The sequence below is a fragment of the Cognatishimia sp. F0-27 genome, from assembly GCF_020667845.1.
GTDB lineage: Bacteria > Pseudomonadota > Alphaproteobacteria > Rhodobacterales > Rhodobacteraceae > JAFMPQ01.
Map to the genome: position 1 here is coordinate 1 of NZ_JAFMPQ010000017.1, position 99732 is coordinate 99732.

General features: G+C 63.1%; 94 protein-coding genes and 1 pseudogene. 43 read left to right on the top strand and 52 right to left on the bottom strand.

The features are described from left to right. A pseudogene (locus J1C49_RS10685) lies at positions 1-96 on the top strand (IS5/IS1182 family transposase); the annotation flags it as partial. Between the two features lie 46 nt (positions 97-142). After that, on the top strand, positions 143-649 hold the full coding sequence (locus J1C49_RS10690) for an alpha/beta fold hydrolase (RefSeq protein ID WP_227445816.1): 507 nt from the start codon (positions 143-145) through the stop codon (positions 647-649). 331 nt (positions 650-980) lie between these two features. On the opposite strand, the gene J1C49_RS10695 is transcribed toward J1C49_RS10690, so the two are convergent. From J1C49_RS10695 to ectA, 4 genes are read right to left on the bottom strand one after another with little or no spacing between them, the layout of a single operon-like run. Next, a complete protein-coding gene (locus J1C49_RS10695) occupies positions 981-2402 on the bottom strand; it encodes an aspartate kinase (protein WP_227445817.1) in 1422 nt (473 codons plus the stop codon). A 1-nt stretch (position 2403) separates the two neighbouring features. Continuing rightward, positions 2404-2805, bottom strand: a complete 402-nt coding sequence (locus tag J1C49_RS10700; RefSeq protein WP_227445818.1) for an ectoine synthase — start codon at positions 2803-2805, stop codon at positions 2404-2406. A gap of 5 nt (positions 2806-2810) precedes the next feature. Beyond that, positions 2811-4097, bottom strand: coding sequence for a diaminobutyrate--2-oxoglutarate transaminase (gene ectB / locus J1C49_RS10705; RefSeq protein WP_227445819.1), 1287 nt, complete (start codon positions 4095-4097; stop codon positions 2811-2813). Positions 4098-4141: 44 nt separating this feature from the next. Next, on the bottom strand, positions 4142-4672 hold the full coding sequence (ectA, locus tag J1C49_RS10710) for a diaminobutyrate acetyltransferase (RefSeq protein WP_227445820.1): 531 nt from the start codon (positions 4670-4672) through the stop codon (positions 4142-4144). 244 nt (positions 4673-4916) lie between these two features. Between ectA and J1C49_RS10715 the strand changes: the two genes are divergently transcribed. Then, positions 4917-5399: a MarR family winged helix-turn-helix transcriptional regulator gene (locus J1C49_RS10715; protein ID WP_227445821.1), complete on the top strand. Its 483-nt coding sequence runs from the start codon at positions 4917-4919 to the stop codon at positions 5397-5399. Between the two features lie 268 nt (positions 5400-5667). Here the strand turns inward: J1C49_RS10715 and J1C49_RS10720 are convergent, their stop codons facing one another. Next, on the bottom strand, positions 5668-6249 hold the full coding sequence (locus J1C49_RS10720; protein WP_227445822.1) for a CAP domain-containing protein: 582 nt from the start codon (positions 6247-6249) through the stop codon (positions 5668-5670). 164 nt (positions 6250-6413) lie between these two features. Between J1C49_RS10720 and J1C49_RS10725 the strand changes: the two genes are divergently transcribed. Continuing rightward, positions 6414-7013, top strand: a complete 600-nt coding sequence (locus J1C49_RS10725; protein ID WP_227445823.1) for a L,D-transpeptidase family protein — start codon at positions 6414-6416, stop codon at positions 7011-7013. A 142-nt stretch (positions 7014-7155) separates the two neighbouring features. Further along, positions 7156-7353, top strand: a complete 198-nt coding sequence (locus J1C49_RS10730) for a ferrochelatase (RefSeq protein ID WP_227445824.1) — start codon at positions 7156-7158, stop codon at positions 7351-7353. A 320-nt stretch (positions 7354-7673) separates the two neighbouring features. On the opposite strand, the gene J1C49_RS10735 is transcribed toward J1C49_RS10730, so the two are convergent. Continuing rightward, entirely contained in the window at positions 7674-8696 is a 1023-nt protein-coding gene (locus tag J1C49_RS10735; RefSeq protein WP_227445825.1) for an extracellular solute-binding protein, read from the bottom strand. Positions 8697-8951: 255 nt separating this feature from the next. Continuing rightward, positions 8952-9350 (bottom strand): MarR family winged helix-turn-helix transcriptional regulator, encoded by a 399-nt coding sequence (locus tag J1C49_RS10740; RefSeq protein WP_370639399.1) that lies wholly within the window; start codon positions 9348-9350, stop codon positions 8952-8954. A gap of 108 nt (positions 9351-9458) precedes the next feature. On the opposite strand from J1C49_RS10740, the gene hmgA reads away from it, so the two are divergent. The 12 genes from hmgA (at position 9459) to J1C49_RS10800 (ending at position 23093) form a co-directional block, all read left to right on the top strand. Beyond that, complete coding sequence (gene hmgA / locus J1C49_RS10745) at positions 9459-10820, top strand: homogentisate 1,2-dioxygenase (protein ID WP_370639400.1); 1362 nt, start codon at positions 9459-9461, stop codon at positions 10818-10820. Then, entirely contained in the window at positions 10817-11767 is a 951-nt protein-coding gene (locus J1C49_RS10750; RefSeq protein WP_227445827.1) for a fumarylacetoacetate hydrolase family protein, read from the top strand. The genes hmgA and J1C49_RS10750 overlap by 4 nt, the downstream gene beginning before the upstream one ends. After that, positions 11764-12714: an MBL fold metallo-hydrolase gene (locus J1C49_RS10755; protein ID WP_227445828.1), complete on the top strand. Its 951-nt coding sequence runs from the start codon at positions 11764-11766 to the stop codon at positions 12712-12714. Before J1C49_RS10750 ends, J1C49_RS10755 begins: the two co-directional genes overlap by 4 nt. Before the next feature lie 35 nt (positions 12715-12749). Further along, positions 12750-14381 carry an FAD-dependent oxidoreductase gene (locus tag J1C49_RS10760; protein ID WP_227445829.1) on the top strand — a complete coding sequence of 544 codons (1632 nt, stop codon included), beginning with the start codon at positions 12750-12752 and terminating at the stop codon, positions 14379-14381. Beyond that, a complete protein-coding gene (locus J1C49_RS10765; protein WP_227445830.1) occupies positions 14378-14578 on the top strand; it encodes a DUF2783 domain-containing protein in 201 nt (66 codons plus the stop codon). The genes J1C49_RS10760 and J1C49_RS10765 overlap by 4 nt, the downstream gene beginning before the upstream one ends. 101 nt (positions 14579-14679) lie before the next feature. Then, entirely contained in the window at positions 14680-15531 is an 852-nt protein-coding gene (locus J1C49_RS10770; protein ID WP_227445831.1) for a helix-turn-helix domain-containing protein, read from the top strand. Beyond that, positions 15528-16526, top strand: coding sequence for an ArsJ-associated glyceraldehyde-3-phosphate dehydrogenase (locus tag J1C49_RS10775; RefSeq protein ID WP_227445832.1), 999 nt, complete (start codon positions 15528-15530; stop codon positions 16524-16526). Before J1C49_RS10770 ends, J1C49_RS10775 begins: the two co-directional genes overlap by 4 nt. A 29-nt stretch (positions 16527-16555) precedes the next feature. Next, positions 16556-17788, top strand: coding sequence for an organoarsenical effux MFS transporter ArsJ (gene arsJ, locus J1C49_RS10780; protein ID WP_255670661.1), 1233 nt, complete (start codon positions 16556-16558; stop codon positions 17786-17788). A 79-nt stretch (positions 17789-17867) separates the two neighbouring features. Further along, entirely contained in the window at positions 17868-18563 is a 696-nt protein-coding gene (locus J1C49_RS10785) for an ABC transporter ATP-binding protein (RefSeq protein ID WP_227445834.1), read from the top strand. A 4-nt stretch (positions 18564-18567) separates the two neighbouring features. Next, complete coding sequence (locus J1C49_RS10790; RefSeq protein WP_227445835.1) at positions 18568-20946, top strand: ABC transporter permease; 2379 nt, start codon at positions 18568-18570, stop codon at positions 20944-20946. Then, positions 20936-21991, top strand: coding sequence for a lipocalin-like domain-containing protein (locus J1C49_RS10795; protein WP_227445836.1), 1056 nt, complete (start codon positions 20936-20938; stop codon positions 21989-21991). The genes J1C49_RS10790 and J1C49_RS10795 overlap by 11 nt, the downstream gene beginning before the upstream one ends. 178 nt (positions 21992-22169) lie before the next feature. Next, the gene (locus tag J1C49_RS10800; protein ID WP_227445837.1) at positions 22170-23093 is read left to right on the top strand and encodes an MBL fold metallo-hydrolase; all 924 of its coding nucleotides are present in this window, start codon (positions 22170-22172) and stop codon (positions 23091-23093) included. A gap of 64 nt (positions 23094-23157) precedes the next feature. Here J1C49_RS10800 and J1C49_RS10805 read toward each other — a convergent pair whose 3' ends face one another. Then, positions 23158-23628 (bottom strand): hypothetical protein, encoded by a 471-nt coding sequence (locus J1C49_RS10805; protein WP_227445838.1) that lies wholly within the window; start codon positions 23626-23628, stop codon positions 23158-23160. A gap of 277 nt (positions 23629-23905) precedes the next feature. Here J1C49_RS10805 and J1C49_RS10810 point away from each other — a divergent pair, with 277 nt between their 5' ends. Together J1C49_RS10810 and J1C49_RS10815 are read left to right on the top strand one after the other, a co-directional pair. Then, positions 23906-24334 carry a hypothetical protein gene (locus J1C49_RS10810; RefSeq protein ID WP_227445839.1) on the top strand — a complete coding sequence of 143 codons (429 nt, stop codon included), beginning with the start codon at positions 23906-23908 and terminating at the stop codon, positions 24332-24334. Between the two features lie 109 nt (positions 24335-24443). Then, entirely contained in the window at positions 24444-24914 is a 471-nt protein-coding gene (locus tag J1C49_RS10815; RefSeq protein WP_227445840.1) for a Dps family protein, read from the top strand. Between the two features lie 140 nt (positions 24915-25054). Here the strand turns inward: J1C49_RS10815 and J1C49_RS10820 are convergent, their stop codons facing one another. Continuing rightward, entirely contained in the window at positions 25055-25321 is a 267-nt protein-coding gene (locus J1C49_RS10820; protein ID WP_227445841.1) for a DUF1289 domain-containing protein, read from the bottom strand. Positions 25322-25398: 77 nt separating this feature from the next. Beyond that, positions 25399-25563, bottom strand: coding sequence for a hemin uptake protein HemP (hemP, locus tag J1C49_RS10825; RefSeq protein WP_227445842.1), 165 nt, complete (start codon positions 25561-25563; stop codon positions 25399-25401). 338 nt (positions 25564-25901) lie between these two features. Between hemP and J1C49_RS10830 the strand changes: the two genes are divergently transcribed. Continuing rightward, positions 25902-27548 (top strand): iron ABC transporter permease, encoded by a 1647-nt coding sequence (locus J1C49_RS10830; RefSeq protein WP_227445843.1) that lies wholly within the window; start codon positions 25902-25904, stop codon positions 27546-27548. A 298-nt stretch (positions 27549-27846) separates the two neighbouring features. On the opposite strand, the gene J1C49_RS10835 is transcribed toward J1C49_RS10830, so the two are convergent. Genes J1C49_RS10835 through J1C49_RS10850 form a run of 4 tightly spaced genes read right to left on the bottom strand, consistent with a single transcriptional unit; the run spans position 27847 to position 30137 of the window. Continuing rightward, a complete protein-coding gene (locus J1C49_RS10835) occupies positions 27847-28281 on the bottom strand; it encodes a MarR family winged helix-turn-helix transcriptional regulator (protein WP_227445844.1) in 435 nt (144 codons plus the stop codon). Beyond that, positions 28278-29114 (bottom strand): carbon-nitrogen hydrolase family protein, encoded by an 837-nt coding sequence (locus tag J1C49_RS10840; protein WP_227445845.1) that lies wholly within the window; start codon positions 29112-29114, stop codon positions 28278-28280. Before J1C49_RS10840 ends, J1C49_RS10835 begins: the two co-directional genes overlap by 4 nt. Beyond that, positions 29114-29371, bottom strand: coding sequence for a glutaredoxin 3 (grxC, locus tag J1C49_RS10845; RefSeq protein WP_227445846.1), 258 nt, complete (start codon positions 29369-29371; stop codon positions 29114-29116). Before grxC ends, J1C49_RS10840 begins: the two co-directional genes overlap by 1 nt. Positions 29372-29423: 52 nt before the next feature. Beyond that, positions 29424-30137: a ComF family protein gene (locus J1C49_RS10850; RefSeq protein WP_227445847.1), complete on the bottom strand. Its 714-nt coding sequence runs from the start codon at positions 30135-30137 to the stop codon at positions 29424-29426. A 30-nt stretch (positions 30138-30167) separates the two neighbouring features. On the opposite strand from J1C49_RS10850, the gene J1C49_RS10855 reads away from it, so the two are divergent. Continuing rightward, positions 30168-31022: a methyltransferase domain-containing protein gene (locus J1C49_RS10855; RefSeq protein WP_255670658.1), complete on the top strand. Its 855-nt coding sequence runs from the start codon at positions 30168-30170 to the stop codon at positions 31020-31022. 115 nt (positions 31023-31137) lie between these two features. Further along, on the top strand, positions 31138-32211 hold the full coding sequence (gene hemH, locus J1C49_RS10860; protein ID WP_370639401.1) for a ferrochelatase: 1074 nt from the start codon (positions 31138-31140) through the stop codon (positions 32209-32211). Between the two features lie 511 nt (positions 32212-32722). Here the strand turns inward: hemH and ggt are convergent. Next, on the bottom strand, positions 32723-34507 hold the full coding sequence (ggt, locus tag J1C49_RS10865) for a gamma-glutamyltransferase (protein WP_227445849.1): 1785 nt from the start codon (positions 34505-34507) through the stop codon (positions 32723-32725). A gap of 173 nt (positions 34508-34680) precedes the next feature. Further along, positions 34681-35667: an NAD(P)-dependent oxidoreductase gene (locus J1C49_RS10870; RefSeq protein WP_227445850.1), complete on the bottom strand. Its 987-nt coding sequence runs from the start codon at positions 35665-35667 to the stop codon at positions 34681-34683. A 101-nt stretch (positions 35668-35768) separates the two neighbouring features. Between J1C49_RS10870 and J1C49_RS10875 the strand changes: the two genes are divergently transcribed. The 4 genes from J1C49_RS10875 to J1C49_RS10890 all read left to right on the top strand — a co-directional run bounded on the left by J1C49_RS10875 (position 35769) and on the right by J1C49_RS10890 (position 39391). Next, complete coding sequence (locus tag J1C49_RS10875; protein ID WP_370639402.1) at positions 35769-36299, top strand: SH3 domain-containing protein; 531 nt, start codon at positions 35769-35771, stop codon at positions 36297-36299. Between the two features lie 205 nt (positions 36300-36504). Beyond that, a complete protein-coding gene (dctP, locus tag J1C49_RS10880; RefSeq protein WP_227445851.1) occupies positions 36505-37479 on the top strand; it encodes a TRAP transporter substrate-binding protein DctP in 975 nt (324 codons plus the stop codon). Between the two features lie 143 nt (positions 37480-37622). Next, complete coding sequence (locus J1C49_RS10885) at positions 37623-38120, top strand: TRAP transporter small permease (protein WP_227445852.1); 498 nt, start codon at positions 37623-37625, stop codon at positions 38118-38120. After that, the gene (locus J1C49_RS10890; RefSeq protein WP_227445853.1) at positions 38117-39391 is read left to right on the top strand and encodes a TRAP transporter large permease; all 1275 of its coding nucleotides are present in this window, start codon (positions 38117-38119) and stop codon (positions 39389-39391) included. The genes J1C49_RS10885 and J1C49_RS10890 overlap by 4 nt, the downstream gene beginning before the upstream one ends. 28 nt (positions 39392-39419) lie before the next feature. On the opposite strand, the gene J1C49_RS10895 is transcribed toward J1C49_RS10890, so the two are convergent. Then, on the bottom strand, positions 39420-40022 hold the full coding sequence (locus tag J1C49_RS10895) for a 2-hydroxychromene-2-carboxylate isomerase (RefSeq protein ID WP_227445854.1): 603 nt from the start codon (positions 40020-40022) through the stop codon (positions 39420-39422). A gap of 123 nt (positions 40023-40145) precedes the next feature. Beyond that, a complete protein-coding gene (gene katG, locus J1C49_RS10900; protein ID WP_227445906.1) occupies positions 40146-42341 on the bottom strand; it encodes a catalase/peroxidase HPI in 2196 nt (731 codons plus the stop codon). A gap of 230 nt (positions 42342-42571) precedes the next feature. On the opposite strand from katG, the gene J1C49_RS10905 reads away from it, so the two are divergent. The 6 genes from J1C49_RS10905 (at position 42572) to gcvPB (ending at position 51906) form a co-directional block, all read left to right on the top strand. After that, the gene (locus J1C49_RS10905; protein ID WP_227445907.1) at positions 42572-43489 is read left to right on the top strand and encodes a hydrogen peroxide-inducible genes activator; all 918 of its coding nucleotides are present in this window, start codon (positions 42572-42574) and stop codon (positions 43487-43489) included. A 369-nt stretch (positions 43490-43858) separates the two neighbouring features. After that, entirely contained in the window at positions 43859-47257 is a 3399-nt protein-coding gene (locus J1C49_RS10910) for a CheR family methyltransferase (protein ID WP_227445855.1), read from the top strand. Beyond that, positions 47241-47618, top strand: coding sequence for a response regulator (locus tag J1C49_RS10915; RefSeq protein WP_227445856.1), 378 nt, complete (start codon positions 47241-47243; stop codon positions 47616-47618). The genes J1C49_RS10910 and J1C49_RS10915 overlap by 17 nt, the downstream gene beginning before the upstream one ends. A 198-nt stretch (positions 47619-47816) precedes the next feature. After that, positions 47817-48923, top strand: a complete 1107-nt coding sequence (locus J1C49_RS10920; RefSeq protein WP_227445857.1) for an ATP-NAD kinase family protein — start codon at positions 47817-47819, stop codon at positions 48921-48923. A 47-nt stretch (positions 48924-48970) separates the two neighbouring features. Next, the gene (gene gcvPA, locus J1C49_RS10925; protein WP_227445858.1) at positions 48971-50356 is read left to right on the top strand and encodes an aminomethyl-transferring glycine dehydrogenase subunit GcvPA; all 1386 of its coding nucleotides are present in this window, start codon (positions 48971-48973) and stop codon (positions 50354-50356) included. Further along, positions 50353-51906, top strand: a complete 1554-nt coding sequence (gene gcvPB / locus J1C49_RS10930) for an aminomethyl-transferring glycine dehydrogenase subunit GcvPB (protein ID WP_227445859.1) — start codon at positions 50353-50355, stop codon at positions 51904-51906. The genes gcvPA and gcvPB overlap by 4 nt, the downstream gene beginning before the upstream one ends. A gap of 453 nt (positions 51907-52359) precedes the next feature. Here the strand turns inward: gcvPB and J1C49_RS10935 are convergent, their stop codons facing one another. From J1C49_RS10935 to J1C49_RS10970, 8 genes are all read right to left on the bottom strand, one after another. Continuing rightward, on the bottom strand, positions 52360-53061 hold the full coding sequence (locus J1C49_RS10935) for an SDR family NAD(P)-dependent oxidoreductase (RefSeq protein WP_227445860.1): 702 nt from the start codon (positions 53059-53061) through the stop codon (positions 52360-52362). Then, a complete protein-coding gene (locus J1C49_RS10940) occupies positions 53061-53843 on the bottom strand; it encodes an SDR family oxidoreductase (RefSeq protein WP_227445861.1) in 783 nt (260 codons plus the stop codon). Before J1C49_RS10940 ends, J1C49_RS10935 begins: the two co-directional genes overlap by 1 nt. A 25-nt stretch (positions 53844-53868) precedes the next feature. Continuing rightward, complete coding sequence (locus J1C49_RS10945; RefSeq protein ID WP_227445862.1) at positions 53869-54786, bottom strand: dihydrodipicolinate synthase family protein; 918 nt, start codon at positions 54784-54786, stop codon at positions 53869-53871. 11 nt (positions 54787-54797) lie between these two features. After that, positions 54798-56201, bottom strand: coding sequence for an aminotransferase (locus tag J1C49_RS10950; RefSeq protein ID WP_227445863.1), 1404 nt, complete (start codon positions 56199-56201; stop codon positions 54798-54800). 18 nt (positions 56202-56219) lie between these two features. Next, positions 56220-57317 carry an ABC transporter ATP-binding protein gene (locus J1C49_RS10955; protein ID WP_227445864.1) on the bottom strand — a complete coding sequence of 366 codons (1098 nt, stop codon included), beginning with the start codon at positions 57315-57317 and terminating at the stop codon, positions 56220-56222. 9 nt (positions 57318-57326) lie between these two features. Then, positions 57327-58166 (bottom strand): carbohydrate ABC transporter permease, encoded by an 840-nt coding sequence (locus J1C49_RS10960; protein WP_227445865.1) that lies wholly within the window; start codon positions 58164-58166, stop codon positions 57327-57329. A gap of 97 nt (positions 58167-58263) precedes the next feature. Further along, positions 58264-59160, bottom strand: coding sequence for a carbohydrate ABC transporter permease (locus J1C49_RS10965; protein WP_227445866.1), 897 nt, complete (start codon positions 59158-59160; stop codon positions 58264-58266). 131 nt (positions 59161-59291) lie between these two features. Next, a complete protein-coding gene (locus J1C49_RS10970; RefSeq protein ID WP_227445867.1) occupies positions 59292-60629 on the bottom strand; it encodes an ABC transporter substrate-binding protein in 1338 nt (445 codons plus the stop codon). Between the two features lie 164 nt (positions 60630-60793). Here J1C49_RS10970 and J1C49_RS10975 point away from each other — a divergent pair, with 164 nt between their 5' ends. Next, positions 60794-61654 (top strand): IclR family transcriptional regulator C-terminal domain-containing protein, encoded by an 861-nt coding sequence (locus J1C49_RS10975; protein WP_227445868.1) that lies wholly within the window; start codon positions 60794-60796, stop codon positions 61652-61654. Between the two features lie 209 nt (positions 61655-61863). Here J1C49_RS10975 and J1C49_RS10980 read toward each other — a convergent pair whose 3' ends face one another. Further along, positions 61864-62889, bottom strand: a complete 1026-nt coding sequence (locus J1C49_RS10980) for an ABC transporter ATP-binding protein (protein ID WP_227445869.1) — start codon at positions 62887-62889, stop codon at positions 61864-61866. Beyond that, entirely contained in the window at positions 62889-63884 is a 996-nt protein-coding gene (locus J1C49_RS10985; protein ID WP_227445870.1) for an ABC transporter ATP-binding protein, read from the bottom strand. The genes J1C49_RS10980 and J1C49_RS10985 overlap by 1 nt, the downstream gene beginning before the upstream one ends. A 199-nt stretch (positions 63885-64083) precedes the next feature. Between J1C49_RS10985 and J1C49_RS10990 the strand changes: the two genes are divergently transcribed. Beyond that, positions 64084-64269 (top strand): hypothetical protein, encoded by a 186-nt coding sequence (locus J1C49_RS10990; protein WP_227445871.1) that lies wholly within the window; start codon positions 64084-64086, stop codon positions 64267-64269. 2 nt (positions 64270-64271) lie between these two features. Here J1C49_RS10990 and J1C49_RS10995 read toward each other — a convergent pair whose 3' ends face one another. From J1C49_RS10995 to J1C49_RS11015, 5 genes are all read right to left on the bottom strand, one after another. Then, positions 64272-65225, bottom strand: coding sequence for an ABC transporter permease (locus tag J1C49_RS10995; protein WP_227445872.1), 954 nt, complete (start codon positions 65223-65225; stop codon positions 64272-64274). A gap of 1 nt (position 65226) precedes the next feature. Then, a complete protein-coding gene (locus J1C49_RS11000) occupies positions 65227-66210 on the bottom strand; it encodes an ABC transporter permease (protein WP_227445873.1) in 984 nt (327 codons plus the stop codon). Between the two features lie 150 nt (positions 66211-66360). Then, a complete protein-coding gene (locus J1C49_RS11005) occupies positions 66361-67935 on the bottom strand; it encodes an ABC transporter substrate-binding protein (protein ID WP_227445874.1) in 1575 nt (524 codons plus the stop codon). 144 nt (positions 67936-68079) lie between these two features. Next, on the bottom strand, positions 68080-69171 hold the full coding sequence (locus J1C49_RS11010; RefSeq protein WP_227445875.1) for a Xaa-Pro peptidase family protein: 1092 nt from the start codon (positions 69169-69171) through the stop codon (positions 68080-68082). A 45-nt stretch (positions 69172-69216) separates the two neighbouring features. Continuing rightward, on the bottom strand, positions 69217-70623 hold the full coding sequence (locus tag J1C49_RS11015) for a M20 family metallopeptidase (protein WP_227445876.1): 1407 nt from the start codon (positions 70621-70623) through the stop codon (positions 69217-69219). A 219-nt stretch (positions 70624-70842) separates the two neighbouring features. Between J1C49_RS11015 and J1C49_RS11020 the strand changes: the two genes are divergently transcribed. Continuing rightward, positions 70843-71724 (top strand): polysaccharide deacetylase, encoded by an 882-nt coding sequence (locus J1C49_RS11020; protein WP_227445877.1) that lies wholly within the window; start codon positions 70843-70845, stop codon positions 71722-71724. A 7-nt stretch (positions 71725-71731) separates the two neighbouring features. Here J1C49_RS11020 and J1C49_RS11025 read toward each other — a convergent pair whose 3' ends face one another. The 5 genes from J1C49_RS11025 to J1C49_RS11045 form a co-directional block, all read right to left on the bottom strand. After that, positions 71732-72322, bottom strand: a complete 591-nt coding sequence (locus J1C49_RS11025) for a helix-turn-helix domain-containing protein (protein ID WP_227445878.1) — start codon at positions 72320-72322, stop codon at positions 71732-71734. Between the two features lie 4 nt (positions 72323-72326). Continuing rightward, a complete protein-coding gene (locus tag J1C49_RS11030; RefSeq protein WP_227445879.1) occupies positions 72327-73100 on the bottom strand; it encodes an ABC transporter ATP-binding protein in 774 nt (257 codons plus the stop codon). Beyond that, a complete protein-coding gene (locus tag J1C49_RS11035) occupies positions 73097-73933 on the bottom strand; it encodes an ABC transporter ATP-binding protein (protein ID WP_227445880.1) in 837 nt (278 codons plus the stop codon). Before J1C49_RS11035 ends, J1C49_RS11030 begins: the two co-directional genes overlap by 4 nt. Beyond that, the gene (locus tag J1C49_RS11040) at positions 73930-74835 is read right to left on the bottom strand and encodes an ABC transporter permease (protein WP_227445908.1); all 906 of its coding nucleotides are present in this window, start codon (positions 74833-74835) and stop codon (positions 73930-73932) included. Before J1C49_RS11040 ends, J1C49_RS11035 begins: the two co-directional genes overlap by 4 nt. Before the next feature lie 65 nt (positions 74836-74900). Further along, the gene (locus J1C49_RS11045; protein WP_227445881.1) at positions 74901-75959 is read right to left on the bottom strand and encodes an ABC transporter permease; all 1059 of its coding nucleotides are present in this window, start codon (positions 75957-75959) and stop codon (positions 74901-74903) included. Positions 75960-76162: 203 nt separating this feature from the next. Between J1C49_RS11045 and J1C49_RS11050 the strand changes: the two genes are divergently transcribed. Further along, entirely contained in the window at positions 76163-77752 is a 1590-nt protein-coding gene (locus J1C49_RS11050; protein ID WP_370639403.1) for an ABC transporter substrate-binding protein, read from the top strand. Positions 77753-77864: 112 nt separating this feature from the next. Here the strand turns inward: J1C49_RS11050 and J1C49_RS11055 are convergent, their stop codons facing one another. From J1C49_RS11055 to J1C49_RS11095, 9 genes are all read right to left on the bottom strand, one after another. Continuing rightward, the gene (locus tag J1C49_RS11055; RefSeq protein ID WP_227445882.1) at positions 77865-78530 is read right to left on the bottom strand and encodes a glutathione S-transferase family protein; all 666 of its coding nucleotides are present in this window, start codon (positions 78528-78530) and stop codon (positions 77865-77867) included. Between the two features lie 19 nt (positions 78531-78549). Continuing rightward, positions 78550-79305: an SDR family NAD(P)-dependent oxidoreductase gene (locus tag J1C49_RS11060; RefSeq protein WP_227445883.1), complete on the bottom strand. Its 756-nt coding sequence runs from the start codon at positions 79303-79305 to the stop codon at positions 78550-78552. Next, on the bottom strand, positions 79302-80450 hold the full coding sequence (locus J1C49_RS21955; protein WP_227445884.1) for a Xaa-Pro peptidase family protein: 1149 nt from the start codon (positions 80448-80450) through the stop codon (positions 79302-79304). Before J1C49_RS21955 ends, J1C49_RS11060 begins: the two co-directional genes overlap by 4 nt. Positions 80451-80477: 27 nt before the next feature. After that, complete coding sequence (locus tag J1C49_RS11070; protein WP_227445885.1) at positions 80478-81470, bottom strand: ABC transporter ATP-binding protein; 993 nt, start codon at positions 81468-81470, stop codon at positions 80478-80480. Then, positions 81467-82459, bottom strand: coding sequence for an ABC transporter ATP-binding protein (locus J1C49_RS11075; protein ID WP_227445886.1), 993 nt, complete (start codon positions 82457-82459; stop codon positions 81467-81469). Before J1C49_RS11075 ends, J1C49_RS11070 begins: the two co-directional genes overlap by 4 nt. Before the next feature lie 333 nt (positions 82460-82792). After that, a complete protein-coding gene (locus tag J1C49_RS11080; RefSeq protein WP_227445887.1) occupies positions 82793-83674 on the bottom strand; it encodes an ABC transporter permease in 882 nt (293 codons plus the stop codon). Next, positions 83671-84648 carry an ABC transporter permease gene (locus J1C49_RS11085; RefSeq protein WP_227445888.1) on the bottom strand — a complete coding sequence of 326 codons (978 nt, stop codon included), beginning with the start codon at positions 84646-84648 and terminating at the stop codon, positions 83671-83673. The genes J1C49_RS11080 and J1C49_RS11085 overlap by 4 nt, the downstream gene beginning before the upstream one ends. Positions 84649-84848: 200 nt before the next feature. Next, positions 84849-86462, bottom strand: coding sequence for an ABC transporter substrate-binding protein (locus J1C49_RS11090; RefSeq protein WP_227445889.1), 1614 nt, complete (start codon positions 86460-86462; stop codon positions 84849-84851). 456 nt (positions 86463-86918) lie between these two features. Further along, positions 86919-88043 carry an FAD-binding oxidoreductase gene (locus J1C49_RS11095; protein ID WP_227445890.1) on the bottom strand — a complete coding sequence of 375 codons (1125 nt, stop codon included), beginning with the start codon at positions 88041-88043 and terminating at the stop codon, positions 86919-86921. A gap of 102 nt (positions 88044-88145) precedes the next feature. On the opposite strand from J1C49_RS11095, the gene J1C49_RS11100 reads away from it, so the two are divergent. Genes J1C49_RS11100 through J1C49_RS11110 form a run of 3 tightly spaced genes read left to right on the top strand, consistent with a single transcriptional unit; the run spans position 88146 to position 91046 of the window. After that, positions 88146-88979 (top strand): sugar phosphate isomerase/epimerase, encoded by an 834-nt coding sequence (locus J1C49_RS11100; RefSeq protein WP_227445891.1) that lies wholly within the window; start codon positions 88146-88148, stop codon positions 88977-88979. Positions 88980-89004: 25 nt separating this feature from the next. Beyond that, a complete protein-coding gene (locus J1C49_RS11105; RefSeq protein ID WP_227445892.1) occupies positions 89005-89943 on the top strand; it encodes a dihydrodipicolinate synthase family protein in 939 nt (312 codons plus the stop codon). Beyond that, positions 89940-91046 carry an NADH:flavin oxidoreductase/NADH oxidase gene (locus J1C49_RS11110; protein ID WP_227445893.1) on the top strand — a complete coding sequence of 369 codons (1107 nt, stop codon included), beginning with the start codon at positions 89940-89942 and terminating at the stop codon, positions 91044-91046. The genes J1C49_RS11105 and J1C49_RS11110 overlap by 4 nt, the downstream gene beginning before the upstream one ends. Positions 91047-91079: 33 nt before the next feature. Here the strand turns inward: J1C49_RS11110 and J1C49_RS11115 are convergent, their stop codons facing one another. Beyond that, positions 91080-91841, bottom strand: coding sequence for an SDR family NAD(P)-dependent oxidoreductase (locus J1C49_RS11115; protein ID WP_227445894.1), 762 nt, complete (start codon positions 91839-91841; stop codon positions 91080-91082). 93 nt (positions 91842-91934) lie between these two features. Here J1C49_RS11115 and J1C49_RS11120 point away from each other — a divergent pair, with 93 nt between their 5' ends. Genes J1C49_RS11120 through J1C49_RS11130 form a run of 3 tightly spaced genes read left to right on the top strand, consistent with a single transcriptional unit; the run spans position 91935 to position 95657 of the window. Continuing rightward, positions 91935-92879, top strand: coding sequence for a 3-hydroxyacyl-CoA dehydrogenase NAD-binding domain-containing protein (locus J1C49_RS11120; RefSeq protein WP_227445895.1), 945 nt, complete (start codon positions 91935-91937; stop codon positions 92877-92879). Further along, positions 92876-94543, top strand: coding sequence for an FAD-dependent oxidoreductase (locus tag J1C49_RS11125; RefSeq protein ID WP_227445896.1), 1668 nt, complete (start codon positions 92876-92878; stop codon positions 94541-94543). The genes J1C49_RS11120 and J1C49_RS11125 overlap by 4 nt, the downstream gene beginning before the upstream one ends. Continuing rightward, positions 94527-95657 carry an FAD-binding oxidoreductase gene (locus tag J1C49_RS11130; protein WP_227445897.1) on the top strand — a complete coding sequence of 377 codons (1131 nt, stop codon included), beginning with the start codon at positions 94527-94529 and terminating at the stop codon, positions 95655-95657. Before J1C49_RS11125 ends, J1C49_RS11130 begins: the two co-directional genes overlap by 17 nt. 18 nt (positions 95658-95675) lie before the next feature. Here the strand turns inward: J1C49_RS11130 and J1C49_RS11135 are convergent, their stop codons facing one another. Genes J1C49_RS11135 through J1C49_RS11145 form a run of 3 tightly spaced genes read right to left on the bottom strand, consistent with a single transcriptional unit; the run spans position 95676 to position 97833 of the window. After that, the gene (locus tag J1C49_RS11135) at positions 95676-96473 is read right to left on the bottom strand and encodes a metal ABC transporter permease (protein WP_227445898.1); all 798 of its coding nucleotides are present in this window, start codon (positions 96471-96473) and stop codon (positions 95676-95678) included. Beyond that, complete coding sequence (locus J1C49_RS11140) at positions 96473-97318, bottom strand: metal ABC transporter ATP-binding protein (protein WP_227445899.1); 846 nt, start codon at positions 97316-97318, stop codon at positions 96473-96475. The genes J1C49_RS11135 and J1C49_RS11140 overlap by 1 nt, the downstream gene beginning before the upstream one ends. Further along, on the bottom strand, positions 97315-97833 hold the full coding sequence (locus tag J1C49_RS11145) for a transcriptional repressor (RefSeq protein ID WP_370639404.1): 519 nt from the start codon (positions 97831-97833) through the stop codon (positions 97315-97317). The genes J1C49_RS11140 and J1C49_RS11145 overlap by 4 nt, the downstream gene beginning before the upstream one ends. 177 nt (positions 97834-98010) lie before the next feature. On the opposite strand from J1C49_RS11145, the gene J1C49_RS11150 reads away from it, so the two are divergent. Continuing rightward, positions 98011-99018, top strand: coding sequence for a metal ABC transporter solute-binding protein, Zn/Mn family (locus J1C49_RS11150; RefSeq protein ID WP_370639405.1), 1008 nt, complete (start codon positions 98011-98013; stop codon positions 99016-99018). A 125-nt stretch (positions 99019-99143) separates the two neighbouring features. Here the strand turns inward: J1C49_RS11150 and J1C49_RS11155 are convergent, their stop codons facing one another. After that, positions 99144-99551, bottom strand: a complete 408-nt coding sequence (locus J1C49_RS11155) for a universal stress protein (RefSeq protein WP_227445902.1) — start codon at positions 99549-99551, stop codon at positions 99144-99146. Between the last annotated feature and the right edge of the window lie 181 nt (positions 99552-99732).

A 99732-nucleotide genomic window follows, 5' to 3' on the forward strand; every position in this document is an offset into this window, starting at 1 on the left:
AAGGATTGGCGGCGTGTGGCCACACGATACGACCGATGTCCCAAGGTCTTCCTATCAGCAATCGCACTCGCAACCATGGTCATCTATTGGCTATGAGCCCTGACCTTACCTCGCGGAGAACCCTGACAAGGTTCAAAGCGCCGTGTTGATCGAGCCGGGATATCTCGATGCCGATGGCCGGACGTCCTGGGAGACGGAAAGCCGTCGATACATGTCCGGGTTCCGTTACGGGTGGCAGGCATTGCTCACCGGTTTTCGCGCGCAGCATGTGTCCGGGCCGGACGCGGCAGCGCAGGAAGACTTCCTTGTTGGCCATATGGTCGGCATTTTCACAAATCATCCGGATAATCCGTATCATTGCGGTGATGGCTATTCCGCGCCCAATTGGCGGTTTGGGGCCTTGTCCAGCAGCACGTGGCGCAACGCGCCCGATGCGGCAATGGATCGCCTCGCGTTCGGAGCGACCGCGTTTTCCGGTTCCGTCCTCTTGATGTCAGGGGCGTGCAACAATTGGTTGGGCCCGCTGCAGCCATCTTTTCTTTCCCGGTTTGAAAACGCCGCCCTCGCGGTCATCCAGGATGCCGGGCATGACGTGGTCTGGGACAATCCTGACGCGGCGCTTGCGGCAATTAGCGCCTTTCTTGATTGACGCAATGATCGTGGCGGTATCGGCGCAAGGCTCTGGTGCGAGCCGGGGGGCTGTGGTGCAAGCGCGGGGCTGTCTCCGCCGAGTGAGCGTCGTCCGCCGATGTTGAGAAGGCGCGGCGCATTGGCGTCGCCTGCTGGCTGCTTCGGTCACAGATCGTGACAGGGGCATAACGACAAGCGCTGCGGTCTTTGCGTTGTCGCCCGCATGACGCCTAGGACTGACCCTTGCCCCGCGCGCAGAGCGGGTTTGCGGGATGGACCGGCTGCGTATCCGGGCGCGTCGCGCGGGTGATTGGCAGCCGATCCCTGTTTTGATGTTTGGTGAGGCGGGCTCACGCAGCGATTGTCATGGCCACAGCGCTCGGCTGGGCAAAGAAGTCCTCGTGCAAGGCCTTGATCGCCTTGTCGCGATCCGCTCTTTCCATGATGAATTGCGTGTCCACGCTGCGCGGACCTTGCGTCGCGCCAACCGATGCCATGCCCGCCTTCTCCAGCGCGCGCAAGCCGCGTGTTAGCACGCTGAGACCGCGAAGGTCGCGGCCAAGCACAGACACGAGCGCGAGCTTGCGGCTGGTGACTTCGGCTTGCGGGTATCGCTCTGTCAGGTCGGCCTCAACCCGCCGCATCGCCTTCAAGGACGCGTCGACATAGTGGGTGATCGTGTTCGCATTCGAGACTTTCGAAACGATCCGCACATTGTGACGCGTCAAGGCTTCGAGGATCGCGGCGTCATACCCTTTCACGCCGACCATATCCTGTTCGAACAGCTCCAACGCAATGATGTCGAGGCCGGTCACCATCTCGACCGCGGCTGTTTCCGCCGGTTGATCGTCGATCACGGTGCCGTGCTCCGAAGGCTCGAATGCATTGGTGACGCGCAGGGGCACGCCGGCCTGCCGAAGCGTCTTGGCGGCCGAGGGGTGAATTGCCTCCATGCCAAGATTTGCCATCTGGTCGGCCACGTCGTAATTCGTATGCCCCAGCGTCCGCACGGCTTCGGTGCCAACAAGGTTCGGATCAGCGGAAGAGAGATGGAACTCCTTGTGGATGATCGCCTCTTGCGCGCCGGTCAGGGCGGCCAGCTGCGAAAAGGTGACCTCTGAGTAACCCCGGTCAAATTCGCGCATGAGACCCTCACGGCACTGCGCATACCCTGTCACGACCGGCATCTCCGCCGCAGGATCGATCCCTTGCATGGCACCTCTGATCCGGTCATCCAGCGACAGGTTTCCGTTGTCGCGCCACCCGGACAGGTCCACGAACCGCGTATTGACGCCTGCGCGCATCAGCATAAGGCTCGTCACATAGGCCGAATGCGCCTCACCCAGACCGGACAGCAATTCGCGGATCTGCATCAGATGCGTGTTCAGTCGAAAATGGCCATAGGAACACAGCCGTTGGAGGTCGATCAGGCAATTGCGGGCGCCTTCGATCCGCTCCTGCACAAAGGCGGTGGCCTGCGCAATGTCCGCCGGGTGATCGAGCACCTTTTCATGCGCGCCGATCATCGCCTCACGGGCGCGGCTCAGCGCGTCGTGCCACCCATGCGTCTCCTCAGCGTTGGCAAAGGCAGCGTAGACACCCTGTTCGCCGGTCTTCTTGTGCTCCAGAAGCAGGTTGGTGATGCCGCCGAAAGCGGACACCACGAAGATCCGGCCATAGCGCGGCACCCCTGCGTCCATGAACAGTGTGTCGCGCAATTCATGCAGGCGCGACATCGACGTCCCGCCGATCTTTTCCACCGTGTGAGTCATCTCAGGCCTCGCCTTCTCCCGGCGCTGCATAGGATCCGTCCTCGCGATGCACCTCGGTGCCGGTGACGGGCGGGTTGAAGCAGCATGCCATGATGAGTTCTTCGTCGGCCCGCAGCGTGTGACGGTCATGCTTGTCGAGCGCATACATCACACCGGGCTTGATCTCATGGGTCTCGCCGGTGGCAAGATCCGTGATCGAACCGGTCCCCTGCATGCAATACACGCTTTCGAAGTGGTTCTTGTACTCGAAGGTGTGCTCCGAACCGGCCTCGAGGAAGGTGACATGGAACGAAAACCCCATGCCGTCACTGGCAAGCAGCATGCGCACGCTCGACCACTGGGCGTCAGACACGACGCGGTCGCGCTCCGATTTGATGATCTCGTTGAAATCTCTGACAATCATGTGTGTTACTCCGCCGCCATCTTGAAGCTTCCGGTGACGTTGCGTGCCGCGTCGATGAGGATATCGAGCCCTTTGCGCAGCGTCTCGTCGGGTGTGGTCAACGGGGCAAGGATCTTGACCACTTCGTCATCCGGGCCGGATGTCTCGACAATCAGACCATTCCGGAACGCATGGGCGCAGATCTCACCGGCCAGATCGCCGGAGCCAACATCGACACCGCGCATCATGCCACGGCCTTTGAGATAGGCGCCCGGAACCATGTCGGCGATCGCCTGAAGCCCTGCCTCAACGAGGTCTGCCCGGCGGGCAATATCCCGCTGTAGCGCCTCATCGGCCCAGAATTTCTCGATGGCAACGCGGGCGGTCACAAAGGCATGCGTGTTGCCGCGGAACGTGCCGTTATGCTCTGCCGGGCCCATCACGTCATGTTCCGGCTTCACCAGAACCAGCCCCATGGGCAGACCAAAACCGGAAACCGACTTCGCCAGCGTGATGATATCGGGTGTGATCCCCATCTCATCGAAGGAAAAGAAGGTGCCGGTCCGGCCACAACCGGCCTGGATATCATCGACAATCAACAGTGCCCCGTGGTCGGCCGCGAGCGTTGCGACCCGTTTGACCCAGTCGGGGCTGGCGGCGTTGAGGCCCCCTTCGCCCTGCACCGTCTCAAGCAGGATGGCCGCCGGCGCGTCCATGCCCGACGAGGCATCGGTGAGCATCGCTTCGAGCAAGTCGCAGGTATCGAACTCTGCACCCATGTAGCCGTCATACGGCAAGCGCGTCACGTTGCTCAGGCTCATGCCTGCCCCGCCGCGATGATAGCCGTTTCCGGTTGCCGCAAGCGCGCCTTGAGTCACGCCGTGAAACCCGTTGGTGAACGCGATCACGTTGGTGCGCCCGGTGGCCTTTCGCGCGATCTTCATCGCCGCTTCGACGGCATTGGCGCCGGTCGGGCCGACAAACATCAATTTGTGGTCCATGCCGCGCGGCTTGAGGATATGCGTCTCGAATGTTTCGATGAATGCACCCTTGGCGTCGGTGTGCATGTCGAGACCGTGGGTGATCCCGTCATTGGAGATATGGTCCACCAGCGCCGCTTTCATGTCGGGGTCATTGTGACCGTAGTTCAGCGACGAGCAGCCGGCGAGGAAATCGATATAGCTGCGCCCGGCAGTGTCGGTCATTTCCGACCCTTGCGCGGTTGCAAAGACGGTATCAAAGCCGCGGCAATAGCTGCGGGCCTCGGATTCACGGCGTTTGAAGACAGGCATATTGGAGGGGTTCGTAGACATACGACCTCTTTTTCATTGTTGCGATGTAAGGAGTGACGTCTGGGTCAGGCGGCTTTCGCGAAGCTCTGCGCCAGAGGAATCGTGACAAGGTTTTCAGTCTTGTGGCGTTTCTGGAAGTGCGCGGCCTGTTTGTAATAGGGCTCCGCGTCGAGCTGGCTGCCCTGCAGCTTGCCGAACTTGCGGAAAAGTGCCCAGGACGCGTCGTTGTCCGACGTGATCGTGGTCTGGATGCGCTGCACACCGTCACAGGCCTTGCGCCCGAGGATTTCCTGAAGCATGCGACCGCCCAGGCCAAGCCCGCGGGCGTCTTCCGCAACGGCCACCTGCCAGACAAAGAGCGTTTCGGGATCGTTCGGCATCACATAGGCAGAGATCCACCCGACCGCCTTTCCCTCAAGCTCGGCCACTACGCATGTGTCGGCGAAGTGATCACATTGGATCACGTTGCAATACATGGAGTTCTCATCCAGCGGCTTGCAGGACCGGATCAATTCCCAGATCGCCGCACCGTCGGTTGCCGTCGGCTTGCGCAGATTCGGAACTCTGGCTCGAGCAAGATCACGCGGGTGCTTCATCGGTTGGCTCCTGAATTGTTTGATCGTCGAACTATCATGATAGGTTTAATGCTTCAACAGGCAAATAATTTACGCTGTAGAAATTGAGATAATCAGGGAAAAATCTGAAAAATTTATTGAAAACAAAGAATATTTTCGGAGGTATTTCATAGATATGTAGTTTGATTAACGAAACACTCGCGCCTTTTCAAGCGACTGCTTTCTTCCTATGCTGAGCCTCCGGCAGGATTGTGTGGGAGCGCCTATGGATCGGGTTGACACGAGTTTGATCGCCCTGCGTCGCATCTTGCGTGCCACCGAGCTTTTTGGTCGTGAGTTGAAGAAAACGGCCGGAGTGACGGCGGTGCAGTTCCGTGTTCTGCAGATCATCGCCGAAACCGGGAATGCCACTGCGAAAACCATTGCGCAGCGCATGCGCGTGTCACAAGGCACTGTGACGTCTCTGGTGGACAAGCTGGTGCGCGACGGCATGGTCCTGCGCGAGAAATCCACCGAGGATCGACGTCAAACCCACATTCATATCACCCCGAAGGGCCTGCAAACGCTGAACGAGGCGCCTGATCCGCTACAGCAGCGTTTTGTGCGGAAGTTCGAGGCCATGGAGGATTGGGAGCAAGCCATGCTTGTCGCCAGTCTGGAGCGCGTCGCCTCCATGCTCGACGCCGAAGAGATCGATGCATCACCGGTTCTGGATACCGGGGAAATCAAACAGCAGGAGGAGCGTTGAACGGAACCCACATCTTGCGCGTCTGCAAGGATTGCCACAGAGCGGATAGAACGGCTTTTTCCCGGTGGCCACAGGCCTTCCAGTGACGACATGAGGAACGAGCGGTTCCCATGTGAAGGCACCGCAGGATCGGGCCTCGCGGCGCGTTCTTTGACCTGTAAATCTGGAACAATGGTCAGAAGCGAGCCTGTGCACCGCTGAACAGACACGGGGCGGACCGCCGGAAATGCTGCACGCACCCGCAGGCGCACCGATCACTGTGACAGGGTCAGAACCGTGTGCCAGTTTCGGCAGGCGGTGCCGTCACGACCTGACCAGGCGTCGGGGTCAACTCAGGGGACCCGAGCACCATCGACCACCAGATCTTGCCGTTTTCCTCCTGATACCAGGCAAGACCAAGCTCGCGCGCGGCCGGATCGAGGATCACGGCACGGGTGGAGGGCTGTTCCATCCAGGCGGCGAGTGTTTCCAGCTCCGTCTCATAGGTCTCAGAGAGGTTTTCGCCGATCAGGCGACCGGTGTAGCCGACCCGCTGCACGCGGTCGATCGGCGAGGATCCGTCTGACCCGAAGTGCCATGGGCGGTTTTGAACGCTCATATCGCGGGCATGGGTTGCAGCCGCCGCGTTCAGCCGCGAATTGAGCCGAACCGCCTCAAGGCCCGCGGTCTGTCGCAGGGCATTCACAGCATCAAGCATCCGGAACTGGATGCGGCCTTTGTCCCCGGCACTGATTCGGTAGACCCGGCTCCGGGGCTTGCCATCCGGCGCGAGGGTCGGCTCCTGGACCGGCGCGGCGCAGGCAGCAAGGGCGGCAGCAGAAGACATGAGAAGGAAAGCGCGGCGTTGCATCGCAAGAACTCTCTAAGATTATGTTGAAACCGGCTTACACTTGGACGCGTTGCACTTCAAACGCACATCGGCGTGAGTCTGCCAGATGACGTTCGTTTGATTTGCGAGTGCGGTATTCAGGCAATATAGCCTAGGGTAAGTTTTCAAGCCGAAAGGAGCTTGTCATGACAAAATTTCGTTCAAGCGGTCTGAGCCGTCGCAGCTTCCTTGCGGGGACAGCCGCCCTGTCCGCCACCCCGGTGTTGGCACAGCAGGATCCGAATGTGAACGCTGTCGAGATCGAGCGCGACATCACACCGGTGACGCGCCGCAATATCTCCAGTTTCCGGACCCTCGACTGGCAGCCGTATTTCTCCAACCTGAACAGCGGTGCCATTCTGGTCGATATCGACAGCCGGGCCCTTCACTACTGGGAAGAGAACGGCCGCTATCATCTCTATCCGTCGTCGGTTCCGCTGACGGAGGATCTCACGCGTCGTGGTCGCACCCGCGTGACCCTCAAAGATCCGAGCCCTGACTGGCGCCCGACCCCCTCGATGAAGATCCGCAACCCCGAATGGCCCGACTACGTGCCGCCCGGCCCGGATAACCCTCTTGGCACCCGTGCGCTGCATCTGAGCTGGACCTACTACCGCATCCACGGCACGCATGACACACGCAAGATCGGGCGTCGTTCGTCGAACGGTTGCATCGGGCTGTACAACGAGCACATCGAAGAACTTTACGAGATGGCGAATGTTGGCACCCAAGTGTTGCTAATTTGACGCCAAGTCCGAGCGGAGCCTCGATTTTGCCGTTTGACAGAATTGCAAATTGCTCGAAATGCTGCTTGAACCGAGTCACGAGGTAAGTCTTGGGTGTCTATTGTCCCGATCCTGGGCCATAGGCAATTATCTGGAGGATAACATGAAAAAAATCGCACTCGCAGCGGCATTCGCTGGCGCAGCTTCGACCGCAATGGCCGGTTCCTATGCAAAAGACGAAGTCGTGATGGAGCCCGTCGTGGTTGTTGAAGAGACTGCACAGTCCTCTTCTTCCGCTGGCATCCTGATCCCGCTTCTGCTTGTTGTTCTGGTTGCCGCAGCTGCAACGCAGTCCAACTAAGTCGGACGGTTTCAAGATCTTTAAAAAGGCGGTGCCGCTGGCGCCGCCTTTTTTGTATCCGGCGCTGCGGTCGGCGCGGGTGAAGCTAGCCGGCCGGCGCATTGTCTGGTGTGGTGCCGCCATCCTTTGCTGCGGTTGATCGCGGACCGAACCTAATGGCAAGGCGCACCCCACGCGACCCAGGCCTTGGGTGCAGGCACCCATCTGGTCTGCACATGCGACTACACGGTTGCCCGCTCTGCGCGACGCAGCTCCAAAGCGCGCACCAAAAAAGGCGCAGCCCGAAGACTGCGCCTTGATCGAACCCTATCGGGCGTGGATTACTTCCAGCCTGCCTCAGCGAGGATGCGCTGCGCCGCACCGATGTTATCGGCAATATCGGACAGGGAAATCGCGTCCGGCCGGAAAATCCCCAGAGCGGCAACCGACGGCGCAAGGCCGATGCCGGGCACCGCCGGGTATTCGTCGTTCCCAGCGGAGAAATACTGCTGAGCCTGCTCGGAGGCGAGATATTCCAGGAAGGTGATCGCGTTGTCGCGGTTCGGTGCATGCGCCGCAACACCGCCACCAGAGATGTTCATGTGGGCGCCGATATCGTCCTGATTCGGGAACACCCAACCGATCTGATCGAGGCTGTCGGACAGGCCGGACACATCGCGGCGGATCGCACGGGCGTAATAATACGTGTTGGACATCGCGATATCGCACTCGCCGGACACGATGCCCCGCAGCTGATCGGTGTCACCGCCCTGCGGATCGCGTGCGAAGTTGTTGACCACGCCCTTCGCCCATTCAAGCGCCGCGTCCTCGCCAAGATGTGCCGTGATCGCAGCCACGATGTTCTGGGTGTAGACGTTGGAGGAGGAGCGAATACAGACCTGACCCTCATAGGCGGGATCGGCCAGATCCTGATAGGTCATCGGTGGATTGGTCACATCGTTCTTGTCGTAGAACAGAATGCGGGCGCGCTGCGAGAAGGCGAACCACTGGTTGTCCTCGTCCTGGAGATAGGCGGGGATCTTTGCTTCGAGCAACTCGCTGTCGATGGATTGGAGCAAGCCCATCTCCTTGGCGCGGGTGATGCGCACGGTATCGACGGTCAGGAACACATCGACGGGGGAGTTTTCGCCTTCGGCGTCCATGCGCGCGATCAGCTCGTCGGCATTGCCCTCGATGCGGTTGATCGTGATCCCGGTCGCTTCGGTGAAGTCCGAATAGAGTCGTTCATCCGTGTCGTAGTGGCGGGAGGAATAGAGGTTGAGCTCGTTGGCGCTGGCCTCGGCATAGCTTGTCAGGGCCATGGCCGTGGTCGCGATTGCGAGGAGGGATGTCTTGCTCGTCATCAGATGCTCCGTTGGAGGTTATTCCTTACTTTTTTGGTCAATTACAGGAATGGCGCAACAAATCAACCCTTCCTTATCAAAATTGTCAGATTTGACCGAAGACGCAGACCTGTTGATTGTACGGCAGAAATCTCCGCCAACCGTCGAAAAATTTGGTGAAATGGCCCGCCAGGCGTTCAGGACTGCTCGCATCTGCTTTGTGACCGGCACGGATCCGCGGCCGGCATTCGCATTCGGGCAGGCCCGATTTGGCTACTAAAGCTGCGCCAGACGAATCAGCAGGGCGCGCATCTGTGCGGCTTCCTCGGCGCTGAACTCCGCCATCAGCGCGGTATCGAACCGCTGCGCCTCTTTCACGAGGTCACGGAACACCCGCGCGCCTGTGGGGGTCAGGGACAGCATTTCATGACGACGATCATCGGAGCGTGTCTGGCGTTCGAGGAACCGCTTTTCTTCGAGCGCACGCACGGCGCGGCTGACCTTCGTCTTGTGCATCCGCGCCCGGCCACAGATCTCCTTGGCGGTCATCGCGCCGTAGCGACCAAGGTGGAAAAGCACCCGCCATTCCGTGCGCAGCATGCCGTAGCGGTCCTTGTAAGCACCCTCAAAAGACCGGCTCGTGACATCCGCCGCTTGGTTGAGCAGGTAGGGCATGAAATCCCTCAGATCAAAAGGCGCGCTTTCTGACATCGATCGATTTTCACGGTTGTTAGTTACAAAAGCAACTACTACGACTCGGCCAGCTAGAAAAAGGATGATCTGATGAACATGGACAGCGCCCCTGACGGTCTCCGCTCTGCCGCCTCTCCGGTCGGCACCCATCCGGGCTACATGCCGGGTTTCGGCAATGACTTTGAAACCGAAGCATTGCCCGGTGCCCTGCCGCAGGGAATGAACTCCCCCCAGAAGGTGAACTATGGCCTTTACGGCGAGCAGCTTTCCGGCACTGCGTTCACCGCGCCCAGCCATCAGAACGAGCGGACCTGGTGTTACCGCATCCGGCCATCCGTCAAGCACACACACCGGTTTACCAAGATCGATCTGCCATACTGGAAGTCTGCTCCGCATGTGGATCCTGATGTGATTTCCCTGGGCCAGTATCGTTGGGATCCGGTGCCGCATAGCGAAGCGGGTCTGACCTGGCTCACGGGCATGCGCACCATGACCACCGCCGGTGACGTCAATACGCAGGTGGGCATGGCCAGCCATATCTACCTTGTCACCGAAAGCATGAAAGACGCCTATTTCTACTCGGCGGATTCCGAGCTTCTTGTCGTCCCGCAGGAAGGCCGCCTCCGCTTCGCGACGGAATTGGGTGTGATCGACATCGAGCCGCAGGAAATCGCCATCATCCCGCGCGGGCTCGTCTATCGGGTCGAGGTTCTGGAAGGCCCGTGCCGGGGTTTTGTCTGCGAGAATTACGGTCAGAAATTCGATTTGCCGGGGCGCGGACCGATCGGAGCCAACTGCATGGCGAACCGGCGCGACTTCAAGACGCCCGTCGCCGCGTTCGAAGATCGCGAAACCCCATCGACAGTGACGGTGAAATGGGCTGGCCAGTTTCACGAGACCCGGATCGGGCACAGCCCGCTAGACGTGGTGGCGTGGCATGGCAATTACGCGCCCTGCAAATACGATCTGCGGACCTATTGCCCGGTCGGCGCAATCCTGTTCGATCACCCCGACCCGTCCATCTTCACCGTGCTGACCGCGCCATCGGGCGTCGAAGGGACGGCGAATATCGACTTCGTGCTGTTCCGGGATCGCTGGATGGTGGCCGAGGATACGTTCCGCCCGCCCTGGTATCACAAGAACGTCATGTCCGAGCTGATGGGCAACATCTTTGGCATCTACGACGCCAAACCAAAGGGGTTCGTGCCCGGTGGCATGAGCCTTCACAACATGATGTTGCCGCATGGGCCCGACAAGACGGCCTTCGAGGGGGCCTCCAACGCCGATCTTGCGCCGGAATACCTCGCCAACACCATGAGTTTCATGTTCGAAACCCGCTTCCCGCAGCACCTGACCGCCTTTGCTGCAAACGAAGCCCCGCTTCAGGATGACTACATCGATTGCTGGGCCGATCTTGAAAAGAAATTCGACGGGACGCCGGGCAAGAAATGAAAATTGCGCATCTGGGTTTCCCCGAAGGAACGGGGTTTTGCATCGAAACGGACGGCGTGTTGCGCAAGGCCGCAGCGCCGGGTCTGCTTGCCGCGCTGGGTGGTGCGGGGTTTGACACGGTTGGCGGTGACCTTGGCCCGCTTGACCCGTGTGACGCGGACGCGCCTTTGCCGCAGAGCCACACGTTTCTCGATGGCTCCGCCTATGTGAACCATGTCGATCTGGTCCGGCGCGCGCGCGGCGCGGAGATGCCGGAGCGATTCTGGACCGATCCGCTCATGTATCAGGGCTGCGCGGTGTTTGACGGGCCAATGGCGCGGATCACGGGCGAGGAAGCCTGGGGCATCGATTTCGAAGCCGAGGTTGCCGTGATCACCGGCGACGTGCCACGCGGCGCAAGCGCGGGCGAGGCGGCGGATGCGGTCCTTTTTGTCATGCTTCTCAATGACATATCCCTGCGGAACCTGATCCCGGACGAGCTGTCCAAAGGCTTCGGCTTTGTGCAATCAAAACCGCCCTCCGCCTGTTCGCCTTTCGCGGTGAGTCCCGACGCGCTTGCGGGTTGGGACGGTCGCAAGCTTCACGCAACCATGTGCGTCGATCTCAACGGCGCGCCTTTTGGACGGACGCAGGCGGGCGAAGACATGACGTTCGATTTTGGCCAGTTGATCGCGCATGCCGCCAAGACACGGGCCTTGCCCGCAGGCACGGTGATCGGGTCCGGCACCGTATCCAACCGTGATGACAGCGGCGGCCCCGGCTTGCCGGTGGCGCAAGGCGGACGGGGCTATAGCTGCATTGCAGAGCAGCGCATGGTCGAAACCTTGTTGCACGGGACTGCCGCGACATCGTTTCTCAAGACCGGCGATACCGTGTCGATCTGGATGGAAGATGCGTCCGGGCGCGATCTCTTCGGAGCCATAACCCAAAAGGTGGAGACCACATGAGCAAGGCTTTCGCGTCGCAAGGCGACATGACAGAAAAAACCATCACCTTCGAAGAGGTCGGCCGTGATCTCTGGGCCTTTACTGCCGAGGGTGATCCGAATTCCGGCGTCATCATCGGCGATGAAAGCGTGATGATTGTTGAAGCGCAGGCCACCCCGCGCCTTGCGCAGAAAGTCATCGAAAAGGTTCGATCTGTCACCGACAAGCCGATCACCCATCTTGTTCTGACCCATTACCACGCGGTGCGCGTGCTCGGTGCAAGCGCCTATGGCGCCGATCAGATCATCATGTCCGATGTTGCGCGCGGCATGGTCGAGGAACGCGGTCAGGAGGACTGGGACAGCGAGTTCCAACGCTTCCCGCGCCTGTTCGAAGGCCATGAAAGCATTCCCGGCCTGACCTATCCGACCACGACTTTCAGCGACAGCATGACCGTCTATCTTGGCAAGCGGCGGGTGGATATCAGGCATGTCGGGCGCGCGCACACCGCAGGCGACGCGGTGATCCACGTGCCGGATGAAAACGTGATGTTCACCGGCGATATCGTTGAGGATCATTCCGCCTGCTATTGCGGCGATGGGTATTTCGCCGATTGGGGCACCACGCTCGACGCGATCAAGGCTTTTGACGTCGATGCCATCGCCCCCGGTCGCGGCGGCGCACTGATCGGCAAGGACGCGGTCGCGCGCGCCATCGAAAGCACCCGCGATTTTGTGCGTTCGACCTATGAGCCTGCGGCGCGCGTGGCCGCACGCAGCGGCACGCTCAAGGAAGCCTGGGATGCGGTGCGCGCGGAATGCGATCCGAAGTTCAAGGATTACGCGATCTATGAGCATTGCCTGCCGTTCAACGTAAGCCGTGCCTATGACGAAGCGCGCGGCATCAGCCATCCGCGCATCTGGACGGACAAGCGCGATATCGAGATGTGGGAGCAGTTGCAGGGCTGATCGACCCTGCGGAGGCGCCTCCAGGAGAAAAGACCATGGTTGCCGAGCGATACAAGACCGCGTTCACGCTCTACCCCTACGAACCCGTCGTGGCGGCGCAAGGCGGAGCCGTCACGCGCCACCCGGTGGTGATCATCGGGGGCGGGCCGGTGGGCCTTGCCCTCGCGCTCGATCTCGGGCGACGCGGGACGCCGGCGCTTGTGCTTGACGATCACGAGGGTGCCGGGCTTGGCTCCAAGGCGATATGTTTTGCCAAGCGGACACTGGATATTGCCACCCGCCTCGGCGCCGGCGCGCCAATGCTCGAAAAGGGTGTCGTGTGGAATGTGGGCAAGGTCTTTTACGGCGACGGCAAGTTGTTCGAATTCGACCTTCTGCCGGAAGAGGGTCACCGCAATCCGGCCTTCATCAATCTGCAACAGCCCTATTTCGAGAAGTATCTCGTGGATGCGATCCGCGTGGCGCAAGCGCAAGGCGCGCCGATTGAGATCAGGGGCCGGAACCGGGTTACATCCGTAACGCCCGCGACCGATAGGACGACGCTGGAAATAGAGACGCCAGACGGCCCGTACCGGCTTGAGGCGGATTGGGTTGTGGCCTGCGACGGTGCGCGCTCTCCGACGCGCGACATGCTGGGTCTGAGTTTTGACGGGCGCGTGTTCGAGGATAATTTCCTGATCGCGGATGTCCGGATGAAGGCGGATTTCCCGACGGAGCGCTGGTTCTGGTTCGAGCCGCCCTTCGAGAATGCGGGCCAGTCCGCGCTGCTGCACAAACAACCGGACGACATCTGGCGTATCGATTTTCAGCTTGGCTGGGATATTGACCGCGAGGCAGAGCTTGAGCCGGACCGGATCCGCGCACGGGTTGACGCGATGCTGTCCTCACAGACCGGGGCGGTGCCGGAATACAGCCTCGAATGGACCTCCATCTACACGTTCCAATGCCGTCGGATGGAGCATTTCCGGCATGGCAGGATCTTCTTTGCGGGCGATAGCGCGCATCAAGTGTCTCCCTTTGGGGCGCGCGGGGCGAATTCCGGCGTGCAGGACGCGGAAAATCTCGCCTGGAAACTCGATTTGGTCGCCAAGGGGCAGGTGAGCGACACCCTCCTCGACACCTATGCCAGCGAACGCGCTTTCGCAGCCGATGAAAACATCCTGAATTCGTCGCGCGCGACGGACTTCATGACGCCGAAAACCGAAATCAGCCAGATCTTCCGCAACGCGGTTCTGGATCTGGCAGCCCATGCGCCTTTCGCGCGCCCCTTGGTGAATTCCGGACGGCTCTCGGTGCCTTGCGTTTATGACGGCTTCCCGCTTTTTGGCGAAGACGCGCTGGGCGGTCCGGACCGCACGCGGCCGGGCTCTGCATGTTGCGATGCGCCGGTGGAGGACGGGTTCCTGCTCGACCACCTTGACGGTCGGTTCACACTTCTGGCGCTTGGGGGCGACGCCCCGGAGGTCGCGGCCGATGAGGGGGTCGACCTGCATGTCGTGCACCTGCCACGCGTTTCACGGGAATTGCGGGACCGGTATCTGGGCGATGCGCCCAGCGCGATATACCTGATCCGGCCGGATCAGCATGTGGTGGCCCGCTGGCCGGAGTTTGACCATGCGCGTGTGCGAGAGGCTCTGGAACAAAGCCTTGGAAGGACGCTGACATGAGCGTGATGCGTGAGCCGAATATCGATGATCCGGATGGGTTCTATCAGGAATTGCTGACCGCGCATAACGGGCTGAGCAAGGCTGACAGTGATGCGCTCAATGCGCGGCTGATCCTCGTTCTGGCCAATCACATCGGCGACCGCGCAGTCCTGCGCGCGGCGCTTGCCTTGGCGCAGTCCGGACCGTCTGAGACCTGACCGGACCTCTCCAACCTGATTGCGTGCAGGATATTCGGAGATCAGGACCGGACCCAGAATTCAAGGCTTGCGCCTCTCCATAATTCACATATACATGAATTATGGAATCACTGGTTACCCAAAGACTCACAACCCTCGGTCACCCGCAGCGCCTTGCGGTGTTTCGGCTGCTGATGCGTCGTTACCCGGACCGCGTGCCGGCCACGGAAATCGCACATGCGCTCGGCCTGAAGCCAAATACCCTCTCGACCTATCTCAATGCACTGCGTCAGTGCGGTCTTGTTACCCAGACGCGGGATGGCACCTCGCTGCGCTATGCCATCGACATGATGCACGCGCGGGAAACCGTGACCTACCTGATGCAGGAGTGTTGCCGCGGGCGACCGGAAATCTGCGAAACCAACGCGGTCGGCGCGTTGCGGCCTCACGCGGGGCAGGAGCAGGGGCAGGGGCGGTATTCTGTCCTGTTTGTCTGCACCGGAAACTCCGCGCGTTCCATCATGGCTGAAGCCATCCTGCGCGCAGAAAGGCCCGACCGCTTTGAGGCCTTTTCTGCGGGGACGCATCCGCGCGGAGCGCCGCACCCGATGGCGCTCGACCTGTTGCGCGCCAAGGGGCATCCGATTGACATGCTGCGGTCTAAGTCGGTCGATGACCTGCGCGCCTCCGACGCCCCGCATTTCGACTTCGTCTTTACCGTCTGCGACCAGGCCGCGAACGAGGATTGTCCTGTCTGGACCGGAACGCCCATCGCAACCCATTGGGGGCTTCCCGACCCGGCGGCCGTGCAAGGCACCGATGCCGAACGGGCGCTTGCCTTTCAACAAACCTATGGCGCATTGCACAACCGTATCCGTGCGTTTACCGCCCTACCGGTCGAGACATTGGACCGGGTCGCGCTGCAACGCGCGGTTGACGATATCGCCCGCAACCCCACCGGAGAGCTCTCGTGACCACCTACGCAATCAACGGCCTCGGCCGGATCGGCAAACTTGCCCTCAAACCCTTGCTTGAAAAAGGGGCGCAGATTGCATTTCTCAACGACGCGGTGGGCGATCCGGCGATGCATGCCCATCTGCTTGAATTCGACACGGTGCATGGACGCTGGGACGCCGAATTTTCGTATGACGCGGAGTCTCTCACCGTGGATGGCACATGTTTGCCCTTTGTCGGCGCACGCGCGCTTGAGGATCTGCCGCTTGACGGGGTCGATGTGGTCATCGACTGCACCGGTGCGTTCAAGACCGACGCCGCGCTAGCGCCCTATTTCGCGGCGGGTGTGAAAAAGGTGATCATTTCTGCTCCGGTCAAGGACGGCGACGCGGCAAACATCGTTTATGGCGTGAACCACGAGGTCTATGACCCGGCGCGCCATCGCATTGTCACAGCGGCCAGCTGCACGACCAATTGCCTCGCGCCGGTGGTGAAGGTCATCCATGAAGCGCTGGGCATCCGTCATGGGTCGATCACCACGATCCACGATGTGACCAACACGCAGACCATTGTCGACCGGCCCGCCAAGGATCTGCGCCGGGCGCGTTCCGCTCTGAACTCACTGATCCCAACCACCACGGGCAGTGCAACGGCCATCACGCTGATCTATCCCGAACTCAAGGGCCGCTTGAATGGCCATGCCGTGCGCGTGCCCTTGCTCAACGCGTCGCTCACCGATTGTGTCTTCGAGGTCGAAACCCCGACAAGTGCAGAAGCCGTCAACGCGCTTTTCAAGGATGCGGCAGACGGTCCGCTCAAGGGTATTCTCGGCTATGAGGAGCGCCCGCTCGTGTCGGCCGATTACACGAACGATACGCGGTCGAGCATCGTGGATGCGCCCTCGACCATGGTCGTCAACGGAACACAGGTGAAGGTCTATGCCTGGTATGACAACGAGATGGGGTATGCGCATCGCTTGGTCGATGTCGCGTTGATGGTGGGAGCCTCGCTGTGACCGACGCGCCCGCGCGGTCCGACGGGCTTATGGCCTATGGCGTGGTGACGGCGGCCTATTGGGCCTTCATGCTGAGCGATGGTGCCTTGCGGATGCTGGTGCTGTTGCATTTCCACATTCTCGGCTTTTCTCCGGTGCAGCTGGCGTATCTGTTTGTGCTCTACGAGATTGCCGGCATGATCACCAACCTTTGCGCCGGATGGATTGCCGCGCGCTTTGGCTTGACCAGCACGCTCTATGCCGGTCTCGCGCTGCAGGTTCTGGCCTTGCTCGCGCTATCGCGGCTTGACCCTGCTTGGGCGACGGGCGTTTCGGTGGCCTTTGTCATGCTTGTGCAGGGCGCGAGCGGCGTGGCCAAGGATCTGGCCAAGATGTCGTCCAAGTCCGCAGTCAAACTGCTGGCGCCAAGCGAGGGTGGCGGCTTGTTTCGCTGGGTTGCGCTGCTCACCGGGTCCAAGAATGCGGTCAAGGGGCTGGGGTTCCTGCTTGGGTCTGCGTTGCTGGCGACGCTGGGTTTTGCCGGTGCCGTGCTCGGGATGGCGCTGATCCTCTTCGTCATTTTGCTGGCGGTTGTGCTGACCATGCCGGCGGGTCTTCCGCGCGGGAGCAAAGGCGCGAAATTCTCCGAGGTGTTCTCCAAATCGGCTAATGTGAACTGGCTCTCCGCCGCGCGCGTGTTTTTGTTCGGCGCGCGGGATGTCTGGTTTGTCGTCGGCATCCCGATCTATTTCTACGCGGTCTTGTCTGACGGATCCGAAGCCGGCAACCGCGCGGCCTTCTTTTCCATCGGTGGTTTCATGGCGCTCTGGATCATCTTGTATGGCGCGGTGCAGGCCAGCGCTCCCGCAATCCTGCGGGCGGCATCGCGCAGCGAAACCGACCTGGTCCATGCCGCGCGGCGCTGGGCATGGGCTTTGGCGGCAATCCCGGCGCTCCTCACCATTGCCGCGCTGGGCTCGGCGGGGCCGGACCCCTGGCTTACCGTTTCGCTTGTCATCGGGTTGTTGGCGTTTGGGGCCGTTTTTGCGGTGAATTCCGCGCTCCATTCCTATCTCATCCTGGCTTTCACAAAGGCCGAACGGGTGACGATGGATGTGGGCTTCTACTACATGGCCAATGCAGGCGGTCGCCTCCTTGGCACGGTGCTGTCCGGAGCCACCTACCAGAGTGGCGGGTTGTCCTTGATGCTGGCGACCGCCACGGTGATGGTCGGGGCGTCGGCGCTTCTGACCGGGCGCCTGACCCCACCCGATACCGCCTGAGACCGGTCGCGCCTGTGGCTTTGCCTCTGGTTTTCGCGCTCACTTGCAATAGGTGACGCAGAGACCGAAGGAGGACCCGGTGCTGTTATCATTGGAGCAGGTTACCAAGAGTTTCGACAGCGTGGACGGTCCCGTGCCGGTCTTGCGTGGCGTGACACTCGACGTTGCAGCCGGAGAGACCGTCGCGCTGACCGGTGAATCGGGATCGGGCAAAAGCACGCTTCTGCACATCGCGGGCGGGTTGGAAACGGCCGATGGCGGCTCGGTCCGGCTCGACGGGCAGGAGGTGACAACGCTCAATGACACCGGTCGCGCGGCGTTGCGTCGTGGCACGGTCGGGGTGATCTTTCAGCAGTTCAATCTTGTCCCGTCTCTGACGGTCGCGGCGAATATCGCCTTTCAGGCAAGACTGGCCGGGGCCTATGACGCCGCCCACGCAGAGGCATTGACGGAGGCGCTTGGCCTCACGTCCCAGCGCAACAAGTATCCCGAAGCCCTCTCCGGCGGTCAGCAGCAGCGGGTGGCCATCGCGCGCTGTCTGGCGGCCCGGCCCAAACTTGTTCTTGCGGATGAACCGACCGGCAATCTCGATGAGGATACCGCGGGGGAGGTTCTGGCCCAGATGCGCGCGCTGGTGGCGGATACCGGTGCCGCCCTGATGGTTGTGACGCATTCCCAAGCCGTCGCCGCCGAAATGGCGCGCCGTTTGCACCTGCGCGGAGGTCTGCTGGACGCGTCCGCCTCGGGGCAAACCGGATCGGCACGGGCCTCGTGACCCGATGACCCGGACCGTAGTCTCCGCCCTGCTGTCGCATTGGATGCGCAATCCGTTGCAGCTTGTGACATTTGTCACGGGACTGGCCTTGGCCACAGCGCTCTGGTCCGGGGTGCAGGCCATCAACGCCGAGGCGCGCGCCAGCTATGACGCGGCTTCTGCCACGTTGGGCGAGGGCCAATTCGATCAGGTCGTGCCGCGCGAGGGAACGTCGATCCCGCTGGACCGTTATGTTGCCCTGCGCCGGGCGGGCTGGCTTGTGTCGCCAATTCTCGAAGGACGTGTCGGATCAGTGCGGCTGATGGGGCTCGACCCGTTGACCGCGCCGGGAGGGCTGTCGCCAGTGACACCCGGCGGAGAGACGCCCTTTCTGGAATTCCTGACGCCGGGGGTAATCTATGCGCATCCGGACACGGCGCGCGCGCTTCCCGAACTGGCCTTGCGGGTGGTTCCCGACCCCGCGCTGGCTCCCGGGCTCGCGCTCACCGATATCGGGGCGGCGGGGCGGCTGCTTGGCCGCGATGATCTTTCGCGGCTGATCGTTGCACGGTCGCAACCGCTGTCCCGTCCGCCATTGGCTTCGGTCGCGCCCGAGCTGCGGCTTGAGCCGGCGCGCCAGACGGCGGATGTCGGAGAGCTGACGGAAAGCTTTCATCTCAACCTCACGGCGTTTGGCCTTCTGTCCTTTGCGGTCGGGCTTTTCATCGTGCACAGCGTGATCGGTCTCGCCTTCGAGCAACGGCGTGGCGTGATTCGCACCCTGCGCACGCTTGGCGTGCCCTTGCCGCGTCTCGTGGCGCTGATTGCGCTTGAGATGCTCACGCTGGCCGTGTTGGCCGGGTCCATCGGCATCGTTCTGGGCTATGTTATCGCGGCCTTTCTGCTGCCGGACGTGGCAGCGACGCTGCGGGGGCTTTATGGCGCGGAGCTGACCGGCGGTCTGTCGATCCGGCCGGAATGGTGGCTGTCCGGTCTGGGGATCGCGGTGCTCGGAACCGCGCTGGCTTCCGCGGGCCAGCTGTGGAAAATCGCGCGTATGCCGCTTCTCGCCTCTGCTCGGCCACGCGCCTGGGCGATGGCATCGCGGGGTGGGCAATGGGCGCTTGCGGTTGCCGGGCTCAGCCTGCTGGCGCTGGCGGCCGGGATTTCGCTGGTCGGAGCCGGGCTCCTCGCCGGGTTCGTTTCGCTTGGAGCGCTGTTGATCGGAGCCGCCTTGCTGCTGCCGCCGATGCTTGCGCTGTGCCTCGCCGGACTCACGGCACGTGCCCGGGGTCCGGTATCGCAATGGGCGTTGGCCGATACGCGCCAGCAATTGCCGGGACTGTCGCTTGCGCTGATGGCGCTTTTGCTGGCGATCGCCGCCAATATCGGCGTATCGACCATGGTGGGCAGCTTCCGGCTGGCCTTTACCAGCTTTCTGGACCAACGCCTTGCACCCGAGCTCTACATCGCCGCAGAGACCGTTTCCGAAGCGGAACGCATCGAGGCTTTCCTGATCGTCAACGCTCGCGAGACGCTGCCTCTTGCCCGCGCACAAACCGTGATTGCCGGAGAGCCAAGCCAGATCCTCGGGATCCGGACCGGCCCGACCTACCGCGAGAACTGGACCTTTGTGGCCTCTGGTCCCGCGCCTTGGGATGCGGTGGCCGCCGGATCAGGCAGCGTGATCAACGAACAGCTGGCCACACGCACGGGGCTGCGCGTTGGCGATGAAATCACGCTTGAGGGCGAAACCCTGACCGTGTCCGCCATTGCTGCGGATTATGGCAACCCGCTTGGGCAGGCGGTGATCGACGAACGGATTTTTGCGGCGATCTGGCCGGATCGTCCGGCCCTGCAATTTGGGGCCCGCACGGACGACGCGCCGGCCTTGCGCGACGCCCTGATCGCGAAAACGGCCATTCCGGCATCGGCCGTTACCGATCAATCCGATCTCAAGGCTTTCTCCCTTGCCGTGTTCGAGCGCACCTTTTCGGTCACGGCGGCGCTGAATGTGCTGACGCTCGCGGTTGCCGGGTTTGCGATGCTGATGTCGCTGCTCACCCTGTCCGACCTGCGCACACCGCAGCTTGCACCGGTCTGGGCGTTGGGCCTGACCCGGCGCCAGCTTGGCCGGATCGAGCTTGCGCGCACGGTTGCGCTCGCGGCCATGACGGCGGTGCTGGCGCTTCCCCTTGGTCTGGCGCTCGCATGGCTCCTGCTGACGGTGGTGAATGTCGAGGCCTTCGGATGGCGCTTGCCGATCCATTTCTTCCCGGGGGACTACCTGCGGCTTGGTCTCTATGCGCTGGCAGCGGCAACCCTCGCCGCGCTCTGGCCCGCGTGGCGCTTGCGCGAGACGCCACCGTCGCGTTTGCTCAAGGTGTTTGCCCATGAACGGTAGGATCTGTCTTTGTCTCATCTGGGCTCTGTTGGCGCTGGCGCCGCTCCCCGCGGGGGCGCAGGGCTTTGCCGGCCTTGGCACCGACGCCGAGGGTTTCGCCACCCCGGCGCCCGACCCGGATTTCGCCTTCCCGCAGGATCATGGTCCGCACCCGGCGTATCGCATCGAGTGGTGGTATCTCACGGCCAATCTGACAGGTCCGGATGGCACACCCTACGGCATACAATGGACCCTGTTTCGGTCCGCGCTTGCTCCGATGGAAGCCGAGGGCTGGCGGTCGCCGCAGGTCTGGTTCGGCCATGCCGCAGCAACCACGCCCGATGCTCATTATGCCACCGAGCGTTTCGCACGCGGCGGGATCGGACAGGCGGGGGTGACGGCGGCGCCTTTCCATGCGTGGATCGACGACTGGTCGATGCAAGGCGCGTCGCTGAATACGGTGTCCCTTACGGCGAGCGGCCCGGACTTTGCCTATGAGTTGTCGCTGAACGCGCAGGGGCCGCTCGTTTTCCACGGGGAAGACGGGTTTTCGGTGAAGTCCGCACAAGGGCAGGCGAGCTATTACTATTCCCAGCCGTTCTACGAGGTCAGCGGAACCCTGACGCTGCCGGATGGGCCGGTCGCCGTGACCGGTCAGGCCTGGCTTGACCGCGAATGGTCGTCACAGCCCTTGGCGGACACACAAGCGGGGTGGGATTGGTTTTCCCTGAGTTTCGACAGCGGTGACAAGCTTATGGGGTTCATGCTGCGCGACCGCGACGGCGGTGGCTACAGCTCTGCCACATGGATCGCGGCGGATGGCAGCACGACCGCCTTTCCGGACGGCGCATTCCGCGCGGACGCGTTGGCGCAAAGCACGGTTGCGGGCCGGTCCGTGCCGACCACTTGGCGTGTGACCCTTCCCGAACGCGGGCTTGATGCAACGGTGTCCGCGTTGAACCCGCAAGCGTGGATGGGACTCACAATCCCCTATTGGGAAGGGCCGGTGCAGGTTGCCGGGTCGCATACGGGCGTCGGCTATCTGGAGATGACAGGCTACGACTGAGGACATCCGGCTGACGGCATTCTGATGAAGCGAGGCCCGCGCGTGAACACGAAATCGCGCGCGCGCTTGAGAACGCATGGTGCGGCTCTATGTCGCTCTCTATCCTGGACGGGCGCGTGCCGTGCCTGTCGGATGCAGTTTCGATCGAAGAACAAGACCAGATCTGGGAGATCTCTGAATGACTGACTTCACACGCCGCGCCCTTTTGGCTTCGGGTGCCGCCCTGCCGCTTGCCGGTCTTGGCGCAACGGCCGCACGCGCAGAAGCTCCGATGAAAGGCGCCAGCTTTGCAAGGCATCGTCGCTTCATGATCGGCGGGTTCGAAGTGACAACGATCCTCGGCGGAACCGCGCCGCGCGAAAATCCGCAGGGCATTTTCGGGATGAACGTGTCCGAAGAGGAGTTCAACGCCGTCAGCGAAGCGAACTTCCTGTCCACCGAAGTGGCGCAGTTCTTCTTTACGCCCACCGTCGTCAATACCGGCAGCGAGCTTGTGCTGTTTGACACCGGTCTCAATGCGGAAGCCACCGTTGGCGCGCTCGAAAGTGCAGGCTATGCCGCTGACCAGATCGATGTGGTTGTCCTCACCCACATGCATGGCGACCACATTGGCGGGCTGATGAACGAGGGGTCGCCGACCTTTACCAATGCGCGCTATGCCACCGGACAAGTGGAATACGACCACTGGGCCGCGGCGGGCAATGAGCGCTTTGACCAGAACGTGCGTCCCATGGCGGACAAGATGACATTCCTCGGCGACGGCGACGATGTGGTGTCCGGCATCACGGGCATGGCCGCGTTTGGCCACACACCCGGGCACATGGTGTATCGGATCGAAAGCGAAGGCAAAGGGCTCGCGATCTTTGCGGACCTTGCAAACCACCCGGTGTGGTCGCTGGCGCGTCCCGATTGGGAAGTGCGCTTTGATGCGGACAAGGCACAAGCCGCTCAGGCGCGCCGCAACGTGCTTGGCATGATCGCGGCGGACCGCATCCCGGCCATCGGGTATCACATGCCGTTCCCCGCTGTGGGCTATGTGGATACCGGCTCTGACGGCGCGGAATTCCGCTGGGTTCCGGAAGCGGGCCAGCTGATGGGCTGATGCCCTGAGGTTCGGGCCGTGCGCAGATGTCGCGCGGCCCTCCTATTCCCGTCCGGCCTTGTCGCTAGGTCCCTGTTGCGCTCTGGCCGAGCAGAACCTTGTTATGCGCGGGTGAATCTGCGATCGCATACTGACCGCGCTGGACACGCCATATGGTGTCACGACAGGCGATTTCCACGAAGGTGGTAAAGGGTTCGCGTGGCAGGAAGCTGCCATATTGAATAAGCCGCGTCTCGTAGGTTGATACGATGAGCGCGTCGCGCAGTTCTTCTGCCTGAACACAGTGGCGCACGATCTGTGTCACACCGCTCATGCGGTAGAACCGCCGGCTGAAGTCGAAAAGCTCCGCGAGCATCTCACGGGTTTCAACAGCGCGTTTTCCGGCAAAGGTCTCCACGCTGTAGGGCAGCCAGATACAGTCTGCAAACAGGTCGAAATCGCCGGTCATCAGGCTGCGCGTGGTGCGCTCCAGCAGGGTCTCGACAATGTCTCGCGCGCTTTGGGAAGCCGCGCCTGCCGTGTCCGGATCACTCATATTCGTTTTTGCAGATTCCAGGTTTTCCAAGCATTAGCAGATTCTTGCTCCGAAGCCGACCTTTTGTGTCGGTTTGCGGCACCCGCGGTGCCTTTTTCGATAAGGATGTGACGCAGACACAGACGGCGTTGGGCCCGCGTCAGTGTGAAGCACGCGTCTACAGGCATGACGATCGGTGGCCGGCTTGTCTCAATCCAATTTTCTGACTAGATTTGTCGGAAATAAGGTGGTGCATGATGTGGCGCCTGAGTATTTGGCCAGACCGAGCAAGGGCATTATGGGATCTTCGACTGCTGCAATCCCCACATTGGCGCGCCCCGCTTCCGCCCCGGAGGTCACCGCAGGGGCTGTGGCCTTTCTCGATCATCTACGCGCCGTGTTCATGTCATGCCGCACAAAGCCGCATACGACCCTCTTTGCGGCCTGCGCCGCATTGCACGCCAATCCGGCAGTGGCGCGCGAGGCGCATGCGGAAGCCCTGATGCGCTGCCTCGCCGAGGTTCTGGGGAAGAGGCCACGCTTGCATGCGCCTGGCACAGTCGAACGCAGTCTTGACGAGAACTGGCTGATCCAGCTTGGTCTGGCCTCGCGTCGCAACGATCTGGCCAGTCTGCGCTTCTTGCTCGGATCGCGCATCGCGTATCAGCATCAGCGCCTTGTGCGGTTCCTGATTGGAGAAATCTCCAACCGGTTCGTCATGAGTTAGAATTATTCTAAAAATAGCCTTGTCGCCGAACCGCGACTGACTAACTTCAGAATACCGCAAGTCAGCGCTACGCGAGCCAGCGGACCCATTGTTCATGTTGGAGCTTACCATGACCCAGACCGCTGTTGCCCTGTCCACCGACGCGCGCACCGCCATCGCCGATGCCCTCAATCAATCAGTCGCCGAAACGGCTGTAACGACGATGATGGCGCAGAATTTTCATTGGAACGTGACCGGCATGGCTTTTGGGCCGCTGCATGACCTGTTCCAGAAGATCTACGAAGATCACTTCATTGCACAAGACGATCTGGCGGAACGCATCAAGGCGCTGGACGCCCACGCGGAAGGCACGCTCGCGGGCATGCTGACGCGCTCCAAGGTTCAGGAGCATGACGGGCATGCGTCCGATCAGGAGATGATCAAGACGATGAAAGAGGCACAGGAAACGCTGTCGGCAACGCTGGCAGGGGCTGGTGCGCTTGCAGCGGAGCATGGTGACACGCTGACCGAAGACCTGTGCATCGCCCGCGGTCAGACCCACGAGAAGTTTGCGTGGTTCCTGCGCGCGCATCTCGCCTGATCGAGACTGCCTTGCGGAGAGAAGCGGCCGGGTGTGGCCGCTTCTTCTTGTTTGGCGGGCTCATACTGAACCCGTTGCATCGCCAGCGGCTCGCCACAGCGCCAAACGCGGCAACCGGCACGCATCTGTTTGACCGCTGCTCAGGTGTTGGACGCGAGATCCCGCACCGTCTGCACTGGCTTGACCTTCTTCTTGAGGCATTTCCGGAGATATTTCAGGCTCCAGTGGCGGTATTTCCCAAGACGTGATTGTTGACCGACGAGCATCTCGACGAACGCTTGGCGGTGTTTTTCCGTCTTCAGCGCCTTGAACATGGATTTCTGGTCCTTCGTCATCGAGCAGCCAATGCAATGGCCGGCGCGTTTGAACTTGCACACATCGATACAGGGGCTGGGCGTTTTGGGCATTGTTGTCCTCCCGGTTTTTCCGGTCCGCCGGGTCTAGTCTATGGCCTGTTTCGCAACAGGGTCCCGGGCGCATCCATCTACTTTGTCAGAATGAGTTTGCCACCCCGTGTAATGCGCAGGACGTAAACCTGCTGATCGAGAACGATCCGGACGCAGTTTCCGCTTCGAATCAGGGTGCGTGCGTCGAGGGTTTCGGGCTCGCCCTCTTCCGGCGTGGTCCCTCTCTCTGGCTCTTCTGTCATCTGGTCACACCTGAAAGAACCGTCGGCCGCGCCTCCGGGCGAGCGGTTTATCATGGCAATCCGGATCATGCGGCCCGCCCGATCCGATCTCCCGAGCGCGGGGGTTTCGGCGGTAGGGTGGGTCAGCGCGGCCCACGCCCGTCCAACTAAGCGTCATCGGAGTCCTCCGGTCCGGTGATGGTGTCCGGGCTTCCCGTAAAGGGTGGCTGAGACTGTGATCCCAAAGTTGATGAAATTTGTCAGATAAGTCAATTCCGACAAATTCAATCAGGCCTACAAACCGGCCAAAATCCACGATACACACGGGCAACGATGCTGAAAGAGGCGGTTTTGCACGGATGGACAGGAAGCTTATCACAGGGTTCGCGCTTGCAATTGCCGCAATCTGTCTGCTGCCCCTGTTCGGTGTGCTGTCGGCGGCATTTCTGGGCACGCTCGATACGCTCCAGCAACTCGCACAGACGGTCTTGTGGCGTTACACGTGGACGACGCTTGTGCTGGTTCTTCTTGTTGCCAGCGGCAGTATCCTCATCGGCGCAACAACCGCGTGGCTCGTGGTCACCACCGAATTTCGCGGCAGGCGGGTGCTTGAAATCGCGCTCGTGGTGCCCTTGGCGTTCCCGGCCTATGTACTCGCCTATGCCTATACGGATGTGCTCGACCATCCCGGGATCGTGCAATCCACGCTCCGGGACCTCATGGGGTGGGGACCGCGCGACTATTGGTTCCCGGAAATCCGGTCGCTGGGCGGCGCCGCCCTGATGCTGACGCTGGTGCTGTATCCATATGTCTATCTTCTCACGCGGGCGGCGTTCCGGATGCAGGCGGCGACCCCGTTCTATGCGGCGCGGTCGCTCGGCGCGTCGCCCTACCGGACCTTTCTCAAGGTCTCCTTGCCCATGGCGCGCCCTGCCATAGCCGCCGGCGCGTTGTTGGTGGTGATGGAAACCATCGCCGATTTCGGCACCGTCGCGCATTTCAGCGTGCAGACGTTTGCCACCGGCATCTACACAAGCTGGTTTGGCCTCGCCGATCGCGGTGCGGCGGCACAGCTGGCGCTCGGGCTGCTGACCTTTGCCCTTCTCGTGGCGGCGTTGGAATACATGAACCGTGGCCGGGCCACCTACGCCGCGAAGGGGCGGCAGGAGCCGTTTGCCCGGTTTGCGCTTACCGGCGGACGCGCCTTGGGGGCACAGATGGTGTGTTTCCTGCCGGTGCTTCTGGGCGTGATCATTCCGACCGTGACGCTTGTTCTGATGGGGTTGCGCTCCGAACAGAACATCTTCAGCCCGCGCTACATCAACTTCATCCAGAACTCGCTGTTGCTTGCGGGGGTCGCGGCCATTGTCACCGTCACCGCCGCCGTTCTTCTGGGCACGTTTCACCGCATGATGGCCAGCAAGGTGTCGCTGGCTGCGCTTTATATCGCGCGACTTGGATACGCGGTGCCGGGCGGGGTCATCGCCGTGGGTCTCCTTGTGCCCTTTGCGCGTTTCGACAATTGGCTGGACGACAGGATGGAAGCGTGGTTCGACATCTCGACCGGGCTTCTGATTTCCGGGTCGATCTGGTTGATGGTGGCCGCCTATATGATCCGCTTTCTTGCGGCCGCGATTGGCGCGTATGACAGCGGTCTGGCCACGGTGACCCCCAATATCGATGCGGCGTCCCGCGTGCTGGGGCGCACCGCCTGGGGCACGGTGCGGTCCATTCATTTGCCGGTGCTGCGCTCAAGTGTCTTCACGGCGTTGCTGATCGTGTTCGTGGATACGATCAAGGAACTCCCCGCCACGTTGATCCTGCGCCCGTTTAACTACGATACGCTTGCTGTGCAGGCGTTCCGGCTGGCCTCGGACGAGCGGCTGGAAGGCGCCGCCGTTCCCAGTCTGATGATCGCGGGGATCGGCTTGATCCCGGTCATCCTGCTCTGTGTCCAGATCGGAGACTGGCGCACCAGCCAAAGGCGCGGCCACGCGGTCTCGTGAGGCTGCGGGCCGCGTGCGCAGCCGGGAGGCCAGCACGGGCATCATGGGGCGGTTCTTGATCGGCATCAGATTGGCGTTGGGGGGCGGGCCCTGACGCTCCAGACCCCGCAGCGACGGCCTCGACGGGCTCACCCGCTCGATCTTCCGCCTCTGCGTCCCGATGGGGGCTGCCTCGCAGTTCCGGACAGGCCTTGCCATGGGGCTAACGCGCTTCGGGATCGCGCAACAAGCCGCGCCCTGGCCGAACGGCGTTGAATGCCACCTTAGACAAAACGACGGCACAGCCGCGCCTTGGCCGTCATCCTTCCTCGAGCTTCACGCGCAGTTCCCGCAGCACCGGCAGCGCCGAGCGGACCGAGGCTTCGCCCAGATCGTCCACCAATGCGCGGATGAGCGGCGTAATCGCGGCCAGCGCGGCATCGCGCGCCGCGTGTCCCGAGGGGCTGATCGAGACCATCTTCTTGCGTGCATCGTCCCAATCCGGCCGGATATGCACATAGCCCGCCAGCTCCAGTTTGCCGAGCGTGTTCGTCATGGCCCCGCGCGTCACATGGAAGGCCCGCGCCAATTGTGCCGGCGTTTTTTCGCCACCCCGCGCGAGGTGATTGAGCACGGAGAAGTGGCTGATCTCCATCTTGTTGGGCAGAACCTTTGTCAGCCTTGCCCGCAGGAGCTGGTCCGCCCGCAGCAGCTCGGAAAACAGCGAGATGGCAATGCCGCTGGGGTCGCTCATGGTTCAGGCCCATCAAACGCGCGGTCGTGGGTGAGGGAAGGCACCCGGCGCCGGGCATCCGCCACCTGATCGAGGTCCAGATCCGCGATGAAGACACCGGGGCGCGTGCCGGCATCCAACAAGACGTCTCCCCAGGGAGACACGATCATCGCGTGCCCGTAGGTGCGGCGCGGCTTGCCTGTCTGCGAGGGGTGTGTCCCGGTCTGGGCGGCGGCGACCACGAAACATCCGGTCTCGATTGCGCGGGCCTGAAGAAGCGGTTGCCAGTGGACAGGCCCGGTTGCCGTCGAAAAAGCCGCGGGCACGGTCAAGATCTCTGCCCCGGCCTGTGCCAAGGCGCGGTAGAGCGCGGGAAACCGCAGGTCATAACAAACCGTCATCCCGATCGCGGCCAAGGGTGTTCGGGCAAGAACCGCGCGGCTGCCGGGCGCGTAGCCCGAGGATTCGCGATAGGTTTCCGTTGGAGAGACCGACACATCGAACATGTGCATCTTGTCATAGGTGGCTGTGATTGCGCCCGACGGGTCGATCATCACGCCGCGGTTGGCAAAGCGCGGCTCGGGCGGGTCCGATTTCAGCGCCAAAGAGCCTGCGTTGATCCACAGGCCCAGCCGCGCGGCCTCTGCTTGAAGATGCGCGAGCGTGGCATCCTCGGATTGCGTCGCCAGAACCCGAGCCTGATGTGCGCGATCCATGGAGACGCAATTCGTCACCTCCGGCGTGAAGACCATCGCCGCGCCCTGCCGCGCGGCCTCTTCCAGCATCGGCGTGATCATCCGCCGGTTCTCCTCCGGTGCATCGGAGGAGGTCATCTGGAGCAGCGCGACGCGCATCAGCCCGCGAGCAGCGGATCGAGCTTGCCGGATTGTTCCAGCGCATAGAGATCGTCGCAACCGCCGACATGGGTTTCCCCGACGAAGATCTGTGGCACCGTGTGTCGCCCACCGGCCCGGCCCATCATCTCCGATTTGCGCGCCGGTTCCCGCAGCACATCGATCTCCGTGAAGCTGACACCTTTCTTGGTGAGCAGCCGCTTTGCCGCATGACAGAAACCGCAGAGCGGCGAGGTGTAGATCTCAACAGGTTGCATGGCGCATTTCCCTAAGCATGGCAGAAACCGGATTGCCGGCGTTGTCCAATACTTAGGGGTCTTTGGCCGTCCGTGCCAGCACCGACACGCAAACCTGCTCCGCGCCTGCCGCATGACAGGCTTCTGCCGCCGCGGTGAGCGTGGCGCCCGAGGTCATGACGTCATCGACGATCAGGACCGGGCGATCCTCGATCCGCGCGCTCTTGCGGGGATCGACGGCGATACGTCCGGCCACCGTTTCGAACCGCTCATCGGCGGATTTTCCCGCAAGGCTTGCCGTGGCCCGGGGCCGGATCAACAGATCGGCCGCCGTTTCGCACCCCAACTCCCGGCTCAGGGCATCGGCCAGAAGCGCGGACTGGTTGAAGCGCCGCGCAAGAAGCCGCCTGAGATGGAGCGGCACCGGCAGGATCAGCGTGTCTTCGGTCACGAAAGGCCGGCATTGGCGGGCCATCCATTTGGCGGCCGGACCCGCGATGTCATGCCGGTCGCCGTGTTTCAGACCCAGCACGAGACGCCGACCGCGATCCTTGTAGAGCAGCGCTGCGCGCCCGTGGGTCCAGGGTCGCGGCGTGCGCAGGCATTCATCGCAATGCTCGGCATGATCCGAGCGCCCCACAAGCGGTATCCCGCAGGCATCGCATGCCAAGCCAGCGATGAACGGGGTTTCACGCCAACACGCGCCACAAAGGCCGAAGTCGCTTTCCACCAGCCCCCCGCACCCAAGGCACCGGGGCGGGTAGACAAGCTGAACCACCGTTTGCAACCCGCGCTGCCAGAACCTAGATCGTGCATCATGTCCGATGTGAACACTCCTCCCCGCCTCACGGATCGCGGTGCGCTCGACGCGCATCGCGCCCGCGCCCTGCGCGCCGACCCGGCCCTGTTCCTGCACGAAGCCGCCCGCGACGAAGCGCAGGATCGCTTGGCCATGGTTAACAGAACCTTTACCGGGCCTGCCGTGGTCACCCCTTTTTCGGAGGTGTGGCAGGATTTCCTGCCGGGCGCGCGGATCATCGCGGATACGGAAACGCTCGCGCTCGAACGAGGCGGTCATGATCTGGTGATCCATGCGCTTGCCTTGCACTGGGCGAACGATCCGGTTGGCCAGCTGATCCAGTGCCGCCATGCGTTGAGGCCGGATGGCTTGTTGTTGACGCTGTGCTTCGGCGGGCAGACGCTTCAGGAACTGCGCGCCGCACTCGGGCAGGCCGAGATCGAGGTGACCGGCGGTCTCTCTCCGCGGATCGCGCCGATGGGGGAAATCCGCGACCTCGGGGCACTTTTGCAGCGTGCGGGCTTTGCGCTTCCCGTTGCGGACAGCTGGCCGCTGACGGTGCGCTATGCCTCTGCCCTGCATCTGATGCGTGACCTGCGCGCCATGGGTGAGACAAACGCGCTCGATGCGCGCTTGCGCCAGCCGACGCGTCGCGCCGTGCTGCTTCGGGCGGCGGAACTTTATGCCGAGACCTATGCAGGGGAGGATGGCCGGATTCCCGCCAGTTTCGAGATCATCACCCTGACAGGATGGGCGCCGGACGCCTCACAGCCGCAGCCGCTGCGCCCGGGCAGTGCCACCGCGCGCCTCGCCGATGCGCTGGGCACCACCGAAGCGCCGCTCAAAGGCGACAAGGACAGCCCGAAACGGTAACACAAGCCTCACATGCGGAATTTCGCATAAATTGATATGGCGACAGGGCCTTGAATCGTTGACCTTTGTGTCGCAGGGCTTAGGTAAGCGGTCAGGCAGAAGGGTAACAATGGGGATGACAATGCTGGACGCGACAAAACAGGCCACTTGCCCGGTCCACGCACCGACGGACCACCCGAAAGTGGCAGCCCCGAAAGTGGGTATTCTTTTGGCCAATCTCGGGACGCCGGACGATCACTCCTATTGGCCGATGCGCCGTTACCTGAACGAGTTCCTTTCAGACCGCCGCGTGATCGACTACAGCCCGTGGCTTTGGCAACCGCTCTTGCAGCTCGTGATCCTGACAAAGCGTCCGTTTTCGTCCGGTGAAGCCTACAAGTCGATCTGGAACGAAGAGGCTGGCGAGAGCCCGCTGATGACGATCACCAAGGATCAGACGGCGAAAATCAAGAAAGAGATGACAGACCGGTACGGCGATCAGGTCATGGTTGATTTCTGCATGCGCTATGGCAACCCGTCCACCAAATCCAAGGTGCGCGAGATGGTCGATGCCGGGTGCCGCCAGATCCTGTTCTTCCCGCTCTATCCGCATTATGCGGGCGCCACATCCGCCACTGCAAATGACCAGTTTTTCCGCGCCCTGATGGACGAGAAATGGCAACCGGCGGTGCGCACGGTGGATCCCTATTTCGAGCACCCGCTTTACATCGAGGCCCTGGCCCAGTCGATCGAACGCGCCTATGCCAACATGGAAACGCGGCCCGATATCCTCGTGTGCTCTTATCACGGCGTGCCGCGCCGTTACCTGATGGAGGGCGACCCCTACCATTGCCAGTGCCAGAAGACGACCCGCCTGCTCAAGGAACGTCTCGGCTGGGACGATACGGAGATCACGACCACCTTCCAGTCGCGCTTTGGCCCCGAGGAATGGCTCAAACCCTACACGGTCGAAGAGGTGGCGCGCCTTGCCGAGGAAGAGGGCAAGAAGAACATCGCGGTTTGCGCCCCGGCCTTCTCTGCTGATTGCATCGAAACGCTCGAAGAGATCAACGAAGAGATCAAGGAGAGCTTCGAAGAAGCGGGCGGAGAGCATTTCACCTATATCCCCTGCCTCAATGACGATGATGCGCATATCACCGCTCTGAGCGCGGTGATCGAGGAAAACCTGTCTGGCTGGATCAAGACCTGATCCGCGCGGCGTCCTGGGCGTCGGTCAATCGGGCAAGACGTCGTGCGTGACGGCGCGCCGGTTTTGCATCCCGTAACCCCGCAGGTGCATCTCATCCGGATAACCATATCCGAGGGCGCGCGGCTCCCGCCCCTCTGGCGCATGGCGCCTTCGGCAAGCGCGCCATGCCCCCTGGCCGGGGTGCTGCTGCGGCTGACGATCCGCCCGCATCGTTGTTCAGAATAGGCAACCCAACCGCCGAGGGCGGCGCGCATCAGCGCGTGCAAAACCGGGCGGGTGCTTCTGGCGCTCGGGCGCGCCCATTGCGGCCATCACCGCCGCATGCAGCCCTGCCCCCAAGGCCGGTTCGGGAGCCGCTCCCATCCCTGGCTTGTCTGCTCCGGCCGGGCGCGGCGCTGGTGTGATCCGGGCGGTTTCCCGCCCAAACTCAGCGGCCCCATCGCGCAGCGCCGTGCAAAACCACGGTCAGCAATCCGCCGGTCCGTGAAAATCCGGCCCGCAGAGCCGTCCTCTAGTCGCCAAGCGCAATGCCTTCCCGCCGCGGATCGGCGCCTCCGGCCAACCCGTTCTCCCCGAGCGCAATGAGGTGTAGCCCGGAGGTCAGCGCCCGCAGATTGACCTCGTAACCCAGGGCCTCGAGATCGGCCTGCATCGCCACCATGTCGGTGCCCTCTTCGAGGTCATAGGTGCCGAAGCGATTCACCGCATGCGGCATGGCGGCCGCTTCCTGCACGGACATGCCCCATTCCAGATGGGCCATGATCGCTTGCGCGACATATCCGATGATCCGGCTTCCGCCCGGGCTGCCAACCACCAGCACCGGTGCGCCGTCTTCAAGCACGATGGTCGGCGACATGGAAGAGCGCGGGCGCTTGCCCGGCTCCACCCGGTTTGCGATCGGCACCCCGTCACGGTGCGAGCGGAAGGAGAAATCGGTCAGTTCGTTGTTGAGCAGGAACCCGGACGCCATCACCCGGCTGCCAAACCCGTTTTCGATGGTCGTCGTCATCGACAGCGCATTGCCCTGCGCATCCACGATGGAAATATGAGAGGTCGACGGAAATTCGATGCTCTCGTCATCTGCGTAAAGCTGTGCGTGGTCCCAGGTCGGCTCGCCCGGCGCAACCTCCGGCAAGGCGTCATCCCCGGCCAGTAGCGCGGCCCGGCTGGCAAGGTATTCCGGATCCACAAGCCCCTTGGTCGGCATCGGGACAAAATCGCTGTCCGCCATGTAGCGGCCGCGATCCGCAAAGGCGAGCCGCGACGCATCGCCGATCTTGCGCCAGGTATGCACGTCGGACGGGTCGGAAATGTCCAGCCCGTCCAGCATGCCGAGGATCTGCCCCACCGTCAGAGCGCCGGATGACGGTGGCCCCATCCCGCACACATCCTTCCCCTTGAACGATGCGCAGACCGCCGGGCGCTCCTTGACTTCGTAAATCGCGAGATCGATCAGCTCCATCACCCCGGGATTGCCCGGAGCCCCCTGGACCGCATCCACGATGCTCTGCGCAATCGCCCCGCCATAGATGGCGCGTGCCCCGTCTGCAGCCATCGCCTTGAGCGTTTCGGCATAGGCCGCGTTGACCAGCGTGTCACCCGCCTCAAGCGCGATACCGTCCGGATAGAAATAGGCGGCCGTGTCCGGGTGACGGGTCAGGCGCTCTTCATCCTGGGCCACGAGGCTGGCAAGGCGCGGCGATACGGCAAACCCGTCCTCTGCAAGGCCTATCGCGTCCTCGAAAAGCGTCGCCCAGTCGGACTTGCCCCACCTCTCATGCGCGGCCTGCATCAACGCCGGTGTGCCCGGCACCCCGACCGACCGGCCGCCCACCACCGCATCCCAGAATTTCAACGGCTCGCCTGCCGCGTCCTGAAAAAGCGTCGGCGTCGCGGCCAGAGGCGCGGTTTCGCGCCCGTCCAGCGTGGTAATCTCTCCGCTCTGCGCATCATACCAGACAAGGAAAGCGCCGCCGCCGATTCCGGAGCTTTGCGGCTCTACAAGCCCCAGAACGGCCTGCACCGCGACCATCGCATCCGCCGCCGAGCCGCCCATACGCAGCACCCGTGCGCCCGCCGCCACAGCGTGCGGGTTCGCGGCTGCCACCATCCACTCTTGCGATTCGACCGCAACACCGGCGTTCTTGGCCGCGAGCGCGGCGGCCACCTCTTCCGAAATCGCGGCAAAACCACCGGCAGCGGCCGCTTCCGGATCCACGCTATCCGCCGCCTGCTGGGCCTGTACGACCCCGGCTGCCAGCCCGAAGGCAACGACAAATGATCCGATCTTGCGCATGGTTCAGCTCCCGAAGGTTGTTTCGGCAACCATCGCACAGCCAGAGGATTAATCAATGCGCTTCGCTGGAGGCGCAGGCCGCTTCATTGGGCTGAAAATATCCCGGGGGAGTCTTTGCCCTGCAAAGACGGGGGCAGCGCCCCCAAAACGTCCCGCCACCCGCGCGCGCCGGATCACAGCATCGCGGGCACAACCTGATCCGGCGGGCGATGTCCATCGGCAAAGGTCTTGACGTTGATGATGACCTTTTCACCCATCTCGACGCGCCCTTCACGGGTCGCCGATCCCATATGCGGCAGCATCACGACATTGCTCATGTTGCGCAGCTCCGGGTTGCCCCGCAGCCCGTGCTCATAGACATCGAGTCCCGCCCCGGCCAGCTCCCCGGCCTTGAGCATGCGGGTCAGGGCGTTTTCGTCGATGACCTCTCCGCGCGAGGTGTTCACGATCACGGCGGAGGGTTTCATCAGCCGCAGGCGCCGGGCATTCAGCAGGTGATAGGTGCTGGGGGTCGAGGGACAATTGACGCTGATCACATCCATCCGGGCGACCATCTGGTCGAGGCTCTCCCAGAAGGTTGCCTCAAGCCCGTCCTCGACCTCGGGCCGGAGACGCTTGCGGTTGTGGTAATGGATCTGCATCCCGAAGGCTTGCGCGCGGCGCGCCACGGCCTGACCAATGCGTCCCATCCCGAGGATCCCGAGTCGCCGTCCGCCCAGACGCCCGCCCAGAAAGGCCGTGGGGGCCCAGCCGTCCCATTCGTCGCGCTGCATCACGGACAGCCCTTCCTGCAGCCGCCGGGTGACACCGAGCATCAGCGCCATCACCATATCCGCGGTGTCTTCCGTCACCACGCCGGGCGTGTTCGACACGAGAATACCCCGTGACCGGGCGGTTGACACATCGATATGATCGAAGCCCGCACCGTAATTGGCGATCAGCTTGAGCTGGTCACCCGCTTGACCGATCAGACCGGCGTCGATCTGGTCGGTCACGGTCGGCACCAGCACATCGGCTTTCTGCACGGCGTCAACCAGCTCCGACCGGGACATCGGCGTATCGGCGTCGCGGAGCGTCACGTCGAAAAGTTCCTTCAGTCGCGTCTCCACGACATCCGGCAAGCGTCGCGTCACGACAACACTCAGGCGTTTTGATGGCACGGTTGGCCTCCCCGTTCTTCCCCGCAGGTCAATCCTCGCGCTACGTTGCGACACAGAAGCCCGAGGCACAAGAACCCCGGGCCATAAATCGAGCACGAAGAATGATCATGACCGCCATATCGCGATGGCTGGCCGTCCTGGCCGCCCTGATGATGATGCTTTTCGTTACGCCGGTTGCCGCCGATCCGTCCGCCGAGGCGCTCCGGAAGGGCACTGTCACCAATCTGCCCCTGCCGCGCTATGTGTCTCTCAAGGCCGCAGAGGGCAATGTCCGGCGCGGTCCGTCGCTTTCGCATCGGATCGACTGGGTCTACAAGCACCGCGCGATGCCCCTCGAAATCACCGCTGAGCACGGTCACTGGCGCCGTGTGCGCGACCGGGACGGCGCGGGCGGATGGGTGCATTACGCGCTCTTGTCCGGAGCGCGCACGGTGCTGGTGGAACGCGACATGCTGGCGCTGCGCGCACGGCCCAATCCCGACAGTCCGGAGGTGGCGCGGCTGGCCATGGGCGTGATCGCCCGTCTTGGCGAGTGTCTCCCGACAATGTGCCGCCTGACCGCGGGCGGTCATCGCGGCTGGGCTCCGAAATCCGCGCTCTGGGGCGTGAAACCGGAAGAGATCCGCGAGTAAACCCGCAGAAAGCAGGCACTGTGCGTGGTTTTCCGGTCCCGCACCGGTCCCGACAGCGATGCTGCCGCATGCGTGGCACACCCCGCCGCGCGTCCATGCCGGACCCGCGCGCCCGGACCCGGACGCGCGTGACTGTTGCCAAGACAGCGATCTTGACTATCCTCGGGCGGCGCGCATCAACGAATGCGCATAAGGGAGGAAGATCATGAAACATGTTTTGCTTGGCGCCGTGGCCGCCATGGCGATCGGAACGGCTGCCGCCGCTCAGGAAAAGATGCGGATCTCGCTTCAGCTTCCGCTGACGAGCCATCTCGGAGAGAACCTGACGCTGTTCGAGAAAGAGGTTGAAGAGCGCACAGGAGGCGCCATCGACGTCGAAATCTATGACAGCGCCACGCTCTACAAGGACAAGGAAGTGCCCGCCGCCGTTGGGTCCGGCGCGATCGAGGCCGGTGTTGCCTCGCTCACCCGCTATGTCGGCGACGCACCGGTGGTCGATGTGTTCTACATGCCGTTCCTGTTCAACACCGAAGAGAAGGTGCGCGCCGCCGTTGCCGAAGGCTCGCCCGTGCGCGAAACGCTTGAAGAAGCCATCGCCGGCACAGGCGGTCAGGTGCTCTTCTGGCAGGCCTATGGCGGTGCGGTGCTCCTCAGCCAGGGCGAACCGATCCGCACCCCGGCCGATCTCGAAGGCAAGAAGGCCCGCGTGTTCGGCAAGACGCTGGGAGACTGGGTAACCGCCGCCGGAGGCGCGCCGACGCTGATCTCCGGCTCCGAACAGTATCTCGCCTATCAGCGCGGCACGGTCGATGTGGGCATGACCGGCGTCTCTGGCGTGAAATCGCGCAAGCTGTGGGAGGTGATGGACACCATCACCAAGACCAACCACGCCAATATCGAATTTGTCGTGGTGGTGAACAGCGACTGGTGGAACGGGCTCGACCCGGAGCTGCGCGGGCATATCGAAGCCGCCGCAGCCGTGGCTCAGGAAGACGTGCGTGACCGCATGGCCTCCATCGAGGCTGAAGCCTATGCCGCCGCCGAAGCCAATGGCATGACCATTGTCGAGCTGACGGACGAGGAAGTTGCCGCGTGGCAGGCCAAGGCCCAGCCGGTCTTTGACGCCTATCTCGAAGCGACCGGCGAGGCTGGCAAGAAGATCCTCGACGCGCTGCAATAGGCACGGATCGAGTCCGATCCTGCTGATGCGGGCGGCCCCGTTGCGGGCCGCCTGCCCCATGCGCTGCTGATCCGCGCCATCACCCAACAGCGTTTTGGGCCGCGCGCTTTGGCAGGGCATCATTTCAGGGAAAGAACCCGGTTATGGCAATGATCACCCACCTGTCACGCCTTGCGGGAACGCTTGCGGCGATCCTGATGGCACTGACCGGCGCGATGCTTACCTATGAGGTGATCGCGCGGTATTTCTTCATCAAACCGACGATCTGGGCCGCGGAACTGAGCCAGATGTGCCTGATCTGGGGCTGCCTTCTGGGCATGGCGCATGTGCTGAGCATACGACGCCATATCACGGTCAACGCCGTCACGAACCTGCTGCCACTCCGCATACAGCGGCTTTGCGTCGGTTTCTCCCTGCTGTTCCTGATCGTGTTTTCGCTCATCGTGGCGGTCTATGGCTGGGATATTTTCTATGACAGTTTCGAGCGGGGGCGGACCACCGGGTCGCTCATGAACCTGCCCGTCTGGATTACGGAACTGGCTGTGCCGGTCGGCTTCGCGCTTCTGGCGCTGCAATCACTGGTCGAGTTGATCGACCTGAAATCCGGCGAAACCACCACGCTGGGGAGCAGCCACGAATGAGTATCCTCCTGATTCTCGCATGCCTGTTCGGTCTCTTGCTGATCGGTGTTCCCGTCGCCTTCGCGCTGGGCGGCCTTGGTCTTGGCATGTTGATCCTGGGTGGGTTCTCGCCGCTGATGGCGCCGCAAGCGATCCTGTCGACACTTGATGGGTTCATCCTTCTGGCGGTGCCGCTCTTCCTGCTGATGTCGAACGTTCTGCTCAAGGGGGGTGTCGGTGCAGACCTCTTTGCCGCGGTGCAGGCCTGGGTCGGGCACTGGCCCGGCGGGCTCGCCGTGGCCACGATCCTGAGTTGTGGGCTGTTCGCCGCCATTTCCGGATCGTCGGTCGCCACGGCCGCCACCATCGGGACCGTCGCGATCCCGGAAATGATCTCGCGCGGTTATAACAAGCGCTTCGTTTACGGGCTTCTGGCGGCGGGCGGCACGCTGGGCATCCTCATCCCGCCGTCGATCCCGATGATCGTCTACGGGTTTGTCACCGAGCAATCCGTCATTGCCCTGTTTCTTGCCGGGATCGGGCCGGGCATCGTGCTGGTCACGCTGTTCGTGATCTTTGCCATGGTGCATGCCCGGTGGTCGGACGCCTATGAGCCGATGGAAAAGGCCGACTGGACGGAGCGCATGACCGCTTCAAAGCGCGCCTTGCCGTCACTGGCGCTCGCGCTCCTTGTCATCCTCGGGCTCTATTCGGGCGCGTTCACCCCGACGGAAGCGGCCGCCATCGGCTTTGCCGCGGCGCTGCTCATCACGATCTTCTGGCTCCGCACGCTGACTTGGGCCGCCTTTGTCGATGCGGTCAAGGAAAGCGCCGTGACGACAATCGCGATCCTTCTGATCGTTGCGGGGGCCAAGGTTTTTGGCAAGGCCATCGCGCTTTACCGCATCCCGCAGGATATCTCCGCCTTCATCGCCCAGACGATCGACGGGCCGTTGATGTTCATCCTCGTCGTGTCGGTGGTGCTGATCCTCATGGGGCTTGTGTTCGAGGCGCTCTCGATGATCCTCATCATGACACCGGTTCTGCTTCCGGCCGCGCTCGGCCTTGGCTTCGATCCGATCTGGTTTGGCATCTACATGGTGATCATGGTGGAGGTGGCGCTCATCACGCCACCCGTTGGGCTCAACCTCTACGTCATCCAATCCGTGGCCCGAACGTCCCTCGCCAATGTCGCGCGCGGCGTCTGGCCGTTCCTCGTGTTGATGTTGGTGACGGTGGTGATCCTCTACGTGGTGCCGGATCTGGCGCTTTATATCCCGTTCAAGTGGTAGCGCTCAACGCGGGACGGGGTGACGGGCATCAGGTCAGATGCCCGGCCTCGGCCCAGTCGAGCGCATCGTCGAGCCGGTCGTCGCCCCAGAAAACCTCGCCATTCACCACGAAGCTCGGTGCGCCAAAGACCCCGAGTGCCATCGCGTCCTCGGTCGCGGCGCGCAGACGGTCCTGCACGGGCGCCGTTTGTGCCTCGGAAATCACCCGCGCGGCGTCCTGCCCGATCTCTGTCAGGCTCGTGGTCAGGTTCGGGTCTTCTCCGGCGGGCTGGCCCAGCTCGAACCAGAGCCGATAGGTCGCGCGGGTATAGTCGGCGACCCATCCTTCCTCCACGCCGATCGTGGCGACGGCATTGGCGAGCACCAGGCCGGGCAGGGGGTAGGGCGCAGGCAAACGGGGGGACAACCCGTAACGCGGGGCACGCCGTTCGATGTCGCGCCACATGTAAGCCGCCTTCACCGGCTTGTCCTTGAACGGAATATTGTTCTGCGCGACCATCACGTGGCGGACGTCAAACGGTCGCCAGCGCAGCGTCAGCCCCCTGCGCGCGGCCACGTCATCAGCGCGCAGCACGGTCAGATAGCTATAGGTGCTGCCAATCGAAAACCAGAAATCGACGGGGTTTCGCATCCTAACCTCCATGTCCGGTGATGCGCCAATCATAGATGTGGCGCGTGATTCTGGCCAGCGAACACAAAAAACGGCGCCCCGGTGGGGGGGCGCCGCCTTTCATCGCATGAAGTCGATGCAGCCTTATGCCTTCACGTCAAACCGGTCTGCATCCATCACCTTGACCCAGGCGCGGACGAAATCGGCCACGAAGCGCTCGCCCGCATCGCTTTGCGCGTAGTTCTCCGCAAGGGCGCGCAGCTGCGAGTTCGACCCGAAGACCAGATCGACCCGCGTGCCTGTCCATTTCAGCGCGCCGCTTGCGCGGTCGCGACCTTCGAACACACCTTCCTGTTCGGAGGCTTTCCACGCCGTGCCCATGTCCAGCAGGTTGACGAAGAAATCGTTGGTCAGCTGACCGGGACGGTCGGTAAATACACCGTGCTGTGCGCCACCGAAATTCGCGCCAAGCACGCGCAGACCGGCAACCAGCACCGTCATGTCCGGCGCGGAGAGACCAAGCAGGTTTGCGCGGTCCACAAGGATCGCCTCGGTCGGGGTTGAGGCATCGCCCTGCGAATAGTTGCGGAACCCGTCTGCCTTCGGCTCGAGCACGTCGAAGCTTTCTGCATCCGTCTGCTCTGCGCTGGCGTCCATGCGGCCCGGTGTGAACGGCACCTCGACGCTGTGACCCGCATCGGCGGCGGCCTTCTCGATGGCGGCAGAGCCTGCCAGCACGATCAGATCCGCAAGCGAGACCTTCTTGCCGCCGCTGGCCGATGCGTTGAACTCCGACTGGATGCCTTCGAGCGTGGCGAGAACGGCCTTGAGCGTCTCGGGCTCGTTCACTTCCCAGCCGATCTGCGGCTCGAGGCGGATCCGCGCGCCGTTGGCGCCGCCACGCTTGTCGCTGTTGCGATAGGTGGAGGCAGAAGCCCACGCCACTTTCACGAGGTCGGACAGGGCATGCCCGGCACCAAGGATCTTGGCCTTGAGCGCGTCGATATCGGCGCTGTCCACCAGAGCATGATCACAGGCGGGGATCGGATCCTGCCAGATCAGGTCTTCCGCCGGGACTTCCTTGCCGAGATACCGCACCTTCGGGCCCATATCGCGGTGGCAGAGCTTGAACCACGCCCGCGCAAAGGCTTCTTCCAGCTCTTCGGGGTTTTCAAGGAACCGGCGCGAGATCTTCTCGTAGACCGGATCGACACGCAGTGCCATGTCGGCCGTGGTCATCATCGGCGGGTTTTTCTTGCCCTCGATATGCGCGTCATCGACGAGGGTCTGGGCCTCTTCGGCCTTCGGCTGCCACTGCCACGCACCGGCCGGCGATTTGACCAGCTCCCAGTCCCAGCCGAACAGCGTCTCGAAATAGGAGTTGTCCCACTTGGTCGGGGTTGGGGTCCATGCGCCTTCGATCCCGGAGGTGATGGTATGACCGCCGCGGCCGGATTCGAAGGACGAGGTCCAGCCAAGCCCCTGATCGACGATGTCGGCCCCTTCCGGTTCCGCACCCACGAGGGCCGCATCGCCCGCGCCATGCGCCTTGCCGAAAGTGTGACCACCCGCCACGAGGGCAACGGTCTCTTCGTCATTCATTGCCATGCGGGCAAAGGTCTCGCGGATGTCACGTGCTGAGCGGGCCGGATCCGGCTCGCCGCTCGGGCCTTCGGGGTTCACATAGATCAGGCCCATCTGCACGGCGGCGAGCGGGTTTTCCAGCTGGCGGTCGCCGCTGTAGCGCGTGTCGCCCAGCCATTCGGTCTCGGTGCCCCAGTAGACATCCTCTTCCGGCTCCCACACATCCGCGCGACCGCCGGCAAAACCGAAAGTGCGGCCGCCCATGGATTCGATGGCGCAGTTGCCTGCGAGGATCATCAGGTCAGCCCAGCTCAGTGCGTTGCCGTATTTCTGCTTGATGGGCCAGAGCAGGCGGCGGGCCTTGTCGAGATTGGCATTGTCGGGCCAGGAGTTCAGCGGTGCAAACCGCTGTTGACCGGCGCCTGCGCCGCCGCGACCATCGGTGGTGCGGTAGGTGCCGGCGGAGTGCCACGCCATGCGGATGAAGAACGGACCGTAATGACCCCAGTCGGCGGGCCACCAGTCCTGGCTGTCGGTCATCAGCGCAAAGAGATCTTGCTTGACCGCATCGAGGTCGAGGCCCTTGAACGCTTCGGCATAGTCGAAATTGCCGAGCATCGGGTCGGCATCGGGATTGTTGGGGTGCAGGATCTTCAGGTTAAGCTGGTTGGGCCACCATTCCTTGTTTGTGCGGGCGCCGAATGTGGCGTGCATCACCGGGCATTTGCCCGGCTTGTCCATATCGTTTCCGTCCATCATCGCTCTCTCCAATCCAGAGTTGGTTCACATGGCGGGTTCGGGATCAAAGCGCTGTGCACCGGAACAGACGGGCTGTGTTGGCGCAAAAGGCCACAACCTTGGATTGAGTTTCCCCAACGCAAGCTGACCCAATCGGAATCGCTTTTCCCCCCTCGCTCACCTCTCTGTATCAGAGGTTTAGAATTGCTTTAAGTTGCATTTTCCGATTGAGGCGATAATTTTTGATTATGATAAACGTCACATTGAGACAGATGCGCTATGTCGATGCGCTCGCCCGACATGGGCATTTCGGCCGCGCGGCCGATGCCTGTGCGGTCTCGCAGCCAGCGCTCTCGGTTCAGGTCCGTGCGGTGGAGCAGGTGTTGGGCACGGCGCTTTTCGAGCGGTCCGCGCGGCAGGTGCGCCTGACCGCGTTTGGCGAGGAAGCGCTGGTGCGCATGCGCGCGGTGCTCCGCGCCGTGGACGAGCTTGAAACACTGGCCCGAGGGGCGACGGGCGGCTTGCCGCAGCGGCTTCGCCTCGGCGTGATCCCGACCATCGCGCCTTACCTTCTGCCCAATATCCTTCGCGCCATGAGCGTTGATCACCCCGAGATCGAGTTGCAGGTCCGCGAGTCGATCACGCCGCGTCTCATCGACGAGCTCTCCGAGGGCCGCATCGATTGCGCGCTGGTCGCGCTGCCGGTCTCCGAGCCGAGCTTTGAGGAAATGCCGCTGTTTGACGAACCCCTCATGTTGGTCCGGTCGGCGGAAGACCGCGAAAAACCCGTGCAGCCTCCCGATGCCATGAGTGACAAACGCTTGCTATTGTTGGAAGAAGGGCATTGCTTCCGCGACCAGGCCCTGTCGCTCTGCGCGCTTCAAGGCGCCCGCGCCCGAACGTCGATGGATGGCAGCTCTCTTGCGACGCTGGTGCAAATGGTGGCTGCCGGGCTTGGCACAACGCTGGTGCCCGCGATGGCCGTTCGGGTCGAGGCGCGCGCGCCGGAGGTCGATGTGCGTGCCTTTCCCGGCAAGCAGCCGACCCGCACCGTCGGGCTCATCTGGCGCAGCACCAATCCGCTTGGCCCGTCCTTTGCGCGGCTGGGAAACCTCATTCGCGCAGCGGCGTGTGACATTCCGGACGCGCGGATGCTCCCGGTTTGAGCGTCACGCATGGGGCGCTTGCCGGGTCTCTTGTCAGGGTCCGCGCCGTGACGCGGCGTCCGCCTGATGCGACACGGGACATGGCCGCACCGGCTGTGGGCGCAGGCGGAATGCCCTGCCGCGCGGATGGTGCGTTTGCCGGCATGGCGCACCGGCCGCCGGCGTGGTGCATGTCCTGCGGTTGCGCCCCCGCGCGCGCAACCGGCTGCCCAGAGCACGTGGCGCATGCGCGGTGCCGCGCAGATGGGCATTCGCCAAAACCATGGGCGGCATGGCTCGGCGCGACGTCAGCAAAAACACCGGTTTACGTTTTCAAGAATTGCACGCTAGGGTAGCGTCGAGCGTCGGATGCTCGAGAGGCTGTTTGAAATGTCGGAAGATGTGGTAATCGCTGGGGTCGGTGCGTCGGCCGGTGGCCTTGAAGCCTTGCGCGACATGCTTGCAACTGCCGACACGTCCAATCCCGTCGCCTTCGTGATTGTCCAGCATCTCGATCCCAATCATCAAAGCATGATGGCGGAACTGCTGGAACCGCATACTCCGCTTTCGGTGGTGCAGGCCTCCGGTGGCGAACAGGTCAAGGCCGGTTTTGTCTACGTGATCCCGCCGGGCCACGGGTTGACGATCAAGGACGGCGTGCTTGCCCTGACCCAGTTCTCGCAGCCGCGCGGTCTGCGTCGGCCTATCGACGATTTTTTCGTAGCATTGGCGGAAGATCGAAGCGAGAAGGCGATCTGTGTCATCCTGTCGGGGACCGGTGCCGATGGCAGCTCCGGCCTGCGCGCGATCAAGGAACACGGTGGCCTGTGCGTTGTGCAGGACCCCAAAACCGCGCGCTATGACGGGATGCCGCTCTCCGCAGTTGGGACGGGGCTTGTCGATTACATCCGGACCCCGCGCGACATTGCGCCGACAATCATGGGCTTTGTCGAAGGTCTGGGCCGTGACGCCGATGACGGCGATGATCCGGTCCGCGTGCTCGAACATCTCGACGAGCTCTGCGCGACGCTGAACGCGAGCGTCGGGCATGATTTTTCGGGTTACAAGCGCTCCACGATCGTGCGCCGCATCCAGAGGCGGATGCAGGTGCTCGGGTTGGTCGATGGCAGCGACTACCTCGCCCATATCCGCGACAGTGACGAGGAATGCGAAACCCTGTTTCGCGAACTGCTCATCAATGTCACCCGCTTCTTCCGGGACAGCGAGCAATTCGAAACCCTGCGCGCCGAGGTGATTGCTCCGCTGGTGGCAAAGAACATGGGCGAGGAAATCCGGGTCTGGGTGCCGGGCTGCTCGAGTGGCGAGGAGGCTTACTCCTTCGCGATGTATTTCGCCTCCGAACTGCGGCGCGCGCGCAAGTCCACGCTGGTGCAGATCTTCGCCACCGATATTGACGACCAGATGCTGCAAATGGCGCGGGCAGGGATTTATCCCACCTCCGCGCTGGCCGACATCCCCGAAAGCTTTCGCGAGCATTACACCGTCGGGCGCGACAGCAACTTCCAGATCGCGCCGAAGATCCGCGACATGGTGCGCTTTTCGGCGCATTCCATTGTCAAGGATCCGCCCTTTTCGCGGCTCGACCTGATCTCCTGCCGCAACGTCCTGATCTATTTCGGCGATAAGCTGCAAAATCAGGCACTGCCGATCTTCCATTACGCGCTCAAGCCCGGTGGGCACCTCTTTCTCGGCCCCTCCGAGAGCATCGGCCGGCATGAGGATCTGTTTGGCGTCATGGATCAGAAGGCGCGCATTTTCAAACGGTTCGACGGGCCGCCCGTCTACCCGATCGACCTGACCGCATCGAGCCGCCGGTCCGCGCGCGGTCGCGTCGAGCCCGGCCACCGGGTGCGTCGGTTCGACGACGAATGGGATGACGGCTACGCCACGGAGCGGATGCTCGAACGCTACGCCCCGCCGTCCCTTCGGATCACCGAAGATGGCGAAATCCTCAAATCGAGCGGCCAGTTTGCGCGCTATTTCGCGCTTTCGCCGACCCGAAGCGGCCCGGCCTATGTCCAGAACCTGGCCCGCCGTGGTCTCAAGGAGGTGTTGCCGACGCTGATCCGCAACGTGAACGATGACCGCCGCCGCAAGGTGGTGCGCGACGTTGACGTGCAATCCGAGATCGGCGTGCAGACCGTAGACGTGATCGCAGACCCGTTGCCTGATGACACCATTCTTCTGGTTTTGCGCGACAAGGGCGATTTCAAGGTCAGCGCGGATGATGAGATCGACGAGATCTACGAATTCGACAGCCATGAACAAGTGGTGGAAGAAGAGCTGCGCCTCACCCGCCTGCGCCTGCGAAGCGCGGTGGAAGAGCTTGAAACCGCCAATGAAGAGCTCAAGAGCTCGAACGAAGAAATGATGTCGATGAACGAGGAGCTGCAATCGACCAACGAGGAACTCAGCACCGTCAATGACGAGCTGAAATCCAAGGTCGATGAGCTCACCGTTGCCAACGCGGATCTCAAGAACCTCTTCGATTCAACCGAATTGCCGCTGATCGTGGTGGATCACGACCTGCGCGTGCGCAATTTCACCGATGGCGCGCAGGACCTGTTTTCCCTCAAGATCGGCGACCGGGGCCGGCCCTTGCAGGATCTGCGCAGCAATCTTGAAGACTCCGACAGGTTGATGGCCCGTATCCATCAGGTCATCGTCGAAGAGCGCGTCCTGCGTGAGACGGTCCACAGCCGCGACGGGCGCAACCACTGGGCTTTGTTGATCACGCCGTACCGCATGCTCGATGGCAACGTGGTCGGCGCAACGCTCACCTTTGCCGACATCACCGCGGCGCTCGACCTTGAACTGCAACTCCGTCAGGAAGCCGCGCGGCTCAAGCTTGCGCTCGAAGTGGCCAAGATCGGTTTCTGGCAATACGAGGTCGAAACCGGCAACACGACGCTCGATGCCAATGCCATGTTGCTCTTTGACGTGGATGAAACCGACAGCGCCGATATCAACGCCGTGATGAAGCGCATCGTGGAAGAAGACCGACCCATGGTCGAGAACGCCTTGCGCCGGGCGATTTCCGGAGAGGCAGGCTACGAGGCATCTTTCCGGGTGCGCCGGCGCGATGGCAGCGTGCGCCACCTCCGCGGCCTTGGTCAGCTTTCGGAACTGTCGCGCCCAAAGCGGCTTGTGGGGGTGAATTTCGACCAGACGGTGGAGGTCGAGAATTCCAACATGCGCGAGCTGATGATCCGGGAAATGAACCACCGGGTCAAAAACCTCTTCTCGATCATGTCCGCGCTGCTCCGGGTCGGTGCCCGCACGGCCGACTCCGCGAAGGATCTGGCCGACACGCTGTCCGACCGGATCAATGCGCTGGCGGTGTCGCATGATCTCAGCGTCAAGGAAGGTTCGCGCGCGCTTGCGCTCAAGGATCTCGTCTCCGTCAGCATTGCCGCCTTTGAGGGAGAGCAGGATGCCCAGATCGACGGTCCGGACATTCAGGTCAACAGCGAAGAGATCACCCCGCTCGCCTTGATTTTGCATGAATGGGCGACAAACTCCGCCAAATACGGGGCACTTGGCGCATCAGACGGGGCGCTCGCCGTGTCATGGACCCGCGAGGGCGATGGGCCCGTGGAAATCATCTGGGAAGAAAGGGCCTCCCGCATCGCCGAAAGCGAGTCCGCGCCGGAAGGCTTCGGCTCGCAGCTTGTGCGTCTCGCGGCCACGCAGCTCGGCGGTGACATTCGGATCGACGCTCAGGACGGTCTTTACAGGATTGGATTGCATTGTGACCTCCACGACTAAGCCGGGCGCAACGGCCAATGCGGTTCTGATCGTCGAAGACGAGGTGCTTGTGGCGCAGGATCTGGCCTTCATGGTCGAGGATCTCGGGTGCAGCGTTCTGGGACCGCTGCACACGCTGACCGATGCGCTTGCAACGGTTGCGCACACCCGGCCGGATTTCGCCATCCTCGATGTCAATCTAGGTGACGGCCAGATCTTTCCGCTCGCGGATGTGTTGCTGGCGCAGGACGTGCCCTTTGTCTTCTGTTCTGCGCATTTCGAGGTGTTCGAAGTGGATGCACGCTACCCCGATGCCGGTCTGGTGCAGAAACCGTTCAATGAACGGATGATTCGCCAGGCGATAGAGAGCTGCCTCGGATAGGGTAACACGCGCCTTCGCGAGCGGTCGACCGGACCGGCGCAAGCCGCCTAGGTGCGCCTCTTTGCGGACCATGTCGGCGTTCTCTCCGCTCCCGTCGCCCTCATCGCCGCATCATCGCCTTGCACATGCAGATTCAGGTTGCCCGAGCGTGTCGGAGCAGGCATTGTTTCATCATGCGAACAAATGTGCGAAAATTTCATGGTTGAGTCGCGCGGCCCTGTTCTTGGCTTTCTCGTGAACCCCGTCGCCGGGCTGGGCGGCCCCTTGGGCGAGAAGGGCAGCGATGACCCGACGCTGCATCGCCGACCCGATGCGCAGGCGCTGGCCGGTCGCGCGGCGCGGCGCGCACAGCGCGCGCTCGACGCCATGGGTTCGGGTGCCTTGCGCCACGTGGTCACCGGACCGGGTGCGCTGGGCGGCATGCTCCTGCCCGATGCCGAACAGCTCGCCATTCCCTGCACCGGGACAGCCGCAGATACCAAAAGCCTCGTCGCCGCCATGCAGGATCGGGTGGACCTCATTCTTTTTGCGGGCGGGGACGGCACCGCGCGGGACGTGGCCGCCGCCAATGGTGCGGGCGTGCCGATCCTCGGCATCCCGGCCGGGGTCAAGATGCATTCCGGTGTCTTTGCCCGCTCGCCCGAACGCGCGGGGCGCGCGGCGGAGGCGTTTCTCGCCAATCCGCGCCACCCGATCGAGATGATCGAGATCCTCGACATCGACGAAAGCGCCCGACGCCGGGGGCGTCTCTCCGCGCAGCTTTTTGCCGTGGCCCGCACACCGGCGTCCACCGAGGGCGCGCGGCAGAACCCGAAGGCGGGCGGCGGTGACGTGATTGCGGATCTTGACGCTGCGCTGGGGGATTATCATCGCCGGATGACACCCGACCGCGCCTATATCCTTGGACCAGGCACCACACTGGCGGCGCTCAAGGACCGGTTGGGGGGCGGCACGCTGCTCGGTGTGGATCTGGCGCGCAATGGTCGGATCGTCGCGCGCGACCTGTCCGAAACCGCTCTGCTCGATGCGCTTGAGCAGGAGTCAGCGGCCCGAATCGTGCTCTCCGTCGTAGGCGGTCAGGGCTTCGTGCTCGGGCGCGGCAACCAGCAGATCTCGCACCGGGTGATCGAGCGCGTCGGACCCCAGAATATCGACGTGATCTGCGCGTCGCCCAAGCTTGCAGCGCTCAAACCGCTGGAACTGACCATCGACACCGGCGATCCCGGTCTCGATGCGCGATTGGCGGGCTGGTGGCCGATCACCACCGGCCCTGGCCGAAAACAGGTGGTGCGCGTGGTGCATTGAACCAACGCCGGACCCCGACAAAAAACGCATAGACAGGAGGTTTTCCCATGACCAAAGCCCATCCCTGGATGGCCAATTCCGTCCCGGAGGTGAAGCAGGAGATGCTGGCGGCGCTCGGATTGAATTCCGTCGACAGCCTGTTTTCCCAGATCCCCGAGGATCACCTCTACGGCAAGCCCTTCAACCTGCCGCCACAACTCGCGTCCGAAGTGGCCTTGTCGCGCCATCTCGACGACGTGCTGTCCAAGAACGCGACGTGCAAGGACTACCTGTGTTTCCTCGGTGCCGGCGCATGGCCGCATTACGTGCCCGCGATCTGTGACGAGGTCGCAAACCGTTACGAATGGCAAACCTCGGTCTTCGGCTCGCCCACCTCGGACCATGGCCGCAACCAGGCGTGGTTCGAATTCTGTTCCCAGATCGGCGCGCTGGTCGAAATGGATTTTGTCGGCCTGCCGGTCTATTCCTGGGGCTGCGCGATTGGCCATTCCGTCCGCATGGCCTCCCGCATGACCGGCCGCCGCCGGGTTCTGATCCCCGAAGTGATGGACCCCGAACGCCTGATGGTGCTGCAGAACTACTGCGAGCCGCGCGAAATGGCGCGCCATATCACGATTGATACGGTCCGTGTCGGCCCCGATGGCCAGATCGACCGCGACGATCTTCAGGCCAAGCTCGGCGACGATGTCTGCGCACTTTATATCGAGACGCCCTCCTATCATGGCGTGATCGACGCCGATCCCGGTGCGCTCTGCGCCATGGCCCGCGCTTCCGGGGCTGAGGCCATCGTCGGCGTCGACCCGCTCTCGCTCGGTCTGCTCGAAGCGCCCGGCGCGTATGGCGCAACCATCGCCGTCGGTCCGACTCAGCCGATGGGCGTGCACATGAACGCCGGTGGCGGTGTCGGCGGCTTCATCGCAAGCCCCGACGAGGCCCGCTACACCTCTGAATACAACACGCTCAACATCTCCATCGGCGAGACGCAGAAAGAGGGCGAATACGGCTTTGGCCTCACGCTCTTTCACCAGTCGTCCTATGGCATGCGCGACGAGGGAAAGGACTGGACCGGCAATTCCGTCTATCTCTGGGCGCTGGCCAACACCACCTACATGGCGGCCATGGGCCCCGAAGGCTTTGCCGAAATCGGTCGTCTGATCATGGCCCGCTCCCGCGCCGCCGCAGAGGCGATCAACGCGCTGCCCGGCGCATCGGTCGATCTCTCCCGCCCGTTTTTCAAGGAATTTGTGGTGCAGTTCGACAAGCCCGTGGCCCCGATCAATGACACGATCCGCACGCTCGGCATCTTCGGCGGCAAGGACATCACCGGCGAGCCGGGTGTGGAGGGCCACGCAGCGCTCTACTGCGTCACCGAAATCCACACGCCCGAGGACATCGCGCAACTGACATCCGCACTCAAGGAGGCGCTGGCATGACCGCTCCGATCCCCAACCGTCTCGCCCGCAACCCCGAAAACTTCCATGCCCCGCGCTGGTCCGAACCGGTCGTGACCGAGATGGGCTGCCCCGGTCGCCGTGGGGTGGTCTTCGAGGACGCACCCATGCCCGACCTGCCCGGCAAAGCCGCGCGCAAGGCAAAGCCGGAGCTGCCTGAATTGACCGAGCATGACGCGTTGCGCCACTACCTGCACCTGTCCCAGATGACGCTGGGCATGATGGGCGTGTCGCTCTTTGGCACCTGCACGATGAAATACAACCCGCGCATCGGCGAGCGCGCCGCGATGGAGCATCTCGCCCATATTCACCCGCTGCAACACCCCGACACGCTGCAAGGCGTGATGGAGGTCTACGCCAATTTCTCCGACTTCCTCTGCGAAGTGTCCGGCATGGACCAGTTCGTGTTTCAGGCCGGTGGCGGGGCCGATGCGGCCTATACCCATGCCTGCGTGACCCGCGCCTATCACGCCTCGCGCGGCGAGCTGGAACAGCGCGACCAGATCATCACCACGATCCAGACGCATCCCTGCTCCCCCGCCACGGCCAACACCGCCGGGTTCGAGGTCATCACGCTTTCGCTTGAGGAAAACGGCTACCCGTCAATCGAACAGCTCAAATCGGTGCTCGGTCCGCGCACCGCGGCGCTCATGGTCAACAACCCTGACGACATGGGCATCTATAACCCGGACATCAAGGAATGGGTCCGGTTGGTGCATGAGGCGGGCGGCCTGTGCTTCTACGATCATGCCAATTTCAACGGCGTGATGACGCGCCTGCGCGCGCGCGAGTTGGGGTTCGATGCCTGCATGTACATGCTGCACAAGACGTTCGGCGCGCCCAAGGGCGGTGGCGGACCCGCTGTGGGTGCCTATGGCTGTGCCGAGCATCTGGTGCCGTTCCTGCCCTCGCCTCTGGTGGTGCGGGATGGCGATGCGTTCAAGCTCGACGACGACCGCCCGCAAAGCATCGGCCGCATCCGCGAATTCTGGGGCAACGCGCCGCAAGTGCTCAAGGCCTATGCCTGGGCACGGGCTATGGGGGCCGACGGCCTTCGCGAGGCGGCGGATATCTCCGTTTTGGCCAACAACTACATGGACAAGCGCCTGGGCGAGGTCAAAGGCGTGAGCCGCTCCAATCCCGACATCACCGCCCCGCGCATGGAGATGACCCGCCATTCCGTGGAACAGGTGACCAAGGATACAGGCTGCACCATCGTCGACATCTCTAACCGCATGACCGATTTCGGCATCGACGCTTTGTGGCTGTCCCATGAGCCGTGGCTGGTCGCTGAACCGTTCACGCCGGAGGCGGGCGAGCTGTGGTCCCGCGAGGATATCGATTACTGGATCGACGTGCTCGAACACGTGGTGCACGAAGCCTACGAGACCCCGGAAGTCGTGAAGACCGCGCCGCACAACGCCCCCATCGCCCAGATCAAGGGCGACGACATGGCCGACCCCGAGCGTTGGGCGACCACGTGGCGCGCCTATGTGCGCAAGAACGCGGCCAAGGTCAAAGCGGCGGAGTAGGGCGCACCTTCAGATGAAGAATCCCGCCGCGTCAGCCAAGGCGCGGCGGGCAATCCCCGCCTGAGGCTGTCCTCGCGCAAAATATCGACGGGCCGCAAAACCGCTTTGCACAAGTCTTCGTGCCACGGGAACCGTTGCGACGTGCCGAACCGCGCCCACGGGGCGGCGCGTTCCTCGCCACCCTTCGGTCCGGCGCTCACTTGGCCACGTCTTCAAGAAAGGTCCGGAACAAGGCCAAAGGCCGCCGGACCATCGACGGGCCGCTCGGACGGCCTGTCGATCCGGGCACGTTGCGCGCATCATTCAAACGGATTTCGGACTTGGCCAGCATAAAGTGCCAGGGAACGCCCGTCGTATCGACAGTCCCTGGCCCATTCTCCGGCCCGTCGATGCCCCGGCGGCCTGTGTCCTTCGCTCCGGGACGGGTTCTCGCTCAGAGAGATCACCCGCCGGTCAAACAGAGCTTTCCAACCGCGTATTCGCCACGATCTCCGGCACGCTCGCCTGATTGGGCAGCTTCAGCAGCATGGACACGATCTCCGCCACATCATCCGGCTGCAACCGCTCCGCTTTCGGCGTCACGCCGGGAATGCCGTCGATCATATCGGTGTCAATCGCACCCGGGCACAACGCCGTGCCGCGCAACCCTTCGTCCCACCCGGCAAAGCGCACCGCATGGGTCATCGCCAGAAGCGCCTGTTTCGTCATGACATAGCCCAGCGAGGTAGAGGCATCACGGTAACGCTTTGCATCGGTCGAGGCGATGTTGATCACGCGCCCGCGTCCCGACGCTTTCAACGCGGGCAGCGCCGCGCGGATCAGCCGGAACGGCCCTTTGACATTCACGTTGAAAAGATCGTCAAGATCATCCTCGGTGCCGCGGGTGAAATCCACCATCTTGAGGATGCCCGCATTGTTGACCAGCGCGTCGGGCGCGCCCATATCGGCGGTCGTCGCGGCGACCCACTCAGCGGCGGTCTCCGGCGCATCGGCGTCAAACCGGTAGGCACCGACCGCATCGCCAAACGCCTCGCGCACCGCTTCGGGCTTGCGCACGCCAACCGACACGCGGTGCCCGTCCGCGAGGCAGCGCCGCACGATCGCCGCGCCAAGCCCGCGCGCGCCACCCGACACCATGACAAGCCGCGGCTGCATCAGAACAGACCCTGATAAACGCCACCATCGTTGACGATATTCTGCCCGACGATGAAGCCCGCCTGATCGGAGCAGAGGAACGCCACAAGGTCCCCGCATTCGCTGGGATCTGCAAACCGCCCCGCAGGCACGGACTGGATCCGGTTCTCTACAATCGCCTCGTAGGTCGTGTTGCCGCGCCGCGCGTGGTTGTGCAGGTTCGTGTGCAGCGCATCGGTGTCGAAAAACCCGGGGCATACCGTGTTGATCGTGACGTTGTCGCGCACGGTCTCTTTGACCATCGAGGCAATCGCCCCCGACAGCGCCAGCCGCGCCGAATGGCTGTGCGCGAAATGCGGCGCCGGGAACTTGATGAAGCTCACGGAGATATTGACGATCCGCCCGAACTTGCGCGCGCGCATGCCCGGCAACACGCCGGTGATCATCTGCAGGGAGGAGAAGAAATGCACATCGAGCCAGTATTGCCACTCCGCCTTGTCCCATTCCGGGAACTCGCCGGGGATCTGCCGGATGCCGGGATTGGCCACGAGAATGTCCACGTCTCCCGCCTTGGCGATGATTTCGTCGCGCCCTTCGTCACTGTTGAAATCCGTGGCCACGGTGGTCACGGTCACGCCGGTCTCCGCGCGGATCTCCTCCGCCGTGGCCTCAAGATCCGCCGCCGTGCGCGCGTTGAGCACAAGATCCACACCCTCGCGCGCCAGCGAGAAGGCACAGGCCCGGCCCAGCCCCTTGGACGCAGCACTCACAATGGCCTTGCGGCCCTTCAATCCCAGATCCATGGGAAATCCTTTCTGTTATTCTGTGTCAGGCGGCAGAGGTCTTCCGACCCAGTATCCTGTCGAGCCCGTCGATCAACTCGGTCAGCGCCGGGCCCTTCAAAGGCTGTAACGGCGCGCGCGGCTTCCCACCACCGGGCAGTCCGAGATGGTCCATCGCCGCCTTTGTCGCAGGGTAAAGCGTGCGCCCGCCGGAGGTAAACAGATGGGTGAGCGCCTGTGCGCGGGCCTGATAGGCCCAGGCCTCCTCCATCCGTCCTTCCTGATGCAGGGTCCAAAGGTCAAGACACCCGTCCCACACATTCGGGAAACAGTCGATCAACCCGTCACAGCCCGCAAGCATCGCGGGCACACCGATGGTCGAGGATGGCCCGCAAAACACGCGGATCCGGTCGCGCACCCGGTCGATGGTCTGGTTGAAATTCATCCAGTCGCCGGAGCTTTCCTTGATCGCCACCACCGGATCGAGATCCGCCAGCACATCGACGATATCGGGGGTCAGAGCGTTCCCCGCATTGCCGGGGATGTTGTAGAGCACGATGGGAAGCGGCGACGCGGCCGCCACCGCCTCGAAATGCGCGATGATCTCGCCCTTGGTCAGATGCGCGAAAAAGGGCGGCATGACCAACCCCGCATCCGCGCCTGCCTCCTTGGCATCGTGCAAGGCTTCCAAGACGCCCGAAGGCGTGATCGCCGCACAGCCGAGGATACAGGTCAGGTCCGGCCCGAGCGCGCCGCGTGTGGTCACGCCGATCGCGCGCCGCTCCTCGCGGCTCAATGTCCAGAATTCGCCGGTGCAGCCAGCGGCGACAACGCCGGTGGCGCCGGCGGCCACAAGGCGTTTGATGTTGCGTGAAAGCCCATCATGGTCCACGGCGCCCGCCTTGGTAAACGGGGTGGTGATGGCGGGCATTGCGCCGGTCCAGGTGATGCTGTGTCTGTCCAAAACGCGCCTCCTCAGACTTTTGTTGGGTCCAAAGCGCCTTCGGCGCGCAGGGCGGAATAGGTCTGGTCGGCAGCGCGGCGCACCGTCGACACGGCCAGGTCGATTTCTTCGTGGGTGATGGTGAACGGCGGCGAAAAGGACACCGCATCGCCGTTGGGCAACGCGCGGCAGATCACGCCATCTTCGAGGGCCGCGCGCACGATTCTGGGCGCCACCGTCCGGCCGGGATCGAATTTCTCCCATCCCTCTCCGACGGGCCGGGCAAATTCGACCGCTGCCACAAGCCCGGTGCCGCGCACCTCCGCGGCAATCGGCATGTCGGCAAAGGCGGTGCGCAGGGTTTCCTGCATGTAGGCCCCGATGCTGCCGGCGCGTTCCACGAGATTGTCCTCTTCGAGAATGTCGAGATTGGCGAGCGCGGCGGCGGCCATCACCGGATGCGCCGTATAGGTGTAGCCATGGCCAAACGCACCGAATTTCGCGGCACCCTCGCCCGAGATCACGCGCCAGATCTCTTCGCCCACAAGCACGCCCGAGAGTGGCGCATAGCCCGAGGTGATCCCCTTGGCGACCGACATGAGATCGGGCTTCATGTCCATCTTCTCCGTGCCGAACCACGTGCCCAGACGCCCGAAGCCGCAAATGACCTCGTCGGCGATCAGCAACACGTCATGGCGGTCCAGAACCGCCTTGATCTTGGGGAAATAGCCCTCCGGCGGGACGATCACGCCGCCCGCGCCCATCACCGGTTCCGCGATGAAGGCGGCCACCGTTTCCGGGCCCTCCGCTTCGATCAGCGTGTTGAGTTCGGCCGCCAGCCGGTCGCCAAACGCGTCGTCCGTCTCGCCGGGGTGGCGGGTCCAGAGGTTGTGCGGGGCCGACACATGCCGGATCATCGGCAGGGGGAGGTCAAAGCCGTTATGCAGCGCCGGCAGCCCGGTCAGGCCACCGGCCATGACGGTCACCCCGTGATAGCCACGGTCGCGCGCAATGATCTTCTTCTTTTCCGTGCGACCGAGCGCGTTGTTGTAATACCAGACAATCTTGGCCTGCGTGTCATTGGCGTCCGAGCCGGACGCGCCGAAGAAGATCTTCGAGAATCCCGGCGGTGCCTTTTCGATGACGCGCTGGGCAAGGATCGCGGCGGGCTCCGTCGCCATCGACGAAAACCCGTGGAAATAGCTCAGCTTGCGGGCCTGGTCGGCCATGGCATCGGCGATGCGGTCACGGCCATAGCCGACATTCACGCACCACAGACCCGCCATGCTGTCGAGATAGCGCTTGCCCGCATCGTCCGTGATCCAGCATCCGCTGGCCTCGCGCGCGATCATGGCCGCGCCACTTTGCTCGTGCTGCCCCGCTGCGCTGAACGGGTGGAACACGAACTGCCGGTCGAGATCCCGGATATCTGTCATGCCCTTGTTCCTTCGTTGTTAGTGCGAGCGCATCGGGATCACCGATGCGTCTTCGTCCGTGTTGAGCCGCGCGCCGTCGTCTTCCGGCGCAAACAGGTGAATGGCATCTGGTTCAAAGGTGATCTGAACCGTCTGCCCGATGGAAAGCCGTCGCCCGGCCTCGACCCGAGACAGAAGTCGCGTGCCGTCTTCGAGCGCAAGCGAAACGATGAGCTCATGCCCGGTGTTCTCCACCAGTCGGATCGTGGCCGCGACATGGCCTGTGCCGATTGTCACCGCTTCGGGCCGCACGCCCATGACACAGGGCCCGTCTTCGGCGGCAAAGCGGGCGCGGTCGAGCGGCACCGTCATCGCGCCACGGGTGAAGGTGTCGCCGGCCAGTGTGCCTTCGATCTGGTTCATCGACGGCGTGCCGATAAAGCTTGCGACGAAGCGGTTGGCCGGGCGGTTATAGACCGCGTCGGGCGTGTCGAATTGCTGCAAGCGACCGCCATGCATGACCGCGATCCGGTCCGCCATGGTCATGGCCTCAAGCTGGTCATGGGTCACATAGACCATCGTCTTGCCGAGCCGTCGGTGCAGCTCGATCAGCTCCGCGCGCATGTAGCTGCGCAGCTTGGCGTCGAGATTGGACAGCGGCTCGTCGAGCAGGAACACCTTGGGCTCGCGCACAAGCGCGCGGCCCAGCGCGACGCGCTGCTGCTGCCCGCCCGACAGCTGCGCGGGCTTGCGGTCGAGCAAGGGCTCAAGCTGCAGCAGCTCTGCGGCTTTCTGGACCGCCGCGGCGCGTTCATCCTTGGGCACGCCGCGCTTGCGCAGCGGATAGGCAATGTTCTGCCCCACGGTCATGTGCGGATAAAGCGCGTAGCTCTGAAACACCATCGCGATATCGCGCTTGCCCGGGGCCACGTCATTCACGACACGCCCGTCGATGCTGATCTCGCCCGCGCTCGGAAATTCCAGCCCCGCCAGCATCCGCAACGTCGTCGACTTGCCACAGCCCGACGGGCCGAGCAACGCCACGAACTCTCCGGAGCGGATCTCGATATCGAGGTTTTCCAACGCGGTGAACGTGCCGAAACTCTTGCGCACGTTCTTGAGGGTGACGTCAGCCATGGGGTCTCCTTATCCCTTGACCCCGCCCGCGCCAAAGCCGCGGGTCAGGTAACTTTGCAGGAAGGCGAACACAACGATCAGCGGCAGGCTCATCATCACCGACGCCGCCATCAGCAGCGACCATTCGATGTTGAACGCCGAGATCAGCATCGACATCACGCCCGTGGTCAGCGGTGCCACGCTGTCCGAATTCACCAGCACCAGCGCATAGAGGTATTCGTTCCACGACAGGATGAAGGTGAACAGCGCGGTCGAGATGATCCCCGGCAGGAGCTGTGGCAGGATCACGTCGCGAAACGCGCCCATCCGCGTGGCGCCGTCCACGAGCGCCGCGCTTTCGAGATCCTCCGGGATGCCTTCCATGAAACTGCGCAGCAGCCACAGCGCATAGGGCAGCGCAAAGGTGGTATGCGCCAGAATGAGCGAGAGCAGCGTGTTCGACAGGCCGATTTCCACCATCATCAGGTATAGCGGAATGATCAGCACCACGGAGGGCAGCAGGTATGTGAAGAGCACAAGCATCGCCAGTGTCTCGCGTCCGCGGAACTTGAAACGCACGAGGCTGTAGGCCCCGAGCGTGCCGAGCAGCACGACGAAAACCGTGGTTGTTGTCGCCAGCACCACAGAATTGCGGAAATAGCGCAGGAATGGCGTCTCTGTCAGAAGGCGCCAGTAATGCTCGAAGGTGATTGTCTCCGGCAGCCATGTGGGCGGGATGCGGAACAATTCCGACTGTGGCTTGAGCGATGTGACAATCATCCAGAACAGCGGAAAGGCGATCACGGCCACCAGCGACCAGGTGACGAAGTTCAGAACGATCTTGCGGAGCATTGACGATGGCAGGCTCATCTCGCATCCACCCCCGCCGCGCCAGAGCTCTTCCGCACTTGCGGCCCTGCGGCCGCCGCGCGGTCTCGCGACATCACCGTTTCGCGGTCACGCAGCATCACCGGCCCCCCGTCTTGCGCAGATACACCAGCATGAACACCAGCATCACCAGCATCATTCCCACGGAATAGGCCGCCGCCTGACCCATCTGGTTGAGTGCAAAGGCTTCCTGATAGACCAGCAGGCTCAGCGTCTGGGTCGAGGTCACGGGCCCGCCACCGGTCAGAAGGTAGATCAGGTCAAACTCCTTGAAGTCCCAGATCGCGCGCAGGAGGATGATCACCACAAGCACGGACCGCAGCTGCGGCAGCGTCACGTCCCAGAACCGCGCAATCGGCCCGGCCCCGTCGATCCGCGCGGCCTCGTAGAGGTGATCCGGGATCGTCTGCAGCCGTGCCAGCACCGCGATCACCACAAAGGGGAAATACTTCCACGCGCCCACGAGGATCACCCCGATCATCGCGTTCGGCATCGACCCGAGCCAGTCGAGCGGCATGTCGAGAATGCCCAGCTGCATCAGCCCGTGGTTCATCGCGCCATAGAGATCGTTGAACAGCCAGCGCCACACCAGCACCGCCACAACGGTCGACAGGAAATAGGGAAACAGCACCAGCGACCGCGCCAGCGACCGGAACCAGATGTTCTGGTGCAGCAGCAGCGCCATCCCGACGCCCAGAACGATCTGCAAACTCAGCGTGCCCACGGTCCAGACCAGCGTCACCCGGAGCGAATTCCAGAACTCACGCCCGCTCAGCAGATCCCAGTAATTGGCAAAGCCGACAAAATCGCCCTCGAGCGTCGGCGTATAGATGGAAAAGAGGCTCAGATAGATCGCCGCCAGCAGCGGATAGACGATCACCAGCGAAAACACGACAATCGTCGGCGCAATCAGCAGCGCTCCCAAGCGCGCATATTGGCGTTCCAGAAGGGGGGTATTTGTGGTGGCGACGGTCATGACGGGTTCAGGGCTTCCGACAAGGAATGGGACTCCAGCCTCGAAAGAGACGGTTTCGGGAAAAGGGAAAAAGCGGCGGATCCGTGCCGGGAGTGGAACACAGACCCGCCAATAAAGAAGAGTCCTGTGGCTTAGCCCGCCATGATCTCTTCAATCCGGGCGGTGGTTTCGCCCAGCACCTGATCGGCATTCTCGTCGTTGAGCACGACGCGTTGCACAAGCTCCGCAATCACGCCGGAATTGACGATTTCCCCGGCCTTTGCGTTGGGCTGATGCTCTGCGCTTTCGCGGCCAAGGTTGTACCCGTTGGCAGCCGCCGCGGCCATCTTGTCGACCTCCGCGCTGTATTTCTCGATGATCGGGTTGTCCTGATAGGCCGGATCGGCGGAGATGGTCTGCAACACCGGCAGAACGTGACCCGGCGCGGCATGCAGCTGCTGGATATAGCCTTCCGGATCGAACAGGAATGCCGCGAATTGCTTGGTGGCCTCCATGTTCGGCGCCGCTTTCGGAATGAAGACCGACGGGAAGTCGTTGAAGGTCCAATGCGGAATATCCGCCGACTTGGTCGGGTAGAGCGCACAGGTCACGTTGTCGGCGATGCCGGGGTTCTGCGTGTTGACGTTGATCAGCACGCGCCCGGTATAGATGCCCGTCGCACAGGCCCCGGACACAAACGCCGTCAGGCTGTCGCCCCAGCTGTAGTTGGTGGCTCCCGGCGGGCAATACTGGCGCATCGCCTTGTAGAATTCGAGCGCGTCGCGGGTTTCCTGCGTGTCGATGGCAACCTGGAGGTCCGGGCTGAACACCTGACCGCCGGCCTGGTGGATCACCCCGATGAAAATCAGCGATGTCATGGAGTTCCGGCCATAGGGCAGGGGCGCGCCCCAGATCCCGCCACCCTGCATCGCTTCCATCGCCGCCAGCATCTCGTCCCATGTGCGCGGCGCGCTCTCGATGCCCGCCGCTTCCATGAGATCGGTGCGCAGCCACATCATGTTGGCCGCGGAGTTGCCGATGGAGGTGCCCGCATACTGTCCGGGATCGACTTCGTAGCCGTCATTGGCGCCGGGATAGAACTTCTCCGGCCCGATCATCTCGATCACGTCGTTGAACGGCTCCAGAAGGCCATTGCGCCAGTAGTTGGAGACCGCGAAGCTCGGCAGGTGCGTGACCACGTTGGGCACATCGCCGGATGCAAAGGCCGCGGCGAGCTGCGGCGCATAGCCTTCGTCAGACGTCTTTTCGAACACCACTTTCACATTCTGATGCTGGGCTTCGAAATTGGCGATCTGCGTCTGGTAGGCGGCAAGCTGCTCGGGCGAACTCTGCGGGGACCACCAGCGAATCGTGATCTGTTCCTGCGCGACCAGTCGGCGTGGCATGGCCGCCATGGCGCCTGCTGCGGCCATGCCCGTAAGAACGGACCGGCGCGGCAACGCGGGGGACGTGAAAGAGGATTTCTTCATGGGGTCTCTCCTGTCGACTGTGTTCGCATATCGAACTTATGTTCGTAATACTGTTGACAGGTCGCCTGCAAAGCAAGCATTTTCTGAGGAGCAACGCGAAAACTTCGGATCTTTCAGTAATCGCCGATTGGTGCTAACCCGTCTCGCGATCAAGAAAGCGGTATATGCACATGGTAAAGTCTGTCTCCAAACCCGCCACGGCCATCTCCAGCGAGGCCCGGCTCGGGACCGTGAATCCGGAGCAGCAACCAGATGACCAGGACAAGCTTTCATCGCGGGATTTCGTGTCGTCCCTGTCGCGCGGATTGGCCATCCTTCAAAGCTTCAGCCGCACCGGACGCAAGATGACGCTCTCCGAGGTCGCGATCGAAACGGATATGAGCCGCGCCACCGCGCGCCGCTTTCTCCTGACGCTGGTCAAGGAAGGCTATGTCGTCACCGATGGCAAGCTGTTCGACCTCACCCCCAAGGTTCTGGAACTCGGCTTTTCCGTGCTCTCCAAGATCGGCATCTGGGACCGCGCCCGCCCCTTCATGGAGCGCCTCTCCGAACAGACGGGCGAATCCTGCACGGCGGCGATTCTCGACGGGCTCGAAGTGGTCTATGTCGCGGGCGTGCAGGCTCATAACATCATTTCCGTGGGCATCTCGATCGGCTCCCGGCAATCGGCGTTCTACACCGCCAATGGCCGCGTCCTGCTGGCCGCGCAGCCCGAAGAATACTGGGACGCGACACTCGCCAATGCCCGGCTTGTGCCTCAAACGGAATACTCGATCACCCACAAGGCAGAGCTGCGCAAAGTGCTCGAAGACGTGGCACGTCAGGGCTGGGCGCTGGTCGACCAGGAGCTCGAAATGGGCCTGCTGTCCCTCGCCATCCCGTTGCATTACCGCTCGGGCGTGCTGGCCGGGGCGATCAACATCGCGGTGCCCTCGATCCGCGCCACCCCGGAACTCATGGTCGAAACATATCTGCCCATGTTGCGCGACACCGCCGAACAGATACAGCTCTCGCTCGCCCGCTGAGCCCGGTCGACCGCAGCACGACGCGCCCGTGGGCCCCGGCCCCGGTGTTCGGAACGCGTGTTTCTTTGGGCCACAAATATCCCGGGGAAGCGCGGCTTGCCGCGCTGGGGCAGAGCCCCTCTCATCAAAAATGCCGGTCCCATGCGCATGGGATGTGCATGACATGTGCATGGATTGTGCATCGCGGGCCCGGCGCCGCAAAACCGCCTTCAGAGCACGTCGAGCTCCTCGGCGCGATGACAGGCCGTGCGCGATCCCGCCACGTCGCGCAGCTCGGGGCGTTCCTGCCGGCAGCGGTCAATCGCAAACGGGCAGCGCGGGTGAAACGCGCAGCCCTTGGGCGGGTTGATCGGGTCCGGGATTTCCCCCACCGGAAGCGCCGCTTCACGGCCGAACCCGTCCAGTTTCGGCGCCGCAGCCAGCAGCATCTGGGTATAGGGATGGCGTGGTGTGGCAAACAGGGTCTGTGGGTCTGCCTCTTCCACAAGCCGCCCGAGATAGAGCACGCCAATGCGGTCCGCCATATGGCGCACAACGGTCAAGTCATGGGAAATAAACAGGAATGTGAGCCCAAGATCCGCTTTCAGATCGGACATCAGGTTGAGCACCTGCGCCTGAACGCTCACATCGAGCGCGGAGGTCGGCTCGTCGCAGACGATGAAATCCGGATTCGAGGACAGCGCCCGCGCGATGCACAAACGCTGCCTTTGCCCACCGGAAAACTCATGCGGAAATTTCTCCGCGTCCTCCGCCGAAAGCCCGACCTTCTCAAGCAGCGCTTCGGCCAGACCTTCCGTGTCTCCGCCGCGCGCCGCCACCGGTTCGGTGATGATGTTCCGCACTTTCCAACGCGGGTTGAGGCTTGCAAAGGGATCCTGAAAAACCATTTGAATCCGGGATCTTACCGCATCGAGCGCCTCCGCTGACGCTTCCCGTGACAGGTCCACGCCGCCCACGGTGACTCGGCCTTCGCTCGGCGGCAACAGGCCGACCATCATCTTGCCGATGGTGGATTTGCCCGAGCCCGATTCGCCCACCAGCGCATAGGTGGAATGCGTCGGGATCTCGAAAGACACATCCGACACGGCAGTCAGGATGCGCTTGGGCAGCCGTTCCACCACCCGGTTCAGCCAAGGTTTGGAGACGTCGAAGCGGCGTGTCAGGCCCGCAACAGAAACCATGATCGTTTCGGCCTCGGTATCGGCGCCCGGTTTGCTTGCGGTTTTCGTGGCCATCACGATGCCTCCTCTGTCGCCCTGTCCCGTGCAATCGGAAACCAGCAGGCCGCGCGGCCCTGATCCGCGGCCAGCGTGGGCGCCGGATCCTGTCTGCAGCGCGCCTCGGCGCGGTTGCACCGCGGATGAAACGCGCACCCCGTGGGCAGCGCGCCCAGACGGGGCATGCTTCCGGGGATCTGGTGCAACCGGGTCTGGCCCATCGACGCCATCGGCGCAGAGCCCATCAGCCCCTCGGTATAGGGGTGGCGTGGCAGGGTCAGCACATCGCGCACACCGCCAAGCTCGGCGGCCCGCCCGGCATACATCACCGCGACCCGGTCCGCGGTCTCGGCAATCACGCCCATATCGTGGGTCACCAGCATCACGGCGGTGCCCCGTTCCCGACAAAGCCTTCTGAGCAAAGCGATAATCTGCGCCTGAACACTCACGTCGAGCGCCGTGGTCGGTTCGTCCGCGATCACCAGATCGGGCTCCGCACAGAGCGCCAGCGCAATCACAACCCTTTGCCGCATGCCGCCGGAAAATGCGTGCGGATAGCTGTCAATGCGGTCCCGCGCGCCGGGAATGCCCACTTCTTCCAACGCCTTGATGGCCCGCTCCTGCGCGTCGTTCTGCGAGAGGTCAAGATGCTCGCGGATGGTCTCCGTCAGCTGTTCACCCACCGTCAGAAGCGGGTTCAGAGAGGTCAGCGGATCCTGAAACACCATGCCGATCTGGCGGCCCCGCACCTTGCGCATCTCCGCGTAGGGCAAATTGTCGATCCGACGTCCGTTCAACAGAACCTCACCGGAGGTGATCCTTGCCGGGCGGTCCAGAAGCCCGATCACGGCGTTACCGGTCATCGACTTTCCGGCGCCGGATTCGCCCACGACGCCAAGGATCTCGCCCCGCGCGATGTCAAAGCTCACGCGATCGACCGGGCGCAGCACCGCGTGCCGGGTCGGGATCTCGACGACAAGATCGCGGACGGAAAGGACGGGGGTCTCAGACATGGGGGCAGGGTCCTGTCAGAATTCCAGAAGGGCCGGAGCATACCGAAACGCCCAAAAACCGGGCAGGTCGAAATGCTGCGCTGCGGCATTTGCGCTCCGAAGCGTGTTTCGCGCTGGGCCGGTGTCGCATCCACGGTGTTGGATGAGGCAGAGCTCGCTGTGGGAGGGAGCGAGTCCACAGGATAACAGGAGACCTCTCATGTGCCTCACAGCCGCTGCTTTTGCCGCGTTTCTCAACATCATCGCGTTTGACCGGATCGAACAGCAGGACGGACGCGTGATCGTGCACGCGACCACCCGCGAGGCGCATTGGGTCGCGCGCGGCGATGAATGGTGCACCATGGCGCCCCAGATCGACCGGATGATCCGTTTCGCGTCCAACTGAGCTCATTTCAGCCTCGGGTTCAGCGCATCGCGCAGCCAGTCGCCCAGCATGTTGACGCTGAGCGCCAGCGCGAGAAGCGTCACCGCCGGGAAGAACAGGATCCACCACTCGCCCGAGAACAGGAACCCTTGCCCGATGCGAATCAGCGTCCCGAGCGATGGTTGCGTCGGCGGTGCGCCGACCCCGAGAAAGGACAGTGTGGCCTCCGCGATGATCGCCAGCGCCAGCGAAATCGTCGCGATGACAAGCACCGGCGACAGCACGTTGGGCAGGATGTGGCGCAGCATGATCGCCGCTTTCGTGCGCCCGATCAGGCGCGCCGCCTGCACGTATTCCTTGTTCTTTTCCACCAGCGTCGCGCCGCGCACCACCCGCGCGAACTGCACCCAGTCTGACAGGCCAATGGCGAGGATCAGCACCCAGATCGCCATCTGATCGCGGTATTCCACCGGGGTGATCCCCTTCGCGATGCCAAAGATCAGCATCGCCACAAGGATCGCCGGGAAGGTCAGCTGCACATCCGCTGCGCGCATGATGATCGTCTCGGTCCAGCCACCGAGATAGCCCGCGAGTAGGCCCAGCGTGACCCCGAGCACCATCGCAAACATCACCGCCGCAAAGCCCACAAAGAGCGAGATCCGCATCCCGTAGAGAATGGTCGAGAACACGTCCCGCCCCTGGTCGTCCGTCCCGAGCCAGAAACTCTCCCCGGTGAATGCGTTCGGTGTGCCGGGTGCCGTGAAGCCGTTCATCAGGTTCAGCGAGCCGGGATCGAACGGGTTATGCGGGGCAACCACCGGCGCGAACACCGCGCCCAGAACCAGCACCGCCATGACGATGAACGACACCACCGCCACCGGCGAGCGGCGGAACTTGTAGGCAAAATCCGACTGCCATGCGCGGTTGAAGCGGCTCATCCGCGCGCGGGTCGAGGCGGGTGCGGGCATATCGGCCATGTCAGTGTCCTCCCGCGCCACCATCCACGCGCAGGCGCGGATCAATGGCGAAATACAACAGATCGACAATCAGGTTGATGCCGACAAACATCACCGAGATCAGCATCAGATACGCGGCCATCACCGGGATATCGACAAACTGGATCGCGTTTATGAACAGCAAGCCCACACCGGGCCATTGGAACACCGTCTCTGTGATGATCGCGAAGGCGATGATCGAGCCAAGCTGCAACCCCGTGACCGTGATCACCGGCACCAGCGTGTTCTTGAGCGCATGGCGGAAGTTGACCGATTTTTCGCGCAGCCCGCGCGCCCGCGCAAAGCGGATGTAGTCCTGCCGCAGCACCTCCAGCATCTCCGCCCGCACCAGCCGCATGATCAGCGTCATCTGGTATAGCCCCAGCGTGATCGCGGGCAATATCAGCGCCTTGAGCCCGCTTTCCGTCAGAAACCCGGTGGTCCAGCCGCCAAGATCAACCGTATCGCCGCGCCCGAAACTCGGGAGCATGTCCAGCTCGACCGAGAATATCCAGATCAGCAAGATCCCTATGAGAAAGGTCGGCAAGGAGACCCCGATCAGCGACACCGACATGATCGTGCTCGACACCCACCCGTCCTTGCGGATCGCCGTGAACACGCCCAGCCCGATCCCGAAGACCAGCGCCAGCATCCCCGACACCGCCGCAAGCTCCAGCGTCGCGGGCAACCGCTCCGCGATGATATCGGCCACATCGCGGCCCTGACGATACGATATCCCGAACTCTCCCTGCGCCGCGCGGCTTAGGAACGTCCAGTATTGCACCGGGAACGGATCGTTCAGCCCAAGCTGGTCGCGCAACCGGTCCACATCTTCCTGCGTGCGCTCCTGGCCAAGCATGTTCTCGACCGGATCGCCGACAAAGCGGAACATCGAAAAGGCGACAAGCCCGACGATCAGAAGCACCAGCGCGGATTGGAACACACGCCTCAGGATATAGGCAATCATGGGCAGCAGACCCCTCTGACGACACAACGGCCATCGAAAAACGGCAATGGATGGGGTTCAGGGGTAATCCGGCACCGGCGGAGGATCAACCTCCACCGGGCCGAAACATGGCGCGCGCATCGCGGTCGCCCGCAACGCGCGCATCTTCGTTCAGTCGATGGTGAAGTATTTCACCTTCACCTGGTCGTCGCTGTCCATCGCGGCACCGACGCTGTCCTTCATCGCCCAGTTGAGCACCTGGTGGTGGATCGGCAGGTAAACCGTATCCGCCTTCGCGATCTCCCACATTTCCGCGATCATCGCGTTGCGCTTTTCAAGATCGACTTCCGAGGCAATCGCCTGGGTCATCTCGTCGATCTTCTCGTTGGAATAGCGGGTGCCATTCCACGCGCCGTAAAGGTCGCCCTTGGTGTGGTAGAGGAAGTTGAAGATGTACTCGCTGTCATAGGACGGGATGCCCCAGCCCAGCATGTACATGTCGGTGCTCAGACCGTTGACCAGCGGGAAATGCTGCGCTTTCGGCAGCGCCTCGAGGTTCACGTCGATGCCGATCTGCGCCATCATGCCGACAGCCGCCTGACAGATCGCCTCGTCGTTGACATAGCGGTCATTGGGGCAGTTCAGCGTAATCGAGAAGCCGTCACCATAGCCCGCCTCTTCCATCAGCGCCTTGGCCTTCTCGATGTCATACTCGGGATACTGATCGAGCGCTTCGGTCCAGCCATTCACGAATGGCGGCATGATGACACCGGCCGGCTGGGACTGGCCGCGCATGACAACCTGCTGGATCGCTTCGCGGTTCACGGCAATGTTCATCGCCTCGCGCACGCGGATATCCTGCAGCGGGTTCTTGCCGTCCACATTGCCGCCCACAAGCTCGTCGGCGACGTTGAGGCCAAAGAAGATCACGCGGTTCTGCGGCGCGGTCAGGACTTTCATGCCATCGGTGGACTTGATGCGCTCAAGATCCTGCACCGGCACGTCCTGGATGAAATCGACCTCACCCGACAGCAGCGCGGCCATGCGCGTTGCCTGGTTCTGGATCGGGGTGAACTCGATATCGGTATAGACCATCGGGAACTCGTCCTTGCCCCAATAGTCTTCGTTGATCGTCATCACCGTCTTGACGTCGTTCTCGCGGCTCACGAGCTTGTAAGGCCCGGTGCCGTTCACGTTGAGCGAGGCATAGGTCTCTTCGCCACCCTCGACATCCTGCACGCCAACCACGTCATTGGCTTCCGCCCAGCCCTTGTCGATGACAAAGATGTTCGGCAGCGTCGCGGGCAGGATCGGGTTCGCGCCCTTGGTGGTGATGTTCACCTCGTAATCATTCACCGCCTCGACGGACGCGATGGAGGAGATGATGCCCTTCATGTCGCTCTGCTCGGAGAGCGCGCGCTCGAACGAGAACACGACGTCCTCTGCGGTGAAATCCGCGCCATCGTGGAACTTGACGCCCTCACGCAGCTTGAAGTTCCACACGTCCGGGTTTTCCGGGCTGACGGACCATTCGGTGGCAAGGCCGGGCACAAGCTCGCCGCTGGGATCGCGAATAAGCAGCGGCTCCATCATCTGGTGCATCACTGCGACGGTGACACCCTCGTTCTGGGCATGCGGGTCAAGCGTCAGCGCGTCGCCGGAGCGCGCCCATTTCAGCGTTTCGGCATAAGCGCCCGTGCCAAGCACAAGCGCCAGCGCCGTGGCGGTCATCGTGGTATATTTCATCCGTTTATCTCCCTGATGGTTTTTTGTCCGGATTGAAAGCCCGCCCCGCCAGTCATGGCGGGAAACGGACATTTGTGCGGTGATCAAAGCATATTGTTCTTTGTCCGCAAGTGCATTCTCACCCGCGCTTGGGGTCTCTTCGCGTCACACCGGCTGGATATGAAGATCACGCGGCAGTTCTGACAAGATTTCAGGCCCGTCCGCGCGCAGGATCACGATTTCTTCCAAACGGATCCCGAAGCGACCGGGGATGTAGATCCCCGGCTCGATGGAAAACACCATGCCTTCCTCCAGCACGGTCTGCGACGAAGAGGTGAGGAACGGCGGCTCATGGATCTCCAGCCCGAGCCCGTGCCCGGTGCGGTGCACGAAATACTCGCCGTAACCCGCTTGCTCGATCACGCCGCGCGCGGCGTCGTCGATCTCATGGGCTTTCACACCCGGCTTCGCGGCGGCATGGGCGGCGACAAGCGCGCGCTCGACAATGGCATGCACCTCCTCATACCCCTCCGGCGCGCGGCCAACGGCGGCCATGCGCGTCATGTCCGACGGCCAGCCGGCCAGCGCGGCCCCAATGTCGAACACGATGCTGTCGCCCTCCTCGATCACCCGGTCGCCGGTCTGGTGATGCGGGTAGGCGCCATTCGGCCCGCTGGCGCAGAGCGTAAAGGCCACCGCCGCGCCGCCTTCGGCAAAGCGGTCCTTGATCTTTTCGGCCACTTCGCGCTCCGTCAGACCGGGCTTGAGCGCCGAGAACGCCACTTTCATCGCTTCGTCGTTCAACAGGGCCGAGGCCTTGAGCGCGGCAAACTCCTCCGCGTCCTTGATCATCCGCAACGCGCCCACGATCTCTCCCGAATAGCGCCGCTCCGCTTCCGGCAAGGCATCGAGCAGCGCCATCGAGAAATCCGTGCGCGCGGTCTCATCGACACAAACTACCGCCGCGCCGCCCATCTCGTGCACGGTCTGCATGACACAGGCCTCCGGCCCGTCCTCATCGCGCCACGTGGCGCAGGGCAGACCCGCGTTGACCTTGGCCTGCTCGGCATTCACCGACGGCACGATGAACCGCGCGTCGGTCTTGGTGATCACGCAAAGCGTCAGACGCTCGTCGAGATGCGGGTGCCAGTCGAGCACCCAATGCATATGCGCGCCGGGGCCGAGGGCCAGCATATCGACCCCCGTATCTGCCATCTTGGCGCGGATCGCCGCGAGTTTGTGTTCCAGTCGGGACATATCGTCTCCTTTGTCGAGGGCATTCAGGGATTTGGCGGTGCCGCGTCACGGCACGCGCGGCTCCGCACCGGGCTCCAGTGGCGTCTCATAGGGTGTCTTGGCGATCCGCGCTTCGAAATCCGCCCGCGCTTCGGCAAGGTGGCGCGGGTTCCGCATCAGGTCGATCGCCGCGCCAGCAAGCGCCTTGGCCACTTGGGTCATCGTCTTGTGCGCGGCGGGCGTCTTGCCCTGCGCCACCACCTGCCAGGTGTGCAGCGGCGTGCCAATCGCCATGGTCCCGCCGCCAAGCTGTGCAAACGGCACCTTCCACGAAATATCGCCAAGATCCGTCGAGCCGAGCATCGGCACGCCGCGTGTCTCGTAAGGCACGATGAAATCGCAGATCGGGCTTTCGGGCCGCTCGACCCCCGTCGCGGCACAGGCCGCCTCGATATCCGCGTCGCTGAGCGTCGCCTGCATCTTTCTGGCGTGTTCGATATCCGCGTCGTCGAATTGGGCGGGGCCGGCCTGCTCGAAATGGCTCAGCAGAAGCTTGTAGAGCGGCGGGTTGTCGAGCATCTCCGACATGGCCGAGATCGGTCTGACCGTCACGGATGTCCCCGTCATCAGCGCCGCCCCCTCGGCCACGTTCTTCACGCGCTCCACGATATCCTGCATCACCGGCCGGGTCAGCGCCCGCACGGAGTAGCGAACGGTTGCGTTTTCCTGCACCACGTTGGGCGCCACGCCGCCGGTGTCGAGCACCGCATAATGCATCCGCGCGTCCTGCGGCACGTGCTCGCGCATGTAATTCACACCGACGCTCATCAGCTCCACCGCATCCAGCGCGGAGCGCCCGAGATGCGGCGAGACAGCGGCATGTGACGCCCGCCCCTTGAAGTGAAAGTCCAGCATCGACACCGCCAGCGTCAGCGGCGGGATGATCCCGTTGAAGCTGAACGGATGCCACGACAGCGCGGCGTCCACATCGTCGAACACGCCGTCGCGCACCATGAACGTCTTGGCCGCGCCACCCTCTTCCGCGGGGCAGCCGTAATAGCGGATCGTGCCGGGCAGCCCTTCGGCTTCAAGGTAATCCTTCACCGCCGTCGCCGCTTGCAACGCGCCCGCACCCAAAAGGTTGTGCCCGCAGCCATGCCCGCTGCCACCCTCTTCGAGCGGCGCGTGGCGATCCACACCGGCCGCCTGGCTCAACCCGGGCAGCGCGTCATACTCCCCGAGGATCGCGATCACCGGCCCGCCGGATCCCGCCTCGCCCATCACTGCCGTCTCGATGCCCGCAACCTGCGTCGTCACGCGCCAGCCCTCCGCCTCCAGCGCCTCGCGATGCGCTTCGGCAGAGCGGTGCTCCTTGTAGAGAAGCTCCGGCGTTGACCAGACCCTGTCAGCGAGCGCGGCAAAGCGGTCTTTCTTGGCTTCGACAAGGTCCCAGTGGGGCGGGTCGTTTCGCATTCTGATCTCCGGATTGTTGCTGCCTGCGCAGCGATATGGCGGAAGGGGGCGGTCTGCCCGCATCTTCACCGCGCCGCGCTGTCGCGCAAGACCATTGACCGGATGACGTTTATGCGCAACCAATTAATCGAACAATTGTCCGTCAAGCGAACACGCAGGCATCGCAGTGCCGGCATCCGCCCGCAACCCGAACGCCCGCAACCCGAAAGGCCCCTCCGCATGGATCACCCGCCCCATACCTGGCCCGAAGCGCGCTGGCGCGGGATCGTGAACCGCGTGCGCGCCGGGAAAGCGCTGACCCCCGCGCATTGGCCCGGCGGCGCCCCCGCGGCGCTTGCCCTGTCCTTCGACTGTGACCACGAAACCTTCGAGATGGGCGGCGGCGGCACGGCCATCGGACGGCTGGGCTGGGGTGAATATGGCCGCCGCGCCGGGGTGCCGCGGATCCTCGACCGGCTCAAGCGCCACGATGCGCGGGCGAGCTTCTTCATCCCGGCGGTCTCCGCGCTCATCGATCCTGACGAGCCGCGCCGCATTGCCGATGCAGGGCACGAGATCGGCGTGCATGGCTGGATCCACGAGCCCAACCACACCCTGACCGAAGACGAGGAACGCGACCTCCTGCACCGCGCCCGCGACACGCTTGAAACCCTCTCCGGACAGCGCCCCGTCGGGCATCGCGCCGCCCATTGGGATCTCAGCCCCAACACCATCCGTCTCGTCGCCGAGGCCGGCTTTGCCTATGACAGCTCCATGATGGCCGATGACAGCTGCTATGAGCTGCTGGCCGATGGTGCGCCCACCGGTCTTGTGGAAATCCCCGTCGACTGGGTGCGCGATGACGCGGTCTACCTGCTCTTCAACCGCACGCCACCCACCCGGCCGACATTGTCGCCAGACGACGTGGCCGAGGTCTTTCTGCGCGAACTGGACGGAGCCATTGCCGAAGGCGGGCTGTGCCAGCTTGTCATGCATCCCTTTGTGATAGGGTATCGGTCCCGCATCGGCATCCTCGATCGTCTGCTGACCCATGCCCGTGACAACGGCGTCTTCATCGGCACTCATGCAGAGATCGCAGCCCATTGCCGCGCACAGGCGTAGCGCGCGCTCAGCCCTCCATGGTCTCCGTGCTTTCGGCAAACAGGTCCAGCGTCCCGGTCCAGAGCACGCGCGCCACCGCGCCGGTCTCGTTCGCCCAGCCATGCGGACGGCTCGCATCGTAATGCGCCGAATCGCCGGTCTCCAGCGTCAGTTCCTCGCCATCGAGCATCAGAACCAGCGTGCCGGACACGACAAAGATCGTTTCCTCGCCCGCATGGGTGACCACCTCTGACCGGTAATCCGGAGCGATACTCATCAGGAAGGAATTGAGCGTCGCTCCGGGAAAGACCGCACCAAGCCGTTCGTAATGGATCTGTGCCGCGCCAAGCACAAACGTGCCGCGCTCCGCCGCGCGCGAGACGCAATCCGTGGGCAAGGGGCGCGCTACAAAGTAGTCGATGCCGACATGCAGCGCCCGCGCGATCCGCGCCAGCGTCGTCATGGTCGGCGTCGCCTTGTCCCGTTCGATCAGGCTCAGATACCCGGTTGAAATACCCGCCGCATCAGAGACCTCCTGCAAGGTCAGTGCCAGCCTCCGGCGCCGTGCGCGCGCCAGCGCTCCGATCAGTAAAGCGGATTCGCCTGGTTGTGCATCCATCGGTTCATGTCTCCGCCACGACGGTGGCGCCGCTGCGATCGCCGCCGCCAAGGCTGGCGCCATACAGCTCCTGGGCATAGGCGGTCGCAAAGGTCCCGGCACGAAGCCGTTCGACAGGCGCCTCCTCCACCAATTGACCGTAGCGCAACACGCCGAGCCTGTCACACAGGAAGCCCACCACCGGCAGCGAATGCGTCACCAGAAGATAGGTCAGGTCACGTTCAGCGCGCAGCCGCACCAGCAGGTTGAGGATCTCTGCCTGCACCGACACGTCCAGCGCCGAGGTCGGCTCATCCAGCAAGAGCAGTTTCGGCTCAAGCATCAGGGCGCGCGCAATCGCCACCCGCTGCCGCTGTCCACCCGAAAGCTGATGCGGGAAACGAAAGCGAAAGCGCGGGTCAAGCCCGACATCCTCCATCATCGCGATCACGCGGGCATCGCGCGCGCCGATCCCGTGGATCTTCAACGGCTCTGTCAGCGTGTCGTTCACGGTGCGGCGTGGGTGCAGCGAGGCATAGGGGTCCTGAAACACCATCTGGCAATGGCGCGCAAACTGCCGGTCAATGCGGTTGACCCGGTCTCGCCCATCCACCCGGATGACCCCACGCCAATCCCGCGCCATGCCGACAATCGCGCGCAGGATCGTCGACTTGCCCGAGCCGCTTTCGCCCACAAGCGCATAGCTTTCGCCCGTCTCGATGGCAAAGGACACGTCGCGCACGACATCGTCGCGCCCGTAGCGCACGAAAAGGCCCTCGATCTCCAGCGCGCAGCTCATGTTTCATACTCCGCCGCGCGGTCAAGCACCGGCAGGATCGCGCGCCGCTCGTCCATCTGCGGCACCGCGGCAAGCAGGCCCTTGGTATAGGGGTGCCTCGCCTCGTGCAGCCGCCCGGCCGCCAGCTCCTCGACCACGCGCCCGCGATGCATCACAAGCACGCGGTCACAGTAGCGGGCCACAAGCTCAAGATCGTGGCTGATCAGGATCAGCCCCATGCCGTTCTTCGCAATCATCGCTTCGATCAGGTCCAGCACCTGGGCCTGCACGGACACATCCAGCGCCGAGGTCGGCTCATCCGCGATCAGGATATCGGGCTGCGGGATCAGCATCATGGCGATCATCACGCGTTGCCCCATCCCGCCGGAGACTTCGTGCGGATAGAGTTTGACGACGCGCCGGGGGTCGTCGATGCGCACCTGTTCCAGCATCGTGATGACCCGCGCCTCGATCTCCCGGCGGGGGAGTTTTTCGTGCACCCGGAGCGCCTCGGCGATCTGTGTGCCGATGGTCATCACCGGGTTGAGCGAGAATTTGGGGTCTTGCATCACCATTGAAATCCGCGCGCCGCGCACCGCACGCATCTGCTTTTCGCTGAGCTGGTCGAGGTCCATCCCGTCAAAGCGCAGCAGATCGGTCTCCACCTTTGCGGGCGGCTTGAGAAGGCGCAGGATCGACCGCCCGGTCATCGACTTGCCGGATCCGCTTTCACCCACGATGCCAAGACGCTCGCGCCCGAGATCGAACGAGACGCCCTTGACCACCTGAACCGGGCCCCGCGGGCCGGGGAAGGTGACCCGCAGGTTGCGCATCTGCAGCAGCGGCGCGCTCATCGCCCGTCCCTCTGGCGCGGGTCGAGCACGTCGCGCAGCCCGTCCCCGAGGAAACAAAAGCCCAGCGACACGATGATGATGGCAAAGCCGGGCATCGTCGCCACCCACCACTGGTCAAGGATGAAACTGCGTCCGCGCGAGATCATCGCGCCCCATTCCGGCAGCGGTGGCTGCGCGCCAAGCCCGAGGAACCCAAGCCCCGCCGCCGTCAGGATGATCCCCGCCATGTCCAGCGTGACCCGGATGATCGTCGAGGACATGCACAGCGGCAGCACGTGGATCCCGATGATCCGCAGGTTCGACGCGCCCTGAAGCTCCACCGCGGCGATGAATTCCGACTTGCGGAAGGTGAGCGTTTCGGCCCGCGCGATCCGCGCATAGGCGGGCCAGGCCGTGATCGCGATGGCGATGATCGCGTTCTGAAGCCCCGCACCGAGCGCGGCCACAAAGGCGAGCGCCATGATCAGCTTGGGCAACGACAGGAACACATCCGTGATCGCCATCAGGATGCGGTCGACCCAGCCGCCGAAATACCCCGCCACCGCGCCGATCAACAAGCCGATCGGCGCCGAGATGAGCGCCACCATCACCACGATCAACAGCGTGATCCGCGCGCCATGGATGATCCGGCTGAGGATGTCGCGGCCAAGCTCGTCCGTGCCGAGCCAATGCTCCGCCGATGGCGGCATCAGCCGCATCTCGAGGTTCTGCCCAACGGGCGAATAGGGCGCGAGCCACGGCGCAAACAGCGCCACGACGATCAACAGCCCGACGATGAACGCGCCCAGCATCGCCAGCGGGTTGCGTGCAAAACTCCGGGCGATCGCATAGGCTTGCCCCGCCTGCGCCTGAACGCGCGAGGCCGGCGCGTCGTCGGTGAGCCACAGCGCCAGAGCGCCCATACGCCCGGCCTTGCGCGTGTCGCCCTCCGTCGCGGCGTCCGCCTCGGTGTTGCGCAGATCAACCATCAGCGGCTCCTCGGGTCGAGCACGCGATACAGCATGTCAGAGGTCCGGTTGATCACGATAAACACCGTCCCGATCAGAATCGTCGCGCCCAGCACCGCGTTCATATCCGCCGACAGCAGCGCGGTCGTGAGGTAATTCCCGATCCCCGGCCAGCTGAACACGATCTCGATCATCACCGACCCTTCGAGTAGCACCGCGTAGCTCAGCCCGATCACCGTGATAAGCTGCACCCGGATCGGATAGAACGCATGTTTCCAGATCACCGCGCGTTCGCTCACGCCCTTCACCCGCGCCGTGATCACATATTCCTGGCTGAGCTGGTCGAGCATGAAGCTTCGCGTCATCCGGGCGATATAGGCAAGGCTGAAGAACCCGAGGATCGCCGATGGCAGGATCAGGTGCGACAGCGCGTTGAGGAAAATGTCGACATCGCCATCAAGCAGCGCATCCACCGTCAGCATCCCCGTCACCACGGGCGTGATCCCGTCATAGAAAATGTCGATCCGCCCGGGGCCCGCGACCCATCCAAGCCCTGCGTAAAACACTGCAAGCCCGACAAGGCCCATCCAGAACGCCGGCACCGAATAGCCCAGAAGCCCCAGAACCCGGATCACCTGATCGATCCACGTTCCGGCATTGGCCGCGGCAATCACCCCCATCGGGACGCCGAGAACCACGCCGATGATGATCCCGAAAGTTGCCATTTCGAAGGTCGCGGGGAAGAACCGTGCAAGATCTTCAACCACTGGCCGACCGGTTGACAGCGACATGCCGAAATTTCCCGTCAGCACATCGCGCACATAGAGATAGAATTGTGTGATCAGCGGTTTGTCGAGCCCAAGCTGGCGAAAGGTGGCGTCATAGACTTCCTGGCTCGCGCGGTCGCCGACGATGGCGACCACCGGATCGATGGGCACGATTCGCCCGATGAAGAAAGTGATCGCCAGCAGGCCCAGAAAGGTCATCGCCGTGACGAGCACAAAGCGCAAAACCGTGCCCGTCCGGTCGGAAAACCGGGCGGCTAGGCTGCGATCTGGGACGGGGCTGAGGGCAGACATATAAGAAAAGCGGCTCCGGCAAGGCAAAACGCGGATACTGTGCGCATTACGAACAAAAGTTCTTTATTTGTAAAGTGGACTCTGATTAAATTAAAAATGTTTTACTCGTCACACGCAAGAGTTGTGACGACAAACGCCGGAAGGCGGGCCGAACCCGATCTCCGGACTCACGTCAAAAATGTTCAACAAGGAGGACAGAAGGGATGAAGATGTTCACTCGCCCGCTCGCCGCTGCGCTTATTGCGTTGCCGCTGACCGGGGCCATGGCCGTGGCCGACACGCCCGACAACGTGCTTGTCGTGGCCCAGAATATCGACGACATCGTCGCGCTCGATCCGGCCCAGGCCTATGAATTCACCTCGTCCGAGATTGCCACAAACGTCTATGATCGGCTTGTGCAATATGACGCCGAGGACACCACCAAGCTGGTGGGGGGGCTCGCGGAAAGCTGGGAGATGGACGCCGAGAACAAGACCATCACCTTCACCATGCGCGACGGTGTGACCTTCCACTCCGGCAATCCTGTCCGTCCCGAAGACGTGGTGTTTTCCTTCAAGCGCGTGGTTGCGCTGGGCAAGAACCCCGCCTTCATCCTGACCCAGCTTGGCTGGACGCCGGAAAATTTCGACGAGATGGTCATGGCTGGCGACGGCACCGTGACCGTGAAGTATGACGGCGATTTCTCCCCCGCCTTCGTGATGAACGTGCTCGCCGCGCGCCCGGCCTCCGTTGTCGATGAATTGACCGTCATGGCCAATGAGGTCGATGGCGATATGGGCAACGCCTGGCTCAACACCAATTCTGCCGGGTCCGGGGCCTTCTCGCTGCAGGCCTACCGTCCCGCAGAGATCCTGCGTCTCGCCGCCAATGAAAACTACTGGCAGGGCGCGCCGAAGCTCGATTCGGTGATCCTGCGCCACGTGGCCGAGGCCGCGACCCAGCAGCTTCTGCTGCAGCAAGGCGACGTCGATATCGCGCGCAACATGACGCCGGAGCAGGTGGCAGGCCTGCCCGAAGAAGGCTTCAAGGTCGGCACCTTCCCGCAGGCGACCGTGCATTTCATCGCCTACAACCTCAAGACGCCCGAACTCGACAACCAGGCACTCTGGGACGCGTCGCGCTACCTGATCGACTATGACGGGCTCTCCTCCACCCTGCTCAAGGGGCAGATGGAAAAGCATCAGGCGTTCTGGCCCAAAGGCTTCCCCGGCGCGCTTGAGGAAACTCCCTTCGATTACGATCCCGCCAAAGCCAAGCAGATCCTCGAAGACGCGGGCGTCGAACTGCCGATCACGGTCGAGCTGGACGTGTTCAACTTCGCGCCCTTCACCGATATGGCGCAGTCCATTCAGGCGAGCTTTGCCGAAGCAGGGATCAACTTCGAAATCACCCCCGGCACCACCGCAGGCATCATCACCAAGTATCGTGCGCGCGAGCACGAGGCCGTGATGCTCTACTGGGGCCCGGATTTCAACGATCCGCACTCCAACGCAAAGGCATTCGCCTATAACGCTGACAATTCCGACGAGGCCTATATCTCGACAACCACATGGCGCAACGCATGGGCCGTGCCGGAAGAGATGAACGAGAAGACCATCGCCGCCCTGACCGAAAGCGACCCGGCAAAGCGCGAGCAGATGTATGTCGAGCTGCAACGCGAAGTGCAGCAAACGGCTCCTTTCTTCATCATGTTCCAAGGCACCCTGCAGGTGGGTATGGCCGAAAACGTCGAAGGCTACGTTCACGGCGCAAGCTCGGATCTGGTGTTTTATCGTCTGGTCGAAAAGTCCTGATGCATCGGGGACAACCCTAGAATCAGAGCGCTAAAAAAGGATAAACGGCCGTCGGGAACCCGGCGGCCGTTTTCTGATTCCGACAGGGTGGCGCGCTCGGGCACGCGCCCCATCAGGCGTAAATCTGCGGATACATGTGCCGCATCGCGGCCTCGTCCATCTCCTGCTGGAACGGGTGCTTCGACGGCAATTCCAGCGCCCGCTGGGCCGCGGGCCGGGCGTTCAGTTCGTCCATGAGCCGCGCGATATTCGGGAATGTTTCCAGCGGTGTATCCGGTATCATGAACGGAATGCGCGGCGCCCATCCCCACACTGCCATATCGAGGATCGAGTAGTCCGCCCCGGCCATATACGGCCCCTTGGCCAGCCGGTCGTCGATGATCTGCCAGTGCCGGCGCGCCTCGAACGCGTAGCGCTTTTTCGGATAGGCCAGATCCTCGGGGGAGAAGTTGTGAAAATGCACAGCCTGACCAGAATAAGGCCCGACCCCTGACGCGATGAAGAACAGCCATGACAGCAGCGGCCCGCGCTCGGCGGGCAGGAACTGCCCGGTCTTTTCCGCGAGGTAGAGCAGGATCGCGTTGCTGTCGAAAAGCGCCACGTCCCCGTCCATCAGGGCAGGCACCTTTGCATTCGGATTGATCGCCAGAAATTCCGGCGTGTGTTGCTGGCCCTTCTTGGTGTCGACGGGCACGGGAACATAGTCGATCCCGCTTTCTTCTAGGAAAAGCGCAACCTTCATCGGATTGGGTGCTGCGTTGAAATAGAAACGGATCATGTCACAGTCCTTTATGATGTCAGGGAAGGCCGGCTTCGACGGGAAGACAGGTGCCGGTGATGCCGGAGGCCATGTCGGAAGCGAGGAAACAGGCCGCACGCGCGACATCCTCCTCGGTGGCGATGCGTCCAAGCGCCGTCTCGGCGTTCAGCGCCGCGATGGCTTTTTCTGGATCGGTCCCGCCCGCGTCGGCGCGCGCCTCGATCCGACCGCGCAAGGCGTCGGTCAGGATCGGCCCCGGCGCCAGCGCATTGACCCGCACACCGTCGCGCCCAAGATCCAGCGCCGCCGCCCGCATCAACCCGAGCACGGCATGTTTCGTGGTTGTATAAAGGGTCTGATCGGGATGCGCGCGATAGCCGTTGATCGACGCCATCAGCACGGCCGACCCGCAATCCGAACGCGCCAGATACGGCGCAGCGCAGGACAGGCTCTGCGCCACCGCCCGCACGTTGAGGGCAAACACCGCGTCCCATTCGCCAAATTCGAGGTCGGCCACCCGTCGCCACGGCGGCACGGCGCCTGCATTGGCCACCAGAATATCGAGCCGCCCGAGATCGGCCAGCGTGGTGTTCAGCCCGTCGCCGGCCTCGGCGCCCGTGAGGTCAAGCGCCACACCCCGCCATCCCTCGGGCAGCGGGGCCGTGTCGAGCGCCGTGGCGAGATCGACGACGCAGATCTCTGCCCCGGCCGCGGCCAGTTGATCGGCGATGGCACGACCCAGACCGCGCGCACCGCCCGTCACAAGGGCCTGTCTGCCGCTCAGGTCGATCATTCGATCACGATCAGGTCCTGAAAGCCCGAGGTCAGAGCCTCTCCGCCGCCGGGCCGGGCCACGATGCAATCCTCGACCCGCGCCGACACCTTCCGGTCCTGGAAGATCGACGGCTCAATGGTGAAGATCATGCCTTCCTGCACGAGCGTCTCGTCGCCCTTGGTCAGAAACGGCGGCTCGTGCACGTCCCAGCCGATCGCGTGGCCCAGCCGGTGCCGGAACGCCGCGCCATAGCCCGCATCGACCAGCACATCGCGCGCGGCCTTGTCCACCGCTTCGCAGGTCACCTCACCCGCCTTCAGCGCAACAATCCCCGCGCGCTGACTGTCCATGATCAGCTTGTGCACCAACACCTGCTCCTCGCTGGGCGCGCCGATACAGACCGTGCGCCCGAAATCGTAACACATCCCGTCATGCACCGCGCCAAAATCGAACAGCACCGATGTCGGCGGCGTCAAAACCCGTGGCCAGCTCGCCAGCTTGTTTCCGAATTCCAGCGGATGATGCGGCGAGGTGTTGTAAAGCGACGTGGTAAAGGACGGCCCAAGCGAGCCGTGCTTCTTCATCTGGTAATCGACCTCGGCAGAGACATCGAGCTCGGTCATCCCCACTTTCATCTGTGCGATCACGGCGGCAAAGGCCTTCTCCGTGATTTCGCCCGCCTCGCGCATCTTGGCGATCTCGTCGTCATCCTTGATCACCCGCAGGGGCCGCAACAAATCCGTGCCGGAGGCAAAGCGCACGCCGTCGACCAGCTCCTGCAACTCGATGAGGGATTCCGCCTCCGCGTCGTCACTGACCGCGATCACGGCCCCCACGCCGATGCCAAGATCCTTGAGGATCCCCGACACCATCTCGCGCGGATCGTCCCAATCGCCCAGAACCCGCACATCCATGCCATCGGTGCCGCCCGGCGCGCCGAACTCGGCGGTCATGCGCGGCAGTGTCAGGATCGGGTCGCGCCCCGGTGCCAGCCACATGCCTTCGAGCCACATGCCCGGATGCAGGTTGCGACCGTAATTTGGAATGTCGCGGTGGATACCCGTCAGGTAATCGAGATCCGTGCCCATGGGAAAAAAGATCAAATCGGCCTTGCCGTCGATCATGCCCTGAAATCTGCTCATCCGGTCTGCGTAGCTGGCCACTGGGGCTCTCCTTCTTTCGGGTCTGAATTAAAAAGCGGGGTCGTCGATCAGGTGACAGGCCGCCTGCCGCCCCGCTGCGATCTCGCGCAGCTTCGGGGCCTCCACCCGGCATCGCTCCGTCGCCATCGGGCAGCGCGGGTGGAAATGACATCCCGAGGGCGGGTCGATGGGCGAGGGGATATCGCCCTTGATCGGCGCATAGACCTGCCGCCGCCGATCGAGCCGGGGCACCCCGTCGATCAGCGCGCTTGTGTAGGGATGGGCGGGCGCGTCAAAGATCTGCTCCGCCGGACCGCTTTCGACGATCCGGCCCAGATACATCACCACGATCCGGTCGGAGATATGCTCGACCACGCCAAGGTCGTGGCTGATGAACACGTAGGTCAGGCCAAACTCGTCGCGCAAGTCCATGAACAGGTTGATGATCTGCGCCTGAATGGAGACGTCCAGCGCGGACACTGCCTCGTCGCAGATCAGGAGCTCGGGCTTGACCGCAAGCGCGCGGGCAATGCCGATCCTTTGCCGTTGGCCGCCGGAAAACTCGTGGCTGAACCGGGTCTGGTAACTCGGGTCGATGCCGCATTTCTGCATCAGGTCGGCAATCCAGTCGCCAAGATCGGCACGCGGCACGATCTGGTGCACGCGCGGGGCTTCCCCGATCAGGTCGCGCACCCGCTTGCGCGGGTTGAGCGAGGAAAACGGATCCTGAAAGATCATCTGCACCGGAAAACTCTCGCCCGCCTCATGCGTGGCGGTCTCGACACGGCCCGCGCTGGGCGTCAGGAGACCCGCAAGCATCCGGCCAAGGGTGGACTTGCCGCACCCGCTTTCGCCGACCACGCCAAGCACCTTGCCGCGGCGCAGCTCGAAAGACACATCCTCCACCGCGCGCACCAGCGGCGAGGGCGTGGCCAGCCCGATCCGCGCAAGGCTCCGCGTGAGCAGGTCGTCGCGGCCGCCAAAGCGTTTGCTGAGCCCGTCGGCGCGCAGGATCACCGGGGTGTTGCCGTCATCCTTCATCCGGGTGCCTCGCTCAGGGGGTGGACGCAGCGCACCGCACGCGCGTGTGAAAGCGCCCGCATCTCCGGCATCACCGCGCAGGCGGGCGTCGCGTGGGTGCAGCGTGGCGCAAAGGCGCATCCTTCCGGCAGATCGGTGAGCGCGGGCATCCGCCCGGGGATCTGCCGCAGGCGGCGGCCCCTGCTGTTCCGGTTGGGCACGCTGTCGATCAGCCCGCGCGTATAGGGGTGGGCGGGCCTGTCGAGCACCGCGTCCACTGGCCCCATCTCGACGACCCGTCCCGCATACATGACCGCGATCCGGTCGGCGATCCCGGCCACAACCGCGAGGTCATGGGTGATCCAGATCAGCGCCGTGCCCCGCTCGCGGCAGAGCCGCTGCACAAGCGCGAGGATCTGGCCCTGGATTGTCACATCGAGTGCCGTGGTCGGTTCGTCCGCGATGATGAGATCGGGTTGGTGCAGCAGCGCGATGGCAATCGCCACCCGTTGCCGCATCCCGCCGGAGAGCTGGTGTGGATAGGCGGTAAGCCGTGTCGCCGGGGCTGGGATGCCCACCTCGTCCAGCGCCGCAATCGCGCGGTCCCGCGCCTCGGCCCGGCTCAGGGTCTCATGCGCGCGCAGCGCATCGCGCATCTGGGTCTCGATCCGCAAAACGGGGTTGAGCGTCATCATCGGGTCCTGAAAGATCATCGCGATCCGTCTGCCGCGCAAGCGCCGCATGTCTTCGGCAGAGCGGCCCAGAACCGGCTCGCCATGCAGCCGGATGGTGCCGCGCATGACCCGACCCGGCGGGCTGATCAATCCGTTGATCGAAAAGCCGGTGAGGGATTTCCCGGACCCGCTTTCGCCCACAAGACCGAGGATCTCGCCCTTGTTCACATGCAGCGACACCCCTTGCAGCGCCTTTATCTCTCCGCTGGCGGTCACAAAAGAGGTATCGAGATTCGCAACCTCCAGAACGGCTTGCATGGTCTTTGCGCTGCTCATGCCATCCCGTCCTTCGGTGTTCCGGCGCATCGGCCGATGGGCGCGCTTTGCGCTTGCCCTGTCGCGGTGCCGCGCCGGGCCACGGCCGATGTTGAGCCTGCCCCGCCCGGGGTCGCTGCCATCGGTCTCACGCGCCGCGACCCGGCGCGCTCCGTCGTCAACCGCCTTGCGGGCCAGAGGGGCGATGTGCGGCGCGTGGGGGCCAGCCGCCTTGCGTCCGCTCTCCCGGACGTCGCGGACCGGGGCAGGGCTCGTGGTCCGCCGCCCCGCGCAATCCACGTGCACCCATCGGGACAGGCGCGGTTTCGATGCAAGGTCATCTCGCGTCCTCCCTCACAGCCGCGGGTTCAGAACATCGCGGAGCCGGTCCCCGAGGAGATTGGCGCTCACGATGATCGCGAGAAGCGCAAGACCCGGCAGGACCGAAATCCAGTAGCGCCCGGATTGCAGGTAATCGAACCCGTTTGCGATCAGCAGCCCGAGCGAGGGCCGTGTCGGCGGCAGGCCCAGACCCAGGAAGGACAGCGTCGCCTCGAGCGAAATCGCCATCGCCATCTGCATCGTCGCCACGACAAGCATCGTCGGCAGGCAATTGGGCAGGATATGCCCCAGCAGGATCCGCATCCCGCCAAGCCGCAAGCCGCGCGCCGCCTCCACGTAATCCCGCGCGCCCTCCACAAGCGCGACGCCCCGCACCGTCCGCGCGAAATACGCCCATTGCACGACAACCAACGCAAAGATGATCTTGTCGACCCCGCGCCCGAGGATCACCAGCAGGATCAGTGCGACGAGGATTGTCGGAAAGCTGAGCTGGAGATCCACGATCCGCATCAGAACCGTGTCGACCCAGCCGCGCCGATAGGCGGCGATCAACCCCACCAGCGTCCCGAACGCCAGCGCCAGAAGGCCGGAGAGCAGACCCACCACAAGCGAAATGCGAATGCCGTAGAGCATGGCCGACAGCATGTCGCGCCCCTGCCCATCGGTCCCGAGCCAGTAGGTCATGCCGGAGAAGCTCTGGCTCCCTGGCGGCAACAGGCTGTCGAGGATATCCACCTGCGTCAGGTCATACGGGTTCTGCGGCGCGATCCATGGCGCACCGAACCCCAGCACGCAGAACCCGGCAAACACCACCAGTGCCGCCACCGCAGAGGGCACCTGAAGAAAGCGCCGCCAGAGGTCGCGCCCCGAACCCACTGCCACAACCGCGCTCATGACGGCCGCCCGTCAAGCCGCACCCGCGGGTCGAGCACTGAATACAGGATGTCCACAGCGAGGTTCAGGATCACGAACATGAACACGACAAACACCAGATACGCCACGATCAGCGGCCGATCCAGAACCCCGATCGCGTCGATCAGCATCTTGCCCACGCCGGGCCAGGAAAAGATCGACTCCACCACCACCGCAAAGGCGATGACCCCGCCAAACTCCATCCCCAATACGGTCACGATGGGGATCAGGATGTTCTTCATCACATGCACCGACAGGATGCGCCGCTCCCGAATGCCATTGGCCCGGGCGAACTTGATGTAATCGGCAAACAGCACCTCGCGCATCCCCGCCCGCGTCAGGCGGATCACCATCGCCATCATGATCAGCGACAGGGTAAAGGCGGGCATCAGCAGGTGGTGCAGCCCATCCAGCGTGAAGAAACTGCTCTCTATCCCGAGCACGACCGCCGTGTCGCCGCGCCCGATGGCCGGCATCCAGCCAAGCTGCACCGAAAACACGAGGATCATGATCAGCCCGATCCAGAATACGGGCAGCGAAAAGCCGATCATGGAAAACCCCATGATCCCCTTGGAATACCACGCCTCGGGTCGCAGCCCCGCGACCATGCCGAGGGGCAGGCCGACCACCAGCGCGATCACGAGCGCGGCAAAGGCAAGCTCAAGCGTCGCGGGAAGGCGTTCGAAAATCAGGTGCAGCGCGGGCACGCCATGGGTGAAGGAATTGCCCAGATCGCCCTGCAGCATGTTGCCCACAAAGGTCAGGTATTGCTCCCAGATCGGCCGGTCGAGCCCGAGATCGACGATGATCTTGTTCAGACAGGCCTGATCGCATTCCGAGGAGGCAAAGATATAGACCGGGTTGCCGACCACGTTGACACCAAAGAAGACGAGCATCGTCATGACGATGAGCACAAGCAACGCCTGCAACACGCGTTTGAGGATGAACTCGGTCATGGAAGCCTCGGTGGCGGGGGCGGGAGGATCTCCGTCGAGGAGTTCTCCGGGGGTGAAGGGATCCGGAGCGTGAGGGGGATCCGGGGGGCAAATCTGGGATAGCCGCATTGTCGGCGGCGGTGCGGGGCCCGGAGCCGGGCGGTCAGGGTCACGGGCGGAGCATCGTAGCACGCCCGTGACGGTGTCGCGGCGGCGGCGGGTCACTCGACCCGCTTGACCTCCATCGCCAGCGTGCGCTCGTTGGTGCGCGGCTGATGCTCAAGGCCGGCCTTCATCGCCCAGTTGTTCACCTGGAAGTGGATCGGAATATAGGCATAGTCCTCCATGCCGATGGTGATCGCTTCCTGAAGGATCGCAAGACGCGCCTCGGGATCAATGGTGCGCTTGGCCAGCACCGACCGCGCGTCGACCTCTGCGTTGGAATAGCGGCCAAAGTTGCCGTTCCCGCCGCCCGTCGCCGCGTTATAGGTCTCCAGCGTGCCCGACACGGTGTAGGTCGCCTCGCCTGCCACGGTGCCCCATCCGGTCATTGCCATGGAAAACTCCGGCACATCAAAGCCCGGCATCGACAGCTCGTCGCCGCGAATGAGACGCGAGAAGAAGATGTTGCGCGGCATCGCGTCCACTTCGGTGATGATGCCCACGCGGGACCACATCTGCGCCACCGCCTCAAGGATGCGCGCATCGTTGATATAGCGGTCGTTCGGCCCGTGGATCGTGATGTTGAACCCGTCACCATAACCCGCCTCGGCCAGAAGCGCCTGCGCGCCTTCCGGGTCATAGGGGTCAGCCTCAAGCCCGTCCACATAGCCAAAGAAACCCGGCGGCACGATGTTCTTGGCAGGCAGGGATGCGCCGCCCATGATGCGGTCGCGGATCGCTTCGCGGTTGATGGCAAGGCTCAGCGCCTTGCGCACGCGCCAATCGCGCAGCGGGTTCGGCACCATGACGTTGCCGTCCTTGTCGGTGATGAACGGCTCCACATGCTTGTAACCGGGCTGCATGTAGATCAGCCGGTCCGCCGCGATGGTCGACACGGTGAAGTCCGGGTCTTCGCGCAATTGCGGCAGGTCGATGGTCGGCGGATAGTCGATCAGATCCACGTCGCCATTGCGCAGCGCCGCAAGCCGCGAGGCGTCCTGCGTAATCGGGCGGAACACAACCTGATCCCAATGCACGTCGCCGCCCCACCAGTTCGGATTCTTCACAACGGAGATGCTGCTGCCGGGGCTGTATTCCTCGAACAGGAACGGGCCGGTGCCGATGGCGGCCTGACCGGAGTTGAAGTCAACCGACGCGGTCACGCCGCTGGCCACATGCTCGGCCACGATGGGCAGCATCGCAAGGTCTTCGGCCACGGTGGGGTAGGGGCCATCCGTGGTGATGTGCACGGTGTAGTCGTCGATCTTCTCCCACATCTTCCGGCCCTTTTCGAGCTGGAACGCGGGTGAGGCGGGCGCGCCGGAAATCCCCGCGCGCAGACGGTCGAAGGAGAATACGACGTCATCGGCGGTGAAATCCTCGCCGTCATGCCATTTCACGCCTTCGCGCAGCTTGAACTCCCATGTGGTCTCGTCCAGCGGCTCCCAGGAGACCGCGAGGCCGGGGATCGGCTGCGACGCGCTGTCCAGCGCCACCAGCTTTTCGAAGATGTGCTCCTGCACCTGCAAATCCGCAGACAGCTGCGTCCAATGCGGGTCGAGCGAGCTGGCCTCCGAGCGCACGCCAATGGTCAACACCTCTTGCGCCGTTGCGGCAAGCGGGGCGGCCATGGCAAGCGCGGCGGCAAAAAGGCCGGGCTTCCAGACGGTCATGGGGAATCCTCCTTGTTGGATGCTGTCGCCCGGACGGGCGCAGCGGGGGCTGATCGCCCGGAACAGGCGCGCCGTCAGCCGAAACATCAGGGCGCAGGGCGAGCGGGATCGGACAGAGCGACGGCGGGTCGCTCTGCGTCACGGTGTGCGGCAGATCGGCTCTGCTCTTTTGGGTTGGTAAAAATTTTTTAATGACGATTCGGCATTCTGTCCAATAAATTTTACTATGCGAACGAAAGTTCGCGATATTTGCTCATCAGACCATTCGGCCTGCCTCGCCAGTGACCCGCGATCCCGCTGAACTATGCGTTATATTTGAGCGCGGTCATGGCGCAGCCGCGCTCTGCGATCCCCGGATGCGGATCCCATGCACATGGATTGTGCATAGATTGTGCATAGATTGTGCATCGAATGTGCATCGCGTGATTTGGGCGGTATGGCGCGGCCAAGCCCGGCTCAAAGCCCGAAAGCGTCGAGCGCAATTTCCGGGGTCTCGCCAATCGCCAGCGCCGCAATGGCCTCGGAAACAGCGGGCGCCGCAGTGAAGCCCATCCACGGAAACAGGTTTAGGAAAAAGCCCGGGCAGTCGCGCACTTCGCCAAGGATCGGCCGCCAGTCCGCCGTGCCGTTGACCATGGCGGCCCAGCTGCGCACGATCTCCACCCCGTCGAGTTCGGGCATCACCGTTTGTGCGATGACGAGGTTGCGGATCATCGAGCGGTGATCCACCTGGGGCCGGCCGTTTTCCAGCCGGGCGGGCCATCCACCGCCAATCAGGAAACCGCCTTCCGCCGCTTGTTTGAGCGTCAGCTTTTCCCCGGTGAAATAGAGCAGGTAAGGCAGTGTCGGCGGGCGCTTCTCCGTCACCGCAACCTGGATCGCATGGCCTTCGATTTCAACCGTGATGCCAAGCAGCGCGGCGACGCGCGCCGCGTCCGACCCGGCTGCATTGACGAGTTTATGAGCTTGAAAAGGGCCATTCGGCGTCTCCAGCGTGAAAACCCCGTCCCTGCGATGAAGGGCTGTGACCGCCGTGTTGCGCCGAAGGTCGACGCCCTGGGCGACCGCGTTGCGCGCAAACAGGGGGGTGACCCGGAAAGGATCCGCCTTGCCTTCCTCGGGGCAGAAATTGCCACCGATCATCCGCGTCGACAGGAACGGCGCGTCGCGCCGGAGCCGCGCTGCGTCCCAGTCCTCGACAGGCAGCCCGGCACCGCGCTCGATGGCGCCTTTCTTGCGCAAGTCTTCGAGATCGGTCGGCGTCTCCGCCACCATCAAGCCGCCCTTGACCGAAATGCCGAGGCTGCCGCCAAGCTCTTCCTCAAGGCTTTGCCAACGCGCGATGGATGCGCGGAACAGCGGGATCGTCGCCGCATATCGCGCCGCCCAGTCCGCGCCCAGGTGCCGGAACGGATCGAACGGGATCTGCGCATGGATCGAGCCTGCGTTCGACCCCGACGCCCCGAGGTTGAGGTCGCGCCGCTCCAGCAGCAAAACGCGCGCCCCGCGCTTCGCTGCAAAATATGCGGTCGCCGTCCCCGCAAGGCCGCCACCGATAATGCCGAGGTCGTAGATGGTCACGGGAGACAGAATCCGTTTGAAGGCGTCATTGTGTTCGATATACTAACTTTTGTGCGCATGATGAAAAGAAAAGCGCAACCGCTTCAACAGGAGTTTCCCCCGATGTCGCAAATGCCCGTCGCTGCCAGTACCTTTCCTTTTCTCTATTCGATGGACGGGCTTGACGCCCTGAAGCACCTGCGGACCTTTGGATACCGCCAGTTCGAGATGATGATCTTCCCTCCGCATTGCTGGCCCGGCGAGATGAGCGCGGCGCAGCGCAAGGCGTATAAGGACTGGCTTGATGGCGAAGGCTGCGAGATCACGTCTTTCTGCTACCCGCTCATCGACAACAATCCCAACTCCCCGGACCGGTTCATGCGGCAATACACGCTTGACCGCTACAAGGAGGCGATTGATTTCTCTGCCGAGCTTGGGTGCCCCTATGTGGTCATGATCCCGGGCGTCTACGGTGGTTTGATCGACCCGCCGAAACAGTGGCTCGATGAGTGGTTCGTCGAGAGCGCGGGAGCGGTGAATGCCCATGCCAAGCAGGCCGGCATTCGCATCCTTCTGGAGAACGTGCCTTTCACGCATCGTCCGTCCGCACAGGACATGAAGGAGCTTTGCGACATGATCGGCGATGTCGGTGTGAATTTCGACGTTTGTAACTCGGCTTACATCAACGAGAACGTCGGGGATGCGATTCGCATGCTCGGGTCGCTGATCGAAAATGTGCACATCTCGGACACGCCCGCGGATGTGTTCAAGCACGAGCGGCTCGGCACCGGGATTGTCGATGCGGCAGAGACGGCGCAGGCGCTGCGCGACATCGGTTATGACAAGCTCACCGTGGTCGAGATGATCTCGGATGCGAACCTGCCGGGAACCGATCCCGATGGGGATATTCGTGAAAGCCACGCTATCTTGGCTGCAAACGGCTGGGCCGCCTTGTAAGCCGCCCTGCGACAGGAGACATGATATGACACGTTTCACCGGAAGCCATTCCGTCAACGTCACCCCCTTCACCGCCGATGGCAGCGCGATTGATTTCGCCGCCAACCGCCGTTTCATCGACTGGCAGATCGAACAGGGCGTGCCCGGTGTGATCCTCCTCGGCACAACGGGCGAGTTCCTCACGGTGTCCGACGACGAGCGCCGCGCCTATGTCGAAGACACGATCGCCCATGTGAACGGGCGCATCACGGTGTGGGTCGGCGCGTCGAACGCATACAGCGTCAATGCCGCGCGCTATGCCCGAGAGGCGCAGGACGCGGGTGCGGACGGTCTGATGATCATTCCGCCCTACTATTACACGCCGACCGAAGATGAGATCGTCGGGTATTACGACATGATCACGAAGACCTGCGATCTGCCGATCATGCTCTACAACAACCCGGTGACGTCGAATGTGGATATGTCCGCCAAGCTGGTCGGACGGCTCACCCGCGAATTCGACACCGTGCGCTACATCAAGGAAGCCTCGATGGATGTCGGGCGGGTCTATGACATTGTCGAGGAAACCGAGGGCGTGATGAACGTCTTTGCCGGCGAGCGGATCGTGGAAAGCTTCCTGCTCGGCGCGGTCGGCTATGTGAACCCGTTCGGCAACTATATTCCCCGCGCGTCCACGCGGATCTGGGAGCTTCTGGAAGCGGGCCGGATCGAGGATGCCAAGGCTATACAACGGCACATCACGGTGATCGAACACACCATCGCCGAAGGCCACCCGACCTACGGCCATCAGTGTTACTCCAAGGCACTTGCCGCGGAAGCGGGATACCCGGTTGGCGATGTGCGCCCGCCTTTGACGCAGTTTGCCTCGCTGGGCGAAGAAGGCCGCACCCGCGCTGCAAAACTCAAGGGGATCATGGCCGATCTCGACCGATTGCTGGATGATCTGGAGGCGAAAGCCGCATGAGCGAACTCCCCCCCCTTTTCACGCCGTTCTCTCTGCGTGGTGTGACCTTCCCGAACCGGATTACGCTGGCGCCGATGTGCCAGTATCAGGCCATCGAGGGTGTGCCGAACGATTGGCACCGGGCGCATCACGGGCGCTATGCCACGTCGGGCATCGGCTGCGCGATTGTCGAATCGACCGGGATCAGCCGCGAGGGTCGGATCAGCCCCGGTTGCACCGGGATCTATAACGACGAACAGGTCGAAGCATGGAAGCCGATCACGGCGCTTTACCGCGCGCAGGGCATTCCGGTTTTCATGCAGATCAACCATGCGGGAGCAAAGGCCTCGACCAAGCGCCCGTGGGACGGGATGGATCCGCTTGACGAGGGCAGCGACGAGCCGCCATGGCAGACGGTCGCACCCTCCGCGATCCCGGCGCGTGAAGGCTGGCATACGCCCCGTGCGCTTCACGAGTCCGAGATGGCGGGCGTTGCGGCGGATTTTGCCGCTGCGGCCAAGCGCGCGCTGGCGGCCGGGTTTGACGGCGTGCAGATCCACGGCGCGCATGGCTATCTGCTGCATAGTTTCATGTCGCCCTGGTCGAACCGGCGCGAGGATGGCTATGGCGGCACGCTCGAAGGGCGGATGCGCTTGCCGGTCGAGGTTGCGCGGGCCGTTCGCGCCGCCGTGCCCGACGATGTGCCGGTGATGTATCGCGCGTCCTGCGTCGATGGCGAAGGCGGTGGGCTGACCCTCGATGACACGGTTGCCTTGTCGAAAGAGCTCAAGGCGGCGGGCGTCGATCTGATGGATTGCTCGGGTGGCGGCATCCCTGCGGGCATGCGGCTTGCGGCGATGAAAACCGGCCCGGGGTTCCAGGTGCCCTATGCGCATCGGATTCGCGAAGAGGTCGAGATCCCAAGCATGGCGGTCGGCATGATCACCGAGCCGCAGCTTGCCAATGAGATCATCGCCGAAGGCAAGGCCGACATGGTGGCACTGGCGCGGCAGATGCTGCGCGAACCGGCATGGCCCTATCGCGCCGCGCAGGAGCTTGGTCTTGAGGATCCGGCGTCGATCCTGCCAAAGCTTTATGCGTTCTATCTCAAGATTGCGGCGTAGCGCGCCGGGCGCATCCGGATGGCCGGGCGCGTCTCAGCGAATGTAGCTGGCACCGTTGATATCCAGTGTCGCCCCCGAAAGGTGGCGGCACTTCCCGCTCAGGCAAAAGGCGCTCAACGTCGCGATATCCTGCGGTGGAACAAATTCCCCCATCACCAGCCTGTCTTCCACCACCGCGCGGCCGCCTTGTGTTTCGGCGAAATCGCGCGACATCTGCGTGTCCACCACGCCCGGTGCAATGATATAGGTGCGGATGTTCTCGCGGGCATAGCCGGTCGCCACGGTCTGGAGCGCGGCCTTGAAAGCGGCCTTGGACGCGGCATAGGCGATGGTGCGCGGGTTTGTGACGCCTTTCTGCGCCGCCCAGCTTGAGATACCGACGATATCGCCGCCGCCGCGCGCGCGGAAATGGTGAACCGCGTCGCGCAGGAGCAGGGCCGCACTCTGGACATTGACCTGAAAGGTTTCCTGCCAAATCCGGTCCCAGGCGTCGCGGTCATCATCAATCCCGCCGTCAAAGCGCATGACGGCGGCGTTGTTCACCATGCCGTCGATCCCGCCCGTCGCCGAAATAACCTCGGGCAGGAGGCCCGCGGCGCCGTCTTGCGTCGCAAGATTGGCCTGGACAAAAACCTTGCGGTCTTCGGGCGTCTCTTCGAGGGCGGTTTCTGCTCCGGCGCGGTCCGTGCCGTAATGGGCAACCACGCGGGCGCCTTGCGCGGCAAGCTCGCGGGCGATGGCGGCCCCGATGCCCTTGGACGCGCCGGTCACGAGGATTGTTTTTCCGCTCAGCATGGGACTCTCCCGCCATTTTGGTGGATGGTGAACTTGACCATCTCATAAATTCGGACAATTGTTCACATAGCGCACACTGCGGAGGCACGCAATATGGATGACCGGAGAAGGGTTGCGATCTTCGGAGCCGGAGCCATCGGGACCGGGTTTGCGGCCACGGTGGTTGCGGCGGGTTGGGACGTGCTTCTTGTCGATCCGTCCGAGGCGGCACGCGATGCTGCGCCCGAGTCGGTTGCCCGTCATATTCGGGCGCTCACCAGCGCCGGTCACAGACAGGCGCCGCGACATGGCAAGCTCGACACCGCCGCCGCACTGGATGGCACCGGGTTTGTGCTCGTGATCGAGGCCGGTCCGGAGCGCCGCGATGCGAAAGAAGCGATCTTTCGCGACCTGCTCGAAACCACGGCAGATGACACTGTTCTGGTCACCGCATCGTCAGCGATCCCAATGTCTGCGATTTTGCCGGATCCAACCGATCAGGCACGCTGTCTTGTCGCGCATCCAGCGAACCCGCCAAGCCTCATCCGTGTCATAGAGCTCGTTCCCGCGCCGGGTACGGACCCGGCGGTGACGAGGCGCGCGACGGCCTTGTTCCAGGCTATTGGTTTTGATCCGGTGCCGCTGGGAAAGGAGATCCCTGCTTTCGTCTTCAACCGTCTGCAATCGGCGCTTCTGCGTGAAGCATACCGGCTGGTTGACGAAGGGGTTGTGGACGTCGACGGGATCGATCGGCTTGTGCGAGACGGTCTTGGACCGCGCTGGGCGTTGTCAGGGCCGTTCGAAACCGCGGATCTCAACACCGCGGGCGGCGTCCGCGGCCATGCGGAACGGTTGGGGCCAGCCTATGCACAGATCGGGCGGGACCGCGGTGAACACGCGCCGGACTGGCCTGCGGCACTTGTGGACCTTGTCGAGGCGCAACGGCGGGCTTTGTTACCGGAAGAGGAGCTTCCGGCCCGTCGAGCGTGGCGGGAGAGGGCGCTTGCGCAGCTTCTGGCGGCTCGCGCCCGCGTGTTCGAAGAAGGATCGCAATCGTGAGCGAGACATTTCTGTTTGAAGGCGCACCGGTGCCCATCCGTGATGGCCAATCGCTCGCGGCGGCCCTGACCGAGGCAGGCGAACGGGTCTTCCGCACCACGGAGAGCGGGGCCGGTCGTGGCGTGTTTTGCGGCATGGGCGTGTGCCAGGACTGTCTCGTGACCGTGGATGGCCGACCCAATCAGCGCGCCTGCATGACGCTGGCGCGCCCCGGGATGACCGTTGCTCGGCAAGAGCCACGCCCGGCCCTCAAGGCACCACCGGAAACGCCGAAATCCGCCGAACGCCTGTCGCCCTCCGTGCTCGTGATCGGCGGTGGCGCGGGTGGGCTGACCGCCGCCATCGAAGCGCGCAAGGGCGGAGCGGACGTGTTGTTGCTCGATGAGCGCAAGGTGCCGGGCGGACAGTATTACAAACAGGCGGCGCTGCCCGACATGGAGCCGTTGGACGCGCAGCAAGAAGACGGTCGCGCATTGGTGCGCGCCGCGCAGGAGGCAGGCGTCGTGATCCTGTCCGGCGTTGCGGTTTGGGGTGCCTTCGAGGGGCCGGAGATCATGGCCGCGTCAGAGAACCGGGTCTATGCCATCACGCCGCGTGCATTGATCGTTGCGACGGGCGCGTATGAAAGGCCCGCCATGATCCGGGGCTGGGATCTGCCTGGCGTCATGACAGTGGGTGCGGCGCAAACCTTGTGGCGCAGCTATCACACCTTGCCCGGCAAACGTGTTGCGCTTTTTGGCAATGGGCCGCTTACGGCGCAGGTTGCGCTGGAGCTGTCGCGCGGGGGTGCGGAGATTGTCTATCTCGGGGAACGTGCGCCCTCTCCCTTGCGGAGAATGGGCGCGGCGCTGCGCATGATGCGCCATGACTGGCCGCTGGCGCAAAAGGGGCTGGGGATGATCGCGGCGTTGATGCGCCGCGGTATCGCGGTGCGCCACGACGCCCGCCCAGTCGCCATCGAAGCGCTCCCGGATGGTCTGCAGATCGCCATCCAGCGTGGTGGGCGTCGCGAAACGGTCGTTGCGGATGCGGTCTGTATGAATTTCGGGTTTCAGCCTCAGAACGAGATCCTCCGCCTGCTAGGCGTTCGCATGCGCTACGATCCCAATTTCGACCAGCTGCGCCCGGATCGTTCCGACCATATGGGAACCAGCGCATCCGGCGTCTACGCTATCGGTGATTGTTGTGGCCTTGGCGGCGCACCGGCAGCTTGTGATGAGGGCATCATCGCGGGACGGGCGGCGGCTGGGTTGTCTGGGTCCGGGGATGGCCCGGTGCGACAGCAATTGGCCGCGCATCGTAGGTTTCAGGACGCGCTCTGGTCCGTTTATGCCGCTCCGCCGCCCCGGCTCGAAGACGTAGAAGCGGATGTGCTTGTCTGTCGATGCGAAGCCGTGACCAAAGCCGCGCTCGATGCGTCGCTCGATGCGGGCTCGACCGATATCGGAGCGGTCAAGCGGGCGACGCGGGTCGGAATGGGCCGCTGCCAGGGCCGCTATTGCGCGCCCGCGCTCGCCGGATACATGGCGCGCCGGACCGGTGCAGATCCCCAGGATCTCTCCTTTTTCGCGCCACGGGTCCCGATCAAGCCGGTGGATATCGGCACGCTTGTAGCGGCGGAAACCCTCATCCCAGACGAGAGCGGCGATGACAGCGCCGCCTGACCTTCTTGTCATCGGCGGTGGGATCACTGGACAGGCGGCGGCGCTCGCCGCGGCGGATCGTGGCGCCAAGGTCGAGATCGTCGATTTTGGCCGCAATGCGGGATCCGCCGCAAATGCGGGAAGCCTTCATGTTCAGATGCAGAGCCGGTTTCTGCGCCTGAACCCGCATCTGGCGGACAATCTCGAAAGCTCCTTGCCGCTGTATCTCAGCGCGGTGACCGCGTGGGAGGCGCTTGATGTGCGGCTTGGCGGGGTGGAACTGACCCGTGAGGGCGGGCTCATGCTCGCAGAAACCCCGGCACAGATGGCGTTCCTGGAACAGAAGGCCGAGCGGGAGACAGCCAAGGGTCTCGATGTGGAGATCCTCGGCCAGAATGCCTTGCGCCGGATCGCGCCTTATCTAGGCGCCGAAATCATCGGCGGCGAGCTTTGTCGCAACGAGGGCAAGCTCAACCCCTTGCTGGCCAACAATCGCATGTCGGATGCCTTGACGGCGGCCGGTGTTGTCATCCATCGCGACCGGATTGATGAAATCGTGGATGGCCCGGTTCCGGAAGCGCATGGCGCGCGTGCGTATCGGGCCAAGCGCCTTCTCGTCGCGGCGGCCTGGGGGGCGGGCTCGATGCTCCGGACCGTGGGACTGACGATCCCGACAGAGCCGGAACCCTTGCATATGAACATCACCGAAGCCGGGGCTTATGAAATCCACCATCTCGTTCAACATGCGGAGCGCTCGATCACGCTCAAGCAATTCCGCTCCGGCCAGGTTGTGATCGGGGGTGGCTGGCCCGCCACGCGTGGCGCAGGCGACAGCGTGCCCGGGGTCAGGCTCCGCAGCCTTGCAGGCAATGTCGCTCTCGCGGGACGGATTGCCCCGGGGATCACGGGGTTGCGGGTGCTGCGCACCTGGGCCGGATACAACACGCCCGTCGACGGCAAGGCAACCATCGGGCCGGTTCACCCCACAAGCGGTGTGTTTCTCGCTTTGCCGGGGGATGCGGGCTACACGCTCGGGCCAATCGTGGGGCAAACAGCGGCCGCGCTGGCGCTCGGCTGGGAGCCGCCTCTCGATCCAGAACCCTATGCGCCCACGCGCTGGGCGGCTGCGGCCTAGTCCCGTGGCAGCGGGTGATCAGCGGATCGCCCGGCGTCCGACGTTTACCAGAGCCAGCGCGGCAAACAGGAAGGCGGCGACGCAGACAATCGAAGGCCCGGCCGGGGTATCGAAGACATACGCGGCGCGCAAACCGGCGACGGCGGAGATCGCGCCGATGCCTGCCGCAAAGACGGCCATGGATTCGGGAGTGCGCGCGAGGCTGCGCGAGGCCGCCGCCGGAATGATCAGCAGTGCCGCGATGAGCAACACGCCAACAACCTTGATGGCAACGGCGACCGTGATCGCGAGGCACAAAGTCAGGATCAATTGCTCCCGTCGCGGGTTGAGACCGCTGGCATAGGCCAGTTCTTCGTTGAGCGTTGATGTCAAAAGCGATGACCATCGCCAGCCGATCAACGCAACGACCACGGCGGCCCCACCCCAGATAATCAGAAGATCGTTGCGCGACACAGCCAGGATGTCGCCAAAGAGATAGGCCATCAGGTCAATGCGGACCCCGGACAGGAATGAAACCGCAACCATGCCAAAGGCAAGCGAGGCATGGGCCAGAACGCCCAGCAACGTATCCATGGCATAGCCGCGCCCGGACAGGATCGTGACCGTGGTCGCCATGACAAGCGCCACGGCGATTGCGCCGGCAAAGATCGATATTTCCAACGCGAGCGCCAGCGCCACGCCTAGCATCGCAGCATGGGCCGTGGCGTCACCGAAATACGCCATGCGGCGCCAGACAACAAAACAGCCCAGTGGCGCGGCGGCGAGTGCCACGCCGATCCCGGCCAACGTCGCGCGGGTCATGAAATCATCAAGCATCAGCCGGTGGCCTCTTCTTGCGCGTGTTCCGGTTGGCTTGCCTCTTGGGGGTGATGGCGCCCATGGGCGTGCCCCTTGTCGTCGGAGCGATCAGGATGTTCGGAAGGATGGTCGTCATGATGATGGTGATGGTGGTGATGATGGTCGTGATCGTGGTCATGCCGGTACAAGGCCAGCGCACCACCTGTGCCCGTTCCGAACAAGGCGCGATACTCTGGCGCAGAGGCGACAACCGCAGGCGCCCCGGCGCAGCAGACATGGCCATTCAGGCAAATCACCCTGTCCGAGGCGCTCATCACGACGTGTAATTCATGGCTGATCATCAGCACCGCGCAGCCGGTGGCCTTTCGGACGTCCTCGATCTGCCGATAGAACGAGGCCGAGCCGGGCTGATCGAGACCCTGTGTGGCTTCATCGAGAAGCAATATTTCCGGATCGGTCGACAATGCACGAGCGAGCAACACACGCTGGAACTGTCCTCCCGAGAGGGCGGACATCTGTCGGTCGAGAAGATCGGGGACACCGGCGGTTTCCAGCGCGGACTTGATCGCCTTGCGGCTGACTTTCTGGGTCAGGCGCATGAACCGCTCAACAGTGATGGGCAGGGTGGGATCGATATGCAGTTTCTGCGGGACATACCCGATGCGCAGCCCGGGCTTGCGCCGGATGCGTCCTGATGTCGGCGGAACAGCGCCAATGATTGCCTTGAAAAGGCTCGTCTTTCCCGAGCCGTTGGGGCCGACAATCGTGACAATCTCGCCGGGTTCGACGCTCAGGTCGACATCGTTCAACACCGTCTGCGCACCATAGCGCACGGTCAGACCTTCCGCTGCGATCAAGCTCATGATTTGCTCTTTTCTGCGCAGGCCGGGCAGATGCCTTCGGCTTCCATGACGGTGCGTTCGATCTGGAAGCCGCTGGCCTTTGCCGCTGATCCCAACATGCTCCCCGACGTTGCCGATTGTGTTTCCGCGACCGTGTCGCACATGCGACAAATCATGAAGGCCGGTGAATGGACTTCACCGGGATGAACGCAGGCAACGAAGGCGTTGAGCCGTTCGATCTTGTGCACAAAACCATGCTCGGCGAGGAAATCAAGCGCGCGATAGGCCACGGGCGGCTGCGAGCCATAACCGGCATCGCGCAACAGGTCGAGGATCGCATAGGCACCCAGAGCGCGGTGCTCCTGAAGAAGGATCTCAAGGACCTTTCGGCGGACCGGCGTCAGGCGCAACCCACGCTCTGCGCAGCGCTCTTCTGCGGAGGTCAGCGCTTCTGTCACACAAGCGCTGTGGTCGTGTTGAGCAAACCCGATCGGAGGTGAGATCTGAGCCGACATGCGGTGATCCTGACTTGTCATGTTATACTATATCGTGCTACGCCCACGAGAATGTTATAAAATCACGTGAGAGCCATGATGTCCAGATTGCTTGCCTCTGCCCTAGCCCTGACGGTGACAGGTGCCGGGATCGTCCAGGCGGAAGTGCCGCGCGTTGCCGTTGATATTGCCCCGGTGCATTCGTTGGTTGCCCAGGTCATGCAAGGGGTTGGAGTGCCTGATCTCATAATGCCTTCGGCGGCCTCCCCGCATGAATATAGTTTGCGCCCTTCCGAAGCCGGAGCCATTCAAGCGGCCGAGGTGGTGTTCTGGATGGGTCGGGATCTCACACCGTGGCTCGAAAACGCGCTCGAGACTTTGGCGCCGGAGGCGGAGCGAGTCGCGCTTCTCGAAAGCGAGGCGACGACCTTGCTCGCCTTTCGCGAAGGAGCCTTGTTTGACGCGCATGATCATGGCGACCACGACGGTCACGAACATGGCGACGATCACGGTCACGAACATGTCGACGATCACGGCCACGAACATGCGCATTCCGATGAACATCATGGGCATGAGCATGCCGAGCATGGCGGCGAGGATCACGACCACGCGACGCATGGCCACGGAGAAAAGAGGCAAGACCACGCGCATGACGATCATGGACACGAAGATCACGCCGAGGATGCAGCTCATGGCGGGCACGGGCATGACCATGATGGTATCGACCCGCATGCTTGGCTTGCACCTCACAATGCCAAGGCTTGGCTTGGCTTGATCGCAGAGACGCTTGCACATGCCGATCCCGAAAATGCGGCGACCTATCGCGCCAACGCGGAAACGGGCGTGGAGACCTTGACGACCCTCGAAGCTGAAATCGAGACGATCCTCGCGCCCGTGCGGGATGGGCGCTTTGTCGTTTTTCATGACGCGTATCAATATTTTGAGCGCGCCTTCGCGTTTGAAGCGTCGGGCGCAATTTCGCTCTCCGATGCCACTGACCCAAGCCCTGCGCGCGTGGCGGAAATTCAGGCTCGGGTGCGTGACGAGGACATCTCCTGCGTCCTGGCTGAACCACAGTTTAACCCCGGTTTGGTCGACACAGTGCTGGCTGGTTCAGAGGTCCGTTCCGGGGTTATTGATCCGATCGGCGCAGAACTCGAACCGGGGCCTGATCTCTACCCCACCATGTTGCGGAACATGGCACAGGTGCTTGCCAACTGCTTGTGAGCATCGGCATCGGCATCCGCGGCAAGCCTGTTCTGGCGCATTGGCCATCCGGATAAAGCTCCCGGGCAACATCAGCCGCCCGGATCTCAACTAGCGAAGTTAATGGTCGAGCCCGGCCACGCATACTACCGGGCGATATACACTGCGCAGCGCGCACGGCGTGCTATCCGCGCGGCTGTCGACCCCAGGAAATAATCCTGTATCCCGGGTTGATGCGACCCAACCACGATCAGATCGCAGCCATGGTCGGCGGCATATTCCACGGCCACAATTCCGGGTTTTCCGGTATCAACCGCGGCGGACATGTCCGGTGCGCCGTCGATGATGTCTTCCAGCCTGGCCATTACTTGCGCTGTCAGGTGGTTTTCCGCCTTTACAGTGACGAACTCCGCGACAAACCCTGGCACGTTTTCGAGCACTGTCAGAAGCGTGATCCGGCCTCCTTCTGCCAGAAGACTACGGGCAATTGCGATTTTGCGATCGATCAGACCTTCGTGGTCAAGCGCAATGGGTATCAGGACATGTTTGTGCATGGGGCTTCCGATCTCTTGACGCAGACAGACTGTCTGCGCATCAGCAGTTCCCCCCGCAATCGAGACATTGCGGGGGGAGCATCTTTACGCGGATCTGTAGAGTTTTGTCATTGAGAACTCTCTGTGTCCGAGGGCTTCAGCGGCGGTGTTTCTGCCGTTTGCGGTGCGCCGGATCATGTCG

Excerpts from the sequence above, each read along its gene's own strand:
- J1C49_RS10695 (WP_227445817.1), bottom strand. The coding sequence starts at position 2,402 with ATGACTCACACGGTGGAAAAGATCGGCGGGACGTCGATGTCGCGCCTG.
- J1C49_RS10700 (WP_227445818.1), bottom strand. The coding sequence starts at position 2,805 with ATGATTGTCAGAGATTTCAACGAGATCATCAAATCGGAGCGCGACCGC.
- ectB (WP_227445819.1), bottom strand. The coding sequence starts at position 4,097 with ATGTCTACGAACCCCTCCAATATGCCTGTCTTCAAACGCCGTGAATCC.
- ectA (WP_227445820.1), bottom strand. The coding sequence starts at position 4,672 with ATGAAGCACCCGCGTGATCTTGCTCGAGCCAGAGTTCCGAATCTGCGC.
- J1C49_RS10715 (WP_227445821.1), top strand. The coding sequence starts at position 4,917 with ATGGATCGGGTTGACACGAGTTTGATCGCCCTGCGTCGCATCTTGCGT.
- J1C49_RS10720 (WP_227445822.1), bottom strand. The coding sequence starts at position 6,249 with ATGCAACGCCGCGCTTTCCTTCTCATGTCTTCTGCTGCCGCCCTTGCT.
- J1C49_RS10725 (WP_227445823.1), top strand. The coding sequence starts at position 6,414 with ATGACAAAATTTCGTTCAAGCGGTCTGAGCCGTCGCAGCTTCCTTGCG.
- J1C49_RS10730 (WP_227445824.1), top strand. The coding sequence starts at position 7,156 with ATGAAAAAAATCGCACTCGCAGCGGCATTCGCTGGCGCAGCTTCGACC.
- J1C49_RS10735 (WP_227445825.1), bottom strand. The coding sequence starts at position 8,696 with ATGACGAGCAAGACATCCCTCCTCGCAATCGCGACCACGGCCATGGCC.
- J1C49_RS10740 (WP_370639399.1), bottom strand. The coding sequence starts at position 9,350 with ATGCCCTACCTGCTCAACCAAGCGGCGGATGTCACGAGCCGGTCTTTT.
- hmgA (WP_370639400.1), top strand. The coding sequence starts at position 9,459 with ATGAACATGGACAGCGCCCCTGACGGTCTCCGCTCTGCCGCCTCTCCG.
- J1C49_RS10750 (WP_227445827.1), top strand. The coding sequence starts at position 10,817 with ATGAAAATTGCGCATCTGGGTTTCCCCGAAGGAACGGGGTTTTGCATC.
- J1C49_RS10755 (WP_227445828.1), top strand. The coding sequence starts at position 11,764 with ATGAGCAAGGCTTTCGCGTCGCAAGGCGACATGACAGAAAAAACCATC.
- J1C49_RS10760 (WP_227445829.1), top strand. The coding sequence starts at position 12,750 with ATGGTTGCCGAGCGATACAAGACCGCGTTCACGCTCTACCCCTACGAA.
- J1C49_RS10765 (WP_227445830.1), top strand. The coding sequence starts at position 14,378 with ATGAGCGTGATGCGTGAGCCGAATATCGATGATCCGGATGGGTTCTAT.
- J1C49_RS10770 (WP_227445831.1), top strand. The coding sequence starts at position 14,680 with ATGGAATCACTGGTTACCCAAAGACTCACAACCCTCGGTCACCCGCAG.
- arsJ (WP_255670661.1), top strand. The coding sequence starts at position 16,556 with ATGGCCTATGGCGTGGTGACGGCGGCCTATTGGGCCTTCATGCTGAGC.
- J1C49_RS10790 (WP_227445835.1), top strand. The coding sequence starts at position 18,568 with ATGACCCGGACCGTAGTCTCCGCCCTGCTGTCGCATTGGATGCGCAAT.
- J1C49_RS10795 (WP_227445836.1), top strand. The coding sequence starts at position 20,936 with ATGAACGGTAGGATCTGTCTTTGTCTCATCTGGGCTCTGTTGGCGCTG.
- J1C49_RS10800 (WP_227445837.1), top strand. The coding sequence starts at position 22,170 with ATGACTGACTTCACACGCCGCGCCCTTTTGGCTTCGGGTGCCGCCCTG.
- J1C49_RS10805 (WP_227445838.1), bottom strand. The coding sequence starts at position 23,628 with ATGAGTGATCCGGACACGGCAGGCGCGGCTTCCCAAAGCGCGCGAGAC.
- J1C49_RS10810 (WP_227445839.1), top strand. The coding sequence starts at position 23,906 with ATGGGATCTTCGACTGCTGCAATCCCCACATTGGCGCGCCCCGCTTCC.
- J1C49_RS10815 (WP_227445840.1), top strand. The coding sequence starts at position 24,444 with ATGACCCAGACCGCTGTTGCCCTGTCCACCGACGCGCGCACCGCCATC.
- J1C49_RS10820 (WP_227445841.1), bottom strand. The coding sequence starts at position 25,321 with ATGCCCAAAACGCCCAGCCCCTGTATCGATGTGTGCAAGTTCAAACGC.
- hemP (WP_227445842.1), bottom strand. The coding sequence starts at position 25,563 with ATGACAGAAGAGCCAGAGAGAGGGACCACGCCGGAAGAGGGCGAGCCC.
- J1C49_RS10830 (WP_227445843.1), top strand. The coding sequence starts at position 25,902 with ATGGACAGGAAGCTTATCACAGGGTTCGCGCTTGCAATTGCCGCAATC.
- J1C49_RS10835 (WP_227445844.1), bottom strand. The coding sequence starts at position 28,281 with ATGAGCGACCCCAGCGGCATTGCCATCTCGCTGTTTTCCGAGCTGCTG.
- J1C49_RS10840 (WP_227445845.1), bottom strand. The coding sequence starts at position 29,114 with ATGCGCGTCGCGCTGCTCCAGATGACCTCCTCCGATGCACCGGAGGAG.
- grxC (WP_227445846.1), bottom strand. The coding sequence starts at position 29,371 with ATGCAACCTGTTGAGATCTACACCTCGCCGCTCTGCGGTTTCTGTCAT.
- J1C49_RS10855 (WP_255670658.1), top strand. The coding sequence starts at position 30,168 with ATGTCCGATGTGAACACTCCTCCCCGCCTCACGGATCGCGGTGCGCTC.
- hemH (WP_370639401.1), top strand. The coding sequence starts at position 31,138 with ATGACAATGCTGGACGCGACAAAACAGGCCACTTGCCCGGTCCACGCA.
- ggt (WP_227445849.1), bottom strand. The coding sequence starts at position 34,507 with ATGCGCAAGATCGGATCATTTGTCGTTGCCTTCGGGCTGGCAGCCGGG.
- J1C49_RS10875 (WP_370639402.1), top strand. The coding sequence starts at position 35,769 with ATGATCATGACCGCCATATCGCGATGGCTGGCCGTCCTGGCCGCCCTG.
- dctP (WP_227445851.1), top strand. The coding sequence starts at position 36,505 with ATGAAACATGTTTTGCTTGGCGCCGTGGCCGCCATGGCGATCGGAACG.
- J1C49_RS10885 (WP_227445852.1), top strand. The coding sequence starts at position 37,623 with ATGGCAATGATCACCCACCTGTCACGCCTTGCGGGAACGCTTGCGGCG.
- J1C49_RS10890 (WP_227445853.1), top strand. The coding sequence starts at position 38,117 with ATGAGTATCCTCCTGATTCTCGCATGCCTGTTCGGTCTCTTGCTGATC.
- J1C49_RS10895 (WP_227445854.1), bottom strand. The coding sequence starts at position 40,022 with ATGCGAAACCCCGTCGATTTCTGGTTTTCGATTGGCAGCACCTATAGC.
- katG (WP_227445906.1), bottom strand. The coding sequence starts at position 42,341 with ATGGACGGAAACGATATGGACAAGCCGGGCAAATGCCCGGTGATGCAC.
- J1C49_RS10905 (WP_227445907.1), top strand. The coding sequence starts at position 42,572 with ATGATAAACGTCACATTGAGACAGATGCGCTATGTCGATGCGCTCGCC.
- J1C49_RS10910 (WP_227445855.1), top strand. The coding sequence starts at position 43,859 with ATGTCGGAAGATGTGGTAATCGCTGGGGTCGGTGCGTCGGCCGGTGGC.
- J1C49_RS10920 (WP_227445857.1), top strand. The coding sequence starts at position 47,817 with ATGGTTGAGTCGCGCGGCCCTGTTCTTGGCTTTCTCGTGAACCCCGTC.
- gcvPA (WP_227445858.1), top strand. The coding sequence starts at position 48,971 with ATGACCAAAGCCCATCCCTGGATGGCCAATTCCGTCCCGGAGGTGAAG.
- gcvPB (WP_227445859.1), top strand. The coding sequence starts at position 50,353 with ATGACCGCTCCGATCCCCAACCGTCTCGCCCGCAACCCCGAAAACTTC.
- J1C49_RS10935 (WP_227445860.1), bottom strand. The coding sequence starts at position 53,061 with ATGCAGCCGCGGCTTGTCATGGTGTCGGGTGGCGCGCGCGGGCTTGGC.
- J1C49_RS10940 (WP_227445861.1), bottom strand. The coding sequence starts at position 53,843 with ATGGATCTGGGATTGAAGGGCCGCAAGGCCATTGTGAGTGCTGCGTCC.
- J1C49_RS10950 (WP_227445863.1), bottom strand. The coding sequence starts at position 56,201 with ATGACAGATATCCGGGATCTCGACCGGCAGTTCGTGTTCCACCCGTTC.
- J1C49_RS10955 (WP_227445864.1), bottom strand. The coding sequence starts at position 57,317 with ATGGCTGACGTCACCCTCAAGAACGTGCGCAAGAGTTTCGGCACGTTC.
- J1C49_RS10960 (WP_227445865.1), bottom strand. The coding sequence starts at position 58,166 with ATGAGCCTGCCATCGTCAATGCTCCGCAAGATCGTTCTGAACTTCGTC.
- J1C49_RS10965 (WP_227445866.1), bottom strand. The coding sequence starts at position 59,160 with ATGACCGTCGCCACCACAAATACCCCCCTTCTGGAACGCCAATATGCG.
- J1C49_RS10970 (WP_227445867.1), bottom strand. The coding sequence starts at position 60,629 with ATGAAGAAATCCTCTTTCACGTCCCCCGCGTTGCCGCGCCGGTCCGTT.
- J1C49_RS10975 (WP_227445868.1), top strand. The coding sequence starts at position 60,794 with ATGCACATGGTAAAGTCTGTCTCCAAACCCGCCACGGCCATCTCCAGC.
- J1C49_RS10980 (WP_227445869.1), bottom strand. The coding sequence starts at position 62,889 with ATGGCCACGAAAACCGCAAGCAAACCGGGCGCCGATACCGAGGCCGAA.
- J1C49_RS10985 (WP_227445870.1), bottom strand. The coding sequence starts at position 63,884 with ATGTCTGAGACCCCCGTCCTTTCCGTCCGCGATCTTGTCGTCGAGATC.
- J1C49_RS10990 (WP_227445871.1), top strand. The coding sequence starts at position 64,084 with ATGTGCCTCACAGCCGCTGCTTTTGCCGCGTTTCTCAACATCATCGCG.
- J1C49_RS10995 (WP_227445872.1), bottom strand. The coding sequence starts at position 65,225 with ATGGCCGATATGCCCGCACCCGCCTCGACCCGCGCGCGGATGAGCCGC.
- J1C49_RS11000 (WP_227445873.1), bottom strand. The coding sequence starts at position 66,210 with ATGATTGCCTATATCCTGAGGCGTGTGTTCCAATCCGCGCTGGTGCTT.
- J1C49_RS11005 (WP_227445874.1), bottom strand. The coding sequence starts at position 67,935 with ATGAAATATACCACGATGACCGCCACGGCGCTGGCGCTTGTGCTTGGC.
- J1C49_RS11010 (WP_227445875.1), bottom strand. The coding sequence starts at position 69,171 with ATGTCCCGACTGGAACACAAACTCGCGGCGATCCGCGCCAAGATGGCA.
- J1C49_RS11015 (WP_227445876.1), bottom strand. The coding sequence starts at position 70,623 with ATGCGAAACGACCCGCCCCACTGGGACCTTGTCGAAGCCAAGAAAGAC.
- J1C49_RS11020 (WP_227445877.1), top strand. The coding sequence starts at position 70,843 with ATGGATCACCCGCCCCATACCTGGCCCGAAGCGCGCTGGCGCGGGATC.
- J1C49_RS11025 (WP_227445878.1), bottom strand. The coding sequence starts at position 72,322 with ATGGATGCACAACCAGGCGAATCCGCTTTACTGATCGGAGCGCTGGCG.
- J1C49_RS11030 (WP_227445879.1), bottom strand. The coding sequence starts at position 73,100 with ATGAGCTGCGCGCTGGAGATCGAGGGCCTTTTCGTGCGCTACGGGCGC.
- J1C49_RS11035 (WP_227445880.1), bottom strand. The coding sequence starts at position 73,933 with ATGAGCGCGCCGCTGCTGCAGATGCGCAACCTGCGGGTCACCTTCCCC.
- J1C49_RS11040 (WP_227445908.1), bottom strand. The coding sequence starts at position 74,835 with ATGGGCGCTCTGGCGCTGTGGCTCACCGACGACGCGCCGGCCTCGCGC.
- J1C49_RS11045 (WP_227445881.1), bottom strand. The coding sequence starts at position 75,959 with ATGTCTGCCCTCAGCCCCGTCCCAGATCGCAGCCTAGCCGCCCGGTTT.
- J1C49_RS11050 (WP_370639403.1), top strand. The coding sequence starts at position 76,163 with ATGAAGATGTTCACTCGCCCGCTCGCCGCTGCGCTTATTGCGTTGCCG.
- J1C49_RS11055 (WP_227445882.1), bottom strand. The coding sequence starts at position 78,530 with ATGATCCGTTTCTATTTCAACGCAGCACCCAATCCGATGAAGGTTGCG.
- J1C49_RS11060 (WP_227445883.1), bottom strand. The coding sequence starts at position 79,305 with ATGATCGACCTGAGCGGCAGACAGGCCCTTGTGACGGGCGGTGCGCGC.
- J1C49_RS11070 (WP_227445885.1), bottom strand. The coding sequence starts at position 81,470 with ATGAAGGATGACGGCAACACCCCGGTGATCCTGCGCGCCGACGGGCTC.
- J1C49_RS11075 (WP_227445886.1), bottom strand. The coding sequence starts at position 82,459 with ATGAGCAGCGCAAAGACCATGCAAGCCGTTCTGGAGGTTGCGAATCTC.
- J1C49_RS11080 (WP_227445887.1), bottom strand. The coding sequence starts at position 83,674 with ATGAGCGCGGTTGTGGCAGTGGGTTCGGGGCGCGACCTCTGGCGGCGC.
- J1C49_RS11085 (WP_227445888.1), bottom strand. The coding sequence starts at position 84,648 with ATGACCGAGTTCATCCTCAAACGCGTGTTGCAGGCGTTGCTTGTGCTC.
- J1C49_RS11090 (WP_227445889.1), bottom strand. The coding sequence starts at position 86,462 with ATGACCGTCTGGAAGCCCGGCCTTTTTGCCGCCGCGCTTGCCATGGCC.
- J1C49_RS11100 (WP_227445891.1), top strand. The coding sequence starts at position 88,146 with ATGTCGCAAATGCCCGTCGCTGCCAGTACCTTTCCTTTTCTCTATTCG.
- J1C49_RS11105 (WP_227445892.1), top strand. The coding sequence starts at position 89,005 with ATGACACGTTTCACCGGAAGCCATTCCGTCAACGTCACCCCCTTCACC.
- J1C49_RS11110 (WP_227445893.1), top strand. The coding sequence starts at position 89,940 with ATGAGCGAACTCCCCCCCCTTTTCACGCCGTTCTCTCTGCGTGGTGTG.
- J1C49_RS11115 (WP_227445894.1), bottom strand. The coding sequence starts at position 91,841 with ATGCTGAGCGGAAAAACAATCCTCGTGACCGGCGCGTCCAAGGGCATC.
- J1C49_RS11120 (WP_227445895.1), top strand. The coding sequence starts at position 91,935 with ATGGATGACCGGAGAAGGGTTGCGATCTTCGGAGCCGGAGCCATCGGG.
- J1C49_RS11130 (WP_227445897.1), top strand. The coding sequence starts at position 94,527 with ATGACAGCGCCGCCTGACCTTCTTGTCATCGGCGGTGGGATCACTGGA.
- J1C49_RS11135 (WP_227445898.1), bottom strand. The coding sequence starts at position 96,473 with ATGCTTGATGATTTCATGACCCGCGCGACGTTGGCCGGGATCGGCGTG.
- J1C49_RS11140 (WP_227445899.1), bottom strand. The coding sequence starts at position 97,318 with ATGAGCTTGATCGCAGCGGAAGGTCTGACCGTGCGCTATGGTGCGCAG.
- J1C49_RS11145 (WP_370639404.1), bottom strand. The coding sequence starts at position 97,833 with ATGACAAGTCAGGATCACCGCATGTCGGCTCAGATCTCACCTCCGATC.
- J1C49_RS11150 (WP_370639405.1), top strand. The coding sequence starts at position 98,011 with ATGCAAGGGGTTGGAGTGCCTGATCTCATAATGCCTTCGGCGGCCTCC.
- J1C49_RS11155 (WP_227445902.1), bottom strand. The coding sequence starts at position 99,551 with ATGCACAAACATGTCCTGATACCCATTGCGCTTGACCACGAAGGTCTG.